General features: G+C 55.1%; 118 protein-coding genes, 3 tRNA genes and 2 pseudogenes (2 of these 123 running past the window's edge). 86 read left to right on the top strand and 37 right to left on the bottom strand.

The genetic code is table 11. The annotated features are described in order from the left end of the window. The 19 genes from QOY30_RS14950 to QOY30_RS14860 all read left to right on the top strand — a co-directional run. Positions 1-420, top strand: partial view of a YebC/PmpR family DNA-binding transcriptional regulator gene (locus QOY30_RS14950; RefSeq protein ID WP_283745414.1) — the 3' portion only. 306 nt of this gene lie to the left of the window's left edge; only the last 420 of its 726 coding nucleotides appear in the window; the start codon falls outside the window, past its left edge; the stop codon is at positions 418-420. Between the two features lie 52 nt (positions 421-472). Beyond that, the gene (gene ruvC, locus QOY30_RS14945; RefSeq protein ID WP_283745413.1) at positions 473-1030 is read left to right on the top strand and encodes a crossover junction endodeoxyribonuclease RuvC; all 558 of its coding nucleotides are present in this window, start codon (positions 473-475) and stop codon (positions 1028-1030) included. Further along, positions 1027-1977: a prenyltransferase gene (locus QOY30_RS14940; RefSeq protein WP_283745412.1), complete on the top strand. Its 951-nt coding sequence runs from the start codon at positions 1027-1029 to the stop codon at positions 1975-1977. Before ruvC ends, QOY30_RS14940 begins: the two co-directional genes overlap by 4 nt. Further along, on the top strand, positions 1974-2555 hold the full coding sequence (gene ruvA / locus QOY30_RS14935) for a Holliday junction branch migration protein RuvA (RefSeq protein ID WP_283745411.1): 582 nt from the start codon (positions 1974-1976) through the stop codon (positions 2553-2555). Before QOY30_RS14940 ends, ruvA begins: the two co-directional genes overlap by 4 nt. Beyond that, on the top strand, positions 2552-3607 hold the full coding sequence (gene ruvB / locus QOY30_RS14930; protein ID WP_283745410.1) for a Holliday junction branch migration DNA helicase RuvB: 1056 nt from the start codon (positions 2552-2554) through the stop codon (positions 3605-3607). The genes ruvA and ruvB overlap by 4 nt, the downstream gene beginning before the upstream one ends. Continuing rightward, positions 3600-3761, top strand: coding sequence for a hypothetical protein (locus QOY30_RS14925; protein WP_283745409.1), 162 nt, complete (start codon positions 3600-3602; stop codon positions 3759-3761). Before ruvB ends, QOY30_RS14925 begins: the two co-directional genes overlap by 8 nt. 80 nt (positions 3762-3841) lie before the next feature. Then, a complete protein-coding gene (gene ybgC / locus QOY30_RS14920) occupies positions 3842-4246 on the top strand; it encodes a tol-pal system-associated acyl-CoA thioesterase (RefSeq protein WP_283745408.1) in 405 nt (134 codons plus the stop codon). A 4-nt stretch (positions 4247-4250) separates the two neighbouring features. Beyond that, positions 4251-4928, top strand: a complete 678-nt coding sequence (tolQ, locus tag QOY30_RS14915) for a protein TolQ (RefSeq protein WP_283745407.1) — start codon at positions 4251-4253, stop codon at positions 4926-4928. Continuing rightward, complete coding sequence (locus QOY30_RS14910) at positions 4925-5293, top strand: hypothetical protein (protein WP_283745406.1); 369 nt, start codon at positions 4925-4927, stop codon at positions 5291-5293. The genes tolQ and QOY30_RS14910 overlap by 4 nt, the downstream gene beginning before the upstream one ends. Beyond that, complete coding sequence (gene tolR, locus QOY30_RS14905; protein WP_283745405.1) at positions 5290-5709, top strand: protein TolR; 420 nt, start codon at positions 5290-5292, stop codon at positions 5707-5709. Before QOY30_RS14910 ends, tolR begins: the two co-directional genes overlap by 4 nt. 8 nt (positions 5710-5717) lie before the next feature. Then, complete coding sequence (gene tolA, locus QOY30_RS14900; RefSeq protein ID WP_283745404.1) at positions 5718-6461, top strand: cell envelope integrity protein TolA; 744 nt, start codon at positions 5718-5720, stop codon at positions 6459-6461. 11 nt (positions 6462-6472) lie between these two features. Then, positions 6473-7732 (top strand): Tol-Pal system beta propeller repeat protein TolB, encoded by a 1260-nt coding sequence (gene tolB / locus QOY30_RS14895; RefSeq protein WP_283745403.1) that lies wholly within the window; start codon positions 6473-6475, stop codon positions 7730-7732. 19 nt (positions 7733-7751) lie between these two features. Next, the gene (gene pal / locus QOY30_RS14890; RefSeq protein WP_283745402.1) at positions 7752-8285 is read left to right on the top strand and encodes a peptidoglycan-associated lipoprotein Pal; all 534 of its coding nucleotides are present in this window, start codon (positions 7752-7754) and stop codon (positions 8283-8285) included. A gap of 11 nt (positions 8286-8296) precedes the next feature. Next, on the top strand, positions 8297-9064 hold the full coding sequence (gene ybgF, locus QOY30_RS14885) for a tol-pal system protein YbgF (protein WP_283745401.1): 768 nt from the start codon (positions 8297-8299) through the stop codon (positions 9062-9064). A 13-nt stretch (positions 9065-9077) separates the two neighbouring features. After that, on the top strand, positions 9078-9734 hold the full coding sequence (gene queE, locus QOY30_RS14880; protein WP_283745400.1) for a 7-carboxy-7-deazaguanine synthase QueE: 657 nt from the start codon (positions 9078-9080) through the stop codon (positions 9732-9734). A 2-nt stretch (positions 9735-9736) separates the two neighbouring features. Beyond that, positions 9737-10411 (top strand): 7-cyano-7-deazaguanine synthase QueC, encoded by a 675-nt coding sequence (gene queC, locus QOY30_RS14875; protein ID WP_283745399.1) that lies wholly within the window; start codon positions 9737-9739, stop codon positions 10409-10411. A 63-nt stretch (positions 10412-10474) separates the two neighbouring features. Beyond that, positions 10475-10550: transfer RNA gene (locus QOY30_RS14870), tRNA-Lys, on the top strand. 8 nt (positions 10551-10558) lie between these two features. Next, a tRNA-Thr gene (locus tag QOY30_RS14865) sits at positions 10559-10634 on the top strand. Positions 10635-10747: 113 nt separating this feature from the next. After that, positions 10748-10824, top strand: a tRNA-Asp gene (locus tag QOY30_RS14860). Positions 10825-10878: 54 nt separating this feature from the next. Here the strand turns inward: QOY30_RS14860 and QOY30_RS14855 are convergent. Next, on the bottom strand, positions 10879-12174 hold the full coding sequence (locus QOY30_RS14855) for an NAD(P)-binding domain-containing protein (RefSeq protein WP_283745398.1): 1296 nt from the start codon (positions 12172-12174) through the stop codon (positions 10879-10881). 284 nt (positions 12175-12458) lie between these two features. Between QOY30_RS14855 and QOY30_RS14850 the strand changes: the two genes are divergently transcribed. From QOY30_RS14850 to QOY30_RS14615, 50 genes and pseudogenes are all read left to right on the top strand, one after another. Then, on the top strand, positions 12459-13271 hold the full coding sequence (locus QOY30_RS14850; protein ID WP_283745397.1) for a hypothetical protein: 813 nt from the start codon (positions 12459-12461) through the stop codon (positions 13269-13271). Between the two features lie 16 nt (positions 13272-13287). Further along, positions 13288-15069, top strand: a complete 1782-nt coding sequence (locus QOY30_RS14845) for a cytochrome C (RefSeq protein WP_283745396.1) — start codon at positions 13288-13290, stop codon at positions 15067-15069. Positions 15070-15113: 44 nt separating this feature from the next. Further along, positions 15114-16172 carry a cytochrome c3 family protein gene (locus QOY30_RS14840; protein WP_283745395.1) on the top strand — a complete coding sequence of 353 codons (1059 nt, stop codon included), beginning with the start codon at positions 15114-15116 and terminating at the stop codon, positions 16170-16172. 120 nt (positions 16173-16292) lie between these two features. Next, a complete protein-coding gene (locus QOY30_RS14835; protein WP_283745394.1) occupies positions 16293-18506 on the top strand; it encodes a tetratricopeptide repeat protein in 2214 nt (737 codons plus the stop codon). 386 nt (positions 18507-18892) lie between these two features. Continuing rightward, complete coding sequence (gene sucC, locus QOY30_RS14830) at positions 18893-20056, top strand: ADP-forming succinate--CoA ligase subunit beta (protein WP_283745393.1); 1164 nt, start codon at positions 18893-18895, stop codon at positions 20054-20056. A gap of 5 nt (positions 20057-20061) precedes the next feature. Next, positions 20062-20943 (top strand): succinate--CoA ligase subunit alpha, encoded by an 882-nt coding sequence (gene sucD, locus QOY30_RS14825; protein WP_283745392.1) that lies wholly within the window; start codon positions 20062-20064, stop codon positions 20941-20943. Between the two features lie 3 nt (positions 20944-20946). Continuing rightward, the gene (locus QOY30_RS14820; protein WP_283745391.1) at positions 20947-21687 is read left to right on the top strand and encodes a TerC family protein; all 741 of its coding nucleotides are present in this window, start codon (positions 20947-20949) and stop codon (positions 21685-21687) included. A gap of 13 nt (positions 21688-21700) precedes the next feature. Continuing rightward, on the top strand, positions 21701-22126 hold the full coding sequence (locus QOY30_RS14815; RefSeq protein WP_283745390.1) for a universal stress protein: 426 nt from the start codon (positions 21701-21703) through the stop codon (positions 22124-22126). A 98-nt stretch (positions 22127-22224) separates the two neighbouring features. Continuing rightward, positions 22225-24741: a CHASE2 domain-containing serine/threonine-protein kinase gene (locus tag QOY30_RS14810; protein WP_283745389.1), complete on the top strand. Its 2517-nt coding sequence runs from the start codon at positions 22225-22227 to the stop codon at positions 24739-24741. A gap of 44 nt (positions 24742-24785) precedes the next feature. Continuing rightward, positions 24786-25610, top strand: coding sequence for a Stp1/IreP family PP2C-type Ser/Thr phosphatase (locus tag QOY30_RS14805; RefSeq protein ID WP_283745388.1), 825 nt, complete (start codon positions 24786-24788; stop codon positions 25608-25610). A gap of 32 nt (positions 25611-25642) precedes the next feature. Next, entirely contained in the window at positions 25643-26383 is a 741-nt protein-coding gene (locus QOY30_RS14800) for an FHA domain-containing protein (RefSeq protein ID WP_283745387.1), read from the top strand. A 55-nt stretch (positions 26384-26438) separates the two neighbouring features. Further along, a complete protein-coding gene (locus QOY30_RS14795; RefSeq protein ID WP_283745386.1) occupies positions 26439-28670 on the top strand; it encodes a CHASE2 domain-containing protein in 2232 nt (743 codons plus the stop codon). A 31-nt stretch (positions 28671-28701) separates the two neighbouring features. Beyond that, the gene (locus QOY30_RS14790) at positions 28702-29466 is read left to right on the top strand and encodes an MBL fold metallo-hydrolase (protein ID WP_283745385.1); all 765 of its coding nucleotides are present in this window, start codon (positions 28702-28704) and stop codon (positions 29464-29466) included. Positions 29467-29481: 15 nt separating this feature from the next. Continuing rightward, positions 29482-30561, top strand: coding sequence for a cyclic nucleotide-binding domain-containing protein (locus QOY30_RS14785; RefSeq protein ID WP_283745384.1), 1080 nt, complete (start codon positions 29482-29484; stop codon positions 30559-30561). A 26-nt stretch (positions 30562-30587) separates the two neighbouring features. Further along, on the top strand, positions 30588-32978 hold the full coding sequence (locus QOY30_RS14780; protein ID WP_283745383.1) for a GspE/PulE family protein: 2391 nt from the start codon (positions 30588-30590) through the stop codon (positions 32976-32978). A 31-nt stretch (positions 32979-33009) separates the two neighbouring features. Further along, the gene (locus tag QOY30_RS14775) at positions 33010-34599 is read left to right on the top strand and encodes an HD family phosphohydrolase (protein WP_283745382.1); all 1590 of its coding nucleotides are present in this window, start codon (positions 33010-33012) and stop codon (positions 34597-34599) included. A 239-nt stretch (positions 34600-34838) separates the two neighbouring features. Then, positions 34839-34952, top strand: a pseudogene (locus QOY30_RS18160) (pilin); the annotation flags it as partial. Between the two features lie 24 nt (positions 34953-34976). Next, entirely contained in the window at positions 34977-35444 is a 468-nt protein-coding gene (locus QOY30_RS14770) for a hypothetical protein (protein ID WP_502958716.1), read from the top strand. A gap of 61 nt (positions 35445-35505) precedes the next feature. Next, on the top strand, positions 35506-37155 hold the full coding sequence (locus QOY30_RS14765; protein ID WP_283745380.1) for a tetratricopeptide repeat protein: 1650 nt from the start codon (positions 35506-35508) through the stop codon (positions 37153-37155). A gap of 315 nt (positions 37156-37470) precedes the next feature. Further along, a complete protein-coding gene (gene flhD, locus QOY30_RS14760) occupies positions 37471-37791 on the top strand; it encodes a flagellar transcriptional regulator FlhD (protein WP_283745379.1) in 321 nt (106 codons plus the stop codon). Between the two features lie 17 nt (positions 37792-37808). Continuing rightward, positions 37809-38351 (top strand): flagellar transcriptional regulator FlhC, encoded by a 543-nt coding sequence (gene flhC / locus QOY30_RS14755; protein WP_283745378.1) that lies wholly within the window; start codon positions 37809-37811, stop codon positions 38349-38351. A gap of 189 nt (positions 38352-38540) precedes the next feature. Beyond that, positions 38541-39395 (top strand): flagellar motor stator protein MotA, encoded by an 855-nt coding sequence (motA, locus tag QOY30_RS14750; protein ID WP_283745377.1) that lies wholly within the window; start codon positions 38541-38543, stop codon positions 39393-39395. A gap of 37 nt (positions 39396-39432) precedes the next feature. Continuing rightward, a complete protein-coding gene (gene motB / locus QOY30_RS14745; RefSeq protein WP_283745376.1) occupies positions 39433-40470 on the top strand; it encodes a flagellar motor protein MotB in 1038 nt (345 codons plus the stop codon). A 73-nt stretch (positions 40471-40543) separates the two neighbouring features. After that, entirely contained in the window at positions 40544-41590 is a 1047-nt protein-coding gene (locus tag QOY30_RS14740) for a methyl-accepting chemotaxis protein (RefSeq protein WP_283745375.1), read from the top strand. Between the two features lie 42 nt (positions 41591-41632). Further along, entirely contained in the window at positions 41633-43264 is a 1632-nt protein-coding gene (locus QOY30_RS14735; protein ID WP_283745374.1) for a methyl-accepting chemotaxis protein, read from the top strand. Positions 43265-43383: 119 nt separating this feature from the next. Then, positions 43384-45462, top strand: a complete 2079-nt coding sequence (locus QOY30_RS14730; protein ID WP_283745373.1) for a methyl-accepting chemotaxis protein — start codon at positions 43384-43386, stop codon at positions 45460-45462. A gap of 48 nt (positions 45463-45510) precedes the next feature. Then, positions 45511-46452, top strand: a complete 942-nt coding sequence (locus QOY30_RS14725; RefSeq protein ID WP_283745372.1) for a chemotaxis protein — start codon at positions 45511-45513, stop codon at positions 46450-46452. A 13-nt stretch (positions 46453-46465) separates the two neighbouring features. Then, positions 46466-47413: a chemotaxis protein gene (locus QOY30_RS14720; protein ID WP_283745371.1), complete on the top strand. Its 948-nt coding sequence runs from the start codon at positions 46466-46468 to the stop codon at positions 47411-47413. A gap of 105 nt (positions 47414-47518) precedes the next feature. Then, complete coding sequence (gene cheY, locus QOY30_RS14715; RefSeq protein WP_283745370.1) at positions 47519-47917, top strand: chemotaxis response regulator CheY; 399 nt, start codon at positions 47519-47521, stop codon at positions 47915-47917. 8 nt (positions 47918-47925) lie between these two features. Further along, positions 47926-48666 (top strand): protein phosphatase CheZ, encoded by a 741-nt coding sequence (gene cheZ / locus QOY30_RS14710; protein WP_283745369.1) that lies wholly within the window; start codon positions 47926-47928, stop codon positions 48664-48666. A gap of 190 nt (positions 48667-48856) precedes the next feature. After that, entirely contained in the window at positions 48857-50719 is a 1863-nt protein-coding gene (locus QOY30_RS14705) for a chemotaxis protein CheA (RefSeq protein WP_283745368.1), read from the top strand. A 33-nt stretch (positions 50720-50752) separates the two neighbouring features. Continuing rightward, entirely contained in the window at positions 50753-51595 is an 843-nt protein-coding gene (locus tag QOY30_RS14700; RefSeq protein WP_283745367.1) for a CheR family methyltransferase, read from the top strand. Further along, positions 51592-52173, top strand: coding sequence for a CheB methylesterase domain-containing protein (locus QOY30_RS14695; protein WP_502958694.1), 582 nt, complete (start codon positions 51592-51594; stop codon positions 52171-52173). The genes QOY30_RS14700 and QOY30_RS14695 overlap by 4 nt, the downstream gene beginning before the upstream one ends. A gap of 76 nt (positions 52174-52249) precedes the next feature. Continuing rightward, positions 52250-53395: a flagellar biosynthesis protein FlhB gene (gene flhB, locus QOY30_RS14690; RefSeq protein ID WP_283745366.1), complete on the top strand. Its 1146-nt coding sequence runs from the start codon at positions 52250-52252 to the stop codon at positions 53393-53395. Between the two features lie 133 nt (positions 53396-53528). Then, a complete protein-coding gene (gene flhA, locus QOY30_RS14685) occupies positions 53529-55613 on the top strand; it encodes a flagellar biosynthesis protein FlhA (protein WP_283745365.1) in 2085 nt (694 codons plus the stop codon). Continuing rightward, positions 55610-56935, top strand: coding sequence for a flagellar biosynthesis GTPase FlhF (gene flhF / locus QOY30_RS14680; RefSeq protein WP_283745364.1), 1326 nt, complete (start codon positions 55610-55612; stop codon positions 56933-56935). Before flhA ends, flhF begins: the two co-directional genes overlap by 4 nt. A 1-nt stretch (position 56936) precedes the next feature. Next, on the top strand, positions 56937-57872 hold the full coding sequence (locus tag QOY30_RS14675) for a MinD/ParA family ATP-binding protein (RefSeq protein ID WP_283745363.1): 936 nt from the start codon (positions 56937-56939) through the stop codon (positions 57870-57872). Positions 57873-57901: 29 nt separating this feature from the next. Further along, positions 57902-58612, top strand: a complete 711-nt coding sequence (locus tag QOY30_RS14670; protein WP_283746076.1) for an RNA polymerase sigma factor FliA — start codon at positions 57902-57904, stop codon at positions 58610-58612. Positions 58613-58756: 144 nt separating this feature from the next. After that, the gene (locus QOY30_RS14665) at positions 58757-59506 is read left to right on the top strand and encodes a flagellar motor protein (protein ID WP_283745362.1); all 750 of its coding nucleotides are present in this window, start codon (positions 58757-58759) and stop codon (positions 59504-59506) included. Further along, positions 59506-60285: a flagellar motor protein MotD gene (motD, locus tag QOY30_RS14660; RefSeq protein WP_283745361.1), complete on the top strand. Its 780-nt coding sequence runs from the start codon at positions 59506-59508 to the stop codon at positions 60283-60285. The genes QOY30_RS14665 and motD overlap by 1 nt, the downstream gene beginning before the upstream one ends. A 177-nt stretch (positions 60286-60462) precedes the next feature. Continuing rightward, positions 60463-60651, top strand: a pseudogene (locus QOY30_RS18155) (hypothetical protein); the annotation flags it as partial. Positions 60652-60860: 209 nt separating this feature from the next. Then, a complete protein-coding gene (locus QOY30_RS14655; RefSeq protein ID WP_283745360.1) occupies positions 60861-61469 on the top strand; it encodes an HD-GYP domain-containing protein in 609 nt (202 codons plus the stop codon). Between the two features lie 183 nt (positions 61470-61652). After that, positions 61653-62114, top strand: a complete 462-nt coding sequence (locus tag QOY30_RS14650; protein WP_283745359.1) for a hypothetical protein — start codon at positions 61653-61655, stop codon at positions 62112-62114. 220 nt (positions 62115-62334) lie between these two features. Further along, entirely contained in the window at positions 62335-62808 is a 474-nt protein-coding gene (locus QOY30_RS14645; RefSeq protein WP_283745358.1) for a hypothetical protein, read from the top strand. Positions 62809-63697: 889 nt separating this feature from the next. After that, a complete protein-coding gene (locus tag QOY30_RS14640) occupies positions 63698-63907 on the top strand; it encodes a hypothetical protein (RefSeq protein ID WP_283745357.1) in 210 nt (69 codons plus the stop codon). Next, positions 63900-64388, top strand: a complete 489-nt coding sequence (locus tag QOY30_RS14635; protein ID WP_283745356.1) for a hypothetical protein — start codon at positions 63900-63902, stop codon at positions 64386-64388. Before QOY30_RS14640 ends, QOY30_RS14635 begins: the two co-directional genes overlap by 8 nt. Positions 64389-64468: 80 nt before the next feature. Continuing rightward, complete coding sequence (locus QOY30_RS14630) at positions 64469-65245, top strand: MORN repeat-containing protein (RefSeq protein WP_283745355.1); 777 nt, start codon at positions 64469-64471, stop codon at positions 65243-65245. A gap of 346 nt (positions 65246-65591) precedes the next feature. Continuing rightward, positions 65592-65933 carry a hypothetical protein gene (locus tag QOY30_RS14625; RefSeq protein ID WP_283745354.1) on the top strand — a complete coding sequence of 114 codons (342 nt, stop codon included), beginning with the start codon at positions 65592-65594 and terminating at the stop codon, positions 65931-65933. 309 nt (positions 65934-66242) lie between these two features. After that, complete coding sequence (locus QOY30_RS14620) at positions 66243-66524, top strand: hypothetical protein (RefSeq protein ID WP_283745353.1); 282 nt, start codon at positions 66243-66245, stop codon at positions 66522-66524. A 126-nt stretch (positions 66525-66650) separates the two neighbouring features. After that, positions 66651-68267: a tetratricopeptide repeat protein gene (locus tag QOY30_RS14615; protein ID WP_283745352.1), complete on the top strand. Its 1617-nt coding sequence runs from the start codon at positions 66651-66653 to the stop codon at positions 68265-68267. 254 nt (positions 68268-68521) lie between these two features. Here QOY30_RS14615 and QOY30_RS14610 read toward each other — a convergent pair whose 3' ends face one another. The 3 genes from QOY30_RS14610 to flgA form a co-directional block, all read right to left on the bottom strand. Continuing rightward, complete coding sequence (locus tag QOY30_RS14610) at positions 68522-68995, bottom strand: flagella synthesis protein FlgN (protein WP_283745351.1); 474 nt, start codon at positions 68993-68995, stop codon at positions 68522-68524. After that, positions 68992-69306: a flagellar biosynthesis anti-sigma factor FlgM gene (flgM, locus tag QOY30_RS14605; RefSeq protein ID WP_283745350.1), complete on the bottom strand. Its 315-nt coding sequence runs from the start codon at positions 69304-69306 to the stop codon at positions 68992-68994. Before flgM ends, QOY30_RS14610 begins: the two co-directional genes overlap by 4 nt. Before the next feature lie 97 nt (positions 69307-69403). Continuing rightward, on the bottom strand, positions 69404-70087 hold the full coding sequence (flgA, locus tag QOY30_RS14600) for a flagellar basal body P-ring formation chaperone FlgA (protein WP_283745349.1): 684 nt from the start codon (positions 70085-70087) through the stop codon (positions 69404-69406). A gap of 177 nt (positions 70088-70264) precedes the next feature. Here flgA and flgB point away from each other — a divergent pair, with 177 nt between their 5' ends. The 12 genes from flgB (at position 70265) to QOY30_RS14540 (ending at position 82652) form a co-directional block, all read left to right on the top strand. Continuing rightward, the gene (gene flgB / locus QOY30_RS14595) at positions 70265-70669 is read left to right on the top strand and encodes a flagellar basal body rod protein FlgB (protein ID WP_283745348.1); all 405 of its coding nucleotides are present in this window, start codon (positions 70265-70267) and stop codon (positions 70667-70669) included. A gap of 5 nt (positions 70670-70674) precedes the next feature. Beyond that, the gene (gene flgC, locus QOY30_RS14590; protein WP_283745347.1) at positions 70675-71079 is read left to right on the top strand and encodes a flagellar basal body rod protein FlgC; all 405 of its coding nucleotides are present in this window, start codon (positions 70675-70677) and stop codon (positions 71077-71079) included. A 12-nt stretch (positions 71080-71091) separates the two neighbouring features. Further along, positions 71092-71754: a flagellar hook assembly protein FlgD gene (locus tag QOY30_RS14585; RefSeq protein WP_283745346.1), complete on the top strand. Its 663-nt coding sequence runs from the start codon at positions 71092-71094 to the stop codon at positions 71752-71754. Between the two features lie 47 nt (positions 71755-71801). Beyond that, on the top strand, positions 71802-73256 hold the full coding sequence (locus QOY30_RS14580) for a flagellar hook protein FlgE (RefSeq protein ID WP_283745345.1): 1455 nt from the start codon (positions 71802-71804) through the stop codon (positions 73254-73256). Between the two features lie 22 nt (positions 73257-73278). Next, positions 73279-74022, top strand: a complete 744-nt coding sequence (flgF, locus tag QOY30_RS14575; RefSeq protein ID WP_283745344.1) for a flagellar basal-body rod protein FlgF — start codon at positions 73279-73281, stop codon at positions 74020-74022. A 22-nt stretch (positions 74023-74044) separates the two neighbouring features. Beyond that, entirely contained in the window at positions 74045-74827 is a 783-nt protein-coding gene (gene flgG, locus QOY30_RS14570) for a flagellar basal-body rod protein FlgG (RefSeq protein ID WP_283745343.1), read from the top strand. Between the two features lie 154 nt (positions 74828-74981). Continuing rightward, positions 74982-75638 carry a flagellar basal body L-ring protein FlgH gene (locus QOY30_RS14565; protein ID WP_283745342.1) on the top strand — a complete coding sequence of 219 codons (657 nt, stop codon included), beginning with the start codon at positions 74982-74984 and terminating at the stop codon, positions 75636-75638. A gap of 11 nt (positions 75639-75649) precedes the next feature. Next, positions 75650-76759: a flagellar basal body P-ring protein FlgI gene (locus QOY30_RS14560; RefSeq protein WP_283745341.1), complete on the top strand. Its 1110-nt coding sequence runs from the start codon at positions 75650-75652 to the stop codon at positions 76757-76759. A gap of 11 nt (positions 76760-76770) precedes the next feature. Continuing rightward, positions 76771-77604: a flagellar assembly peptidoglycan hydrolase FlgJ gene (gene flgJ, locus QOY30_RS14555; RefSeq protein ID WP_283745340.1), complete on the top strand. Its 834-nt coding sequence runs from the start codon at positions 76771-76773 to the stop codon at positions 77602-77604. Between the two features lie 65 nt (positions 77605-77669). Then, positions 77670-79616 carry a flagellar hook-associated protein FlgK gene (gene flgK / locus QOY30_RS14550; protein ID WP_283745339.1) on the top strand — a complete coding sequence of 649 codons (1947 nt, stop codon included), beginning with the start codon at positions 77670-77672 and terminating at the stop codon, positions 79614-79616. A 9-nt stretch (positions 79617-79625) separates the two neighbouring features. Then, positions 79626-81050 carry a flagellar hook-associated protein FlgL gene (gene flgL, locus QOY30_RS14545; protein ID WP_283745338.1) on the top strand — a complete coding sequence of 475 codons (1425 nt, stop codon included), beginning with the start codon at positions 79626-79628 and terminating at the stop codon, positions 81048-81050. 195 nt (positions 81051-81245) lie between these two features. Then, positions 81246-82652, top strand: coding sequence for a tetratricopeptide repeat-containing glycosyltransferase family protein (locus QOY30_RS14540; RefSeq protein ID WP_283745337.1), 1407 nt, complete (start codon positions 81246-81248; stop codon positions 82650-82652). On the opposite strand, the gene QOY30_RS14535 is transcribed toward QOY30_RS14540, so the two are convergent. After that, positions 82629-83399: an ABC transporter permease gene (locus QOY30_RS14535; RefSeq protein ID WP_283745336.1), complete on the bottom strand. Its 771-nt coding sequence runs from the start codon at positions 83397-83399 to the stop codon at positions 82629-82631. The two genes, QOY30_RS14540 and QOY30_RS14535, sit on opposite strands and share 24 nt — an antisense overlap. 11 nt (positions 83400-83410) lie before the next feature. Continuing rightward, entirely contained in the window at positions 83411-84214 is an 804-nt protein-coding gene (locus QOY30_RS14530; RefSeq protein WP_283745335.1) for an ATP-binding cassette domain-containing protein, read from the bottom strand. 56 nt (positions 84215-84270) lie between these two features. Here QOY30_RS14530 and QOY30_RS14525 point away from each other — a divergent pair, with 56 nt between their 5' ends. After that, entirely contained in the window at positions 84271-85515 is a 1245-nt protein-coding gene (locus tag QOY30_RS14525) for a DUF2252 domain-containing protein (RefSeq protein ID WP_283745334.1), read from the top strand. Between the two features lie 28 nt (positions 85516-85543). Next, positions 85544-86851 carry a tetratricopeptide repeat protein gene (locus QOY30_RS14520; protein ID WP_283745333.1) on the top strand — a complete coding sequence of 436 codons (1308 nt, stop codon included), beginning with the start codon at positions 85544-85546 and terminating at the stop codon, positions 86849-86851. A 9-nt stretch (positions 86852-86860) separates the two neighbouring features. Here the strand turns inward: QOY30_RS14520 and QOY30_RS14515 are convergent, their stop codons facing one another. The 4 genes from QOY30_RS14515 to QOY30_RS14500 form a co-directional block, all read right to left on the bottom strand. Further along, the gene (locus QOY30_RS14515; RefSeq protein WP_283745332.1) at positions 86861-87619 is read right to left on the bottom strand and encodes an anti-sigma factor family protein; all 759 of its coding nucleotides are present in this window, start codon (positions 87617-87619) and stop codon (positions 86861-86863) included. Further along, complete coding sequence (locus QOY30_RS14510) at positions 87616-88170, bottom strand: sigma-70 family RNA polymerase sigma factor (protein WP_283745331.1); 555 nt, start codon at positions 88168-88170, stop codon at positions 87616-87618. The genes QOY30_RS14515 and QOY30_RS14510 overlap by 4 nt, the downstream gene beginning before the upstream one ends. Before the next feature lie 187 nt (positions 88171-88357). Further along, complete coding sequence (locus tag QOY30_RS14505; protein ID WP_283745330.1) at positions 88358-88951, bottom strand: YceI family protein; 594 nt, start codon at positions 88949-88951, stop codon at positions 88358-88360. 101 nt (positions 88952-89052) lie between these two features. Beyond that, positions 89053-89958 (bottom strand): metallophosphoesterase family protein, encoded by a 906-nt coding sequence (locus QOY30_RS14500; RefSeq protein ID WP_283745329.1) that lies wholly within the window; start codon positions 89956-89958, stop codon positions 89053-89055. 425 nt (positions 89959-90383) lie between these two features. Here QOY30_RS14500 and QOY30_RS14495 point away from each other — a divergent pair, with 425 nt between their 5' ends. Then, positions 90384-90665 carry a high-potential iron-sulfur protein gene (locus tag QOY30_RS14495; RefSeq protein WP_283745328.1) on the top strand — a complete coding sequence of 94 codons (282 nt, stop codon included), beginning with the start codon at positions 90384-90386 and terminating at the stop codon, positions 90663-90665. 210 nt (positions 90666-90875) lie between these two features. Then, entirely contained in the window at positions 90876-91907 is a 1032-nt protein-coding gene (locus QOY30_RS14490) for a fumarylacetoacetate hydrolase family protein (protein WP_283745327.1), read from the top strand. A gap of 123 nt (positions 91908-92030) precedes the next feature. On the opposite strand, the gene QOY30_RS14485 is transcribed toward QOY30_RS14490, so the two are convergent. From QOY30_RS14485 to fliF, 19 genes are all read right to left on the bottom strand, one after another. After that, positions 92031-92459 carry a bacteriohemerythrin gene (locus QOY30_RS14485; protein WP_283745326.1) on the bottom strand — a complete coding sequence of 143 codons (429 nt, stop codon included), beginning with the start codon at positions 92457-92459 and terminating at the stop codon, positions 92031-92033. A 325-nt stretch (positions 92460-92784) separates the two neighbouring features. Then, positions 92785-93237, bottom strand: coding sequence for a ubiquinone anaerobic biosynthesis accessory factor UbiT (gene ubiT / locus QOY30_RS14480; RefSeq protein ID WP_283745325.1), 453 nt, complete (start codon positions 93235-93237; stop codon positions 92785-92787). A gap of 2 nt (positions 93238-93239) precedes the next feature. Beyond that, on the bottom strand, positions 93240-94145 hold the full coding sequence (locus QOY30_RS14475) for a U32 family peptidase (protein ID WP_283745324.1): 906 nt from the start codon (positions 94143-94145) through the stop codon (positions 93240-93242). Positions 94146-94149: 4 nt separating this feature from the next. Next, the gene (ubiU, locus tag QOY30_RS14470; RefSeq protein WP_283745323.1) at positions 94150-95163 is read right to left on the bottom strand and encodes a ubiquinone anaerobic biosynthesis protein UbiU; all 1014 of its coding nucleotides are present in this window, start codon (positions 95161-95163) and stop codon (positions 94150-94152) included. A gap of 171 nt (positions 95164-95334) precedes the next feature. Continuing rightward, positions 95335-96231, bottom strand: a complete 897-nt coding sequence (locus tag QOY30_RS14465; protein ID WP_283745322.1) for a hypothetical protein — start codon at positions 96229-96231, stop codon at positions 95335-95337. 198 nt (positions 96232-96429) lie between these two features. After that, the gene (locus QOY30_RS14460; RefSeq protein WP_283745321.1) at positions 96430-98061 is read right to left on the bottom strand and encodes a sensor domain-containing diguanylate cyclase; all 1632 of its coding nucleotides are present in this window, start codon (positions 98059-98061) and stop codon (positions 96430-96432) included. 240 nt (positions 98062-98301) lie between these two features. Continuing rightward, positions 98302-99093: a flagellar biosynthetic protein FliR gene (fliR, locus tag QOY30_RS14455; RefSeq protein WP_283745320.1), complete on the bottom strand. Its 792-nt coding sequence runs from the start codon at positions 99091-99093 to the stop codon at positions 98302-98304. A 1-nt stretch (position 99094) separates the two neighbouring features. Next, a complete protein-coding gene (fliQ, locus tag QOY30_RS14450) occupies positions 99095-99364 on the bottom strand; it encodes a flagellar biosynthesis protein FliQ (protein ID WP_283745319.1) in 270 nt (89 codons plus the stop codon). A 10-nt stretch (positions 99365-99374) separates the two neighbouring features. Then, complete coding sequence (gene fliP / locus QOY30_RS14445; RefSeq protein ID WP_283745318.1) at positions 99375-100121, bottom strand: flagellar type III secretion system pore protein FliP; 747 nt, start codon at positions 100119-100121, stop codon at positions 99375-99377. Further along, entirely contained in the window at positions 100111-100557 is a 447-nt protein-coding gene (gene fliO / locus QOY30_RS14440; protein ID WP_283745317.1) for a flagellar biosynthetic protein FliO, read from the bottom strand. The genes fliP and fliO overlap by 11 nt, the downstream gene beginning before the upstream one ends. Positions 100558-100569: 12 nt before the next feature. Beyond that, a complete protein-coding gene (gene fliN, locus QOY30_RS14435; RefSeq protein ID WP_283745316.1) occupies positions 100570-100974 on the bottom strand; it encodes a flagellar motor switch protein FliN in 405 nt (134 codons plus the stop codon). Then, positions 100967-101968, bottom strand: a complete 1002-nt coding sequence (gene fliM / locus QOY30_RS14430; RefSeq protein ID WP_283745315.1) for a flagellar motor switch protein FliM — start codon at positions 101966-101968, stop codon at positions 100967-100969. Before fliM ends, fliN begins: the two co-directional genes overlap by 8 nt. Positions 101969-101983: 15 nt before the next feature. Further along, the gene (locus QOY30_RS14425; RefSeq protein ID WP_283745314.1) at positions 101984-102601 is read right to left on the bottom strand and encodes a flagellar basal body-associated FliL family protein; all 618 of its coding nucleotides are present in this window, start codon (positions 102599-102601) and stop codon (positions 101984-101986) included. 92 nt (positions 102602-102693) lie between these two features. After that, positions 102694-103767, bottom strand: a complete 1074-nt coding sequence (locus QOY30_RS14420; protein WP_283745313.1) for a flagellar hook-length control protein FliK — start codon at positions 103765-103767, stop codon at positions 102694-102696. Positions 103768-103784: 17 nt separating this feature from the next. Further along, positions 103785-104243, bottom strand: a complete 459-nt coding sequence (fliJ, locus tag QOY30_RS14415) for a flagellar export protein FliJ (RefSeq protein WP_283745312.1) — start codon at positions 104241-104243, stop codon at positions 103785-103787. Positions 104244-104250: 7 nt separating this feature from the next. After that, positions 104251-105678 (bottom strand): flagellar protein export ATPase FliI, encoded by a 1428-nt coding sequence (fliI, locus tag QOY30_RS14410; protein WP_502958715.1) that lies wholly within the window; start codon positions 105676-105678, stop codon positions 104251-104253. Between the two features lie 200 nt (positions 105679-105878). After that, positions 105879-106541, bottom strand: coding sequence for a FliH/SctL family protein (locus QOY30_RS14405; protein WP_283745311.1), 663 nt, complete (start codon positions 106539-106541; stop codon positions 105879-105881). Beyond that, entirely contained in the window at positions 106534-107523 is a 990-nt protein-coding gene (gene fliG, locus QOY30_RS14400; protein ID WP_283745310.1) for a flagellar motor switch protein FliG, read from the bottom strand. The genes QOY30_RS14405 and fliG overlap by 8 nt, the downstream gene beginning before the upstream one ends. Next, positions 107516-109147 (bottom strand): flagellar basal-body MS-ring/collar protein FliF, encoded by a 1632-nt coding sequence (gene fliF / locus QOY30_RS14395; protein ID WP_283745309.1) that lies wholly within the window; start codon positions 109145-109147, stop codon positions 107516-107518. Before fliF ends, fliG begins: the two co-directional genes overlap by 8 nt. Positions 109148-109334: 187 nt before the next feature. Between fliF and fliE the strand changes: the two genes are divergently transcribed. Continuing rightward, on the top strand, positions 109335-109661 hold the full coding sequence (fliE, locus tag QOY30_RS14390) for a flagellar hook-basal body complex protein FliE (protein ID WP_283745308.1): 327 nt from the start codon (positions 109335-109337) through the stop codon (positions 109659-109661). Between the two features lie 7 nt (positions 109662-109668). On the opposite strand, the gene QOY30_RS14385 is transcribed toward fliE, so the two are convergent. The 8 genes from QOY30_RS14385 to QOY30_RS14350 all read right to left on the bottom strand — a co-directional run. After that, entirely contained in the window at positions 109669-110433 is a 765-nt protein-coding gene (locus QOY30_RS14385; protein WP_283745307.1) for a flagellar brake protein, read from the bottom strand. 7 nt (positions 110434-110440) lie between these two features. Further along, complete coding sequence (locus QOY30_RS14380; protein WP_283745306.1) at positions 110441-110785, bottom strand: EscU/YscU/HrcU family type III secretion system export apparatus switch protein; 345 nt, start codon at positions 110783-110785, stop codon at positions 110441-110443. Between the two features lie 100 nt (positions 110786-110885). Then, positions 110886-111893: a flagellar hook-length control protein FliK gene (gene fliK / locus QOY30_RS14375; protein ID WP_283745305.1), complete on the bottom strand. Its 1008-nt coding sequence runs from the start codon at positions 111891-111893 to the stop codon at positions 110886-110888. Between the two features lie 15 nt (positions 111894-111908). Further along, complete coding sequence (locus tag QOY30_RS14370) at positions 111909-112229, bottom strand: flagellar protein FliT (RefSeq protein ID WP_283745304.1); 321 nt, start codon at positions 112227-112229, stop codon at positions 111909-111911. 3 nt (positions 112230-112232) lie between these two features. After that, entirely contained in the window at positions 112233-112700 is a 468-nt protein-coding gene (gene fliS, locus QOY30_RS14365) for a flagellar export chaperone FliS (RefSeq protein ID WP_283745303.1), read from the bottom strand. Positions 112701-112710: 10 nt separating this feature from the next. After that, positions 112711-114720: a flagellar filament capping protein FliD gene (gene fliD, locus QOY30_RS14360; protein ID WP_283745302.1), complete on the bottom strand. Its 2010-nt coding sequence runs from the start codon at positions 114718-114720 to the stop codon at positions 112711-112713. A 12-nt stretch (positions 114721-114732) separates the two neighbouring features. Next, complete coding sequence (locus QOY30_RS14355; RefSeq protein WP_283745301.1) at positions 114733-115170, bottom strand: flagellar protein FlaG; 438 nt, start codon at positions 115168-115170, stop codon at positions 114733-114735. Between the two features lie 68 nt (positions 115171-115238). Beyond that, a protein-coding gene (locus tag QOY30_RS14350; protein WP_283745300.1) for a flagellin N-terminal helical domain-containing protein crosses the window boundary here: on the bottom strand, positions 115239-115343 show its final stretch. The gene runs 1395 nt beyond the window's last position; 105 of the gene's 1500 nt are visible here — the last part of the coding sequence; its start codon lies beyond the right edge, outside the window — the gene reads right to left on this strand; the stop codon is at positions 115239-115241.

Here is a 115343-nt window from a genome sequence, read left to right as displayed (position 1 = left end):
ACCGACAACAAGACACGCACGGTGGCCGACGTGCGCCACGCCTTCGCCAAAAACGGTGGCAATCTCGGCACCGACGGTTCGGTGTCGTTCCTGTTCAAGCATTGCGGGCACATGATCTTTGCTCCCGGCACCGATGAGAACGCATTGATGGAAGTGGCACTGGATGCCGGTGCGGAAGACATCGTCAATAACGACGACGGCAGCATCGAAGTCATCACCTCGCCGCATGATTTCATGGCGGTGAAGCAGCGTCTGGAAGCGGCAGGCTTCAAGCCCGAGATGGGCGAAGTCACCATGAAGCCGGAGAGCGAAGTGACGTTCACGGGTGAGGATGCGGTGAAGATGCGCAAGTTGCTGGATGCGCTGGAAGACCTCGACGACGTGCAAGAGGTCTATTCAACGGCGGTGATTGAAGAGTGAAACAAGAGAAGGGTAAAGGGAGAAGGGAGAAGGGTAAAACCTTGGAGCGCCGATGAGCCACCCTTCCCCCTTCCCTCTTCCCCCTTCTCGTATAAGGATTTTAGGCATCGACCCCGGCTTGCGCATTACGGGATTTGGTGTGTTGGATAAAGAAGGCCAACAGTTGCACTATGTTGCCAGCGGTTGCATCAAGACGCCTGACGGCGAACTGCCTGAGCGATTGAAAGCCATCTTGAGCGGGTTGGGCGAAGTCATTGCATTGCATAAGCCAGAACAAGTGGCGGTGGAAAAAGTGTTCGTTAACGTGAATCCGCAGTCGACTTTATTGTTGGGGCAGGCGCGCGGCGCGGCCATCTGTGCGGCGGTACTGGCGGGACTTTCGGTGGCCGAATATACCGCGCTGCAAGTGAAGCAGGCGGTCGTCGGCAACGGCCATGCCGGCAAGGAGCAAGTGCAGGCAATGGTGCAGCGCTTGTTGAAACTGTCCGGCACACCCAGCCCGGATGCAGCGGACGCGCTGGCTTGTGCGATCTGCCACGCACACGGCGGCATGGGTCTGGGCGCTTTGGCGACCAAAGGTTTTCGAGTCCGAGGAGGAAGGCTGGTATGACGCAACCGATGGAACCGACGCTCGCAACATTTCAGAATCCGTTTGCGCGCTATTTTGCGGCGACTCGTCCTGCTTTCCTCACGGCGAGTTTGATGGCCTGTCTGCTCGGACTGGCAACCGCCTGGCATGGCAGCCTCGAGTTCGATATTCCGCTCGCGCTGGCTACCTTGCTGTTCGGTTTGCTGGCGCATGCGGGTGTGAACGTGCTCAACGATTACTACGACGCACTGAACGGCACCGATGCGCAGAATACTGAACGTATTTTTCCGTTTACCGGCGGCAGTCGCTTTATCCAGAACGGGGTGCTGACGCTGGCGCAGACCCGGAACTTTGGCTTTGCGCTGATGGCCTGCGTGGCTGCAGCCGGGCTATGGTTGATGGCGCGTTCGGCTCCGCATTTGATGTACGTCGGCCTCGCTGGCCTGTTTGTCGGCTGGGCATATTCCGCACCGCCGTTCCGCTTGAACAGTCGCGGCCTGGGCGAGTTATGTGTAGCGGCGGGATTCCTAGCGATCACTGTCGGCACGGATTTCGTGCAGCGCAAAGAATTTGCCGCCGCGCCGTTCATTGCGGGCTTGTCTTATGCACTGCTGGTGACCAATCTGCTCTATATCAACCAGTTTCCAGACCGTATGGCCGACACTGCGGCAGGCAAATTGCATTGGGTGGCGCGCCTTGAAGTGCAACATGCACGCTGGGGTTATGCGTTGATCGTGGTGTTGGCTTATGCGTGGTTACTGTTGAGCGTGCTGCTGGGCTGGTTGCCGTCGCTGGCGCTGCTGGTATTGCTGGCGCTGCCATTTAGTGTGAAGGCAGCATGCCTGTTGTTTCGCCATGCCGCCCAACCGCAGCAGTTGGGCGATGCGATCAAATTGACTATCGGCGCGATGATGACGCACGGAACACTGCTGTCGCTGGCGCTGATTTTAAGCAAGGGAAATACATGATCGGAAGATTGAGCGGCATCCTGCTGGAAAAGAATCCACCGCAGATTTTGCTGGATGTGCAAGGCGTGGGCTACGAACTGGATGTGCCGATGAGCACGTTCTACAACCTGCCCGCGTTGCATGAGAAAGTCGTGCTGCATACGCATTTCGTGGTGCGTGAGGATGCGCAACTCCTCTATGGTTTCGCCACCGGCGAGGAGCGCATCGCTTTCCGCCAGTTGCTCAAGATCAGCGGCGTCGGCCCCAAGCTGGCGCTGTCGGTGTTGTCCGGCCTGAGTCTCGGCGATCTGTCGCTGGCGGTCGCGAACAAGGATGCGGGTCGGCTCACCAAGATACCCGGTGTGGGCAAGAAGACCGCCGAGCGTCTGTTGCTGGAACTGCAAGGCAAGTTCACCGCGACAGGTGCAGGAACTTCATCAGTCACACCTGCCGCATCTTCCGCCAGCGATATCGTAAATGCATTGCAGGCGCTGGGTTACAACGACAAGGAAGCCGACTGGGCGGCTAGGCAACTGCCCAAGGAGGCCAATGTCTCTGACGGTATCCGCCAGGCGCTTAAGTTATTATCCAAAGCATGATCCACAACGACGACCTTTCCGCCGCACCGCGCATCATCTCTGCCGCGCCCGCTTCCCCGCAGGAGGAAGCGCTGGAGCGCGCGCTGCGTCCCAAGCAGCTCGACGAATATGTCGGACAGGAGAAGATACGCGGGCAGCTGGAGATATTCATACAGGCCGCACGAAAGCGCAAAGAGCCGCTCGATCACGTGCTGCTGTTCGGACCACCCGGCCTGGGCAAGACGACCCTGGCTCAGATCATCGCGCGCGAAATGGGTGTCAATATCCGTCACACTTCCGGCCCGGTGCTGGAACGGGCGGGCGATCTTGCAGCGCTGCTCACCAATCTCGAACCGAACGATGTGCTGTTCATCGACGAGATCCATCGTCTGTCGCCGGTGGTGGAAGAGATACTCTATCCCGCGCTGGAGGATTACCAGATCGACATCATGATCGGCGAGGGGCCGGGCGCACGCTCGGTAAAGATCGATCTGCCGCCATTCACGCTGGTCGGCGCGACCACGCGCGCCGGCATGCTGACCAACCCGCTACGCGACCGCTTCGGCATCGTGGCGCGTCTGGAATTTTATACGCCGGAAGAATTGCAGCGCATCGTCACGCGCTCGTCCGGTTTGCTGGAGCTGCCGATTTCGCCCGACGGTGCGCTGGAGATCGCCAAACGATCGCGCGGCACACCGCGTATCGCCAATCGCCTGTTGCGCCGAGTGCGCGATTACGCCGATGTGCGTGCCGATGGTCATGCCACGCGCGAAGTGGCGGATGCCGCCTTGATCATGCTGGATGTGGACTCGCGCGGTCTGGACGTGATGGACAGGCGGCTGTTGCAGACTGTGATCGAGAAATTCCTGGGCGGGCCGGTCGGTGTGGACAACTTGGCTGCCGCTATCGGCGAAGAGCGCGACACCATTGAGGATGTGATCGAGCCGTACCTCATCCAGCAGGGCTACCTGCAACGCACACCGCGAGGGCGCATGGCCACGGCAAATGCTTACCTGCATTTCGGCCTCGTGCAGCCGCGTAACGGGAATAACAAGGAATTGTGGGATGAGTGAAGGACTGCTCGCAAAACTTAAAGTGGAGCAGGGCTTGCCGGAACAGTTACCTAGCAGGGTTAAACGTAACGCGACTTACACCAAGCCTGCGCGGCCACCAGAGCAGTCGAGTTTATTATCTAATGCGCTGGACAATAAATTTTGGAATGAGTAAAAATCCTTATTAATCATGCCAGTGCTGGAATGGTTATTATCTTGAAGCTAGAAAGCTGAGTGCGAAAATGGTGATTAAGCATGAGTAAACACAAGGTCTTTTCCTGGCCGGTTCGGGTGTATTTTCAAGATACCGACGCAGGTGGTGTCGTTTATCACGCCAGCTATGTGAACTTTATGGAGCGTTCGCGTACTGAGTGGTTGCGCACATTTGGTTATTCTAATGCGGGGTTGATGAGAGAATTGGGCATGGTGTTTGTGGTGCGTTCGCTCAAGCTGGATTATCTGAAACCCGCTTTGCTGGATGATCTGGTGACGGTAACCGCACAGATCAAGGAAATCGGGCGCAGTCGTGTGAGCATACTTCAGACGGTACTGCGCGGAGAAGATGTATTGATCGAGGGCGAAGTGCATCTCGTGTGTGTCGATATGAAAACTTTCAAGCCGGTGAGTGTGCCGGAAGTGTTGCGTAAACATTGGGATTGAGTAAATGGAACTGATTCAGGATTTGTCGTTCGTTCATCTGGTCACCAACGCCAGCTTGCTGGTGCAGTTGGTAATGGGTTTGTTGCTATCGGTGTCGCTGATGTCGTGGTGGTACATCTTCCTCAAGCTGTTTGCTGTGCGCGCTGCTGTGAAACAGGCGAGTGAATTCGAGGATGCTTTCTGGGGGAATTCGAATCTGAATGCGCTCTACCAGCAGGCAAATAGCCAGTCTCGGAACGATGTGGGCGCATTGGAGCGTATCTTTGCGGCAGGTTTCGCCGAGTTCGTGAAACTCAAAAAAACGCACGGCGTGGATAGCGCGGCGGTGATGGATGGAACACGCCGCGCGATGCGCGCCCGTTATCAGCGCGAGATGGATCATCTGGAATCGCATTTGTCCTTTTTGGCCACGGTCGGTTCGGTCAGCCCGTATGTTGGCCTGCTTGGTACGGTGTGGGGCATCATGAACGCGTTCCGTGGCCTATCCAACGTTGGACAGGCCACGCTGGCGCAGGTCGCGCCGGGTATCGCCGAGGCACTGGTGGCAACGGCGATGGGGTTGTTCGCGGCGATTCCGGCGGTGGTGGCGTACAACCGTTATGCCCATGACGTGACGCGTTTGGCGTCGCGTTTCGAAAGTTTTATAGAAGAGTTCTCAAATGTGTTGCAGAGGCAGCCATGACGGTGTCAATTCTGCACGAGCGAAGCGAAGTAGCAGATTGCCTGCCTTTGGTGCGGTGCGCGATAGCGATGAGTGCGGGAATGGCTGCCTTGCACCTCCTGGGTAAAACAACTAGCCATTCGACTAGGCTGCAAAAAGCTGCAGCCAAGTCGCTGGTTATCCCGCAAACGGCTGGCTACGCCAGTAACGTACCCGCAAGGGGTAGGCCGATGGGTACCCCGCCGCTGTGCAGCGACCCATTCGCTCTGTCGGAGGTGCAACCACGACACGGTGGGGCGGAGCCCTCCGGTGCGGGAGTGGCCGCATTGCACCTCCTCCCGCAAACGGCTGGCTACGCCAGTAACGTGTCGGAGGTGCAGCCATGAACTATAGCCGACGTTCAGCTCATCCCCCGATGAGTCAGATCAACGTTGTGCCTTACATCGACGTGATGCTGGTGTTGCTGGTGATATTCATGATCACGGCACCGCTGATGAATCCTGGGCAGATTGATTTGCCCAGCGTCGGAAAATCGCTGGCACCGCCAGTGGCTCCGCTGGAAGTCGTGATCAAAAGAGACACTACGCTGCTCTTGCGTGACCATGCCAAGGGAGGAGTGGAATTTCCGGTATCGCATGATGAGCTTGGCTCTCGTTTGCAGCAAATTGTGACGAAGAATCCCAACCAGCCGGTGGTGATCTCTGCCGACAAGAATGTGCGCTATGAGGAAGTGATCAACGTCATGGACATGCTGCAACAGCAGCATATCAAGAAGATCGGTCTGCTCACCAAAACCCGATGAGTTCTGCATTGGCACATCAAGAACCCTATCGTCTCTCGGCCGGGGTACTGGCGCTGGCGGTGCATTTGGCTTTTTTCGCCGTGCTGTATTTTGGCGTCCGTTGGCAATCCCATCCGTCAGAGAGATACACGGTGGAAATGTGGGATAGCCTGCCGACTACCGAGGTCGTACCCAAACAAGAACCTGCCCCGGCGCCGCCTCCGCCTGTCAGGATGGAACCGATCCCGCCTGCCCAGGTCGCAGTGCCAGTGTTGCCGCCGGTGAAGGCCGAGATCGAGATTCGCGACAAAAAAGCCAAGAAAACCGAAGTGAAGCCGTCACCAGCCAAAACAGACGAGAAAAAAGAGAAAGCGGCAGCCAAGGCCAGGCAGGAAGCCGAGCAGCGTGAACTGGCAGCGTATGAAGCGAATTCGGAACAGAGAAGACAGGCCGTACAGGCCCAGGTTCGCGCTGAAGTGAATGCGGCGACGCAGACGCAGATCGATCGCTATCAGGACATGATACGCAACAAGATAAGACGCAAAATGAGAACGGTGTCGGATGTGCCGGAAAGTGCGGAAGCGATTTTTAAAGTAACTTTGTTGCCGGACGGCATGCTGATGGGCGACCCTGTCCTGGTGAAGAGCAGCGGCTTCCCCACTTATGATGACGCTGCGGAGCGCGCCATCCTGTCGGCTGAGCCGCTGCCGGTACCGACAGATGTTTCGTTGCAGAAGATGTTCCGTGAATTGAAATTGTCGATCAAACCGTAGGAGTGCAAGTAATGCGTTTTTTGGGAGTTGTCTTTTTGTTTTTTGTATCGCTGTCGGCACGGGCCGAACTGACCATCGAGATCACGGGGGCCGGTGAGCACCAGATCCCCATCTCGCTGGTACGTTTTGCCGGGGAAGAGCAGTTGACCGGACAGTCGATCAGCACAGTGGTGTCCAACGATCTTTTGCGCACAGGCCTGTTCAAGTTGATCGACCCTGCAGGCAAGTCGCCGCACGAACCGGGCGAAGTGAATTACGTCGAGTGGCCGGGCGTTGATGCGTTGCTAATCGGTAAAGTAGTGACTTTGGACGGCGGGCGCGTCGAGGTCAGGTTCCGCCTGCTGGATATGGTGCGCCATGCCGAGCTCGTCGGTATGGCAGTGACCGCCAAGACGGATCAATTGCGCGCCATCGGGCATCGCGTCGCCGATCTGGTCTACGAAAAATTGACGGGCAATCCCGGGGTGTTCAGCACCCGCATCGCTTACGTCAATCGGGAAGGAAAGAATTATCGTCTGGTCGTTGCGGATAGCGATGGCTACGGCGAACAGACCTTGCTGGCGTTGAACGAGCCGATCATGTCGCCCGCATGGTCACCGGACGGAAGCCAGCTTGCCTATGTCAGTTTTGAACGCGGCCATGCGTCTGTCTACGTGCAGTCATTGACGACACGTCAGCGCACTGTTCTGGCGGATTTTTCGGGGAGCAACAGCGCACCGGCATGGTCACCTGACGGCAAGCAACTCGCAATGGTGCTGTCGCGAGATGGCTTTTCACAGATCTATATCGTGCGAAACGATGGAAAAGAATTGCACCGTATCACCTTTAGCGAAACCATTGACACGGAGCCTGCCTTCTTGCCGGATGGCAAATCTTTGTTGTTTACCTCGGATCGCGGCGGCAGCGCACAGATTTATCGCGTGCCGCTGGATGGCGGTTTTGCGGAACGACTCACTTTCGAGGGGACCAGTAACTTTTCACCGCGATCAAGCCCAGATGGAAAGAGTTTCGTTTTCTCTCACTTTGTTGACGGGGTGTTCTATATTGCGGTCCAGGATTTTGAAACCAAACAGATGCAGATATTGACCGGCGGTGGCTGGGAGAAAAAACCGAGTTTTGCTCCCAATGGAAAACTGGTCTTGTTCGCAACCGAGTCGCAAGGTCGTGGTATATTGTCAACTGTTTCCAGCGATGGCAGAGTGAAGCAAAAGATGGTTGCTCAGCGCGGTGATATACGTGAGCCGATCTGGGGCCCTTTCCTTATTAAATAGTAAATATTGGAGATTAAAAATGAAGAAAATCATCCTGAGTATTGTTTTGGTAAATCTTTTGGCTGCTTGTGCCAGCGAAAAACCGAAAGAGACTGTCAGCGAGCCTGCTGCTGCACCGACTGCTACAGCGCCTGCTGCTACTGCAGCTGCAGAACCAGCACAGACAACTACAGCCGCTGACGCGGCAGCCGCAGCGGCCGCTGCCGCCGCCGCAATGCCGGAAGTTCGTAGCGCATATTTCCCGTTTGACGTGGATGCCGTTCAAGAATCTGACCGTGCCGCAATACAGGCGAATGGAGCTTATCTGGGCAAGAACAAGGATGTCAAAGTTCGAGTGGAAGGCAATGCCGATGAGCGTGGCAGCACCGAATACAACTTGGCTCTGGGTCAGCGTCGTGCCAATAACGTGAAGAAGTTGCTGGTTCTGTCCGGAGCCAAGGCTTCGCAAATCGAGACAGTCAGCTTCGGCGAAGAAAAACCGCGTTGCGCCGAACATAATGAAGCATGCTGGTCGCAGAATCGTCGCGCAGATATCGTTTACCCCAATAAGTAAATCGTCTTCGCATGCGATTCTGGTTGTTGATCTGTTTGTGCGTCGCGAGCAGTCACGCTTCGGCGGGACTGTTCGCTGACGACGATGCACGCAAGCAGATACAACAACTGGATGCACGCATTACCAAACTTGAGCAGGCCTTGTCCTCCGCAGAGGCGGACAAGGAACAGTTTGTTCGTTCCACGCTCGATTTGCAGATGCAACTGGAGGCAGTGAATACCGATTTGCGCAAACTTCACGGGCAGAACGAAGAGCTTGTGCATAGCTTGCAGGACGCCGAAAAACGCCAAAAGGATTTCTATATCGATCTGGACACGCGTCTGCGGCGCATCGAAGCGGGTGATCCTGCGGTTGCAAACTCATCCGGACATGCTGATGGTTCCAAGGATGTGTCGACGGATCCGTTGGGCGAGAACCGTGCATTCGAAGCCGCATACACGTTTTACAAAGCCGAAAATTATCAGAGTGCCGCATCGGCATTCAGCGATTTTTTGAAGGCTTACCCGCAATCGGTGCATGAAGCGAACGTCGATTACTGGATGGGTAATTCTTATTTCTTGATGAAGGATTACAAGAATTGCCTGAACAGTTATGAGACATTGGTCAGTAAATTTCCTGATCATCCCCGTGTAGCGGAGGCAATGCTCAATATTGCCGAGTGCCAGCTGGAATTGAAGAACAAGACAGCAGCCAGAAAAACCCTTAAACAGCTCATTACCCAATTCCCGGGCAGCGACGCTTCCGACAAGGCGAAGAAGCGCCTTGCCGCTATCAAGTAGTTTTCCAAAAGTTATGTCGTACACAAGCAGCGAGTCATTGCGCATCAGCGAGATATTTTATTCATTGCAGGGCGAGACCAGCCGTGTCGGCCTGCCGACTGTGTTTGTGCGCCTGACCGGGTGCCCGTTGCGTTGTACCTATTGCGATACAGCCTATGCTTTTACCGGCGGGCAGACCATGACACTTCAATCAATCATGGATGAAGTGGCGCGGTATACACCGCGTTACATCACTGTCACCGGCGGTGAGCCGCTGGCGCAGAAGAATTGTTTGATTTTGTTGCGAGCGCTATGCGAAACAGGTTACGACGTCTCGCTGGAAACAGGCGGGGCGCTGGATGTGAGCGGTGTGGACAAGCGGGTGATGAAAGTGCTGGACATCAAAACGCCGGCATCCGGTGAAGTGCAGAAAAACCTGTGGAGTAATTTGGCGCATCTCAATTCGCATGACGAGATCAAGTTCGTGCTGTGCGACGAGGCGGATTACCAATGGGCAAAGCAGCTGCTGCAGGAGCGTGAGTTGACGCAGCACTGTGCAGTGCTGTTCTCGCCAGCACAAGGGCAACTCGCTGCCAAGGAATTGGCCGAATGGATATTGCGTGACCGCTTGCCGGTACGCTTGCAAGTGCAGTTGCACAAACTGCTGTGGGGCAACGAGGCGGGGCATTGAAGATGAAGCGAGCAGTAGTATTGCTGTCGGGAGGGCTGGATTCGGCAACTGTGCTGGCGATGGCGCGAGAACAGGGCTTTGAGTGTTATGCACTGAGCGTTGACTACGGGCAGCGGCATCATGCCGAACTTGCTGCGGCGCAAAAAGTGGCGCAGGCGCTTGGAGCACGTGAGCACCGTATATTGAACATCGACCTTACCGGGTTCGGCGGTTCTGCCCTGACCGATTCCAGCATTGCAGTGCCGGAGCAAGCAAGCAGCGGCATTCCGATTACTTACGTTCCGGCACGCAACACCATCATGCTGTCGCTTGCCCTGGCATGGGCGGAAGTGCTGCACGCGCAGGACATCTTTTTTGGTGTGAACGCCGTGGATTATTCCGGTTACCCAGATTGCCGTCCGGAATATGTAGCGGCGTTCGAACGCATGGCGAATCTGGCAACCCAGGCGGCAGTGGAAGGCAAGCCACTGACCTTGCATGCGCCGTTATTGCATCTGACCAAGGCAGAAATCATTCGGCAAGGCGTGCGGCTGGGCGTGGATTACGGACTCACGGTATCTTGCTACCAGGCCGACGAGGCCGGTCGCGCCTGCGGACGCTGCGATTCGTGCCGTTTGCGCCGGGAAGGATTTCAATCAGCCGGAGTGCCAGATTCCACGCGCTATCGCGGTGAATAGTCCTCTGCTGGTTCGTTTGACAGTCGAGGTCAAACCCGTATAATGCGCGCTCCCTTTTGGGAGGGGTCGGTAGCTCAGTCGGTAGAGCAGCGGACTTTTAATCCGTTGGTCGCGAGTTCGAATCTCGCCCGACCCACCAGTTTCACCGCCGCTTTAGCTCAGTTGGTAGAGCAACCGCCTTGTAAGCGGTAGGTCGTCAGTTCGAATCCGACAAGCGGCACCAATACCAATAGGGCTTGCTACGACGCAAGCTTTTTTATCGTCAGGTTGTTTGTATCCGTGCAGACGGAGTACAGGATTTGTCGGACTGTGCGGTTCTCGCCACAAATGGTTTTGGGAGTGGTAGTTCAGTTGGTTAGAATACCGGCCTGTCACGCCGGGGGTCGCGGGTTCGAGTCCCGTCCACTCCGCCAACATAAATAAGGCTTGCAGAGATACAAGCCTTTTGCTTTTTCCCGTTTACACTTTCATTCAGTGCCGAACTTGGATTCGACGATCACACCGATCTGCTTGAGGAATGGCGTGGGCAAAATACCGCCTGCACAAACGATGATCGCATCGTTGGGGATCACAAGCATGTTCCCCTCCTGTTCAAGAGTGACTTTGTCTTTCTCGACGAGTTTCACATTCGATTTCAGGCGCACAGTGAGCTGTCCCTGTTCCGACATTAATTTCAGGCGGTCGCGGTTTTTCGGTTTGCCGCGCCCGAAAGCGTCGCTGCGGTAGGAGAGGGTGACGGTCGTTCCCGGTTGATCGGCAATGGCCATGGCTGCTTCAAGGGCGCTGTCTCCGCCACCCACCACCAGCACATGCATATTCTTGTATTGCTCGGGTTCGATCAGGCGGTATACGACTTTAGGCAGATCTTCTCCCGGTACGCCCAGTTTGCGCGGCGTACCGCGACGACCGATGGCAAGCAGCACAGCGCGTGTTTCGTAAGACCCCTTGGTGGTTTTAACGGTGAAGCCTTTGTCAGTCTTGGTAATGTTCTCCATGCGCTCGTTGAAATTCAGTTTCAAGCCGGTCTGCCGGATGATGCCTTGCCAGAATTCGAGCAGCTTTTCCTTGCTGACTTCCTGAAAGTGTACTTTACCTACCAAGGGCAGCTTTACCGGCGCCGTCATCACGATCTTGTTGCGCGGGTATTGGAAGATGGCTCCGCCGAGTGCTTCTTCCTGTTCGATGGTGACATATCGCAACTTATTTTCAATTGCCGACAGCGTGGCTGCCAAACCGGCAGGCCCGGTGCCGATGATGACCACATCGTAGGGGTTATTTCCGCCTTTCAGCTTGGCGATGGATTCCATCGCCTGGATGCCTTGGGTGGCTGCCTTGCGAATCAGGCCCATTCCGCCTAATTCTCCCGCGATGAAGATGCCGGGTACATTGGTCTCGAAGTTGGGATTCACTTGCGGGATATCCATGCCGCGTTTAGCCGTACCGAACACCAGCTTGATGGCGTCATGAGGACATGCGGGCGCGCAAACTCCGTGACCGATGCAGTGGGTCGGATTGATCAACACCGCTTTGCCCTTGATCATGCCGATCGCACCCTCCGGGCAGGCGGTGATGCAACTGCCTGCACCCATACAAAGGTTGGGGTTGATTTCGGGGTGCAAGGAGGAAGGCTCGGTCAATCCGGCCTCTATGGATTCGGTCAGCACTTCGACGGCCGATGATTCATGCTTGTACCGTCCGCGCAAATAGAAGAACACGATCAGCGCGAGGGGTGCCAGATAGATTGCAAAGGATTCAATATTCATCTAAGGAAAAAGTATTTATTAACAAATAGATGCGGTTATTTCCAAATGCTTTCTGGGAAAAGACCGAGAAGACGACTTACAGTTAATTCGAACTATTCTAAGCTTCGAAGCCATGGAAGACAAATAGCCAGTTTGAATATTGTGAGATTCCCGTTAAAATTAGTCGGAATCGTTGAGGCAACTTATATTCGGAAGCAAGGATGAAGACAAATAAGGAATCAGAGCATTTGCGGTGGCTAGTATTTATCGGCTTTGTAGGTGCAATAACGTTTGGGGGATATTTCTTGCTTTACCCGCAAAAACTATTCAAACCTGGCGAGAAATTGTTTGATTTTGGATATAACCTTGGACTGGCTGGTGGTTTGATGATGCTGATTTTGCTGCTTTACCCTTTGCGCAAGCGTGTCAAAGTATTCCAAAAAATAGGCGTGCTGCCGGGGTGGTTCAAGTGGCACATGGTATTGGGTATTTTGGGCCCGCTGACCATCATCTTTCACTCCACTTATCACGTATACATCCCGTATATCCATCCTGTCGGCTCTCCCAATGCGGCGGTAGCAATGCTGTGCATGCTTTTGGTATCCGGCAGCGGCACGTTCGGGCGTCTCTTCTATACCAAGATTCATCACGGTCTTTACGGCAGGCAGGCCACGCTCAAAGAGTTGCAGGCAGAAATGGAGCAGACAGGCGATGTCAAATCCATGTTCAGTTTTGCGCCGGATATCGAAAAAGCCATGGAGGACTTTCGTGTTCGTAGCGAGCAATACAGTAAAGTGTCCAGCTACAACTTCATCCAGTTCATCAAGGTTGGTTTACAGGCATTTTCACTTTCGCGCTCACTGCCTAAAGAGTTGTATCAGGTTATGCAGACTCAGTCCAGGCAAAACAACTTCAGTGACGCGCAACTGGCGAACATGGGACGAATGTACCTGGACTATCAGGAAAAGATCAGGGCTTATCTCAAGGCAGTGCGTGATGCGGCGCAATTCCATACTTATGAACGCCTGTTCTCGTGGTGGCATGTCTTCCATATCCCGCTGGTGTATATGATGGTTTTCAGCGCGATTTATCATGTGTACGCAGTTCATGCCTACTGATCTCCGGATGTAATCAATGACGACGACCCTCCGCATTCTCGCCTTGGCGAGCCTCTTGTTCGCGCTTCCCTTCCAGGCACAAGCAAATAAATTGCTGATGCCGGGCGAAGTCATCAAGAGCCATGCCAAGGAAGAAGAGAATTGCGAAAAGTGTCACAAGAAATTCGACAAGGCAGCGCAATCGCAATTGTGCGCCGACTGCCATAAGGATATCGGCAAAGATCTCAAGGAAAAACGCGGCTTCCATGGCCGGTTGGATGCAGCCAAGGAATGCAAGGAGTGCCATACCGACCACAAGGGACGGGATGCCAAGGTTGCCGAATTCGATCATGCCAAATTCGACCATACCAAAACCGACTATCCATTAAAGGGCGCACACCTGAACGAAAAGGTGAAGTGCACGGATTGTCACAAGCCTGAAAAAAAATTCCGTGAAGCTCCGGCTTACTGCAACGATTGCCACAGGAAAGACGACAAGCACAAGGGCGGCTTGGGTACGGATTGTGCAAAATGCCATGTCGAAAAAGACTGGAAGACTACCGCTTTCGATCACAACAAGACCAAGTTCAAATTGCTGGGCAAGCACGAGGAAGTGAAGTGTGCCAAGTGTCACATCGACAACAAGTTCAAAGACACACCCATGCAGTGCAATTCCTGTCACAAGAAAGATGACAAGCACAAGGGCAAGCTTGGACCAAAGTGCGAGTCTTGCCACACGGAAAAGAGCTGGAAGGAAATCCTGTTCGATCACGACAAGAAGACCAAGTACCCCCTGTTGGGCAAGCACAGGGAAGTAAAGTGCGACAAGTGCCACATCGACAACAAGTTCAAGGATACGCCCAAGGTCTGCAGTGCATGCCACAAAAAGGATGACGACAAAGCGCACAAGGGGAAATTCGGACAGAAGTGCGATACATGTCACGTCGAAAGGGAATGGAAAGAAATCACCTTCGATCACGACAAAGCCACTAAATATCCGTTGTTGGGGAAGCACAAACAGGCAAAGTGTGCGGCGTGCCATAAGGGCGATCTCTATAAAGACAAGTTGCCGACCAAGTGCAATTCATGTCACGAGAAGGACGACAAGCACAAAGGAAATTTCGGGCCGAAATGCGAGTCCTGCCACGTTGAAAAAGACTGGAAGGAAGTTCTCTTCGATCATGATAAACAAACCAAATATCCGCTGTTAGGCAAACACAGGCAAGCCAAGTGCGCGGCATGTCACAAGGGCGATGTGTATAAGGACAAATTGCCAAGCGATTGTGTTTCCTGCCATGAGAAGGACGACAAGCACAAGGGGCAGGAAGGCAAAAAGTGCGAGTCTTGCCATGATGCGCAAACCTGGAACAAGACAACCTTCGACCACAACAGAATGTCGGCGTTTCCGCTGCTTGGACGTCACCTGCTGGTGGAATGCAAAAAATGTCACGCTGCAGTGACGTTCAAGGATGCCAGGTCGGATTGCTGGTCGTGTCACGAAAAGGATGATGTCCACAAACGCAAACTGGCGACTGAATGTCAGATCTGTCACAACACGCGGGACTGGAAGGCATGGGATTTTGACCACAATAAAACCAGCTTCAAGCTGGACGGTCCGCATAAAAAAATCGGCGGCAAATGCTATGCCTGTCACAAGAAGCCGATGGATAAAAAAGTGCTGTTGTCCACAGCGTGCGGCATTTGCCATGATCGCGATGACGTGCACAACGGCAATTTTGGCGACCGCTGCGAACGTTGCCACGAAGGTAATGATTGGAAGCAGATCAAGATGGGTGTGGTAACTACACGCAAGAAATAGCTGCCAGACGATTCGGCAGCGGCAGTTAAATTATGGGAGAAAACATGAAACGAACGGGACGGGTATTGGGCAAAGTGCTTGCCGCGATGTTGGCGGTATTTGCACTACAGGCGATGGCCGACACGCAAATGGCCGGGCGCGACTTCGATCACATGAATACAGGCTTTCCTCTGGTCGGTGGGCATGCCACGGCCGCCTGCGAGATATGCCACGTTGCGGGCGTGTTCAAGGGCACCCCCAGGAATTGTGATAACTGCCACGCGCTGGGAAGGCGCGTGGTGGCGACACCAAAGCCCACCAACCACATTGTGACCGACGCACCCTGCGAGTCCTGCCACTTCAATACTTTCACCTTCCTCGGGGCGCGCTACAACCACGGAACCGCACTGCCTGGGCAATGCGCAACCTGTCACAACGGAATGATCTCGACCGGCAGGCCAACAAGCCACAATGTCGGTTTGAAAGCGACCGGCTCTTGCGACAGTTGCCACAGATCCTATTCCTTCCTTCCCGCAAGCTGGAATCACGTCGGTGTGATACCGGGTAGTTGTGCCAATGCGGGCTGCCATGTTCAGGGTGCCAACCAGTATTACAGGTCGACAGCGACCCATGTTTATAACCTTATGCGCAACAATGCATGCGACGATTGTCATAACGTTATTTCCTGGACGCCAAGGCATATCGCGCCAACCAAGCTTTGCAATGGCTGCCACAACGATGCCGATGCAAAGGGGCCTGCCTCATTCGCGGGCCATGTCGCCATTACCGCAACCCAAAATTGCACAGACTGCCATACCACCACAACCATGAATTCAGTGAGTTGGGCCGGCGCGTTGGGTGCTACTCCGGCAGGGCATGTTACCTATACTCCCGGAGTCCCCTGCACCGTTTGTCATACCGGGACGACAGTGGCGACGGGCGCGGCTTTGCATGCCTATCTATCGCAGACGGCATGCAATTCCTGTCATTACACAGGTACCGTTGTCTACGCACCTAATCATCCGCCGCAACAAAGTAGTCACAAGGGTAACGTAACCTGCTCGAGTAGTTCGTGCCACGCACCCGCAGGTAGAACTGGAACTGCTTATATAAACTGGAATTGAGTTGCCCGGACAGAGGATACCGCATTGGCGTGGCCTTCAATTCGGCGTGCGTGAGAAATTCCAGGGCCCGTGTAATAGGAAGCGGACATGCTTTATTTTAAAAGTTGGTCAGGAGTAAGAATGAGGAAACATTTCTTCAAGCGGCACAGTTTTTTTGGCGGTCTATTGCTGACCCTTCTTCCTTTTGTTGCGGATGCGCAACCCCTGGATGACGTAGAACTGGAATTCCAGAACAAGGGGGTCGTTGCCACCATTCGGTTGACCGGTCCGGTGCAGTACCTGCGCCATTTTCCGGAGAGCCACGGCAAGACGCTCGAAATCTATTATGAGCGTGTGCAGGATGTGGCAAGCACAGAGGCCTGGGTGGATGACGAAGTGCGCAAATCCCCTCCGTCCAAACTCATTCCGGGCTTCACGGTAACCACGCGCGATCAGCTGACCAAACCGAAATTGGTGATCGAGTTTTCTCGCGAAGCGGAATTCAGTGTGGAACCCGGCAAGGACAGACGAAGTTTCCTGATTACCATCCGTCCGGACAAACAGCCGGTGAGCAATGCACCCCTGCCTTTTCTGCCGACGATAGGAGCGGAAGCGAAGCCTGCAGCCGGAACGATATTGAAGCCGGAGGAAGTCGCAGCAGCAGAGATAAACCGGCAAGCGCGCGCATTGATGATGCAAGCGCGCGATGCGCTGGCTGCCAAACAAAACGATCTGGCGGTCGAAGTGCTGAACAAATTGCTGCTGCTGCCACCCAACGATTACACCCAGCAGGGTCAGGAGTGGATCGGGGTCGCACGCGAACGCAGCGGACAGCCCGACAAGGCGAAAGTCGAATACGACCTGTATCTGAGACTGTATCCTGAGAGTGCGGGTGCGGCACGCGTGGCTCAACGTTTGGAAGGGTTGTCGGACAACGGGAGCGCGAACTCTCTGATGACGGCTGCCGGCGGGGACAAGAAACAGGCCCCCAGCGTGACGACATTCGGCAGCATATCCTCGCGCTATTACTACGGCAGAAGCAACGTCGCGACGACCAACACTTTCAACGGTGTGACGACGACTGATTCGCAATCGATGACAGATCAATCCATGCTCATCACCAGCGTGGATGCATCGGAGCGTTACAGAAATGAAAACTATGACAGCCGCTTGGTGTTCAGGGATGTGAATACCAAGAATTTCCTGTCCACTCAACCCAGCTACAATCGGGCAATTGCAGCCTATGGCGAAATCAAGGGTCGCACTCAGGATTATCTGGTGCGTGTGGGGAGACAGTCATCCATGGGGGGCGGAGTGATGGGGCTATTCGACGGTCTGGCAGCTTCATATGGCGATGCTCAAAACCTGCGCGTGAACAGCGTGGCAGGCGCCCTGGTGGATTATTCGCCGGGCCCGAAACCGAGATTCTTTGGCGCCAGCGTGGACAGGGGTGCATTTTCGTTCTATGGCATCAACCAAACGGTGGAGGGCACGCTCGACCGGCGTGCGATAGGCTCGGAATACCGGTATTTCGACGACAAGAGAAACGCATACGGACTGCTGGACTACGATACTTATTTCAATGCGGTGAATGCGGCCCAATTCATGGGCATGACCAAAGGGTTGTCCCTGATGCCCGATAGCACCTTCAGTTTTATGCTGGATCATCGCAAGACTCCTTCCCTGAGTGTCCGCAATGCGTTGAACGGAGCGAGCACATCGTCGGTCAATGATTTGCTGCAAACCATGTCGGTCAGCAGCCTGCGCGATCTCGCCATGGCGCGCACCGCAACTGCCAATATGGGGCAAGTCGGCATCACTGTTCCCGTCCGCGAAAAATGGCAAGTTGGCGGCGACTTCCGCCTGACCAACACGACAGGATTGGGGAGCAGCGGACAGACGATAGATCCGCTTACCGGTTTGCCGATATCTCAGGGCACGGGGACGCAAACAACCCAAGGTTTTGTACAAACCACGCCGGGGCGAGGATTGGAAAGAAGCGTGACCGGGCAAGTCATCGGGAGCAGCCTTTACAAGCAGGGAGACATCTGGTCGGCGAGCCTCACTTTGAGTTCCAGCGGCACAGTGAACGGCCACACAGCATTCTTCTACAACCACAACCAGATCAATGACGGCTGGATGCTGGATACGACACTGCAGATGTCCAGCTTCAAGGATCAATTCGGCGGCACAACGACACAAATCATGCCTATGCTGCGCGGCTCTTATCGCTTCCGCGAGCGGTTCACTTTCGATACGGACCTCAGCTATCAGAAAATCAATACGAGCGGCCCGCAGGTGACTACCGATATTGCCAGCCTGTTCTATTCGGCAGGTCTGCGCTGGGATTTCTAAAATAGATCATCTTGGTTCAAAACGGCCGTCAATGCTCAATGGCGGCCGGATTGTTACTGAAACTACTGCGCAATATTCCGCGGTCTGGTAAATTCCGACCATCCCAATCAAGAAATGCGATGCAGATTTGCGCATGCCAGGGGAAAGAAATATGCGGCAGTTCTGTGTGCCGATCCACGCGGAACAGCATGTTTCAGCGTAGGGGAAGTGGTTGCCGCGACAAAACAGATGGACGGCAGTTTGGGTCACGTTCGCTGTACATTACAGTAATGCGGTGCCTGCCCATTGATTCTGGCATTCTAAATAATGATTATTATTTAATAGTCGTCAGGCAGTGCGTCTAACGCGGTCTGGTAAATTCCTCTCTTCCTAAACCAGGAGTGACCATGAAAATCCACGAATACCAAGGTAAAGAGATACTGCGCGAGTTCGGCGTGCCGACCCCGCGCGGCGTAGCGTGTTTCAGTGTAGAGGAAGCGGTAGCTGCAGCCAAACAATTGGGTGGCAAGGTCTGGGTGGTAAAGGCACAGATCCATGCGGGTGGTCGCGGCAAGGGCGGCGGCGTGAAGGTTGCCAAGTCGCTGGATGAAGTCCGCCAGTTTGCTGGCCAGATTCTGGGTATGCACTTGATTACGCACCAGACCGGACCCGAAGGCCAGGTGGTGCGCCGATTACTGATCGAGGAAGGCGCGCAGATCGTCAAGGAATTCTACGTTGGCATGGTGGTGGATCGCGCTTCGCAGCGCGTTGCGCTGCTGGCTTCCAGCGAAGGCGGCATGGAGATCGAAGAGGTCGCCAAGCACTCACCGGAAAAGATTCGTACTGTTCGTATCGACCCTGTCACCGGTTTGACCGATAAAGAAGGCGCTGAAGTCGCACGCTCCATCGGTATTCCCGATGTGGCGAATGCCGACGCGGTCAAAGTGTTGCAAGGGCTGTATCGCGCCTTCGTCGAGAAAGATGCGATGCTGGCGGAGATCAATCCATTGATCATCACTGCGGATAACCGCGTGGTGGCGCTGGATGCGAAATTCAACTTCGATTCCAACGCGCTGTACCGGCGTCCCGAGATCGTAGCCTACCGCGACCTGGACGAAGAAGATCCGGCCGAGATCGAAGCGTCCAAGTTCGAGCTGAGCTACATCCAGCTCGACGGCAACATCGGCTGCCTGGTGAATGGCGCGGGGCTGGCGATGGCGACCATGGATATCATCAAGCTGTATGGCGGCAGTCCGGCCAACTTCCTCGATGTAGGCGGCGGCGCGAACAAGGAGAAGGTGACCGAGGCGTTCAAGCTGATGCTGAAGAACCCATCGCTCAAGGCAATCCTGGTCAACATCTTTGGCGGCATCATGAAGTGCGATGTGATCGCCGAGGGCGTGGTCGCAGCGGCTCGTGAGGTGCACCTCAGTGTACCGTTGGTGGTGCGTCTGGAAGGAACCAACGTCGAGCTTGGCAAAAAGATACTGGCTGAATCCGGATTGCCCATCATCTCCGGTAACGATATGGCGGACGCGGCACAAAAAGTCGTTGCGGCTGCGAAAGGTTAAACATCATGTCCATACTCATCAACAAGAACACCAAAGTCATCACCCAGGGCATGACCGGCAAGGTCGGCCAGTTCCATACCTTCCATTGCAAGAGCTACGCGAACGGGGCGAATTGCTTCGTTGCGGGCGTGAACCCGAAAAAAGCCGGTGAAGACTTTGAAGGGATCCCGGTGTATGCCAGCGTGCTGGACGCGAAAAAAGCGACGGGTGCGACGGTTTCGGTGATCTACGTTCCGCCATCCGGCGCGGCAGCGGCAATCGACGAAGCGGTGGAAGCCGACCTGGATCTGGTGATCTGCATCACCGAAGGCATTCCGGTGCACGATATGCTCAAGACCCGCTACAAGATGCAGGGCAAGCGTACGCTACTCATCGGGCCAAACTGTCCCGGCCTCATCACTCCGGACGAGATCAAGATCGGCATCATGCCCGGACACATCCACAAGAAAGGCCGCATCGGCGTGGTGTCGCGCTCCGGTACGCTGACTTATGAAGCGGTCGGGCAGCTCAGCGCACTGGGGTACGGTCAGTCCTCCTGCGTGGGTATTGGTGGCGATCCCATCAACGGGATGAAGCATATCGATGTGATGCGTCTGTTCAACGACGATCCTGAAACCGATGCAGTCATCATGGTGGGCGAGATTGGCGGCAGCGATGAAGAAGAATGCGCGCGCTGGATCAAGGGCAACATGAAAAAGCCCGTGGTCGGTTTCATTGCCGGCGTCACGGCCCCGGAAGGAAAACGCATGGGCCATGCCGGTGCAATCATCTCCGGAGGTCAGGGCGGTGCCAACGAGAAGCTGGCGGTGATGGAAGAATGCGGCATACACATCACGCGCAATCCGGCGGAGATGGGGCGCACGATGCAAAAAATATTGAAGGGCTAGTTGATGCTGGAGATGCTGGCAAGCACCCAGTTCTGGCTGGATGTGTTCAAGATCATCGTTATCGACTTGCTGCTGTCCGGAGATAACGCAGTCGTGATCGCGCTTGCCTGCCGTAACCTGCCGTTGGAGCAACGCAAACGGGGTATTTTATACGGCGTGGTCGGGGCGATCATCCTGCGCGTCATACTTACCTTTTTTGCGGTCAGCCTTTTTTCGCTGCCGTACCTCAAGCTGGTTGGTGCTTTATTGCTGATCTGGATCGGCATCAAACTGATCCAGCCGGAGGAAGAAGAACACGGCGAGGGTAATATCAAAGCCGACACTCACCTTTGGGGGGCGGTAAAAACGATCATCATCGCCGATTTTGTGATGAGTCTGGATAACGTGCTGGGTGTGGCAGGCGCGGCAAATGGCAACATTACTCTGCTGATATTCGGCCTGCTGGTGAGCATCCCTCTCATCGCCTGGAGCAGCCAACTGGTATTGAAACTGATCGACCGGTTTCCTTTCATCATCTACGCGGGAGGCGCGCTGTTGGGCTATGTAGCGGGTGAGATGCTGGCAGGGGAGACGCTTTTCAAAACATTGCTGGAACCGCAACATGTGTTGCACTGGGTGATCCCGGTTGTAGGTGCTCTCCTGGTATTGGTGGTTGGCAAGTGGCTGGCAGTCCGCAAGACGGCAAAAGCACGAGTAATCGACTTGCTGGATGAGCATGTTCCGGCCTCTCACGACAAATCCTGAACGGGTAAAGACGATGAAAATATTGATTCCGGTAGATGGCTCGGTTGGAGCCAACCGAGCGGTGGAATACGTGATCAACAGTGTTGCCTGGTTAAAGGAAGCGCCGCAAGTATGTCTATTGAATGTGCAATGGAGATTGGCTTCCGGGAATATAAAACTATTTATCAATCAAGAAACTATAAATGATTACTATCGCGAGCAGGGTGCGTCCGCTTTGGCCGAGGCGCGCGCCAAGCTGGATGCGGCCGGGCTGGCATATAGTTATCACATCAGCATAGGATCGCCGGCAGAGGCTATTGTGCAATATGCGCAAGAGCAACAGGCGGATCAGATCGTGATGAGTGCGCATGGGCAGGATAAGTTGTCCAACTTGTTGCTAGGATCGGTGGCCAGTAAAGTCACTCACTTGGCTGGCGTTCCGATACTGCTGATTAAATGAAACGGCTGATAAATCAAACAGGTATGGTTTGATTTTGAAAATTGTTTTAGTATTCGCCCCTGTGTGCTCAGTGATCGAGTGAAACGGGCAGTGCGAATATGAAGAAATCATTTTGGAAAACGGATGGGTTCACCGCTTTGCTGATCGCATTGGTGTTCCTGTTCAGCGCCAATAGTGATTTGATACAAAGCCTGGAGCGCAAAGCCTATGACTGGGGCGTGCTGGCTTCTTCCCGGTCGCCCAGCGACAAAATCGCGGTTATCGCCATCGACGACCAGAGCATCGCCAACCTTGGACGTTGGCCGTGGCCGCGGGCGATTCAGGGCAAGATGCTGGACATTCTGGCTTCGGGACATGCCAAGGTGGTCGGGAACACCGCTTTTTTCTTCGAGCCGCAAGTCGATGCAGGCTTGGACTATATCAACAAGATCGGCGCAATCCTTGCTGACTCTTCCCTGAAACGCAGCAATCCTGATGAATGGGCACAACTGGATGCATTGATGCAGGATGCCATGGATCATCTGGATAATGACAAAAAATTGGCAGAAAGCATGCTCAAGGCCAACAATGTGCTGTTGGGCATGTACTTTGAGTTGGGTGAGCCCCAGGGTAAACCGGATAGCGCGCTTCCGGACTATGTCCTCAAGAACAACCTGACCAATGTGGTGGGCGGCGAAAATTCCGCATTGCCCATTCCTGCCCTCGGTGCGCAATTTCCCATCCCCTCCATCGGCGCGACTGCCTTGGCCATCGGCCATCTCAATGCCACGCCGGATGTGGATGGCGCGGTGCGCACCGAGCCGCTGGTGATCGGCTATTTCGACCAATACTATCCCTCGCTGTCGCTGATGCTGGTGGCCAAGAGCCTGAATCTCGATCCAAAAGATATCAAGGTCACATTGGGGCAGAGGGTCAAGGTGGGCAACCTGAACATTGCCACTGATCCGTCACTGCGCATGCACACTTTCTTCTACGGTGACCGTGACGGAAAACCTGCATTCCAGGTGGATTCCTTTTACGACGTGTTGAGCGGCAAGATTCCCGCGGAGAAATACCGCGACAAAATTGTGCTGATCGGCGCTACCGCGGCCGGGGTGGGCGCGTCGCAAGTCACGCCGATCTCCGCCGGGACTTCGCCTGTGTTGACGCTGGCACATTCGGTCTCCAGTATCCTCAAGCAGGACTTCTTCGTTACGCCGAGATGGGCATTCTGGGCCCAGAGCGCTGTCTTCCTTGCGGTTTCGCTTTACCTGATCCTGCTGGTGCCGCGCCTGAGCGCGGGATTGGCAGCGGCTATCACGGGCGGGCTGTTCGTGCTGTTGCTGGCGGTTCATTTCATCCTGATGACGACGCAAGCCATGTGGCTGCAATTGATGTTGCCTGCGGCACTGCTGCTGGTCGGCCATCTGTTGTTGACGACCAAACGTTTCCTGATGACGGAAAAGGGCAAGCTCAAATCCGATGCCGATTCCGCAGAAAGCAATCGCATGCTGGGCTTGGCGTTCCAGGGCCAGGGGCAACTGGATATGGCCTTCGACAAGTTTCGCAAAGTGCCGCTGGACGACAGCTTGATGGATGTGTTGTACAACCTCGGGCTGGATTTCGAGCGCAAGCGCCAATTCAACAAGGCCGAATCGGTATTCAGGTACATGGCCGACCACAACCCCAAGTTCCGCGACCTGGAAGCGCGAACGGCACAATCCAAGGCAATGGCGGAGACAATTGTGCTCGGCGGTTCTGCTAGTCGGAGCAACGACAGCACGATGAAATTGGATCGACCCGGACTGGCCAAGCCCATGCTGGGGCGCTACGAAATCGAGAAGGAACTGGGCAAGGGTGCGATGGGTGTGGTCTATCTGGGCAAGGATCCCAAGATCAGCCGCATTGTGGCGATCAAAACCATGGCTTTGGCGCAAGAGTTCGAGGCGGATGAGCTGGAAGATGTCAAAGCCCGTTTTTTCCGCGAGGCCGAAACGGCCGGGCGCCTGAACCATCCCAATATCGTCACGATGTACGATGCGGGCGAAGAGCATGATCTGGCGTATATCGCGATGGAGTTCCTCAAGGGCAAGGATCTGGTGATGTATACCAAGCAGCCCAATTTATTGCCGCTGCACAGGGTGTTGAGCATCATTGCGCGCGTGGCGGATGCGCTGGGCTATGCGCATAGCCTGAACGTGGTGCACCGTGATATCAAGCCCGCCAACATTATGTATGACCCGGAAAGCGATACGGTAAAGGTCACCGACTTCGGTATTGCGCGCATCACGGATTCGTCCAAGACGAAGACCGGCATGGTGCTGGGTACGCCTTCCTATATGTCGCCGGAGCAATTGTCGGGTGTCAGGATCGAGGGGCATTCCGACCTGTTCTCGCTGGGTGTGAGCCTGTACCAACTGGCGTGTGGTAAGCTGCCGTTCGCTGGTGATTCCATGGCGCAGTTGATGTTCCGGATCGCCAACGAGCCACCACTGGACATTCTGAGCGTCGATCCGGATGTGCCACCGTGCGTAGTGGCAATCATAAACAAGGCGCTGGCCAAGAAGATCGAAGACCGCTATGAAAGCGGTCACGCGATGGCCGAAGCGATACGGCAATGTGCAGCGAGCTTGTAATTGAGGCATGGCCGATAAAGTAAAGACGTTTTCAGGGGTGGTACGTGGATATACATGATGCGCTTGAGATAGTCAGCAAGACCGACCCCGGGATGGTGCGCTCGCATAATGAGGACAGCGTCACTTACGATGCGGATCTCGGATTGGTGGTGCTGGCGGACGGCATGGGCGGATATAATGCCGGCGAAGTGGCGAGCGGGATCGCCGTTTCGGTGCTGTCTACCGAGGTGCGGCATGGTCTGCAGGATGCACGCCCGGAAGACTTGGGCGGGACCGGCGAGGAAATGGGCGTGGTTTTGCTGCGCGACAATGTGAAGAAGGCCAACCTGTCTATCTTCCGCGCTGCGCAGAGTCAGCCGCAATATGCCGGGATGGGCACGACCATCGTCACCGCTTTGTTCTACGATGATCGGGTGGCAGTGGTGCACGTCGGCGATTCGCGCATGTATCGTTTGCGCGGCGATGAGTTTGAATCCGTTACGCGCGATCATTCGCTGTTGCAGGAGCAGATCGACAGCGGGATGATCAGCAAGGAAGACGCGCGCTTGTCCAAGAACAAGAATCTGGTGACCCGCGCGGTCGGCATCGATGCCGACGTCGACCCAGAATTGCATGTTCATGAGGTCCAAGTCGGTGACATATATTTATTGTGCTCCGACGGTCTGAACGATATGGTCGAGGATGAGGATATCGGGACGACGCTGCAGATGCTGCAAAACAATTTGCCTTTGGCGGCAACCCAACTGATACAACTGGCCAATGACAATGGCGGACGCGACAACGTGTCGGTCATTCTGGTCAAGGTAAAGGGGCGCTACGCAGCCCCTCGCGGATGGTGGCAAAAGTTGTATTCATGGTTCGGAAATTGAGATAGCAAGAATTAACTACGGGGATTGATGATATGCCGGCTAAATTGATACTCAGCATGGACGGAGCGGTGCTGAAAGAATATCCGCTGAACAAGGAACGCACCACGATAGGGCGTAAGCCGCACAACGATATCGTGATTGACAACCTTGCGGTAAGCAGTGATCACGCGGCCATCGTTACTATCCTGAACGATTCTTTCCTGGAAGACCTGGACAGCACCAACGGATTGGCCGTCAACGGTACGCCGACAAAAAAACACTTCTTGCAGAACAATGACGTGATCGAGATCGGCAAGTACAAACTGAAATATCTGAACGATCAGCCCACGCAAACTTCGGCGGCAGACTTTGAGAAGACCATGGTGTTGCGCGCGCCGGTAAAAATGTCGCCGAGGGACGGGTTTTCGAAATCCCCGCTGGATGTCACTTTGACACGCAAAACTGAAGCCACCGCACAGTTCAATGCAACAAACAGTGGTATGGCGGCAGAATCATCGGCCGCGCAACCCCCCGCAGCGGTGGTGCAAATATTGAACGGCCCCAATGCGGGCAAAGAGCTGGAACTGGTAAAGAACCTGACGACATTGGGAAAGCCTGGAGTGCAGGTGGCGGTGCTGGCACGTCGTCCGCACGGTTTTTTCATTACCCATGTGGAAGGTGGCAGCTTCCCCACTGTAAATGGTTCGTCTATAGGTGAGCAACCGCACCAACTGAGAGACCATGACCTCATCGAACTGGCCGGGGTAAAGATGGAGTTCTATTTCAAGACCTGATTACTTCTGTGATCAGTCGACGCGCAATCCGGCGGGGGAAAGGGCGGGGTGGCAAGTGAAGAAGCACGCACTTCTTATTGCGCTCGGTTTGTCGCTAGTCCTTCTGTTTATGGGCGATGCCGCCAGGTTCTACCGCTTGGGCTTCGTCCAGTTTATCGACGCAAAACTCTACGATTACCGCTTGCGATTGACGTTGCCTGCCAAGGGGGACGATCGTATTGTCATTCTCGACATCGACGAAAAAAGCCTGAAAGAAGAGGGTCGTTGGCCTTGGGGGCGCGACAAGATGGCAACGTTGACGGAGAAATTATTCGATCACTATGCAGTGGCGGTGATTGGCTTCGACATCGTGTTTGCCGAGGAGGACAGCAGTTCAGGATTGAAAGTATTGGAGGAATTGGGACGCAATCAGCTCAAGAACGTGACGCAGTACCAGTCCGTACTGACCCGGATTAAGCCGCAACTCGAATACGACAGTTTGTTTGCCGACAAGATCAAGAACCGCAATGTCGTGCTGGGGTACTTCTTCTCCAACAGCGAAAATGGCGCCGCAAGAAGTATTTCCGGCGTGTTACCCAAAGCGGTGTTTCCCCCCGATACTTTCAAAGGACGGCCAATCAACTTTTTCCAATTTGACAGCTATGGCGGAAATTTGCCTGAACTGCAAAAAAACGCGGTCGCCGCGGGGCACTTTACCCAGGCTCCGGATGCCGATGGAATAGTGCGGCGCATTCCGATGATCGTCGAATACGAGGGGGCGTATTACGAGTCCCTGTCGCTTGCGGTCGTGCGCGCCGCACTGGGGATGCCCAGGTTGTCTCCGGGTTATGCGCCCGGCAGCGACAAGAACTATGGCGGGCTGGAGTGGCTGACGCTGGAATCGGCGCAGGGAAATCTGCGTATCCCGGTAGATGACAAGGTCAGCGCGCTGGTGCCTTATCGCGGAGAGAGCAGAACGTTCCATTATGTTTCTGCGACCGATGTCTTGCATGATCGGGTAGACCTGGCGGATATGAAGAACAAGATCGTGCTGGTCGGCACCTCTGCCCAGGGGTTGCTGGATTTGCGTGCTACTCCAGTTGATGCGGTGTATCCGGGAGTGGAAGTTCACGCCAACATGATTAGCGGCATCCTGAATCAAAACATCAAACAAAATCCGCCGTACGTGCTGGGCGAGAACGTGCTGTTGGTTCTGGTGGTCGGCGTGGTATTGGCCATCCTGCTGCCCATGCTGAGTGCGATGCAGGGCATTCTGGTTTCAGTGGGTGCGCTGTTGATTGTGGTTATATTCAATGGTTCGATGTGGGTATATGGCAATATTGCCTTGCCTCTGGCAGCAGGCCTGATCATGATTCTGGCGCTGTTCGCGCTGAACATGACTTTCGGTTACTTTACGACGGAACGTACCAAGCGCCAGATCACCAGCTTGTTCGGCCAGTATGTGCCAAGCGAAGTGGTGGACGAGATGAGCAAGAACCCGGAGCAGGTTTCGATGGAGGGTGAAAGCCGCGAAATGACTATTCTGTTCTCCGACGTGCGCGGCTTCACCACGATCTCGGAAGGGCTGGAACCCAGGGAGTTGTCGCTGCTGATGAACGAATTCCTGACGCCCTTATCACGCGTGATTTACAGCTATCGCGGCACAATTGATAAATACATGGGCGACTGTATCATGGCATTCTGGGGGGCGCCGTTGTCCGATACTCGCCATGCTTACCATGCAGTGTTGTCCGGGCTGGAAATGCAGCGAGAACTGAGCGAACTGCAGCCGCATTTCAGGGAACGCGGCTGGCCCAAGATTGCCATCGGCGTGGGCATCAACACCGGACGTGTGAGCGTCGGCAACATGGGCTCCGAAGTGCGCGTGGCTTATACCGTGATGGGCGATGCAGTGAACCTGGCGGCGCGTTTGGAAGGTATTACCAAGGAATATGGAGCCGGTGTGCTGGTGGGAGAGGTGACCAAAAAAGACGCTCCGGAATTTGTCTATCGCGAACTTGATCTGGTACGCGTCAAAGGAAAAGACAAACCGGTCGCGATCTTCGAGCCGCTCGGCCTGGTCGGCGAGGTCGAGTCCGCCGTACTTGAGGAAATCAAGTTGTTCCAACAGGCGTTAAGGTTTTACCGGAAGCAGGAATGGGACAAGGCGGAACTGCAACTGTATAACCTGTTGAAGATCGCCCCCCGGCAAAAATTGTATGAGGTATACGGAGAGCGCATCGCCTACTATCGCAACAATCCGCCCGGTGAGGACTGGGATGGCGTGTTCGTCTTCAAGACGAAATAAAGCTGCAGGAACGCAAAAGGGTGTCTCAAAAATGAAATTGAGAATATTGGGGTGCAGCGGCGGAATCGGGGGTAATTTGCGCACCACCTCGATGCTGCTCGATCATGATGTGCTGATCGATGCCGGAACCGGCGTCGGCGATTTGAGTTTGGCCGAGATGAGCGTGATCGACCACGTTTTCGTGACCCATTCGCATCTCGATCATATCGCTTGCCTGCCGCTGCTCGTGGACAGTGTGGGTTTTATGCGTGACCAGCCTTTGGTCATCCACGCGACCGACGAGACATTGAGCATCCTCAAGCAGCATGTTTTCAATTGGGAGATTTGGCCGGATTTCAGTGAAATACCCAGTCAGCACCGGCCTATTCTGCGCTACGAGCGGATCGGCTTGGGAGAGGCCGTCGAAATCGGTGGCCGAAAGATCACGCCTTTGCCGGCGAATCACGTGGTTCCGGCGGTGGGCTTTCAGATCGACAGCGGCGGGAAAAGCCTGGTGTTCAGCGGCGACACGACCACATGTGATGCCTTGTGGGAGGCGGTCAACCGCATTGGGAATCTGGAATATCTGATCGTTGAAACGGCGTTCTCGAACGCGGAAATGGACCTTGCCGTTATTTCCAAGCATCTTTGCCCTTCTTTGCTGGCTGCAGAGCTGAACAAGCTTACACTCAATCCCAAGATATACATCTCACACCTGAAGCCGGGCGAGATCGAACTGACGATGCAGGAAATCAGCGAGTGCGTACAGAAATTTGAACCGAAAATGCTGCAAAACGGACAGGTGTTCGAGTTCTAGCGACCAATAAATATTATGCAAGATATCCTTGACATCAGAGTACTCGCCTCACTGGAACCGATCTCGTCGTTCAGTCCGGCACGCTTGCGCGAGCTGCTCGACTATTGTCATGTGGAAACCGTGGCGCAGGGTGGCGATCCGTTCAGTGAGCATCCGCCTGCCGGGCAGTCGGTCTATTTGTTGCGCGGTGAACTGGAAGTAGTGTACGAAGATGACAATCGTGTACTCATCCGTTCCGGCTCGGAATGGGCACGTCATCCTATAGGCAAGCGCCAGCCGGCCATCCGTTCGGCGCATGCCCTGAGCGACGTGCAGCTGTTGCGGGTGAACGACGATTTGCTGGATCGCATGGTGACATGGGATCAGTTTGCCTATCACGATGATGCGAAGCCGTTGGCGCTGAAAGAAGGCTCGGAGTCGGCGCTGAAAAGATTGCTCAATTCCGGCATGTTCAGCGCGGAAAACCTGAGCAACAGTCCGTTTGCGCATCTGCCATCGGCCAATATTGGTAAACTGCTTAACTGCATCGAGGCCGTCGCGGTGTGGGACAAGGATGTCGTCATCCGCGAAGGCGATGATGGCGACTATTACTACCTGATCGAGAGCGGACGAGCCCAGGTCACGCGCTTGGTTGGCGGAGCGAATCTGGTGCTGGCCGAGCTCAAGTCAGGCGATGTATTCGGGGAAGAAGCACTGATATCGGATTCCAAACGCAACGCCACGGTGACAATGAAGAGCAACGGGGTGCTATTGCGATTGAAGAAACAGGACTTCATGGAATTGATGCAGGAACCCTTGTTGCACCGCATCAGTTACGAGGATGCCAGGAAAAAAGCAGCTCAGGGCGCAATCTGGCTGGATGTTCGCCATCCGCCGGAATACCGGTATGACAAATTGCCTGGCGCAATCAATGTGCCGCTCAATGACATCCGCAATGCGATCGGGGTGCTCAGCAAGGCGACAACGTATATCGCGTATTGCCAGAGCGGTCGACGCAGTGCAGCCGCCGCGTTCATTTTGGCGCAGGCAGGATACGATGTATATGTTTTGGAGAACGGATTGTGGTCTGTGCCCAAGGCACGGCAGCAACAATAGCAGCTGAAAGGTTTAGGAGAAATAGAATGGCCAGTCCGGTACAAGGTAATATGAACGAGATGGGGTTGCGGTTGGAGTTCACCAGGAACCTCAACCACGTCACCAACAAGATCCACGCCACCAGCAACATCGACGAGATCATGCTGGATGTCAGCAAGGACATCTGTACCTTGTTCAATGCCGACCGCCTGACCATATACGTGGTGGGTGAAGACAAGGCCTCGCTGATCTCCAAGGTCAAGACCGGACTGAACTCGTTCAAGGATCTGAAGCTGCCCATCGCCGAGCAAAGCATTGCGGGTTACGCCGCATTCCACAAGAAGTTGCTCAATCTCAAAGATGTTTACGACGAGCAGGAACTGGCTGCTTTCAGCACGACATTGCGTTTCCTGCAGGATGTAGACCGGCGCACCGGCTATCGTACCAAACAGATGCTGGTTGCGCCGATTGTCGACGTGGAGGGAAACGAGCTGATCGGGGTGATGCAGGTCATCAACAACAAGGCCGGTATACCTTTCCCGTCGATGGTGGAAGAGGGGGTGCGCGAACTGGCACAAACCCTCGCGGTCGCACTCAAGCAACGCCAGCAACAGGCCAACACGGTCAAGACAAAATACGACTACCTCGTTTCCGATGCGGTGATGTCCGCGGCAGAGTTCGAATTGGCAACGCGCACCGCACGGCGCAAGGGAGTGGATGTCGAGGACGTGTTGCTGGACGAATTTCAGGTCAAGCCGGAAGCGTTAGGCAAGGCGTTGTCCAGTTTCTTCGGTGTGCCTTATGAGCCGCTCAAGGCAGATCGGCTTAAACCGTCCGAACTCCTGCGCAATCTGAAGCGCGAATATGTGGAAAGCAGCCACTGGGTGCCGGTTGACGATACCCCGGAGGGCGTAGTTATTCTCACCACCGACCCGGAACGTATACAGGCCTCGCGGGTGGTCAACAATATTTTCCCCAAGAACAGGCTGATCTACAAAGTCTGTACGCAGCGCGAGTTCAAGGCTACGCTCGACCAGTTTTATGGCGGCGGCTCCAATGTGGGCGATATCACCGGCAGTTTTGAAGATACGGGCAGCATGGATGACCTGCTAACCTCGTTGGGAAGCGGGGATGAGGAAGACGCGGGCACCAGCCAGGATGAAGTCAGCGCGGCAGCGGATAACGAACTGGTCAAGCTGGTCAACAAAATCATTATCGATGCCTACAAGATGGGAGCCTCGGACATCCATATCGAGCCCCAGCCGGGCAAGGGCAAGACGGGAATACGTTTGCGCAAGGACGGTTCGCTGCTGAACTACATCGAAGTGCCTTCCACTTATCGCAACGCGATGATCACCCGCCTCAAAATTATGTGTGATCTCGATATCTCCGAGAAGCGCAAACCGCAGGATGGCAAGATCAAATTCAAGAAATACGGTCCCCTGGATATCGAGTTGCGCGTTGCGACCATTCCCTCGCAGGGCGGCGTGGAAGATGTGGTGATGCGTATTCTGGCTTCCGGCGAGCCGATACCGCTGGAAAACATGAACTTTTCAGCACGCAATCTTGAATTGGTGAAAAAGACCATCAGCAAACCCTACGGCCTGTTCTTCGTGTGCGGGCCGACAGGCTCGGGTAAAACGACGACATTGCACTCCATCCTGAAGCACATCAACACGCCGGACACCAAGATATGGACGGTGGAAGATCCGGTGGAAATCACGCAGAAAGGCTTGCGCCAGGTGCAGGTCAACAAGAAGGCCGGACTGGACTTTGCTTCCATCATGCGCTCATTCCTGCGTGCCGATCCGGACGTGATCATGGTGGGTGAAATGCGCGACAAGGAAACGGTCTCCACCGGCATTGAGGCCTCGCTCACGGGCCACCTGGTATTCGCAACCCTGCACACCAACAGCGCCCCGGAGTCCATTGTCCGTTTGCTCGATATGGGCATGGACCCATTCAACTTTGCAGATGCATTGCTGGGCATTCTGGCGCAACGTCTGGCCAAGCGTTTGTGCAAGGACTGCAAGAAGGCGCACATTGCTTCGCAGGATGAAATCAAATCATTGCTCACCGAATTTGCCGAAGAAATGCGCAACACCGAGACCTGGAAAAAAGACCCTAACACGGCATACAAAGCATTGTATGCCGAATGGGTCAAACTGTTCGGCGATGATCAAGGCCAGATCAAGCTTTACGAAAAAGTGGGTTGCGAAAAATGCTCCGGCACGGGCTATCGCGGGCGTGTCGGTTTGCACGAATTGCTGATTGGCAGCGATCGGGTGAAAAAAGCCATTCAGGATCACGCGCATGTCGCCGAACTACTGGCACTTGCGCTGGAAGAAGGGATGCGCACCCTCAAACAGGACGGTATTGAAAAAGTCCTGAGCGGAATCACCGACATTCATCAAGTGCGCGCCGTTTGTATCAAATAGCTTTTATTCCATTTCGGAATCAGGAAAAGTCATGACGCAAGGCGAAAATCTGCTGCACCGGCTGGAAGAATTGAATGCCATCGGCGTGGCACTTTCAAGCGAACGGGACATCGACCGTCTGCTGGAGACCATTTTGGTTGCCGCGCAGCGTATCACCAATGCCGATGCGGGCACCTTGTATCTGCTTGAACCGGATCAGCAGCAGCTCAAATTCTCGATCATGCGTACCAACTCGCTGGACATTGCGCAGGGCGGCACCAGCGGCAATGCCATCAAGCCCTATCCCATTCACCTGATCGACAAGGATGGCAAGCCCAACCATTCCATGGTGGTGGCGCATGTGGCGCTGAACGATGTAACGGTGAACATCGCCGATGCCTATACCGCCGAGGGCTTCGATTTTTCCGGTACCAAAGGTTTTGACAAGAAGACAGGTTACCGCTCCACTTCGTTTTTGGCCGTGCCAATGAAAAATCACGAGAACGAAATCATCGGCGTGTTGCAACTCATCAATGCCCAGGACAGGGAAAGCGGGGCGATCGTATCGTTCTCGGAAGACGACCAGCATCTGCTGGAGTCTTTGGCTTCGCAGGCAGCCATCGCACTGACCAACCGGCGCTTGATCCAGCAGCTGGAAGATTTGTTCGAGTCATTGATCAACCTCATCAACACCGCCATTGACGACAAATCTCCCTATACCGGGGGGCACTGCGAACGTGTGCCTGCGCTGACCATGATGCTGGCCGAAGCGGCGAACAAGGCCAAACAGGGTGCGCTCAAGGATTTCAACCTGACCGACAAGGATCGTTACGAACTCAAGATCGCCGGGCTACTGCACGACTGCGGCAAGATCACCACGCCGGTGCATGTGGTGGACAAATCCACCAAGCTGGAGACCATCTTTGACCGTATTCAATTGATCGACACGCGCTTTGAGGTGCTCAAGCGCGACGCCGAGATTGAGATGCTCAAGGGGATCAGGACGAATGCCGACTTTGAGGCGACTGTCCGGCAACTTGATGCGGATCGCGAATTTCTGCGCCGCTGCAATATCGGTTCGGAAAAGATGCAGGATGCCGATGTAGCCCGGGTGCAACAGATCGCTCAATACAAATGGCGCAATATCCAGGGCAATACGGCAGACTTCTTGAATGCGGAAGAAGTCGAGAATCTCACTATCCGCGCCGGTACGCTCACAGCGGCAGAACGCGAGAAAATCAATCACCATATTGATGTCACGATCAAGATGCTGGAGGCACTGCCCTGGCCGAACCACCTGAAACATGTGCCGGAATATGCGGGAGGACACCACGAGCGTATGGATGGCAAAGGTTACCCCAAAGGGTTGACGCGCGAACAAATGTCGATACAGGCGCGGGTCATGGGTATTGCCGATATTTTCGAGGCGCTAACCGCCAAAGATCGTCCCTACAAGGAAGGCAAAACGCTTACCGAATCGCTGGCAATCCTTGGCAAATTCAAGGAGAACGGTCATATCGATCCCGACTTGTTTGACGTTTTTATCCGCGAAAAGGTCTATCTTGCCTACGCTAGGCAATTTCTCACGCCGGAACAGATCGACGAAGTCGATGAAAGCAAGATTCCGGGATATGTTCCTTGACATCCGCATATTTGAAATACCAGGATCCGTAAAGTGACAAAAAACGTCACCAGCCTGACGCTTTTATGTTTGCTGCCGCTGCCATCAGGGCATCGCTTGGTCTGCACTGGGCGTCCAAGCCAATAAAACAGGGTGCTTTTCGATTGGTTACCATCTGGCACGGGTTCTGCTAATATCCATTCGCACACCTTGTGTGTAGCCCGCAAAGGCAACAATAATTTATTCTTAAGGAGCTCAATATGAAACAAGTTCAGAAAGGTTTCACCCTGATCGAGCTGATGATCGTGGTTGCGATCATTGGTATTCTGGCGGCGGTGGCGATTCCGGCGTATCAGGACTATGTGGTCAAGGCCAAGCTGTCCAAAGTGCAATCGACGATGGACTCGATTAAGTTGGCGCTGGCGATGTACTACCAGGAAAATGGAAGCTTTCCTCTTGGTACAGCCACTCAGGTAACGAATCCTGGTACAGCTGGTACAACCGAAGCAGTTGGAGCTACGGATGTTTGGACATCAATAGGTTTGAGTACGTTTCCCACGCTGCCTCCGGAAGTGTCGGCTCTTGATTACAATACCAATGCGCTGGGGGACTCCTTTGCTTTGACCCTGACCATTGCGACTGGCAAGATCAAAGCAGGTACGATTGACGGCGCCAAAATTACCATTACTCCGTCAATTGGAGTTCCTGCCGGTGGACCTCCGCCCGCTACTGCTGCAGGTACGTCCGTTGTTGGCACAGCGATAGTATGGCATTACGCATGTTCCTTAACTGGGGGTACCATTGATCCGATTCTGACCAAGTACTTCAACAATGCAGGTGTTGCTTGCACCGCAACCTCGGCGTAAGTTGTACTATGTTGCACGCAAACCCCTCTTCGGAGGGGTTTGTTTTTTGTGGAAACGATCCATGTTAAAGCGTACAACCTTGTTTGATTATTTCCGGAATCGCGACCGGGCGTGGTTGCTTTCATTGCTGGCGACGGTATGCCTTGTTTACCTGCCGTTTCTCGGTAACCCGTTTTTTTTCGATGACCTGACTTTTTTCATGAATGGCATACCCGGACATTATGCCCAGGCCGGATTCCATTTCGATTTGCGCTGGTTTCCTTACGCCACATTAGGCTGGACGGCTGCACTCTTCAGCGATGTAGTGCCGCATTTATTTCATCTGGGCAATTTGCTGCTGCATGCGGCAAATGTCATTTTATTGTTCTACCTGCTGCGTCAACTGATCTGCGCCGTGTTTCCCGATCGCCATGAGTCATCAATGATGATTTGGGGCGCCTGGCTGGGTGCGCTGCTCTTTGCGCTGCATCCTGTCGCAGTCTACGCGGTGGGTTATGTGGTGCAGCGCAGCATCCTGATGGCGACATTGTTCGCCTTGCTGACGCAGATGGCATATTTGCGCGGCTTGCTGACAGGGCAGATGCGCTGGCTCGTGCTGGCGGTGTTGTGTTATTTCCTTGCGGTTTTTTCAAAAGAACACAGCGTGCTGACGCCTTTGGTATTGGCAGCACTTACCCCGTTGCTGGGTGAAAGAAATATCGCTTCAAAACGTGTGTTATGGGTAACGTGGAGTGCGTTCTTGCTTGTGGCTGTGTTGGTAACCCTGAGAGCGCGCGGCATATTCGGTGCGCCTTACGAACCGATGGCGGCGGAATTGTTCGAACAGCAGGGCGTATTGGCGGGAACGCCCATGTTGCATCTGCTGAGCGTATTGACACAGGCAGGACTGTTCTTCAAATACCTGTTGTTGTGGTTGCTGCCCAATGTGTCATGGATGTCGGTGGATATGCGCGAGCCTTTCATTGCCAGTTGGGCTGACTGGAGCGCCTGGGTCGGATTTTTCGCATTCATTGTCTACGGTGTGACAGCGTTTCGCTTGTTGTTGCGTGGCGGCACGAAGGGATTGATTGGATTCGCTTTGCTCTATCCCTGGTTGCAGTTCGGTGTGGAACTTGTCGGGATTCGCGTGCAGGAGCCCTTTGTACTTTATCGCAGCTACTTGTGGATGCCGGGGCTGGCGCTGTTGATTCCTTTGTTGCTATTACAGCTTCAGCAACGAAGAGCAATTCTGATTCTGGTTCTGGGCTGTGTGGCAATTCTGTTTATCGCCTTGGCATGGAATCGCTTATGGGTGTTCGGCGACAAATTTCGCTTATGGAACGATGCGGCGTTGTTGTTGAAGAATGAATCAATGGCGGGCGCAGACCGAATATTTTTTAACCGTGGTCAGGGTTTGATGGAAGAACAGAAATGGGAAGAAGCTGCCAGGGACTTTGAGCGTTCCGTGGCGATCAGCCCTCAGCTTGAGCCGGTTCGCTACAACTTGGGAATGGCATACAGCGAAGCCGGGCGTTATCAGGAGGCGGTGGATCAATTCGAGGCTGCGATTTCGATTCAACCGAATGATGGGCGAGCCTATTTTGCCGAAGGTATAGCGTTAAAACATTTACATCGCAATGAAGAAGCCACTAAAAAATTGGAACAAAGTTGCAAATTAAATAATTTCGCGGCCTGTTTGCTGATTTCAGCTCATCAAGGGGGCAAGGAATAAGCTGACATTAAAAATAATATACAAACAAATACTTAAGTGAAATTGAAAATATTTTAACTTTTTTTAAAAATTTCCCTAAAGTTTTCAAAATGCCTGCCGATACACTATCTGTACAAGCGAAAGCGTCCCCTCGCGAAGCTTGGTACCCGAGGAGCACCCTTATTGGCCTTATATCCAATAAGGGTGCTTCTGCTTTTTTTGTAAGTCATTTTCCTACAAGATAATCAGAAGTCGTCGGATATTTTCCTTGGATTTTCTCCCCGAGAATGCAACCGTCGTAACAAGACATCACACTGTTTAAGCGAGGGGACTGCTATGAACATGAAGCAAATGCATGAAGAAATAAAGGAAACCAATCTCTCTTATATGCTGTTGGCTCAGCAAATGATACGCGACGACAAGGCCAGCGCGATTTTTCGTCTCGGGGTAAGCGAGGAACTGGCCGACCTGCTCGTCGGGCTTTCTTCGGCACAGATGCTCAAAATGGCCGCGTCTAATATGTTGCTGTGCCGCTTCCGTTTCGACGAGCGTTTGCTGCTGAATATGGTCACTGACTACAACAAGGACAGGATGATGTCGCAGGCGCATGCCGCCATCCTGATGTCAGGCCAACCTGCGGAAGCGTTGGTTCTCTGAGCGATAGGGTGGGAGCGATGCGAAACAAGAGCGTAGTGAACGAGGCGCGTGAGATACAGATATCCGTCGAGCTTATTGAATTGGGTGCGCGCCTCCAGTTGCTGCAAGAAGAAACGGGGCTGAGCCGGGAGCGTCTGTTGAGGCTCTACAAGGAGGTCAAGGGGGAATCACCTTCCAAAGGCATGCTGCCGTACTCGACGGACTGGTTCATGAGCTGGTTGCCCAATATTCATTCCTCTTTATTCATGGGCATCCATCATTATCTGCTGAAGAATGCCAATGTTTCGGGCGTCGAAGCATTGATCAAAAGTTACCGCTTGTACCTTGAACAGGTGGCGGTCACCACGGGAGAGAATGTTTTGAGCATTACCCGTGCATGGTTCCTGATTCGTTTTTTCGAGGCAAAGATGTTGCAACTAACGGAATGCAAAGAGTGCGGCGGTCATTTCGTCGTGCACACCAACGAGCTTTGCGATAGTTACAACTGCGGCATCTGCCGCCCTCCTTCGCGAGCCGGGAAAACGAAAAAAGCCGCGCAAGGCGAAGCAGCAGTCGCCTAAAGTTATCACATCACGCGCCGCTACTACTGACGAGTAGGTATCATCAGCAGTAGCGGCGTTGTTGCGTCCTGAATCGCTGAAAAGCTGAAATGCCGGCGAATTTGTGCCCTGTTTCATTCATAAGCAGGGTACCTAAATGCTACGATGCCATCGTAAATTGGAAAAAGTGTCGATTCAAGGGAGCAAATTATGCTGGTGATCGTTGGATATTTGGTTGTCTTGGGCTCTGTGTTTGGCGGTTTTGCCCTGGCTGGCGGACATCTGGCCGCACTGTTGCAGCCGTTGGAGTTGTTGATGATTGGCGGCGGTGCTTTGGGTGCCTTCTTTGTGGGTAACACCATGAAGGCGGTGAAAGCAACGTTTAAGGATATTCCTTCCGTATTTAAAGGTTCCAAGTACAACAAAGAGAGTTACATGGAACTGATGGCGCTGATGTACGAACTGCTGGGCAAAGTTCGTAAAGAAGGACTGATGTCCATCGAAGGTGATGTCGAAAATCCGCATGAGAGTCCCGTGTTCGCCAAGTATCCAAAGATACTTGCAGATCATCATGTGGTCGAATTCATGACTGATTACCTGCGCATTATGGTCAGCGGTAATTTGAATGCCATGGAAATCGAGAATCTGATGGATGTTGAGATAGAAACGCATCACCACGAATCAATGGTGTCGTCGCACGTGATCGCCAAACTGGGCGACGGTATGCCGGCGTTCGGTATCGTCGCCGCAGTGATGGGCGTAGTACACACCATGGAATCGGTGGGCATCCCGCCAGCCGAATTGGGCATGCTGATCGCGCACGCCTTGGTGGGAACTTTCCTCGGGATTTTGCTGGCATATGGTTTCGTCGGTCCGCTGGCCGGTCTGCTGGAGCAAAAGGCCGAAGAGGGCAGCAAGATGTTGCAGGCCATCAAGCTTGTTTTGCTAGCCAATTTGAATGGCTACGCACCAGCTATGGCAGTGGAATTTGGCCGCAAGGCGCTGAACTCGACCGAACGCCCCGGGTTCAACGAACTGGAAGATCATGTCAAACAGAAACGCTAATCGTTAACAATAACAATAAAGTCGATAGAACCGAATCATGGCGAACGAAGACAAAAGACCCATCGTCATCAAGCGCATCAAAAAGGTGGCAGGCGGTCATCATGGCGGTGCGTGGAAGATTGCTTATGCCGACTTCGTGACGGCGATGATGGCGTTCTTCCTGCTGATGTGGCTGCTGGGATCGACTGCCAAGGGCGATCTCAACGGTATTTCCGAATACTTCAAAACGCCACTGAAAGTGGCATTGATGGGCGGAACAGGGAGCGGCGATAGTTCCAGCATCATTAAGGGCGGCGGGCAGGACCTCACGCGCAGCGTGGGGCAAGTCAAATCGGGCGAGTTGCCACCGGAAAAAAAGATCATCAACCTCAAGGCGACGCGTGAAGAATTTCTGCGCCTGGAGCGTAAAAAGGAGCTCGAAAAACTCAAGGATCTGAAAGCCAACCTTGAAAAAATGATCGATGCGGATTCCAAGCTGAAGAAATTCAAGGACCAGATCCTGCTCGACCTGACCTCCGAAGGCCTGCGTGTTCAAATTGTGGACGAAAAAAATCGCCCCATGTTCAAGAGCGGCAGCGCCGAATTGGAACCCTATACCAAGGACATCTTGCGTGCGATCGGCAATGTGCTTAACGAAATGCCGAACAAGGTCAGCCTGTCCGGGCATACCGATGCACAGCCATATGTGACTGCGGACGGCCGGTACAGCAACTGGGAGTTGTCGGCCGATCGCGGCAATGCTTCGCGCCGCGAACTGATCAAAGGCGGTCTGGCCGATGACAAGATCGTGCGCGTGGTCGGCCTGTCGTCGGCCGTACTGTTCGACAAAGCACAACCGCTCAATCCCATCAATCGCCGCATCAGCATCATCGTGATGAACAAAAAAGCAGAAGAAGCCGCCCTGAAAGACGGTGGCAGCGTTGATATCGATGCGGAAACGGGGGATCCACTCGATGCCTTGCAACCAGATGCGGCATCCGGTGTGACGGGTACTGCCTCGGCATCAGCGGCTGCGGCCGCGCAAGGTTTGCCGGAATCTGCTGTTAATTCAGCCCAGCCGTCTGTCCTACACTAAAGAATAATAACCACTGGCCGCTATGGAATATATGGCATGCATATAACTAGAGTAGGGAAGCCAGGGTAATGAAATGAACAAGTGGTGGAGCAGGCTTTCACTAAAGAACAAGCTACAGATTCCTATCCAGCTTATCCTGATAGTTGTTTTGACTATGGCGCAAGTGACAGCGCCAGGCAAGTTCGAGGAGCAAGTGCTGGAGTTGCGATTCATCCGCAACAAGCCGGTACAAGATCAATTCGGCCTCGGCATGTCATCCGAGCTACCGGCGGACGATCAGGATCGGCTGGCACTTTCTTCCGCAAGGCAGCAAAAAGAATTTCTGGAAAAGAACGGAATGCATGCATTGCGCGTGGTCGTTCCTTTCATCGCCAGTAAAGAGTTTCGGGGCACAAACCGCCTGATGTCCCATACAGGGCCGGCAGGCTCGGTGAACGGTGCGGCCAGTATCATGCTGGATACCAGTGACGAATGTGCCGTGGTGGAGCGCGCCAACCGGTGGCAGCAAAGCCTGCAAGAGATGATGCAGGAACTGGAGTGCGTGGGAAGCTCGGTGCAGGAGATTGCCACCGATGTGGGCAAGTTCGTCAACAACACCCAGAGCAATACCAATATGACGCAGCAAGTGCGCGAGATCGCAGAGCAGACCAATTTGCTGGCGTTGAATGCGGCGATTGAGGTGGCACGAGCGGGCAATCAAGGTCGCGGCTTCGCAGTGGTCGCCGACGAGGTGCGCAAGCTGGCGAAGAAATCCGCGCAATCCGCGCTGCAGATCGATGAAGTAACCCAGGAACTTGGCGCGCAGTCGGGACGGGTTGAAAAAACCGTACAACGGGGCCTGGCTGCCTTGCAAGGCAGCCAGGCGCACATCAGGGAGGTTGCGGCCGTTCTGGTCGAAGCCAATACGTCCGTAGACGGTGTGAACAGCGGCCAAGCGAATATTTCCGGCTCGATCAACGAACAGCGCGATGCTAGCCGGGAGATCACCAGCAACGTTGACCAGATCGCCAACATGGCCGGCAGTAGCAACGAGATAGTCAAGCGCACCGTCAATGCCGTGAAATCGATGGAAGCGCTGGCTGCAAATTTGAACATGACCATCGGACATTTCAAGGTTTGATGGACACCGCTAACGGAAGATCAGGCTGAATAGGTAAACAAAATGAGCGAATGGTGGAGCAGTCTCTCGATCAAGAATAAATTGCAGATTCCCATCCAGCTGATTCTGCTGGTAGTGATGATTGCCGCCCAACGCTGGGCATTCGATCGTTATGAAATGCGCGTGCTGGAAGACGCCAGGAATCGTGCGGTGATACCGGCGGACGGCGTATTCAACGGCCTGAACATGATGATGTTGAACGGGACTATATCGGATGTCGAACAGCGGAAACTGTTCGTCAAGAAGATGGCTGCATCCAGCAAAGCGGAAGACTTGCGCGTCATACGCGGCAATCCGGTACAGACTCAGTTCGGTCCGGGCGTGACCGAGGAACAGGCCAAAGACGAGCTGGATCGTGTGGCATTGAGTAGTGGTATGCAGCAAAATGAAATTACCGAAAGAGACGGCAAGCGTATCTTGCGCGTGGTTCAACCGATCATCGCTTCAAAAGACTTCCGCGGTACCGGAACAAACTGCCTGCAATGCCATACGGTGGAGGACGGTGCTGTGATGGGTGCAGTGACCGTGAGCCTGGATATGACCGGCGAATACGAGGCGATGAACAAAGCCAGTGCGATGTTGTGGATCGGACAGGCCCTGGTACAGTTGGTATTGTTCTTCGTCATTGGCTGGCTGATTAATCAGGTGACGCGCCCGACGCGGGAATTGCAGCAAATCATGCTGGCGATGCAGACCGACGGCGATTTGTCCCGGCGCGTCTCGGTCCACAGCAAGGATGAGGTCGGCCAGACTGCCGTGGCGTTCAATGCCCTGATCGATAGTTTTTCCGCCATCATCCGGCAAGTGCTGGACGGCGTGGACAAGATCAACAAGACCACCAGCCACATCGCCGCAACTTCAACGGAAGTGGCAGACGGTTCGCGCGCGCAAAGCGATGCGGTTTCATCTACCGCTGCGGCAGTGGAGGCGGTTACGGTGAGTATCAATTCGGTCGCCGAGAACACCAATGAAGTACGAGGGCTGTCGGAAAAAAGTCTGCAGCAGACCGAGCAGGGCAATCGCAGCGTAGACGAGATGGTGCATGAGATACAAAGCATCGAAAATGCAGTGCAACAGATCGCATCGGCTGCCAGCGAGTTTGTCGAAAGTGCGCGCACCATTGCCAGCATGACGCAGCAAGTGAAAGACATTGCCAACCAGACCAATTTGCTGGCATTGAATGCCGCCATCGAAGCGGCCCGTGCCGGCGAGCAGGGTCGCGGCTTCGCCGTGGTGGCGGACGAAGTGCGCAAGCTGGCGGAAAAATCCGCGCAATCGGCCAGCGAAATAGACATGGTAACCAGCAAGCTGGATGAGAAATCGTTGCGCGTGGAGCAAGCCATTGCATCCGGCGTGCAGTCCCTGCAAACCACGCACAAGCATGTCGAATTGATGGCCGCAGTGTTGAACGAGGCCGGTGCGGCCGTGAAGGAGTCGAACGTGGGGATCGGCGAGATCGCCGTATCTGTAGGTGAGCAAGGTGTTGCAAGCAACGAGATCACTCACCATATCGAACAGATTGCCAGAATGGCCGAGAAAAATCATGCGGCCATCGAACAAACGACACATGATATTAGCGATTTGGAACGCATGGGTGTCGAGCTGCAGCGTGCCGTTGTACGATTCAAAGTATAAAAAAGAGATTCGGGTCTGATACCCTTTCGCTGGATATTGTGCAGCTGAATAAGGTTACATGAGAGCTGCAAAGAGCAGCCGGTCAAATTGAGATTTAGACTCCAATCCTGGGAGGAAATTTGCAAAACAAGAACGCTTATTTGTCGCAAAAGGAAGTGCCGTTCCCGGCGGGGATAGTATTGGTCTCGAAGACCGATACCAAGGGCATCATCACCTATTGCAACGAAGCGTTCGTGAACATCTCCGGCTATTCGCGCGAGGAGTTGCTCGGCAAAAGCCACAACATCGTGCGTCATCCCGACATGCCGCCGCAAGCTTTCAAGTGGTTGTGGGATGAGGTTAAAGCGGGTAGACCTTGGCGCGGTGTAGTCAAGAACCGCTGCAAAAACGGGGACCATTACTGGGTACGTGCCACCGTTGCTCCTTTTGTCGAGCAAGGCAAGATCACGGGATATGTATCGATACGCAGGGCGCCGAGCCGCGGGCAGGTGGCCGAAGCGGAGACATTGTATCGTGAGCTGAACCAGACCGGCGCCCAGGTCGTTTCCAGATACGAGCGATACAAATTCAAGAATTGGTCGCTGATTTCCAAGTTGCAGTTTCTGATCCAGACGACGCTGTTGATCATGTTGTCTGCGGCGCAACTTTTCGTTTCCGATAATATGCGCGAAGAATCGAAGACGCAGGCAGAGGAGAAAGGTGCGCAGATCGCCGACGAGATCATTGACGGCTTCAACATGTTGATGGTGACGGGGCAGATCGGAGAAGTCAGCAACCGTGAACTTCTCATCCGCAAGTTTGGCTCGGGCGTGAACATCAAGTCGGCGAAGATATTGCGCGCCAAACCGGTGATCGATCTTTATGGGGCGGGGCTGCCGCAAGAGCGGGTCGAGGACGATGCTCAGCGCCAGGCACTCGATACCCGGAAACCCGTTGCGATATTCGGCAAAGACGAGCAGGGCGCCCAATTCCTGCGGGTCATCACTCCCTACATGGCGAGCAAGAATTTTCACGGTACCGATTGCAGCGGTTGCCATCAGGCCCAGGAGGGCACGATTCTCGGTGCATCGGATGTGGTGATTGACTTAAAACCGGATTACGACCGTATCCACCATATGGAATTGCAGACCATTGCGGGCCAGGTCGCATTGCATGTGTTCCTGTTTTTCTTTATCGGTTTTTGCGTAAAGCGCTATGTGCGCCAGCCGGCCGATATGGTCAGGGCGGAATTCAAGCACATCATGGAAGGCAATCTGGATAACGAGTTGGATATTTCCACCCGGGACGAGATGGGTATGCTGTTATGCGAGATACAGACCATGCAGTCCTACTTGCGCACCATGATGGATGAAATTGTTTCTTCGGTGAAAAATATGCGGGAACACATCAAGGGTGTGGATGAAAAGGTGAACGGAGTAGCGAACAATGCGATGACCGAACAGGACCATATTCAGCAGATCGCTGCTACCATGGAGCAGTTCAGCCAGTCTGTTGCCGAAGTGGCCAATATGGCGGCAGATTCGCTTGGCGACGTCAAAACGATGCGCCTGATCGTAGATGAAAACAGCCGCAACATGGAACTTAGCATCGTGGCGACCGGGAAGGTGGCAAACACCGTCCAGTCATCCAGCAAAATCATCGTCGACCTGGGTGAGTCCATCCGGCGTATCGGTGCGATCGCCAACACGATCAAGGAGATTGCCGACCAAACCAACTTGCTGGCTTTGAACGCGGCTATCGAAGCGGCTCGCGCCGGTGAGCAGGGACGCGGTTTTGCGGTGGTGGCAGACGAAGTGCGCAAGTTGGCGGAACGTACAACGGCCAGTACCAAGGATATCGCCCAAACTATCGCCGAGATCAATGCGGTTTCCGATTCGGCGGTGAAATCGATGCAGACCGCGGTGACAGAGGTCGAAGGCGGCATCACGCTGATACGCCGGAACGGCGAAGGTTTGAAGCAGATCATGAGCGCCACGCAAAATGTTTCCGGGCGGGTCGATCATATCGCCACTGCTTCCAAGGAGCAGTCTGCGGCGGGTGAAAGCGTGGCTCAGAGTCTGGAACGCATCGCCGGGTTGGTGGACAATAATACCCACTCTGTACAAGATGCCAAATCTGCCGCTGAAGAATTGGCAAAATCTGCCGATGAACTGAGTAAGGCGGGATATCCGTTAACCAAATGTGCTGTTGGCAAATGAAATCAGGGGGGCAGGGACATCTGTCCCGGCCATCCGGAGGAGAGATACATGTCTGACCTGTTAAAGAACATCGATGCCCGAACCAAGCTGGCGGGCACCAACAAGCTGGAGATCCTGATGTTCACGCTCGGGTTGGACAAGCGTACCGGGCGCGAGGAGACCTACGGCATCAACGTGTTCAAGGTGCGCGAAGTGATGCGCATCCCGCCGATCACCCGTGCGCCGGAAATGCCGGACGCAGTGGAAGGTATGGTCAGCCTGCGCGGTGCACTGGTGCCGGTGATCGACTTGGCGAAATACGCGGGTATCGAGACGGACGAGAAGGCCGACATCATGATCGTCACCGAGTACAACGGCCACACGCAGGGATTCCTGGTCAAGGGGGTGGACAACATCCTGCGCCTGGACTGGTCGGCGATGCGCGTGCCGCCGGCGATGCTGGTGGCCCAAATGGGCGGTCTGGTGACAGCGATCACCGAACTGAAGGATGGCCGGCTGGTGATGATGATGGACGTTGAAAAGGTACTGTCCGAGACGGGGCATTTTGACGAAGACGAGATGATATTCAAGAGCGTGAAGCCGATAGGCAAGGATCGCACGGTGTTCTACGCCGACGACTCATCCGTGGCAAGGCATCAGATCCAGCGGACGCTGGATGCGATGGGGGTCAAATCCATCGCCGCCATCAACGGGCGCCAGGCATGGATCGAACTGTCGAAAATGGCCGATTATGCTGCCGCCTCCCATACTTCGATGAAGGATCTGGTGCAGGTCATTTTGACCGACGTCGAGATGCCGGAGATGGACGGATACATGCTGACGCGCAAGATCAAATCGGACAAGCGTTTTGCCGGTATCCCGGTATTGATGCATTCGTCCTTGTCCAGTACTTCCAACCAGCAGCTAGGCAAAGCGGTGGGTGTGGATGAATATGTGCCGAAGTTCGAGCCACAGAAACTGGCGCAGACGTTAACCCGGCTGTTGGCTTAAGGAGGAGCTGAAGATGACTTACGCACAAGACATGTTGAGTTCGGGTAACGACGGGATGCTGGAGCATATCGATGCCCGCACCAATCTGGCGGGAACCAACAAGATGGAAATCCTGCTGTTCAGCCTGGGCAGCAACGAGAAGTTCGGCATCAATGTGTTCAAGGTCAAGGAAGTGTGCCAGATCGGCAAGGTCACCCGCACGCCGAACATGCCGGGCGGGGTGGACGGTATCATCAGCCTGCGCGGCCATGTGATGCCGGTATTGAACTTGGCCAACTTCATGGGCATGAACCCCGAGATCAAGCATGAGACCATGCTGGTCGCCGAATTCAACCGCCATATTCTGGGGTTCCTGGTTGAGGGTGTCGACCGTATCATTCGCGTCGATTGGGACAAGGTTCATCCGACCGAAGGCATGCTTTCGGACAAGGGTGCGCTCATCACTGCCATCACGGAACTGGAAGACGGCTCGCTGGTGTCCATTCTGGATGTCGAACAGATACTGGCCGATGCCTTCGGCGAGGCAGTGGTCGGCAATGTCGAAAGGATCGAGTCGGAGCATGAACTGTGCGTCTTCTTTGCCGACGATTCGCTGGTGGCGCGCCGCAAGATCATCGAAGTGCTGGAAAAAATGGGTGTCAAGCATGTGCAATCGAACAACGGGCGCGAAGCCTGGGACAGGCTGAAAGCCATGGCGGATGCCGCACAGAGCGCGGGCGTTAATCTGCACGACCAGATACAGGCCATTCTCACCGACGCGGAAATGCCGGAGATGGACGGCTATGTGTTGACCCAGCACATCAAGGGCGATAGCCGTTTTGACGACATTCCTGTGGTGATGCATTCGTCCTTGTCGTCGGATGCGAACCGGGCCATGGGCAAACGTGTCGGGGTGGATTATTACGTATCGAAGTTCGATTCGATCGTACTGTCGTCAACGCTGCGCCCGTTATTGACTTAGGAGCGAGGGTACAGGACGCGGGATACGGGATTCGGGAAATGCAGCGCGCCGAGCATTGCTGAATCCGGTATCCAGAATCCCGTATCCTGAATTTAGGAGAAGGTGATGGGAATAGAAAATACAAAATTTCTGGTGGTGGACGATTTCTCCACGATGCGCCGCATCGTGCGGAATCTCCTCAAGGAGCTCGGTTTCGCCAACGTGCAAGAAGCGGAGGACGGTGTGGATGCACTGAACAAACTGCGCAGCGAGCCGTTCGATTTCGTGGTGTCTGACTGGAACATGCCGAACATGACCGGCATCGATCTGCTGCGAGCGATTCGTGCCGACGAGAGCCTGAAACATCTGCCGGTATTGATGGTGACGGCGGAAGCGAAGAAGGAGAACATCATCATGGCAGCACAGGCAGGGGCTTCCGGCTATGTGGTGAAACCGTTCACCGCAGTGACTCTGGACGAGAAGCTGAAGAAGATATTTGCAGCATTCCCGCAACTTAACAAGTGAGGCAGGTTATGGCTACCAATACTGCAACCCAGGATTCGGACGACCTCGAAGCGCTGTTCGACAGCATCATCGCGGCGAACGCAAATGAAGGCAAACCGGCAACAGTGACTGCAGCCAATTCCTCTGCGGCGGCAGGCGATGGCGACCCGACCAAGGTCATCAACCAGATCGGACACATGGCGCGCGCCTTGCACGACACGCTACGCGAGCTGGGCTTGAACAAGGAAATCGAAAAGGCTGCGTCGACCATTCCCGATGCGCGCGATCGTTTGAACTATGTGGCCACGCTGACCCAGCAAGCTGCCGAGCGCGTGCTGAACGCCACCGAAGCGGCGCAACCTGTGGTAGAAAAGATGGGCAGCGACGCTCAGCATCTGGCCAAACAATGGGATCTGCTGTTTGAAAAAAAGCTCGACGTTCCACAGTTCAAGGATCTGGTCACCCAGACCCATGCCTACCTGCATGAGACGCCCAGGCAGACCAGGGCAACCAATGCCAGGCTGACCGAGATCATGATGGCGCAGGACTTCCAGGACCTGACCGGCCAGGTCATCAAGAAGATCATTGAGCTGACACAGAACATGGAGCAGCAACTGCTGTCGCTGCTGCTGGAAAACGCGCCGGCTTCGGTGAAAGCGGAGATCAACAACAGCCTGTTGAACGGCCCGGTCATCAATGCGCAGGGGCGTTCCGATGTGGTGACCAGCCAGGATCAGGTGGACGATCTGCTGGAAAGTTTGGGGTTTTAAAATGAAGTTCAGCGACAGCAGATCGGCCATTCCTCCCGCACCAGACGGCTTCGCCGCGCCATGTCGGAACGGCTACCTGCTTGAGAGCTTGGGGTTTTAGGAATCAGGATGCGGGAGACAGGATACAGGGGGGCGTGCGGACTGGCCGTATCCTGTCTCCCGTATCCTGAATCCTGACAAGGAGACGGATATGAACGATTTCGTGGGAATGGAAGAGTTGTTGCAGGATTTTCTGATGGAGGCCGGAGACATGCTGTCCGATGTCGACAGCAAGTTGATGACGCTGGAAAAGAACCCCGGCGATGCCGCGCTCCTCAACGAAGTATTCCGCGGCTTTCACACCATCAAGGGCGGTGCGGGTTTCCTTAACGCATCCGAACTGGTGACGTTATGCCACCTGACCGAAAACCTGTTCGATAAATTGCGTAACAACGAACTGAAGCTGACTGCCGAATTGATGGACGTGATCTTTGCGGCTACCGCCGAGGTGCGCACGATGTTCAGCGCTTTGCAGCAAAGCCAGCAACCTGCCGCCGCGCCAGCAGTGGTGATACAGGCCTTGAAGGATGCCTTGAGTGGCAAGGCGGTCGCGGCAATATCCAAGGTTGCCGCCAAACCAGCCGCGGCGACATCGCCCGCACCGGTTGCAACTTCCCCTGCAGTGGCGGGAACGGACAATGTGGATTGGGATGCGTTGTACAACGCGATCACGGGCGGTAACGACATCGTCAAGGAGGTCGGCGCGACGCGCGATGAGGCAAAGATCGCCGAAGCGATCAACGAGGAAGAATCCACCAGGAAGGCCTTCGGCCGCCGTTCCACCGATGTGCCCGGCACGACCGTAGGGCGCCGTGCCGGAGATGTGCCGACTACCGAAGCAAAAGAAACGACCATCCGTGTCGATACCGACCGTCTGGACCAGGTGCTCAACCTGTCCGGCGAGATCGGCTTGACCAAGAACCGTCTTACCCACCTGCGTTCCGATATTCTGCAAGGCCACAACGACGCAGATACTTTGCGCGAACTGGATCAATCGGTCAGCCAGCTCGACATGCTGGTGGTCAGTCTGCAGAACGCCGTGATGAAGACGCGCATGCAACCCATCGGTCGCCTGTTCAAGAAATATCCGCGTCTGGCGCGCGATCTGGCACGCTCTCTGGGCAAGGACGTCGAACTGGTGCTGACCGGCGAAGAGACCGAAATGGACAAGACCATGATCGAAGACTTGAACGATCCGCTGGTGCACCTGGTGCGCAATGCCGTGGATCATGGCGTGGAAACGATAGAAGAACGGGTCGCCGCGGGCAAATCGGAAAAGAGCTTCGTCGAGCTCTCGGCACGCCAGGAAGGCGACCATATTCTCATCACCATCACCGATGACGGCAAGGGCATGCGACCGGAAGTGATACGCAACAAGGCGGTCGAGAAAGGACTGATCACCGCGGAAATTGCGAACACCCTGGACGAAAGCCGCTGCCTGGAATTGATCTTCCTGCCCGGTTTTTCGACCAAGGACGAGATATCCAGCGTGTCCGGTCGCGGCGTAGGCATGGATGTGGTGAAGACCAACATCCAGAAACTCAACGGCACGGTCAACATCAGTTCCGAAGCGGGCAAAGGTTCGACCATTTCCATCTCGCTGCCGCTGACGCTGGCAATTTTGCCGGTGCTGGTATTGAGGCTGGCCGACCAGTCGTTTGCCGTGCCGTTGTCGATGGTGCGCGAGATATTGCCGGTGACGCAGGGCGGTCTGCAAAAGGTCTCCGGCAAGGCAACCATGGTGGTGCGCGGGGAGGTGTTGCCGGTGTTGCCCCTGTCGCAGCTGATAGGCTGGGGCAGCAGCGATAAATCGGAAGTCGGCGTGCTGATGCAGTTCGGCAATAACAGCTTCATCCTGACTGCCGACGGCTTCGTCGGCCATGAAGACGTGGTGATCAAATCGCTGGATACCTTCCGTCCCAAAGGCGTGGCAGGCGTCACCATGTCGAGCGAAGGCGACATCGTGCTGATTCTGGACATCAAGGAATTGCTCAGCGACGTGCGCGGAACCTGAGATATTGGCCGGACAACCGGTTAAAATCGCTGCATGAACAATGCACACCCACGTGAATTCAACTTCACCGACTTGGATTTTCAGCGCATCCGCAAGCTGATCCACGAGCGCGCAGGTATCTCTCTGGGAGAGAACAAGCAGGAACTGGTGTATAGCCGTTTGGCGCGGCGGCTGCGTGCTACCGGCATCAAGAATTTTTCAGATTACCTGGATCATCTGCAGCGCGGAGATGCGGCGGAGTGGGAAGCCTTCACCAACTCCCTCACGACCAACCTCACTTCGTTCTTTCGCGAACCGCACCATTTTCCCCTGCTGGCCGAGCATCTGCGCAAACAGGGCAAGGGGAGGCCGCTGACACTGTGGTGTTCGGCATGCTCAACGGGAGAAGAAGCCTATTCAATGGCGATGACGGCGGTGGAAGCATTGGGAGGGTATGAGCGGCCGTTCCATATCATCGCTTCCGACCTGGATACCAAAGTGCTGGAAACCGCGCGTACTGGACGCTACAAGGCCGATGCTGTAGCCAGACTTCCTGCGCAACAGGTCGAACGTTTCTTTGTGCGCGGCACCGGCGAGCAGGCCGGTTTCGTGCAGGTGAAACCGGAGTTGCAGAAGAATATCGACTTCCGGCGCATCAATCTTCTGGACATGACATGGCCGATTCATTCGCCGCTGGATGCCATATTCTGCCGCAATGTCATGATCTATTTCGACAAGGACACGCAACTCTCCATACTCAGGAAGTTCGCCCCGCTATTGCGCAGCGACGGCCTGCTGTTTGCCGGGCATTCGGAGAATTTCTATCACGCCAGTGCATGGTTCAAGTTGCGCGGACATACTGTGTACGAACTGGCTGCACAGGACCAGCGGCGATGATGGGTGAGAAGATCATTGTGGTCGGATCTTCCACCGGGGGTACCGAGGCGCTCAAGGTATTCCTGTCGGGCATGCCTGAACGCTGCCCCGCCATCCTTATTTCCCAGCACATGCCGGAACTGTTCACCAAATCGTTCGCCGAACGTCTGGACAAGTTGTGCTCGATGCAGGTGACAGAGGCCGCGCAGCATGAAGACATTGTGGCGGGCCGTGTCTATCTTGCTCCCGGTCATTCCCATTTGTTGCTGGAGCGCGTCGCCGGGAAATACCGCACCGCGCTTAGCCAGGATCCGCCGGTGAATCGTCATCGCCCTTCGGTCGAAGTGCTGTTTCGATCCGCCGCCAAGTTGTTGGGGGCAAATGCCATCGGCGTGATGCTGACCGGCATGGGCAAGGACGGCGCAGCGGCGATGCTGGAGATGAAGCAGGCTGGCGCTTACAATTTTGCGCAGGACGAAGCCAGTTGTGTGGTGTTCGGCATGCCGCGCGAGGCCATCACGTTGGGCGCGGTGGACGAAATCGTGCCTTTGCCCAGGATGGCGGAGCGCGTGCTGGCGCGGCTTGCTCTGGCTAGATAAGCCATATTTTCCCCGCTGTTCAGCGGATTGGAATTCCTTCCGATGCCGATAATAGCCATGTGCAAAGGATTGTGCCATGGCCGAAGAAGACAGTGACTTAGAAAAAACAGAATCGCCCTCGCAGCGGCGCCTGGACCAGGCGCGCGAAGAAGGCCAGGTCGCGCGCTCGCGCGAGCTTTCCACCTTCGCCGTGCTGATGGCGGGCGGCGCCGGCATATGGCTGATGGGTTCTGCGCTTTCACAGCACCTGATCTCGTTAATTCGCGAGGGCCTGACGCTGGACACCGGACTGGCATTCCATACCGAACAACTGTTGCCGCGCCTCCATGAGCTGAGCATGGCGACATTGCTCGCTTTCCTGCCTCTGCTGGGACTAATGCTGCTGGTTGCGGTGTTCTCGCCCCTGCTGATGAACGGCTGGCTGTTCACGCTGGCACCCCTGCAGCCGAATTTCGGCAAACTCAATCCGCTCAGCGGCATCGGCCGCATGTTCTCCGTCAACAGCCTCATGGAACTGGCGAAGGCGATCGCCAAGTCGGTGGTGGTAGGCGGGGTGGGCGCCTGGGTGATCTGGCACAACAAGGAAGCAGTGCTGATGCTGGTGACCGAACCCCTCGCGCACGCCATCCCGCATTTGGGTAACCTGGTGTGGGGCAGCTTTGCGGCCATCATGGGCGGCATGCTGCTGATTGTGGCGGTGGATGTGCCGTTCCAGTTGTATGAGCACAACAAGAAACTGAAAATGACCAAGGAAGAGGTGCGCCAGGAAGCCAAGGAGACCGAGGGTGATCCGCAGGTCAAGCAGCGTATCCGCAGCATGCAGCGCGAAATGGCACGGCGCCGCATGATGGCGGAGATTCCGACCGCCGACGTGGTGGTGACCAACCCGACACACTTCTCCGTGGCGCTGAAATACAGCGATAACAAGATGCGCGCGCCGGTTGTAGTGGCGAAAGGCTCGCACCTGATGGCGGCTCGCATCAGGGAAATCGCGACAGAGAACAACGTGCCCATACTCGAAGCACCGCCCCTGGCGCGTGCACTGCACAAGCACTGCGAACTTGGGCAGGCCATTCCGGAAGCCCTGTATACCGCGGTGGCCGAAGTACTGGCCTATGTCTATCAACTGCGCCGCTACAAACAAGTGGGCGGTGTCTATCCGCAGGAGCCGCAAGAATTGCCGGTACCGAAAGACCTCGATCCGGCGAATGCAGCGTTATAGGCGTTTTGCCGACACGCCTGAATTGCCGCTGAAATCCCCCTCTATTCACGTCATCGATTTGACAGCTGTTTCAGATAATACGCACAGGAAAAGCGGTCTAGACAGACTGCGCGAATGAACTCAAGAGGTGCGTATGAATATCCTGGAAACGTTGAAGGCCGCCATGATGCGCGGCGGCGTCCGCGGCCTCGCGGGCCCCATCCTGATCGTGATGATCCTGTCGATGATGGTGCTGCCGCTGCCGCCGTTTCTGCTCGACATCCTGTTCACTTTCAACATCGCACTGGCCATCATGGTGCTGCTGGTGGCGATGAACACCACCAGACCGCTGGATTTTGCCGTCTTCCCCACCGTGCTGCTGATCTCCACCCTGCTGCGTCTTTCCCTGAACGTGGCATCCACGCGTGTGGTGCTGCTGCAAGGCCATACCGGGCCGGATGCCGCAGGCAAGGTGATCGAATCGTTCGGCCACTTCCTGGTCGGCGGCAACTACGCGGTGGGTATCGTAGTGTTCATCATCCTCGTGGTGATCAACTTTGTGGTCATCACCAAAGGTGCCGGACGTATCGCAGAAGTGGGCGCGCGTTTTACCCTGGATGCGATGCCCGGCAAGCAGATGGCGATCGATGCCGACCTGAATGCAGGCCTGATCGGTGAAGATGTGGCGCGCAAGCGCCGTGCCGAGGTCGCGCAGGAAGCGGAATTTTACGGTGCGATGGACGGTGCCTCAAAATTCGTGCGCGGCGATGCCGTTGCGGGCATCATCATCATGCTCATCAACATCGTGGGCGGTCTGGTCATCGGCGTGCTGCAGCATGATCTGGACCTGGCAACTGCAGCCAAGAATTACACCCTGCTGACCATCGGCGACGGACTCGTAGCCCAGATCCCGGCCCTGGTGATCTCCACTGCTGCAGGTATGGTGGTGAGCCGCGTTGCCAGCGAAGACAACATCGGCCAGCAGTTGGCCAAACAATTGATCTCCAGCCCGCAAGTGCTCATTTTGACTGCCGCCATCATCGGCATGCTGGGCATGATTCCCGGCATGCCGCATTTCGCCTTCCTGCTGCTGGCGGGCGCGATGGGCTGGTTCGCGTTTTTCCTGTTGCAGCGCACGAAGCAGGCAGAAGACAAGGCAACGGAAATGGCCAATCCGGTGCTCGCACCGAGTACCGAAGCGCCGGAAGCCAGCTGGGAAGATGTGGCGCAAGTGGATGTGCTGGGGCTTGAAGTCGGTTATCGCCTGATCTCCCTGGTGGACAAGGCGCAGGACGGTGACCTGTTGCGGCGCATCAAGGGCATCCGCAAGAAATTCACCCAGGACATGGGATTCCTGCCGCCTGCCGTGCATATCCGCGACAACCTCGATCTGCGTCCCAATGCTTACCGCATTACCCTGAAGGGGGCCGAGATCGGCAGCGGCGAGGCATACCCCAACATGTTTCTCGCAATCAACCCCGGCAGCGTGAATGGCGTATTGCCGGGCACCCCGACCAAAGATCCTGCTTTCGGTTTGCCCGCCACCTGGGTGGATGCCACCGTACGCGAACAGGCACAAGTCATGGGTTACACCGTGGTGGATGCGGGTACCGTGGTGGCAACGCACATGAGCCACCTGATCCATACCCATGCGGCCGAGTTGCTGGGCCGCCAGGAACTGCAGCAACTGCTGGACCATCTCGGCAAGATCGCACCCAAGTTGACCGAAGACCTGATACCGAAATTGCTGCCGCTCGCCACAGTACAAAAAGTGATGCAGAACCTGCTGGACGAAGGCATGCATATTCGCGACATGCGCACCATCCTGGAAACCCTGGCGGAACATGCACCTCAGACGCAGGATTCAACCGTGTTGACCGGCCTCGTGCGCGTGGCACTCGGCGCGGCCATCGTGCAGCAGTTCTACCCGTCGGCACAGGAACTGCAAGTCATCGGCATGGACAAGGAGCTGGAGTATGTATTGGCGCAAGCCTTGCAGGCAGGCGGCTCGGCCATCGAGCCCGGATTGGCCAATACGCTGCTGCGCGAGGCGCGCAGTGCGACGCAAACCCAGGAACAACTGGGCTTGCCTGCCGTGCTGCTGGTGCCAGGACATATCCGCGATCTGCTGGCGCGCTTCCTGAAGCGTTCGTTGCCGCAACTCAGAGTGATTTCACAAGACGAAGTACCGGGGTTCAAAACGGTACGGTTTACATCCATGGTAGGGGGTAGAGCATGAACGCCAGAAAATTCATCGCAGCCAGTTCGCGTGACGCACTGAAGCTGGTACGCATAGAACTCGGCGAGGATGCCGTGATCCTGTCCAACCGGAAAGTGCCGGAGGGCGTGGAGATCGTGGCTGTGGCCGGTTTTGAACTGGCGCACCTGAGCGAGACTCGAGTGAGCGCAAGGAGTGCTGCGGAGCAGCGCAGTCCGGACCGGTCGTCTTTGCGAGCGGGGAGCGAAGTACAAGTCAGGGAAAACGCAAACGCTCAGGTACCTGGCAGGCTCTCCGCAGAAGGTGCTAGTCAGGCGGCAGCACTTGGGGCCAAGGTATTGGAAGCAAACACCTTGCGCGAGAATGTGGCCGTGCGCGAAACCCGGGATACAACGGCAGAACAACAAACGCTGCTGTCCGAGATCAAGACCATGCGCAACATGATGCAGGAACAGATGGCGCGCCTTTCCTGGTCTGACATGCAGCAGCGCGATCCGGTGCGCGGCGGCCTGCTGCGCGACATGCTCAACGTCGGCTTCAGTCCCATGCTGTCGCGCCAGTTGCTGGAAAAGATTCCGGCCGACGGCGGCCTGGATTGGCTGCGTCGCATCCTTGGGCACAATCTGCGCGTGGCAACGGTACAGGAAGATGTAGTGGCACGCGGCGGCGTGTATGCGCTGGTCGGCCCGACCGGCGTAGGCAAGACCACGACCACAGCCAAGATGGCGGCACGCGCCGTGGTGAGGTACGGTGCAGACAAGGTCGCGCTGGTGACTACCGACAGCTACCGTATCGGGGCCCATGAGCAACTGAAGATCTACGGCAAGATACTCGGCGTATCGGTGCATGCCGTGCGCGATACCGAGGATCTGAAACTCACCCTGTCCGGCCTGAAACACAAGCATCTGGTGCTGATCGACACCATGGGTGTGGGGCAGCGCGACAGCCGCGTGGCGGAACAGGCGCAGATGTTCGATACAGTGGGCGTGCGGCGCCTGCTGCTGCTGAACGCCACCAGTTCCGGCGGCACGCTGGACGATGTCGTGAAGATGTACGGTGGCACGGGCGTGATCGGTTGCATCCCGACCAAGCTGGACGAGGCGGTGACGCTGGGAACAGTGCTGGATGTGGTGGTGCGCCACAAACTGACCATGCACTACATCGCCAGCGGACAGCGCGTGCCTGAAGATCTGCATGAAGTGAACCTGGAATATCTGCTGCATCGCGTCTTCAAGGATGTAGGCAAGACGAGCCCGGCGTTCGCCATGCACGAGGCGGAACTGCCTGCCTTCATGGCCGGCATGGGCAGCGCACAGAACATGAGGGGGCAATATGCGATCTGACATGCCCCCACCTCAATCCTCCCCCCGCGGGAGAGGAGGCAAACGAGAAGGGCAATCTTATATCCCTGACCAAGCTGCCGGGTTGCGCCGCCTGCTGGCGCGCTCCAGTTCGCGCGTGGTGACGGTGGTCGGTGCGCGCGACGGATTGGGGGCAACCAGTATCGTCGTGAATCTGGCGGCGGTGCTGGGAAATTCCGGCAAGGATGTGCTGGTGCTGGACGAGAACCTGTCGCAGGATAATGTGGCGAACACGCTGGCACTAAAGGCGCGTTTCGATTTATTGCATGTGGTGTACGGCGACAAGACGTTGCAGGATGTGCTTGTTCAAGGTTCACAGGGCGTTCATGTATTGCCCGTGGCGCGGGCGATACAGGGCCTGCCGAAGCTGGGCGAGAGCCAGCGCGAGCGATTGCTGGAGGCGCTGAGTGCCGCAGCGAAAGATGCGGACGTGGTGCTGGTGGATGCGGCGCGCGCCGGGCATTCGTTCTGTGCCAGCCTGTCCGGCGACGAGCCCTTGCTGCTGGTATTGAACGCCACCGCCAGCGGCATCACGGAAAGTTATGCGCTGCTCAAACAGATGGCGATGCATAATGGCAGGCAGGCATTCGATATCGTGGTCAACAAGGTGGGCAGCGAACGCGAAGCGCTGGCGATATTCGACAATATGGCGCAGGTTGCGAGCAAACACCTGCAGGTACATTTGGAGTACCTGGGACATATTCCAGTTGATGAAAAGCTCAAACGTGCGACACAATTGGGCCGTCCGGTAACAGAGGCGTTCCCGGCGGCACAGTCGTCCTACGCCATGCGCGAAATCGCGCAAGGATTATTGCGAGCGCCGATGGTGTCGGATGAAGGGCATGATGTACTGGGCAGCGTGATGCAACGCTTGATGCGCCAGGCGCGTCCGGCAAACAATACAATGGCGATCACATGAATATCGCCGGCAACCTTAAGACGAAGGCTATGTATACGCCGAATGGACTGACTGACAAGGAAGAATGCCTGAAGGAGTATGCGCCTCTGGTGAAGCGCATTGCCCATCACATGATGCTCAAACTTCCCGGCAGTGTGGAAGTGGATGACCTCATCCAGGCCGGGATGATGGGGCTGCTCGACGCTGCAACCCGCTACGACGAATTGCGCGGTGCGATGTTCGAGACTTACGCCGCACAGCGCATACGCGGTGCGATGCTTGACGAATTGCGCGGCGCCGACTGGCTGCCGCGCAGCCTGCGCCGCGACATGCGCCGTATCGAGGCGGCCATCAGCCGCCTGCAGCAGAAGCTGGGCAAGGCACCCAGCGAGTCCGAGATTGCCAAAGAGTTGGGCGTGACCTTGCCGGAATACCAGCAGATGCTGCAGGAAGGGCGCGGCGCTCAACTGCTCTATTACGAGGATTTTCACGGCGAGGGAGAGGAGGATTTCTTCGAGCGATTCGAGTTCTCGACCGATTCCAACCCGCTGGAACTGCTGCAGAACGGGCGTTTTCGCGAGGCGCTCGTTCAGGCCATAGAACGTTTGCCGGAGCGCGAACGCATGATGATGGGCATGCACTACGAGCAGGACATGAACCTGCGCGAGATCGGCGAAGTGATGGGCGTCTCCGAATCGCGCGTGTGCCAGCTGCATAGCCAGGCAGTGGCGCGCCTGCGTACGTCGATGAAGGGGCATTGAGCCCGCGCTCCGCAGTTGACCGCGCCACAGGAGAACCAGGCAGGATGACAAGAAGAATATCGGGTCTTTTTCCGCGCACTCTCGCTTTGCGCTGCACCGCGATGAACGTACACTACGTCCCGTTCAACTACGGAGTCTGGGTTTATGGACAAGCTTAGCCTGTTCGGATTGGTTGTCGCCATAACCGGGATCATCGGCGGGCAATTGCTGGAAGGCGGGTCGATCAATGTCTTGATGCAGATGGCTGCATTCTTCATCGTGTTTGGCGGCACGATCGGCGCGGTGATGTTGCAACACCCGCTCAATGTGTTCGTGAGCGGTATCAAGATGGCAGGCTGGGTATTCGTCACGCCGGTAATCGACACGCAGAAGCTGGCACACCAGATCACCACCTGGGGCGGTATCGCGCGCAAGGATGGCATCCTTGCGCTGGAGGCCCAGCTCAAGAACATCGACGAACCTTTCGTCGCCAAGGGACTGCAGATGCTGGTGGACGGCAACAGCGCGGAAAAGATACGCGAGGTGCTGGACATCGACCTGCAAAGCTACGAGACGCTGCGCTGGCAAGCCGCCCGTGTGTGGGAATCGGCAGCGGGTTACGCGCCCACCATCGGCATCATCGGTGCCGTACTGGGACTGGTGCACGTGATGCAGAGTCTGGGCGAGCCGGCCAAGCTGGGTGCCGGCATCGCGGTCGCATTCATCGCAACCATCTACGGCGTGGGTTCTGCCAACCTGCTGTTCCTGCCGATCGCGGGCAAGTTGAAGATCATCATCGCGCAGCAGGTGAACTTGCGTGAGATGCTGATCGACGGGCTATGCATGGTGGCGAATGCCGAGAATCCGCGCTTCATCGAGAACAAACTTAAGGGTTATATCCCGGAGGCATCCTGATGGCGCGCCGCCCGAAAAGAGCCGAGCACGACAATCACGAGCGCTGGATGGTCTCTTACGCCGACTTTATCACCCTGCTGTTCGCTTTCTTCGTTGTCATGTACGGCATCTCTTCGGTGAATGAGGGCAAGTACAAAGTCTTCAGCGTCTCCGTCAACCAGGCCTTTGGTGCCAACGGCAAAGCCGGCGAAGGCAGTGCGGTTCATTTGACGGAAGACGAGATGTTCTTCAAGTCACTGGTCGACAGGCGCAACGCGCGTCTGGCCGAGAAGCAGCGCAAGCAAAACGAACGCATGCAAAATCTTGCCCAAACGCTTAACGGGGCGATGGCATCGTTTGTGAAGAACGGGCAGATGACCGTTTCCCAGAACGGTCGCGGTGTCGAATTGGAGATCAATGCCAGTGCATTGTTCAACCTGGGCGAAGCGGATATACAACCGGAAGCGAAGAAAACATTGGCGGACGCGGCGAAGGTGTTGGCGGACAATGACTTTGCCATCGAAGTGGAAGGGCATACCGACAATATGCCCATCAGCACTGCCAAGTATCCGTCCAATTGGGAGTTGTCCTCGGCACGTGCCAGTAGCGTGGTGCGTCTGTTCATTGATCAGGGTATTTTGGCTAAACGCCTGAAAGCAGTAGGCGAGGCCGACAATCAACCCGTGGTGCCGAACGATACCCCCGAAAACCGCGCCCGTAACCGGCGCGTGACCATCACCGTGCTGTCGCCTGAGCCGGAAGCGGACCCGGCGATTCCGCAATCCCCGGATCAACAATAAGAACCGAAATCAAATCCGTTCGCGGTCAGCTTGTCGAACCATGAATGGCTTAAATCCGATATTCCGCATCGCAACGATGAGTTTCTTTTGAACGCTGTCTGGCCACCGACTCCATTGCCGGCAAGGTGGCGCGCTTGAAACGAGTTCCCGGTAACGGTCTGCTCCGGGGGGGGAAGTGAGCTTGCCGCATCCTTTCCTGAACTCGGGCTTCAGTATGAGCTACGCTTCATCATCACGCCAATCCTGCTCGGCAGCGTAAAAAAGGTCTTTGATGGCATAAAGGAGCGACACTCACTCCGGCCGCTTTCGACGAGAAAGTTCCAGTCAGGAAACCTGGTGGTGATCTACGAGCCAACGATGCGTTAAAGTGCGGACGGAGAGTGACTATAGGGGTCGAGCGGCCGTTTTCGAGAAGCGCGACCGTCGGGAATGGGTAGAACAGTTGCCGTTCGCTGTTAAGATTGGGAAGGGGCGCTGTGCGGCCAAAAGCAGACTCTTGAGGTTGCAATCCGTTTTTATAAGTGCCACGATGGATGTAAGAATACATCCTTCATAATCAATACGGGTCTCTCAAAATGGGGCAAGAAGACACCACCTTCAGCGCACTCTACAACTACACTAAGGCTTTGGCAGTTGCTCTGGGGCATCGTGATCTATTAACCCGCCTTCATTCTGATCGCGTGTTTGGTCTTGCCGGGGAAATGGCTGCGGCTCTTGGGTTGGCCAAGAAGGACTTGGCTATTCTTAAAATTTCTGCCTTGTTTCACGATATTGGCAAGATTGGGATTCCTGACGCTATTCTACTTAAGCCTTCGAAACATGACGCTGCAGAGTGGGAGAAGATGAAAGAGCACTCAGCGATTGGTGAAAATATCATGTCGGCGCTCGAAATCGAAGATTCGCCTCGCGCTGCTAAGGTAATTCGACACCACCATGAATACTACAATGGCATGGGCTACCCAGATGAACTGAGTGGAGAAGCTATTCCAATTTGTTCTCGCATTATCTCAATCGCAGATAGTTACGATGCGATGGCCGTAACAAGGTCATACCATAAAGCAAGAACGCATTCGGACATCATGTCTATCCTGGAGTCTGAAAGAGGGGTAAAGCACGACCCGAACCTGATGCAGATTTTTTGCAAAATCATCGAATCCAGCAAATTTAAGGCGGCCTCCAATTAGCATTTGGAATTCTGAGTCTGACGGGCGTCTGTTATCAGGAAGTCTGAACGTCTCAAAAGGATGGAACAGCGGTCTGTAGCTGTTAAGTGCAACAACGGTCGCTGTGCGGCCAAAAGCCGCCGTTCGAGGCCGTCCTCAAATTTTGAGTTAGCCCTTTATATCTACCAACCGAAGAGGTTCTGAATGAAGAAATTTCTTTCAATTGTCGGCGGCATTTTCTTACTTTCTATTCTTGTAGTAGGCGGCTTCATTGGATACGCCGCCTATCAAGGAAAAGACCTTGACGCATCGAGCAAGGCATATATCGAAGCAAATGTTCCACCGATCATTTCCTCGTGGTCGAAGGATGAATTGCTAAAAAGATCATCACCGCAGCTACTAAAAATTGTTAACGAAAAACCTGAGCAGCTTGACCAGTTATTTCTGATGCTTTCAAAGCTAGGTGCTTTAAGAAGTTTTGGTGACGTAAAAGGTGACTCCAATGTTTCCTACACTACCCAACATGGTAAAGCAGTAACCGCCTCTTACTCAGCCACCGCAAAATATGAAAATGGAGAAGCACAGATATCGATACGTCTAATTCAATTGGCTGGTCAATGGCAGTTTTTGTATTTTTATGTCAATTCGCCATTGTTCCTTAAATGATATGGGCTAGGCGGCTATGCAGACCAAGAGCAGCCATTCGTAAATGTGAAGGCAAACAAGCCGAGCTCGGCAACAGGGGACATCCATGCATATCCGCTTTACGGCGACAAATAGGCAAAACTAGGTAGCGTACATGCGCCATTTGATCACATTCGTTCTAGTTGCTTCACTCCTGGTCTTGGAGTCGGGATTCGCTGAAGCAGAGTCATGCAGCGTTCGCATGGGCGATCCTGGCGATGTTGACTACCAGTATCTCACCCGATGGAATAATTTGTACATTGAGAGCGAACGCTTGGAGAAGACGAAGGAGGGAAAGAGTTACGCCCACCCAATGCTCGAAGCGCACAACTCTTTCTTCATTAAACTAATGGAGAAGTGCCAAGCTGAGGCAAGAAAAAGCGGGAAGAGCATGTTCATGGCCATCGCCATCGTCTCGAAGAGCGGTGTCATAGAACAGTACATGACCTATCCACGCAAAGCCGAATATCAGTGTTTTGTTAACGGGGTCGTTGGACAGACTTATCCGTCACCACCGGCAGATCATTATCCGGTAGGATTTGTTGTCCTCTTCGACAATCCGATTGGATCCCCTGACGAGGCTTGTGTTCGTCAAATATATGGCAACCGAATCGACAAGATGTGGAGCACTCCTAATCCGGCATTCAAACATGGTTCCTCTTCGGTTGCACATTGAGTGATAGCTTTGGGGGTTCATAGATACTGGTAAAGCCAAGATGGGAAGGGTAACGTTTCTTTCTCAGCTTCTGGCAGCGCAGGTTGGTGTGTTCCTAATATCTGCCCTCGAAGATGTTTTAGATAATGCACTTAGGTTTGTTAATAAATGGATGAGACGTGCAGTACACTAACTTCTTATCAAGGTTTGTTTCCGGTGGAGAAGCAGACGTTCTTAGATATGAAGTTCAGAGGGCATAACTCGGCCGCTGGACAGCTACGAGTATTCTCCGTTTTGAAAGTTGAGAGTAAAGAAATATGAAAACTGATAGGCTAATCTGGTTCGTTGTGTTTTTCTTTCAAGTCCTGATAATTGCGGGCCTGTTGCTTGTTGTATTAATTCAATCAATTCAAGTCCCGACCACAGCTGAGATGGCTGAATATCAAAGACTATTGAATGCAATTCAAAGTGGTCATGAGAGTCTAACTGCATCAGCTCAGGCAAACTTGCTTTTCCAGATAGGGAAAATGCGTGAATCCTTTATTGAGTTTTCTACCAAATTGAGATCAGGCTTCATAGATCTAATTGAAGTACTAGCTGTATGCATTCTTCTTGAAGGATGGCTATGTTGGAAATACTTTAGAACCAATTCGTTTGCTGTTAAGCAGGACTAAAAGAAAATTCAGATACTGCTGATAATCATTGAACGACGTGTTTCTAAGAGCCGCTATGTCTCTTATATGATGGGAAGAGACGGCGGCGGTAGCAGAGATAAACAGACCATTCCGGCCAATAGCGGAACATTGTCTGGCTATCTGATGACGAAACATTTCTTGGTTTTGAGCTGTGCTACGACAAGAATGGTAAAGAGCGATCTTTAAGATGGAGTAATTCGGTTGGGTTTCAGCACATGGCAGTTGACGATGGAGAGCAGATTCTTGGGAAGCATAAGGAAACCCCTATTTTAGTTGCGGACGGGCTATTCGATGCCAAACAAGTAGATTCAGATTTTTCAGAGGTTAGGCATTTTCTCCCTGATGAAATCGCCGACTATGTTCTGAAAGTTATCAGACAGTACCCGAAGGGCTTTACCGAAAGTCCTACGGCTGCAAATGGATGAGAACCGGACGTATGCAGGTATGTTGAGCATAGGGCAAATTTCCGCCAATGGAGAAGTTCACCAAATACTTCAGTCTATGACAAAACTTAAGATAACAGCATCTGCATTACTGCTATTTATTTTGACTGCATGTGTTTATGTGCCAGTTTCTAATCACGACGCCGAATCGGCCACATGCAAAACAGTTACCCATAGCATGTCACTCGACAAACTGGAGACATTCGATATGGAGTCACGTACGCCTAATGTGGTTGGTAACATGGGGAATTGCCAAGGCTCGTCGTGTGCAGCTTTCCTAGCCGGCATAATCGCAGTCGCAGCTGCCGTTTCTGCTGGTAGTGTCATCATTTCAGGCAGTATTGTAATAACGGATAACACAATCCATTGGCTTGAATATCAAGGTACATGCAGCGATGGCTATCTGAATTATGCAAAAAAGATGTTTCTTAATTCTATGAATGTCCAAAAGGCAGAACGTTAGAAAAATAGCGGACATTCGCAGTTATAGCACTTGCAAGGCAGAAACCGGTATTAGTCAGTTGGACAGAAAGATATCAAACAATGAAATATAACTTGTTAATGATTCTGACATTGGCCTTAATCCCATTAGCATGCTCTGCTGAATATATATCTGACGTCTCTTTACCTGACGGATCTCGATACACAGGTGAAAGCAAGAATGGGTTATTTGAAGGTAAAGGAGAATTGAAGTGGGCGAATGGAAAAAGATACGAAGGCTTTTTTAAAAGTGGCCTGATGTCTGGGCAAGGGAAACTGATTGATGCGAATGGCGATACTTACGAAGGAATGTTCAAAAATGGCTTAGATAACGGTGCAGGAACATATAAGTTCCGAGGCGGCGATATATATGTAGGAAATTTTGAAGATGGGCAGATTAGCGGCAGAGGGGAATTAACCACCACTAACGGAGGAAAATACATCGGGGATTTCCAGGGAGGATATTATCAAGGTAAAGGTCATTTGCATTATCCCGATGGCAAAACATATGAGGGTGATTTTGTTATTGGGCTGCCTCAAGGAAGCGGAAAACTTACAATACCTGGTGTGGGCGTATATACAGGGCAATTTCTAAAAGGAAGCTATCACGGAAAAGGAGTATTCACCTTTGACAACGGTGCTAAATATGATGGTGACTTTGAAAATGGCAAGTGGAATGGCGAGGGTGTTGTTACATCGGATAGTATCGGTGTTTATAGAGGCCATTTTAAAAATGGTACTTACAATGGATATGGAGTATATATTGATAGTAAAGGGAAGCGATTTGAGGGCACGTGGGAAAATGGGAAGTTAATTTCTTCAAAAGGCAGTGAGAATTAAAGGGGCCGCTTTGGGTAGAACAGTAGCCGTTGGGTATGATGATTAACACGGGGCCGGTATCGGACGATTGTGTTGAAAAACTTTTTTTTCGCATCCCTCGAAATTTTGCGAATTGCAGCAGCATCTGTAAATCGCACTTGCTTGTCCGTAGTGATGCAGCTTATTGGTTCATGGTTGAGTTTAAGTGTGGCTAGGGTACCCACCCGCGTCGAAAATATTTGAAGCGCCCTACGAGGCTAGAAGTTTTTCAAGGTACCCCGGAAAAGAGTTTTTCAACACAATCGGCCACAATCGGACGGTCGCCGATTTCCCCAATTATGAGTTGGAGCAATGAGTAAGGGGCAACATGAAAAATAAATATTTTAATGCGTCACATCTACCAGTGCTGTTTCTATTTATTGCAGGTGGGGGTAATTTGTATTGGTCATTAAAATTTGACGAACGAATTCCGACTCAACAGGCTAAATTTGTGCAATTACAAAACTCAATGCAATCTGTAGATTGCCCAACTATAAATAAGGGCGCCGTACTTCTAATTGCACAAGGAAATGTTAAAGATGGTGAAAATTTTGCAACGATATTACTTTGGGAGGGCGTTGCTTTTATTTTCACTGCAATAGTAAGTTTTATAACTGCTGTAAAAATAAATAATCCGAAAGTGGAATCTACAAATCAGGGTCTGAAATAGAATTGCAAAGCGGACGCTGGAGTATTAAAGAATGATTTCACACTATCGGCCACTGGGGCTGACGTTCACAAGTGTTCTTAAATCGAAGGTTTTATCGGCCTAATATGTCATTAGCTTGGTTACACCAATTGAAAAAATTACCAGCCAAGATTGGCGGCCCAGCACTTGTTATTATCGGAGCTATCGGGCTCCTTTCCGAACCTTGGTGGGGGGCTTCATAATAGCGATTGGGCTTGCCATCAGTCTTTATGCTGCAACCAAGAAGAAAGATCCTGTAGCAATCGAACAAAAAAACGATAGGGAGCATTAATGCCAGGTTCAATAATCGGTGAATTCATTCTTCAGCCAATTGGCGAAATTGCTGGCTATATGACTGGCCGTTTGGTTGTACCTGTTCTGACTCTGGGGCAGGTTCGTGTGGAGCGAATCACAAAGGGTGATGTGAACATACCACGGCAGAAAGGTTACATACGAGATATAGATGGGAAAATCGTACTTAACGGCGATATGGGAACTCTAGTTGGCGTGTTGTTCTGGGTATTTATTGGCATATCGATCTTCCTGATCAAGAAAAGTGTGAGTGTCTCTTAATGGTAGGCAAGGAGTCGTTGGTGTATCTGATGGAAAACAGGCTCTTGTCGGCCACAAGCTGCCCTTTGCTAGTGTCTGCTTTGTGGCAGGCAATTCACAAGACCTTTTGATACCCAAATATTGAATATGACAAGTAAGACCTTTCTAGCCTTTTCCGCCGCCCTAGCAATCGTTTTCCCATTAGTCACTTTTGCAGATGATCTTTGTGAGTACGAAGGTGGAGATGGGGGTGTCGATTATCAAATCTCTGAATGCACAAAGCAGATTCAGTCCGGAATTACGGGCCAATATTTAGCTGGCGCATACGTCAATCGAGCAGGGGCATATATAAGAAAAGGTAATTTTGCATCCGCATTGGATGACAGCAGTAAAGCCTTGGCATTACTTCCCAACAATTCCACTGCACTTCTGTTGCATGGAGAGGCCCAACAAGGGGGCGGGGATTTTAAGGATGCGATAAGCGATTACTCTAATGTGATTGAGCAATCACCAGACAATCATGAGGCATTTACCAAAAGAGGTAGTGTCTTTGGGGTGATGGGAAAGCTTGATCTCTGTATAGCTGACTCTACAAAAGCTATTGCATTGGCTTCTAATAGTCACATATCGATAACCGGTATGAGTGATGAAGATGCTAAAGATGTAATTCCAGGGAGAGCCCGTGCTTTGTATAACAGAGGATTAGCCTGGAAACTAAAAGGGGACTATACAAGAGCTATCGAAGACTACAAGTTAGCAGTCAAATCTAACCCGGGCGATCCACATTCATGGAGCAAGCACTCAACAGAATGGGGTAGTAAAAGCATAGCGGAACAAGCAGAGGAGCTTTACAAGAATATCGAATTCTCCAACGATATGAATACTTCCGACAAACGAATATTTTCTATTCAATCAATACAGAAGACTCGGTTTGGAAACGCTTTACTTATTCAAACAGATATACTTCCTGCCTCAACCATCATGCTAAATGGTGCGTTTGCTTACCATGAGCCAGGCATGTATGTGTCAATAGAAGAGTATTTTCAACGCAGTGATTCGGATGTATTGCTTGTTGAAAGCAATCCTGGTGGATCTGCAACACCGGCCTCCCAGATGTCTGTTCTTCTCATTCAGCCTACTGGAACAGCTCAATTACTAACGCATCCAGAATTCGTTGCGGCATCTCACTATGATATTCAAGCAACAATGAATAAAGATGAGCGTATTTTTATCAAGCTTGGTTTTCCGATTGAAGTTGGCCCCCTTCGAGGCAACAAGGAACCGATTGCCGAACTTGATAATGACAAACTGATTCTGACATTGATTCCCCGCGTTCACGGAGACTACGAGTCCGATTCTGCGAGATCATTTTCTGAATATTTTGCGAACGACAAATGGATTACATTGACACAACCGTTTTACAACACCGACAATTCTCAGCGAGTGGAATATTATTGTAACGATAAAGAATTAACAGAGATGAGAGGTGAAGATGAGAACAGATTTCCTCACACTCTTTGCGCAGTGGCATTGTTTGTTAAACATTCAGACCAATGGATTTTCAGTGAACAGTTTGAAATGCCATATGGTGGTGTAGTAAAGGCATTTGCCATAAATAAATTGGTGGTTGAATCCGCCGAATACTTGGATCAAGATGGTTTTGCCTATCCTTCTACTCAAGTGACCAGAGTATTCAAAACAGGTACAGGCAAGTTAGTAGAAGATGTAACTGAAAGAAAGTCTAAATCCGTAAATTTAGAATGACAGCTTTGGAAAATTGCTAATGTCTCAAAATAGAACGGAGCTGTAATCAACATGCGTCCGCTTTGTGGCAGCGAAATTACACGTCTATCTGTCCGCTTGGGGTTAGGAAGCGTCGTTCGAACCTAATCAATCCACCTATTTTGAATGTCTCATCTCGGGCGTATTTCAGCCGTTTTGAAGACAGATGCCTGGGTCATCAGGTTGATCCCAGGTGGAATAAATCGGTATCGGGGTAGAGCAGTAATGAGGTTTGTTCAGACGCTGCCAAGCGTCCGGCTGCCGCTGGGCAGATTGGGTTGGCCGTCCGCGCCGTATAGTCCGGCGGTGCTCTGTGCCGCGCCATACAGCACGCCGAGTGCCTGCTGGTTGTAGCGCAGCTTGATCTGGATCATTTCACCGTTGGTCTGGTTGAGGCGTTGCACATGTGCCGCCAGTTGGCGGGCTTCCTGCCATGCCGGCAATCCCAGCGGGATATTGCGCTTCAGCCACTCCGCCATATTGCTCGTGCCTTCCGGCAGGTATCGCTGACGGGCTGCGGAAAGCGCGGCGATCTTGTTGGTGAGTTGTATTTTGGCTTCTGCGAGTGGCAACAGTTCTTCAGTGTGCTGACCGAGCAGGATACGTTGTTCGTTTTCAAGCAAAACGACGAATGCGCGCAAGGCGGCGCATTCGTCGTTCAGGTTGGACAGAAACTCTGTCGTCAGGGCGTTCGCGGGTTTTGCGGTCAACGTTTGCTCGCGGTGATGAGATCTTGCACGGAGTTGATCAAGCGATCGGCAACGACGCCGGAGTTGACTTTGAAGCGCCCTTCGCTAATAGCCTGTTTGATTTCTGCGACCTTTTTCACGTCCACCAGCGGGGTACCGGCGATGCTGCCCTCCAAGCTGCGCAGCTGCGCGGTGGTGGAGCCCAGATGTACGCTGGTCCCGCTTGTTTCGGCGGGAGTCTGGCTGCCTGTTGCTTTCGTTGCTGAGTTGCGCGAACTCGTTTCCCCTGCCGTGCTGGGGGGGAGCGGTTTGCTGGTTTTTTCGATCTTCATGGGGTAATTCCCTTTTCACTGACTCGGTTAAGCATTACATCGGCAGATGATCGATAAACTTTAGGATACTTTACGGCTACTGCAGATTATAGCTGCTTCATGGACGCACTTCCACGGTGCCGTCTGCCCCCGCTGCACCACTCAGAACCTGGCCGGAAGACATCCGCACCTGCACGATCTGTCCTGCTGTGGCGTTATTCAGTGCTTGTCCGGACGAGCGAACGGAAAACCCTTCGCTGCGCACCCTTATTTCGGTCGTATTTCCCTGGACCACAACGAACTGCGCGCGCAGCATGTCTTGCCGCAGCACCTGCCCTGCACCGATACCAAACTTGAGCGTTTTGCCGATGGCCTGTGCCGGATCGGTAAGGATGCCGGGTTGTCCCAGTTCGCCGTTTTGCATGCTGAAGTCGTTCGCGCTCAACACCGTGTTCTGGGCCAGAGGGCGATTGGCGACCAGCCTGTCGACGCTGACCTTGATGTTGGCCTGGAGAAAGATCGACCAGCCGGGCTTGTCGTTGCAGCGCACGCCGATGCTGGTTTTGCCCATCAACTGCGATCCGGCGGGCAGAAAGGCCTCAAGCGTGCCGCACGCCGGCAGGACAGTGCGTGCATCGATGTCGTCGATCGTGATGCCGACCTTGCCCGGCAATGCATGGGTCTGTGCCTGTGCATAGGCCAGGGCGGCCTCGCGTATTGCGGCATGGCTCTGCTTGTCTGCGGCCCAAGCGGTCGGGGAGCAAATAAAGGTCGCAATCAATACTAAGCACAGGTTTTTCATGGCCATATTGTGGAACCGGAGGCGGATTTTTAAAGCGGGAAATAGAACGGCTTTCTACCCCTAATCGTCAAATAGGGGATGACATGCCCTGATTAGTATGCGAACCATGAAAGAAGTAGCGGCTGCCACCGGGGGCGGTGAGTTGCAGGTGCGGGAACAGACAGACAGGAGGGCGAGATGAGTGGCAGAATAGACCAGATGTTGCAATTCCAGCAGTCAGCGCTGAATTTGCGCGCTACGCGCCAGGAATTGATCGCGTCCAATATCGCCAATGCGGATACGCCGAACTATAAGGCGAGGGACATCGACTTTGCCAGTGCATTGCAGGGGGCATTATCGGGCAACGGACAGAAATTGCCCGTGGCGGCGACTTCGCCGCAGCATCTGGCGGGTGCGTCCGGCGAAAGCGTGATGGGGGCGCCGGTGCTGTATCGTAAGCCGTTGCAACCTAGTGCCGATGGGAATACTGTTGATATGGACGTGGAAAGATCGCAATTTGCCGACAACGCCTTGCGTTACGAGGCCAGCCTGACGTTCGTCAGCAACGATGTCAAAAACGTGTTGGCCGCCCTGCAAGGATAACGATCATGTCTCTATTCAATATCTTCAATATCGCCGGTTCGGCCATGACAGCGCAGTCGCAACGGCTCAACGTGGTGGCGAGCAACCTTGCCAACGTCGACAGCGCCACCGGACCGGACGGCAAGCCCTACAGGGCCAAACAGGTTGTATTTTCCACCGTGCCGACGGTCGGCCAGCCGGGGGAGGGTGTTAAGGTCGCGGCGGTGGTGGAAGACAATTCGCCGATGAAAGTGGTGTATGACCCCAAACATCCGATGGCGGACGCGCAGGGCTACGTGACCATGCCCAATGTAAATCCGGTTGACGAGATGGTGAACATGATCTCGGCTTCCCGTTCTTACCAGAACAACGTGGATGTGATGAATACATCCAAAACCCTGTTGATTAAAACACTCACTCTCGGGCAATAAAGGAGATAGATCATGACCACTTCCGTGCAGAGCAGTACTTCATCGACTACTGCAGCGGCGACTGCTGTGGCAAGTTCGCAGCTGGCCGCCACTCAGGACCGGTTCCTGACGCTGCTGGTGACGCAGTTGCAGAACCAGGATCCGCTGAATCCGATGGACAACTCGCAAGTCACGTCGCAGATGGCGCAGCTTTCCACGGTGAGCGGCATCAACCAATTGAATGCAACCGTGCAGGCGCTGAGTACCAGCATGACGACGTCACAATCCTTGCAGGCGACTTCCATGATCGGGCACGCGGCGCTGGTGCCGGGCAACCAGATCGCGCTGGCGAGCGGGCAATCCAATGCGGCGGTGGAATTGACCCAGCCTGCCGACCAGGTCACGGTGACGATCGCCGATACCAAGGGCAATGTCGTGCGCACCATGCAACTCGGGTCGCAAAGTGCGGCCGGTGTGGTCAACTTCCAGTGGGATGGCAAGGACAATACCGGCGCAACAGTGACGGACGGTACTTATCAATTCAGCGCCAAGGCGGTGCTTGGTACCAGCAACAGCAGCCCGACGACGCTGTCTTACGGGATGGTGAACAGCGTGGCGCTGACTTCAAGCGGGCCGACATTGGGCATGGGCACGCTCGGCGATGTGGCACTGAGCGCGGTACGGCAGGTTTTGTGATGAACATTTCGCCAAGTGCGAGAGATCGAATTTAATAGGAGGATGTCATGGGTTTCGAACAAGGTCTGAGCGGTCTGAATGCAGCATCCAAAAATCTGGACGTGATCGGCAATAACGTCGCCAACGCTAGCACGGTCGGTTTCAAACAATCGCAAGCGCAATTCGCCGACATCTATGCCAACTCGCTGGGCGGCGGCGGATCAAGTATTGCTGCCGGGATCGGTGTGCAAGTGGCCGCTGTGGCGCAGCAATTTACCCAGGGCAATATCACGACAACTAATAATTCACTGGATATGGCCATCAGCGGCAGCGGTTTTTTCCGTATGAGCAACAACGGCTCGATCACTTATTCGCGTAACGGGCAGTTCCAGTTGGACAAGAACGGTTTCATCGTCGATAACCAGGGCAAAGATCTGACAGGTTACCAGCCGAATGCAGCCGGAGTCATCGTGGCAACCACGCCCGGTCCGATCCAGATTTCCACAGCCAATTTGTTGCCCAAAGCCACCACTGCGGTCACTGCGGGACTTAATTTGAATGCGAACGCGGCGATCATCCCCGCAGCGCCGGCGTTCGATCCGAACAATTCGGCGACCTTTGATAATTCCACTTCGGCGACGATCTACGACAGCCTGGGTGGGAGTCACATTGCTTCACTGTATTTTGCCAAAACGTCAGCGAACACATGGAATACCTACCTGACAGTGGATGGAGCCATGGTTCCGCCGGGCGGTGCAACCCCGGGGCTGCTAACGCCAATGACCTTCAATACCAACGGCACTTTGGCGACTCCGGCGGCCGCTGTCACTTCGGCATCGTTCACCCCCTCGTCGGCTGCGATTGCTCTTGCGGGATCATCGCTTAATGCAACTGGTACGACCGCTACTGTGCCCAGTACTGCCGGGTTGGTGGCCGGTGCGACGGTGACTGGCGGCGGTTTTCCGGTAGGCACCACCATCACGGCGATTACCGGTCCGAACACTTTCACAACATCGGCGGCGGGGACGTTTAATGCGAGCGGAGTCACGTTGAATGTAACCAATCCGCCCAGCGCGGCACCGCAAACATTGAGTTTCAACTTTGGCAGCAATACGCAGTTCGGCACGGCCTTTGGCGTGAATTCGCTGAGCCAGGACGGCTACACTTCCGGTCAGATGACCGGTTTCAGCACTGGCTCGGATGGTATGGTCACCGGTCGTTATTCCAACGGGCAGACCAGAACGCTCGGCCAAGTGGTGCTGGCAAACTTCAGTAACGCTCAGGGCTTGCAATCGCTGGGTAATAACCAGTGGGCGGAGACTTCTACGTCGGGCAACCCGCTCGTGGGTACGCCGGGATCGGCAAGTCTGGGCGTGTTGCAGACCTCGGCAACTGAAGACTCCAATGTCGATCTGACTGCGGAACTGGTGAACATGATTACCGCACAACGCGCATATCAGGCCAATGCGCAGACGATCAAGACACAAGACCAGATCATGCAGACGATCGTCAACTTGCGTTAAGTGAACTAAGGCGAGGGGTGACATGGACAGGCTGATCTATACCGCGATGACAGGCGCTTCGCACACCATGCAGCAGCAGGCATCGGTGGCGCAGAATCTGTCCAACGTCAATACGCCGGGATTCCGCTCGACCATCGACACCTTTCGCAGCGTACCGCTGGTGGGCGAAGGCCTTGCAACCCGTACCTTCGTGGTCGATTCGACATCCGGCACCGACTTCACGCCCGGCGTGATGCAAGCCACCGGACGCACACTCGATGTCGCCATCGATGGCAAAGGATGGATCGCGGTAGAGGATAGCAACGGCAACGAGGCTTATACCCGCAACGGCAGCTTGCAGGTGTTGCCCAACGGTATTTTGCAGTCCCGTAACGGCATGAATGTGGTGGGCGATAGCGGGCCCATCACCATACCGCCGGACACCCAGGTGACGATTGCCAAGGACGGAACCATTTCGACCGTACCCAGCGGAACGATGGCGGCTCAAGTGGTATTGGTCGGGCGTCTCAAGCTGGTCAATCCTCCAGAGGATCAGTTGGTGCGCGGCGAGGATGGTTTGTTCCGCACCAGGGACGGCAAACCGGCCGACGCAGACATCAAGGTCGGTGTGGTCTCGGGCAACCTGGAAGGCAGCAACACGAACATGGTGGAGTCGCTGGTGAACATGATCTCGCTGTCGCGCCAATTCGATATGCAGATGAAGATGCTGACAACGGCGGACGACAATGCCAAACAAGCCAGCGGCGTACTCAGCGTCACCGGCTGAATTTTATAAAAGGATACTCATCATGATTCGTTCCCTGTGGATTGCCAAGACCGGTCTGGAAGCACAACAGACGCAGATGGATGTCATCTCCAACAACCTGGCCAACGTCAGTACCAACGGCTTCAAGCGTTCGCGTGCGGTGTTCGAGGATCTGCTGTACCAGAACCTCCGCCAGCCGGGTGCGCAATCGTCGCAACTGACACAGATACCCTCCGGTCTGCAGATCGGTACCGGTGTGCGCCCTATCGCGGCCGAACGCATCCATACCCAGGGCAACCTGCAACAGACCAGCAATCAGCTGGATGTGGCGGTTCAGGGTGCAGGGTTCTTTCAGGTCGTGCTGCCTGACGGCACGACGGGCTATACCCGCGACGGCTCTTTCCAGACCGACAACCAGGGACAGATGGTCACTTCGAATGGCTTTCCATTGCAGCCGTCGATCACCATTCCCGCCAATGCCACCTCGGTCACCATCGGCCAGGATGGCGTGGTGTCGGTCACGCAGCCGGGTACGACAGCGGCAGTGCAGGTCGGCAGCATACAGCTGGCGACATTCATCAATCCGGCCGGACTGGAAAGCATGGGGCAGAACCTTTATCAGGAGACGGGCTCATCGGGTGCGCCTCTGGCCAATGTGCCCGGCACCAACGGCACGGGAACGATCAGTCAGGGTTATGTCGAGACGTCCAACGTGAATGTGGTGGAAGAACTGGTGAACATGATCCAGACACAGCGCGCGTACGAGATCAATTCAAAAGCGGTCACCGTCTCGGATCAGATGCTGCAGAAACTGACGCAGATGTAATGTCATGAAAATGAACGTGCTTGAAATTGCCATGGGTGCTTCCCCCACCCTGACCCTCTCCGGGAAGGAGAGGGAACAAACGAGAAGAGGGTCAAGCAGGCAATCCGCGAAGCGGATGCTCGCAAAGGCAATTTTGAATTTCCGGAGGCGAATCATGCGTAAAACAATGGAAATAATAAGTCTGCTGGTTGTCGCTTTGCCACTGACTGCCTGTGTGCCGCCGCCATCCACCAGCATCCGGGAACCGTTGACGGCTCGTCCGGCCCCTTTGCCTTTGGCGCCGAATAACGAGGGGGCAATTTTCCTGGCGGGAGTGAATGATCATCCGATGTTCGAGGACATGCACCCGCGCCACGTTGGCGATGTACTCATCGTCAACATCGTCGAAACGACGGCGGCTTCAGGCAAATCGGGACATGACGACACCAATACCGGCAGTCTGGCGATTACTGCACCGTCTCTGACGGGATTGACTGGCGGAGTGTCGGGCAGCAGCAGTGTCAAATCGGGCGGCGCAAGTGACAGTTCGGGGAGTAATTCCTTCACGGGAGCCATCACCGTGACAGTGATTGAAGTGCTGCCCAACGGCAATCTGCGTGTTGCAGGCGAGAAGCAAGTGTCCATCAAATACGCCCAGGAATATGTGCGCTTTTCCGGCATCGTGAATCCGGCCACCATCAGCGGCAGCTACACGGTGCAATCGACCCAGGTGGCGGACGTGCATGTCGAATACAAGGGAGCAAACAGCATCGACACATCTGCGGTGCTCAGCATGTTCAACCGCATCTTCTACTCGGTATTGCCGTTCTAGCGGGGTAAGCCATGAATATCAGATCGTTTTTATTTGCGCTGTTGATGCTCGTTTCTCTGAGCGCAACAGCGGAACGCATCAAAGACCTGGCCAGTGTGCTGGGCGTTCGCGAGAACCAGCTGCTGGGTTACGGGCTGGTGGTCGGTCTGGACGGCAGCGGCGACATGACCATGCAGACACCGTTCACGGTGCAAAGCATCACCAACATGCTGCTGCAGATGGGTGTCAACATGCCGCCGGGCAGCAGCAGCATCATGATGCTGAAGAATGTGGCTGCGGTGACAGTGACGGCTTCGCTGCCGCCGTTCTCGCGCCCGGGACAGACCATCGACATCACGGTATCGTCCATCGGTAATGCCAAAAGCTTGCGCGGCGGCACCCTGTTGATGACGCCGCTGAAAGGCGCGGACGGGCAAGTATATGCCATGGCACAGGGCAATATGCTGGTGAGCGGGGCGGGCGCGGCGGCGGCCGGCTCCAAGACTCAAATCAATCACTTGAGCGTGGGCCGCATTCCCGGAGGTGCGACAGTGGAACGTTCTGTGCCGACCTCGGTGGGACAGGGCGATTATGTCTATCTTGAATTGAATACTGCCGACTTCACCACGGCGATGCGCCTGGCAGAAGTTATCGGTAAGAACCTTTCACCCGGCAATCCGGAGGGCGCGGCCGCAATGGATGCACGCACCATACAAGTCAAGGCTCCGGAAGGCAGCGCGCGCGTGGCTTTCATTTCTCAAATTGAAAATCTGGAAGTCGATGCGGCGGCGGGCAGTGCCAAGGTCATCGTTAATGCCCGCACCGGTTCGGTGGTCATGAACCAGCATGTCTCGCTCGACGATTGCGCCGTGGCGCACGGCAACCTTACTGTCGTGATCAACGCCGAAAACACGGTAAGCCAGCCCGCGCCGCTTTCGCAAGGACAAACGGTGGCAGTGACCAATGCCAATATCGAGATCAAGGCCGACAAAGGCAACCTGTTGCACCTGAAGCGTGGTGTGGATTTGAACGATGTGGTCAGGGCGCTCAATTCCATCGGTGTGACCCCGCAGGATATGCTGGCGATTCTGCAGGCAATGAAGGCGGCCGGTGCGCTGCGTGCCGAACTTGAGGTGATATAGGTTCTGCGGTCATGACAATCTCAGGCACAGACATCAGCAGCATGGCGATCGACAGCCAGAGTCTGAACAGGCTGAAATTGCAGGCGACGCAGGCTCCGGACCAGGCGCTGAAGGCGGCAGCCAAGCAATTCGAAGCGGTATTCCTGAACATGATGCTGAAAAGCATGCGTGATGCGACGCCGCAGGACGGTGTATTCGATAGCGAGCAGACCAAGATGTTCACCGGCATGCTCGACCAGCAATTGGCGCAAAGCATGTCGTCTCGCGGCGTGGGATTGGCGGAAGTCATGGTGAAACAACTCAGCCGCAACCACCAGGTCAGTCCCTCTGCTCCCGCCGCGGTTGCACCGGCCGCGATGCGCGCCGTGCCTTCAGCTTACAAGGCCGATGTCCAGCAATCCTTTATCGATAAATTAAGAGTGCCTGCCGAGCAGGCAAGCAGCAGTACCGGTATCCCGGCGCATCTCATACTGGGACAGGCTGCGCTGGAAAGCGGTTGGGGCAAGCGCGAGATAAAAATGGCGGATGGCAGCAACAGCTATAACCTTTTCGGCATCAAGGCGGGCAAGGATTGGAAGGGCAAGGTGGCGGAAGTGACCACCACCGAATATCACAACGGAGTGGCGAGCCAACAAGTGCAGCGCTTTCGCGCATACGGCTCATATGCGGAGTCGTTTCAGGATTACGCAAAATTATTGAGCAATAACCCGCGCTATTCGGGAGTGACGGGGCAGGAAGATGCCAAGGTCTTTGCGCAGGGGCTGCAGCAAGCCGGATATGCGACCGACCCGCATTACGCGGACAAGCTGGTCGGCGTGATCGGCAGCGTCAGCACCCGCGTCTAAAGTTTTCAATTAATGTGCCGATAACCAGACTGTAGAGTTGACTAACGGCAGAAGGATCTTGCGATATGGCTATTTTCGGTATTTCAGTGAGCGCGCTCAATGCGGCCCAAGCAGGCCTTGCGACGACCTCGAATAACATCGCCAATGCCAACACGCCCGGCTATTCACGGGAACAGATCGTCCAGACGCAGATGTTGCCGCAGAACACGGGCTCGGGGTTCATCGGACAGGGTGTCAGCGTGGCGACAGTGCAGAGACAATATGACCAGTTCCTGAGTGCACAAGTACTTGCAGCGCAGACGCAATCGTCCAATCTGAATACACAGCTGGGCCTGTCGCAGCAGGTAAGCAATCTGCTGGGTGATTCCAGCGGCGGTTTGACTCCCACGCTGCAGGATTTCTTCACCGCGGTGAACGGCGTCTCCAATGCGCCCCAGTCCGTGCCCGCACGACAGGCCATGATCGGCAGCGCGCAAACGCTGGTGAGCCGTTTCCAGTCCCTGAGCCAGAACCTGAACCAGATTCGGGACGGTCTCAACAGCCAGATCTCGAACAGCGTGACACAGATCAATAGCTATGCGAACCAGATTGCCACACTGAACGAGCAGATTGTCCAGGCGCAGGCCAACAATCCGAACCAGCAGCCGAATGCACTGCTGGATCAACGCGACCAGTTGGTCAATCAGCTCAGTCAGCAAATACGCGTTTCAACTATCAAGCAGAGCGACGGTTCGATGAACGTCTATATCGGCAACGGTCAATCGCTGGTTCTGGGTAACCAGACCACGACGCTGCAAGCGATCGCTTCTCCCACCGACCCGACGGCGCTGCAAGTCGCCTATGCGAACAATGGCACCGTGATTCCGATCCAGCAAAGTTCGCTGCAGGGCGGCACCCTGGGGGGATACCTCAGTTTCCGCCAGACCGTGCTCGATCCGGCAGTCAATGCGCTTGGCCGTATTGCAATGGGTTTTGCCGATACCTTCAATCAGCAACAGCAAAAAGGAACGGATCTGAACGGCGCGCTCGGCGCAAGCATGTTTACTTCGGCAGTACCGCGCGTGACGCCTTCCTCTTCCAACGTTGGCAACGGTGTACTCGCGGCGACCGTCAACAGTACCTCGGCGCTGACAGGGCACGATTACAGCGTGCAGTTCGATGGTACGAACTATACCGTCTACGATACGACCACCAATGCCGCGCAGTCTTTCACTCCGGCACAGTTGGCCGCAGGACAAACGCTCCCAGGTACCGGCATCACACTGCAATTGACGGCGGGTTCGGTGGCGAACGTTGCGGGCGATTCGTTCCTTGTACGACCCACGGCGGACGGTGCAGGCAATATTGCACTCAACATCACCGACCCGACCAAGATCGCCGCATCAGCTTCCATCGCTTCCAATGCGCCGACTACCAACCTGGGAACCGGCACCATTGCGCCAGCCAGCGTGGCCGCGACTACCCCGCTGCCATTGAATGCGGTTCCGCTGCAGGACAATGTGACGATTACCTTTATCGATGCAACTCACTTTACTGTCACTGACAATACTGCGCCGTCAACGCTAGTTGGTGCACCGGGAACGCTGTATAACCCGGCTGTTGGAGCGACGTTGTCGTTTAATGGTTGGACGACGCAAATTAGCGGCGCACCTTCTGCCGGGGACACGTTTTCCGTGACTCAGAACACCAACGCCACTGCCGACGGCAGCAACATGCTGAAAATGGCAGCATTGCAGACAACCAATACGCTGGTGAACGGGACGACCAGCTACCAGGGTGCTTATGCACAGTTGATCGCCCAGGTGGGCACACAGACGAACCAGTTGACTACCACCAGCCAGGCGCAGACCAGCCTGTTGACCCAGGTGACCAACTCGCAGCAGGCTGTTTCCGGTGTCAACCTGGATGAAGAAGCGGCCAATCTGCTGCGTTATCAGCAAGCCTACCAGGCAGCGGGCAAGGCGATGCAGATCGCCAATACCATGTTCGACACCATTCTGAATCTGAAGTAGGAGTAGATCATGCGCATCAGTACTGCCACCATCTATAGCTCGAACGTATCCAACATGAACAATCTCGAGGCGCAGATTGCTCAGACCCAACAGCAGATTTCGACCGGGAACCGTATCCAGTCGCCGGCCGATGATCCTACCGGTGCGGCGCGCATCATCGAGCTCAATCAGGCCAATTCGGTAAACACCCAATATGGCACCAACAATACTGCCGCGCAAAACACCCTTTCATTATCCGAGAACGTTCTGCAAAGCGTGACGACGCTGCTGCAGAGCGTGAAGTCGACTGCGGTGAATGCGGCGAACGGTGTGCTGACCACCTCCGACCGCCAATCATTGGCGACCAGCTTGCAGGGCCAGTTGCAGGAATTGCTGGGGCTGGCAAACAGCACGGACGGCACCGGAAATTACCTTTTTTCGGGTTCAAAAGGCAACACACAGCCCTTTGTGAATACCCCCGCCGGCATCGCTTACCAGGGCGACAGTTTGCAGCGCAACATACAGGTAAGCCCGACAAGACAGATCGCAAGCACCGACGTGGGCACGGATATCTTCATGAAGGTGAGAAACGGGAATGGAACATTCACCGCCTCTTCAGGCTTGACCCTGGGTATCAGCGCAAACATAGCCGTGGGGGCAACGTCGGTGACGGTGGCCAACACCGGTGCTCTGGTGCCGGGCATGCCGATCACCGGGGGCGGGTTCCCGGCCGGAACAACGGTCGCCAGCATCACAGATGCAACGCACTTCGTTGCTTCCAATCCGGCAACAACAGCCACGGCCGCGGGGCAGACCATCCAGTTTGCCAATACAGGCACGGGGACAGGCATCATCAGCACCGGTGCGGTGATCAATCCTGCTTTATACAACAATAACACTTACCAGCTGTCATTCAGCGTAGTCGCCGGAGTGACTACCTATTCCGTGACCGATGTGACCAACCCTGCCGCTCCCGTCGCTGTTGCCGGTCAAACCAACGTCGCTTACACCAGCGGCAACGCCATCAATTTCAACGGCATTCAGGTGCAAATCAACGGAGCGCCTGCGAATGGCGATGTGTTCAGTGTCTCGCCTAGCGCCAATCAGGGTATCTTCGCTACCTTATCCAACCTGATCAATACCCTGAAATCGCCGGCAGCGCCGGGCGGTACTTCTTTCAATCAAAGTGTGAACGATGCATTGGGGAACATCGATCAGGGTTTGAATAATATCCTGACCGTACGCGCTTCGATGGGGTCCCGCCTGAACGAACTGACTGCCCTGCAAAACACAGTCAGCCAGCAGGGCCTGCAATACCAGCAAACGCTGACGTCCATCCAGGGTACGGACTACAACAAGGCCATCAGCGATCTGACACAGCAGCACACGGCGCTACAGGCAGCGCAACAATCGTTTGCTTCTATATCCAAGTTGTCGCTGTTCAACTACCTGTAAATTCCTTCCGTTTTGATGCGGAGTGCAAGGTTTCCCTTGCATCCCGTCATTCCCGGTGCCTGAATCCCGACTTTCTGGAATCGATTGTGGCTGACGACTGCATTGCTCTGTGCAGTTAGAATGCGCGAATGCGGAACCGGACAATGCAACCCCGGTTCTTCGGATCGCCATTAACCCGGACGCATCATCACGATCATGATAAACAAGGAACTCACGGAAGCCGAAGCGCTGTTCTTCCAGGGCACCCGCTGCATGGAAGCCGGCGATGCTGCCGGTGCTGAAGCCTGCTTCAGGCAAGCTGTGCAAATCGTGCCGGACTTTGCCGAGGCCCATGCCAACCTCGGCCTGATGCTGGACAAAAAGCTTGATACAGATGCCGCCGAGATCTGTTACCGGCGATCCATTGAGCTTAACCCGAGCTATTCGCAAACTCATTTGAATCTTGGCGTGCTCTGCGCCGGCAAGAAGCGGTTCGCCGAAGCTGAACAAGCCTATGAGCAAGCAATTGCACTTGACCCGGGGTCTCCGGTGGGCTGGTCTAATCTTGGAGTTCTGTATGCCTGCATGAAACGGGAAGCAGAGGCGGAGCGATGCTATCGCAGGGCACTGTCTTTGAATGATTCCTATAGAACGGCCCGCTTCAACTTCAGCTATCTGTTATTGCGCCAAGGCCGTTTTGAAGAAGGCTGGGAGTGTCTGGAGGCGCGCAACTGGTACACCGCACTGGCTGCCCGACTTGATTGCCCGCGCTGGCAGGGCGAAGCAGTCGTCGGCAAATCCATCCTGGTCGTCTATGAGGCAGGTCACGGGGATGTGATCCAGTTTTGCCGTTATGCGGATGTTCTGAAGGAGCAAGGTGCAGCATCGATCACCATGATCTGCCACCCACCCTTGAAAGCATTGCTGGAAGAAATGGAAAGCGTGAATAGCGTTATTTCCTTCGACGAGAAGATGTCCGCATCAGGTTGGAATTTTTGGACGCCGCTTCTGAGTATTCCATACCGCTGCAAAACCAATATCGATTCCATTCCGGCCAAGATTCCCTATCTGGCAGCGCCGCGTAACCTGGTCGAAAAGTGGGCAGCACTGTTACCAAAAAATGGAATTCGCATCGGTTTGGTGTGGAAGGGCAGTACTCAATTCGAGAATGATGCAGACCGTTCGCTACCATCGCTTGATGTGCTGGCCCCTTTGGGATCGGTAGCCGATGTGAGCTTTATCAGCCTGCAGAAAGGCGCCGGCGAAGATGAAGCGATGCAGCCACCCGATGGATTGCATCTGAGCCATATCGGCTCGCAGCTAACTGACTTTGCCGATACGGCGGCTGCTGTGATGAATCTCGATCTGGTCATCTGCGTAGACACTGCGGTCGCTCATCTGGCGGGAGCGCTCGGGAAGCCGTGCTGGGTCTTGCTGCCGTACTACAAGACAGACTGGCGCTGGTTGACGGATCGCGAGGATACGCCGTGGTACCCCGGCGTCATGCGCCTCTTTCGCCAGCCAGCGATGGGCGACTGGGGCTCAGTCGTTGCCGAGGTGGTCGCCGCGTTGGAGCAATGGAAAAGGACAGGATGCGTATCATTCGGCGAGCGTGGGGTATAACTTTACCGCGACGAATAGCAGTCCGCAGAATACAGCAAGCAACACCGCAAAATCCACGGCGTAACCATGAATGCTTTCCCCTCCCGTGATCATGAGCCCGCGCAGCGCGTCGATCAGATAAGTCAGCGGATTGACCTGCGCGATGAAGCGCAACCAGCCCGGCATGATCTCCAGCGGATAGATCGCATTGCTCGCGAAGAACATGGGCATGGTCAGGAGCTGGCCTATCCCCATGAAGCGTTCGCGCGTCTTGACGATGCAGGCGATGACGAGCGAGAACGTGGCAAAGATCCCGGAGCCCAGCATCACGCTGACCAGTACCGCGAAGATCGCGAACGGATCCAGCCTGAGCGAAACATGCATCACGAATGCGATGAGATAAATCACAACTGCCTGCAGGATGCCGCGGAACCCGGCGGCGACCGCCTTGCCGAATACCAGCGAAATGCGCAGTGCGGGGCTGACCAGAAGTTTATGAACCACGCCAAGGTCGCGTTCCCAGATGATCGCGATGCCATAGAATATCGCGCTGAACAGAACGCTCTGCGCGAGTATTCCCGGCGTGATGAAGGCAAGGTAACTTAGCTGTCCGGTCTGGATGCCGCGAACCTGGGCGAGTACCTGCCCGAATACCACCAGCCACAGCAAGGGCTGTACCGCGCGCGAAATGATCTCGGTCGGGTCGCGGATCAGTTTGATCAGCTCGACTTGCACGATGGCGGCGCTTTCCCTTATAAATCGTTTCATGGGTTTGCCTGTTAGCCGAGTCGATGGGCTGTTCTACGGTTCTGCACGATTTCGCGGAAAGTGCCGCTCTCCTGGATGGAGCCACCCGCGTAATGCACGAACACATCGTCCATGTTGGCGCCTTCCCCGAGACCGGTGCGCAACTCGGCAGGTTTGCCGATCACGCTGATTTTCCCTTTGTGCAGGATCGCGAGATTGTCGCAAAGCGCTTCCGCCTCTTCCATGTCGTGCGTGGTGATGAGTACCGTCATGCCGTGGTTGCGCCGGAGATCGATCAGGCGATCCCACACCGTGTGGCGCGCAACGGGATCGAGTCCGATCGTCGGCTCGTCCAGGAACAGGATTGCGGGGCGATGCAACATGGCCTGGGCAAGCTCCAGCCTGCGTATCATGCCACCGGAGTAGGTGCGTACCAGCTTGTGTGCCGAGTCGACAAGGCCCATGAACTCCAGCGCATTTCCAATCCGTTCTTTTCTCTCTGCTGTGGGTATGTCATAGAGCTTGGCCGACAGACGCAGATTCTCGTAGCCAGTCAGTGCGCCGTCGGCAGACAGGAGTTGTGATACATAGCCGATACGCCGCCTGACGTCTGCCGGGGACCGGATGATATCGAAACCGCCAACGTCAGCTGTTCCAGAGGTGGGTGATAACAAAGTTGTGAGCATCTTGATGACGGTGCTTTTCCCGGCGCCGTTCGCGCCGAGCAAGCCGAAAATCTGCCCGTAAGGAACACGCAGCGCGATGTGGTCCACTGCCGTCAGGCTACCGAACTGACGTGTCAGTTCGGATGTGGCTATCGCGAATCTGTCGGGCATATCGGTGCTCATATATGTATATTATGCGCTCCTATATCCAAGCCAGACAATTTCCGATGACCAAGCAACTCTTGCCGGACCCTTCCGGTATCACCAATGCGATATTCAGCAACAACGCGGGCCGCGACCCCGAGCGGCTCGCCATGAAATACGCCAAGATGGCGCAGAGCCCGTTCATCTTTCTGCGCGGTGCGTGTCACCTGTTTTACGACTCCCTGCCGGATTCGTCCCTTTTCCGAGACGCCCCTCTGGCCTGGTGTTGCGGGGATCTGCATTTCGAGAATTTCGGCAGTTACAAGGGCGACAACCGGCTGGTCTATTTTGACATCAACGACTACGACGAAGCTGCGCTGGCGCCTGCCACCTGGGACATGGCCAGGCTGCTGACCAGCATCCAGTGTGGCGCCGAAGCGCTTAAAGCAACCCAGGCCGAGGCTTTGGCGGTCAGCCGAAGCTGCCTGGACGCTTACCGCAGTGCTCTCATCAACGGCAAGCCGCTGTGGGTGGAGCAGGAAACATCCATCGGTCTTGTGAATGCACTACTGACGAACTTGCAGAGTCGCGAAAGAGCCACGTTTCTCGACAAGCGCACGATCCGCAAGACTCATCGACGCAGCCTGATACTGGATGGTGTGAAGGCATTGCCGGCTTCCGATGCACAGAAAAAACTCGTTACCGAATTCATGGTTGGTTTTGCTTCCACACAACCCGATCCGAAGTTTTTTGAGGTACTCGACATTGGCCGCCGCATCGCCGGGACCGGCAGCCTGGGCGTGGAACGATTCGTGGTGCTGGTGGAAGGCAAGGGCTCTCCCGACGGCAACTACCTGCTCGATATCAAGGAAGCCAGGCCATCGGCGATGGTGCCGCATCTTGCACGACTTGGCATCAAACAGCCAAACTGGGCGGACGAGGCGAGCAGGGTAGTGACCGTACAGAACCGGATGCAGGCCGTCGATCACGCCCTCCTTCATGCGGTTAAGCTGGGCGGACTCCCTTGCATCCTGAAAGGACTGCAACCCTCGGAAGATCGGGTGTCCATCGGCGAGTGGGGCAAGAAACTGGATCGGCTCAAGGACGTGGTGGCAACCATGGGGCGTATCCTGGCCTGGGATCAATTGCGCGCTTCCGGACGATCCGGGGCGGCCACTGCCGATGAACTGATCGCGTTCGCGCAGAGAGGAGACTGGGTCACCGAGATGCTGGATAGCGCGACGCAAATGACGCAGACGACCCGGCAGCAGTGGCAAGCGTTCACTGAGGGGCAGAACAGTCGGCAGTCGCAGGAGCGGGCTCCATGAGCTTCGCTGATCTTGCAAAGAGGTATTGATGGCTGAGCAAAAGAGCTCCAATCCGATGTTCCAGGCGGCGCTACGCAAACATCTCGATGGCGATCTGCAGGCAGCAGAGCACATGTATCGGGAGCTCATACAGGCCGACCCCGGCGACGCCCAGGCCAGGCACTATCTGGGATATCTGCTGCAACAATCCGGCCGATTGCAGGAAGCATTCGAGCAGCTGACGGCAGCCATTGCCATCGACGATCGCCATGCAGAGTGGCATTTCAATCTGGGCATCGTGCTTTCAAAACAGGGGCAGGTGACTGCGGCGATATATGCTTTTACCAGAGCCATCGCGATAGATCCGGATAAATATTTCTACCGGACCAACCTGGGGGCTGCGTTCGAATCGGATCAGGAATGGGTTCGTGCCGAGCAATGCTACCAGGCTGCGGTAAATATCGACCCGAACTGCCCGGATGCTTTCTATTTGCTGTCGGCCTTATATCTGAAGCAGGAGCGATTTGAGGAGGCGCGGCGTTGCAATTACCGCGGCATCGTGGCCGAACCGGCAGGCAGCAAACCGAAAATGGTATTGGGCCAAGCGTTGTATGAGCTGGGGCGGGTGGAGGAAGCGATTTCATTGTTTGAGAGCTGGCTGGCAGAGGAACCGGACAACCCCGTGGCAATGCATTTATTGGCCGCGTACAAGGGGCAGCAGGTGCCCGCGCGATGCAGCAACCAGTATGTCGAGCAGACATTCGACGCCTTTGCGAACAGCTTCGAGAACGTCCTGGGCAGGCTGAAATACTGCGGCCCGCAATTGGTGCAGGATCACCTCGCTACACTTGATCTGCCCGCTTCCAGCCTGAGCATCCTTGACCTGGGTTGCGGTACCGGCATGGTGGGTGAAGTCATGAAGCCCTACGCACGCGAGCTGGTGGGTGTCGATCTCAGCCAAGCCATGCTGAACCGGTCCGCTGCAAAGCAGGTGTACCGGCAACTGCACAAATCCGATATCACCGACTTCTTGCGGACGACTGGCGAGCATTACGATCTCATCGCCTGCATGGACACGTTCGTCTATCTGGGGCGGCTGGATGAAGTCCTTGCGCTGATCTGCCGGAAGCTGACGACTGGCGGGATGTTGCTCTTCAGTACCGAAAAGCTGCACGGGGCTACGGGGCCGGACTATCGATTGAACATCAGCGGCAGGTACAGCCATCACCCCGACTATCTGGCAACCTTGCTGGGCAATACAGGATTCAGGCTCCTACGCATGACCGATGTCCCGATCAGGAACGAGTCGGGCTGCCAGATCAAAGGCCAGTTCGTTTGCGCGAGCCGCGCGGAATAGCACGGGAAGCTATACCTGCGCGCGCAGCGCTCCAACAAATGATTCCAGTTCATTCGTTGCCAGATCGGACACTGCCCAATATTCCATGCCGTCCTTTGTCCAGCGAATCAGGTGATAGCCCTGGCGCTCTTGCATCTTTAAATCTGCAGTACCCGCTTTTCCCGGCCAGACATACACATTGATGGGGTGCTGATTGTGCCGGTAGACCAGCACGGCCACGGAGCGACCGTTGAGATAATCCAGCCGCCCTCCCACCAAAGGAAACCCGCTGGATGAAAGATCGAATACTGGCGGCGAAAAATCCAGCTTGCCGTTGAACCACGGCTTTACCGTGTGCTTGTCGGATGAAACCACATCCGACAGGTGATCGACCTGCAAAGAACGAACATGGCTGGAGATCAGTTCCTCGACCAACCTGTCCTGGCTCGAAGGTTGGTTCAGATACACGGCGCCACTCCAGGCCAATGCCAGCACTGTCACCAGCACTGCACCCGCGTTCATCCAGTTCAGATTCCATTCTATGGGTCTTGGGGTATCCGTGCGATGGCGCGGAAGGCTCATCGTGATGCGCTGAGCGAGGTGATCCGGAGCAGAAAAATAGGGGGCATGACTTTTCAGGCTTTCCCTCATGCTGCTCAGCGCCGAGAATTCGCTTTGGCACGCGGCACAACTGTCGAGGTGCTGTTCCAGCGCAAGCAGATCGGCGACACCAAGCTCCTGGTCGAGATAGGCCGGCAGCAGTTCCATGAATTTTTGATGATCCATCATGTATTCCATTTCTGCGTTGCAAGGATTTCAGCCAACTGCTTGCGTCCCCGCGTCAGACGCGACATCACTGTGCCTATCGGTATTCCGGTGATCCCGGCGATCTGCTTGTATGACATGTCTTCCAGTTCGCGCAAGACCATCACTTCGCGAAACTCCACCGATAATGTTTCCAAGGCCAGTTGCATCTGCCGCTGGCAATCTTTCTGCATGAGCAGGGTCTCGGGGTTGTCGTCGACATGATTTGCAGCGCCGGAGTCGGTGTTCCCGATGCTGTGCAACTCTTCCTCGAACTGGGTGGTCTGGCCTTCAGCCCTATTCTGCCGATACCAGGTGTAAAAAGTATTGCGCACTATACCCAGCAACCATGCGCGCCCATCCTCGCCATGGAAGCCGTCAAAGAATTTATACGCCCGCAAATAGGCCTCCTGCACGATCTCTTCCGCATCCTGGTTGCTGCGCGTAAGCCAGCGCGCCAGATTGAATGCCGAATCCAGATGCGGCAACACCATCACCTGAAAACGCTGTTCTTTTGTTTTTATCGGGGAGTCCATCCTGCGGTTCCGTATTCTCTATCGTCATACCGGTTATGGAAGGGCTTTATTCCCGCCCATTACATCTTGGGCCGCGATAATTTGCAAATACGGCAGGATCAGATCATGGGTCTACCCGAATTGGATTGAGGATCGGATCGATGCGCCCTGAATCAGCGACGGAAAGAGCTGGGTTGTTCGATCGCCGTCACTTTCGATAGGTGGGCGAAGAATCGGACGCATCGATGCGAGGGTTTTCCTGCAAGATATGGAACCGGATCTGGACGGCGTCGTCCAGCGTCGAGGTGTCTGCCCACTCACCCTGTCCCACTTTGATCGATGTTCGCGAGACTGTGAATGAGCCATCGAACCAGCGGCCTTGAGGAGTGGCAGTCGTGACGAAAGCGACCGGCACCATGACGGTATGACCCTTGAGCGTAAAGGCGCCCTTGGCGATGTAGTGTCCCGCGTCCTTGACATGAAATTCGGAAGCCTCGAAGGTTGCCTGGGGGAAGGTATTGGCATCGAAGAAATCGGCGCTCCTGATCAAATCGTTCGCGGCCGGGGTGCCAGTGTTGACTGACCGAACGTCGACGCTGACCAGGACCATCCCGACGTCCGGATGTGCTGGATCGAATTTCACGTTCGCCACAAAATCATTGAACGTACCCTGCAGGGCGGTTCCTTCCTGCGAGGCCAGGAAGCTGATTTCACTCTGCGGTGCAGCGGCGCCGGCGCTCAGGGCGACGGCGCCCAGCGCGACGACGATTGCGCGGAGCAGATTTCGCAATATGTTCTTCATGTTATCCATCTCCATTTTCGAACTCTCCGGTTGACTCGCGGGAATACGGGCACATTTTCGTCAAGCCCCGCATTGGCCGATTGCGCAGCACTGCCGGACATCTAGCCGACTGTATGCTCGCGCTCCTCGATCGAACGTGCGCTGCCCCTGGCTTCGATCTCGCGCCAGCCGAGTCCGCGATAAGGTTGCGCGGCGTCCCATGGCAAGGGAAGGTGATCGGGTCCGGATCCGGGTGCCGGCAGGGGAAATATCAGCGACCTCGCCGCGTAATGTGGGATGTGCCCCGTCATGTGCTGATTCTCCTGGTGGATATGGCCGTAAAAGACGGTGACGCGCGGATAGGCCTGCAATATTTCCAGTGCCTTCGCGCCGTCGCGCGTCGTCCACCCCCATTGCGGCTGCAAGTCGAACAAAGGGCGATGAGTCAGCACCACGATGGGAACATCCTTTGATCGTGCATCCAGGTCTTTCTCCAGCCAGGAGATCTGTTCGTCTCCCAGCGATCCGGTAGGGTCGGAGACGTTATCCAGGGCGACGAAATGGACACCCTTGTGATCGAAGGAATAATGGGTCTCCCCGAAGAATTCCCGGAAGGCATCGCCGTGGTCCGCCGACGCGTCATGCTCGCCCGGCAGGAAGCGGATGTTGCGGACACGAAGAGCGCCGACCTGCTCGCGAAATTCCGCCATGCGTTCGCGGCGCACCTTGGTATCGAGCGTGAGCTGCGTCAGGTCGCCGGTGAAGACAATGAAATCCGGGTCGACCGGCAACGCATTCACCGCAGCGATCGCCTTGGGCAGCGTGCCACGCGCATCGGAATTGGCGGGGCCGCTGTAACCCCAATGTGTGTCGGACAACTGCACAAAGAAGAAATCCGATTCGGCAGACTTGCCCGCGCCTGTCGAGGAGCAGGCTGCCAACCCGATACCCGATGCATAGATGGCCCCGCCGTAACAGGCCAGTTGAAGAAACTTCCTTCTGTTCATATCCGTTTCGTTCGTGCTCATGGTTGCCTCCGTTTGAATTAATGACTCCCCCGTATGCGCGATGCCTTGAGGTGACGGTGCGATGCCGATATAACGTCCGCCATGCCTGCAATACCGTTGCGCTGGGTGACTTATTCCCGGAGAACGATCAGACCCTGCAGGAAATATTTTTCTTCAGAGCGGGAATATTCAGGAGCGTCCGACGGTAAGCTGCGCGATCCGGCAGCTTTTAAAGCTTGGCGCCGAAGCAGGGGCATTGGGGAATGATGGCAGCAGATGTCCTTTCCGCATTGTGAAAAGCCCGCAAAGCCCGCGTTGCCAGAGTTACTTTCAAGGTGAGTCGATATTGGTGCAGAATGCGGGCATGCGAATTTCAGCGCATGAAGTCATGCGATGTCAGTCAAACCAAATTACGCGATGCAACTGATCGAACGACTGGAAAGAACATGAGCGTAAACCGGACACGCCGGAATTTCCTGAAGACAGCCAGCCTCTCGTTTGTCCTCGTGCCGCTCGTTGTATTCAGTCGTCACGCTGGTGCAACTGTGAATTCCGATATGCGCGCCCAATTGAAATACCAGAATTCCCCAAAGGACAACATGAACTGCACGACTTGCCTGGAATTCATCCCGGGAAAGACAGACAAGGCTATGGGCAGGTGCAAGGTGATTCCGGAAGACGATGAAATATCACCCGATGGCTACTGCACGAAGTGGAACACCATGTGAATGGGCGTTCGCTTGGCGGCATGCTCAAGTCAATATAAAACGCAATTTCTCTCCAGAGTGACCAAAAATTTTCAGCGATTACTTTGGCAGGGGTACTTCCTGACTTTCACGGCGGCTATGGAAGGGCCGAACTTGAATTTGCCGTGACCTGATGTCCGCAATGGACTTAACACGTTGAACCACGCAGCTCAAATAACAAGAGGAGATATCATGATCACACGACGCACGTTCCTGACCGCAACGACTGCAGTGACCGCCGGAGTTGCAATGGGAATCACCGGGCAAGCCGATGCTGGGCAAGAATCGCACATGAAGAAATTTTCGGGGCCGCACGAGATGCCGAAAGGCCTCACCTTGTTGTCGATCGCCAATGCCGACGGTACCGAGACGCTGGGCATCAAGACCGCCAGTGCCGTTATCGATGTACGGAAGGCATCTCATCTGCTCGGCATTTCGGCGCCGATGACGATGGAGGAACTGCTGCGAGAAGGGAATGCCGCCGGACTTACCAAAATCGCTGCCAACAGCGGCAATGCCAAAATCAAGCCGGCCCTGCTCGACGAGGCCAATATCACCCATGGGCGACTTTTCACCAACCCCGGAAAGATCGTTTGCGTCGGCCTCAATTACAAACGCCATGCGAAGGAGATCGGCATGCAGGAGCCGCGCGTCCCTCCGCTATTCAATAAATTCAACAATGCTTTGGCCGCCCACAATTGCACGATCGATTTGCCTCCCAGGGATATTTCCTACAAATTCGATTATGAGACGGAGATGCTGATCGTCATCGGCAAGTCTGCTCGCAATGTTCCGGAAGCCGATGCCCTGAACTATGTCGCCGGGTATTGCACGGCAAACGATTTTTCCGCGCGCGATCTGCAACTGGAACTGCCAAGCAGCCAATGGATGATAGGCAAGACACTCGACAAGTTCGCACCGATAGGGCCATATTTCGTTTCGGCCGATCTGGTCGGCGACCCGAACAATCTGAAGCTGGAAACGCGCGTCAATGGCGAGGTACGCCAGTCCTGGAACACCAATGACTTCATCTTCAATACCCAGCAAATGATCGCCTACATCTCGAAACACTGGACGCTGGAACCGGGCGACATCATCTTTACCGGCACACCGCACGGCGTGATTCTGGGTTATCCAAAGGACAAGCAGGTCTGGCTCAAGGCCGGCGACGAGATCGTCAGCTCAATCGAGAAGCTGGGTGAACTGAAGTTCAAGCTTGCATAAGGTGGCAAGGAAGGGCGCTGCGATGGATGGATTCGGTATTCACCCTTTGCGTTGCCCGTTCGACGAGGCTTTGGAGGTGGTTGACAGGTTCAGACCGGTGTTCCGGGGAATCAGGAGATTTCCTCAGTCGGTGTGAATCAATGAGTCATGGTTTGACCTGACAACCTGTGCGCCGGCAAAGATGTGCTCTGCATAACCCCTGTCACTTCCAAGTATGTGCGAAGTCAGCCAGCCTCGCAGAAACTGCACCATCTCGACTTCGGCAGACTTCTTCAGCGAATGCCTTTCTATGTTCGCCATTCTGATAAAGAAGTGCTGGTGCTCCTTTTTATGCGCCTCTGCTTCGGGATAGCCGAACATATGCATGATCGCCTCCTCGAAGGTGAAATGCATTCTCGCCAACTGGTTCAGTTCGAGTATGGCGTAGTGCGTATTGGACCAGCCCTCACCCAGTTTTATTGATTCTTCCACGGTGGTGAAGCTGCGCAGCAGAAGTTTGTGCTGGTCGTCTATCTCGAGTATCCCGACCGAATACTCATTTTTCCATTCCATGACGCATGAACTCCAATTCTTGGAAATCAAATTGACCCGGGTTGAAAAACCGCCGGCGCTCCACGTAAACGTTCAACCCGGTCAGGCAGGCGTGGTGTCGGGAAGATCGCGATTCGTTTTCCGACAAAACCGGATCGATGTCTGATTGTACTGATGGGGTGGAAAAGGAACTGCAGATGAAAATAATTTAATAAAGCGTACATGTATTCGAAACAAATTAAAACTCCAGTCCTGCCGCGCTGCTTCTCGGAGGCTTTCGCTTTTGCGAGCACCGCTGTGTCCGCGGGCGAATCGCGGAAGATATGGCGATTCCGATCGGATACGTTCAGTTGCTGAAAACAGGCAATTTCGGGAGTTGCGGCCATTCGACCGCATCGAGCATGTTTTTGACGATCAACCCGAGTTCGGTATCGCCTTCGATCGACAATTCACGGTTGAAGAAAAGTGTGTCGGGATCTTCCTGGCGGGCCAGCAGTTGCATGAAAGCGGAGAGGTTTGCACGGAAGGAAAGATCCGGTGTGAGCGGAGCCGAAAACAGAGGACGGAACAGGCCTGCATGATAGGTAAAACAGGCGCGTCCGCCGGTATCCAGCACCTCGACAAGGAAGCTGCGGCCTTCCAGTAATTCCAGGCTATCCATCGGCAGCAGATTCATCTTTGCTGCAGCATTCAGTCCTGCAGTCAGCGTCATTGCATGCGGCCATTGCGGCAGGTGAACGCCGATGCGCGCAACCAGCGCGGGCAACTTGAATTTCGGGATATTGAAACGCTGGCTCATGTTTAAGCTCCTTGCAGTTCGTGAATTTTACTTTGATGGCGCTGTACGATGCCGGCTTCGCCAAACCAGTATCCGTCAACCATACCGTCAGTGTTCCAGTCGCTGGTATCCGGACAGGACGTTTTTCCGTGTCTTGCCGCGTCGAACGCGGCGACGATAGCGGATGTATGTTGCGGTTGAGGGCTGATACGAACGATGTCGATCCCCATCTTCAGCATGTCCGGCATCTGGTCGAGTAAATTGTAACTTTGCGCCGACATGGTCTGGATGCCGTTGATGGTCAGGAACGGCTGGCCTTCGCGCGTTTTCAGTATTATCCCTTCCGGGTGCTCCATGCATTTGAACTGGCAATCGTCTTTGTTCAGGTCGTGATGGCGGGCGGTGAAACAGCGGGCCGAAAATGCCAGCGCCAGTTTGCCGAAGGCGAAGACCTCGGTCTCGACTCCCGTCGGCCGGCTGACGTGCAGCGTTTCAATCAGCTTGCGGTCTGCCTCCAGCGGAGGCACCCAGCGCTGCATGCCATAACGCGCATAAGTTTTTAGCGTACTTTCGTTGTAGATGTTCAGGTGCGGGCCTGCGACGAAAGGACGGCCCGCAGCGATGTTCACTGCGCCCAGATCGTTGGCTTCGACCTTGCAGTTGGCTTCGTCCATCAGTCGGCGCAATGCCTTCAGGTCGCTCTCCGATTCGAGCAGGGCCTGTGCCGAGACGACGACCTCCTTGCCGGCGTCGGAGAGTTCGCGTGCCAGTGCGATCCAGTCGGCAACTCGCAATTGCTGGCGACGCGAGCAGACCACCTCGCCGACGTAGATGATGTCGATGGCCGGGTTCTGCGCCATCTCGGCGTAGAAATCGAGCACGGCCTGTTTCGGCCAGAAGTAGAGCAGGGGACCCAGGGCAAGTTTCATCGATTTACCTCCAAGGGCGGCTGTACGCGCCGAGGGTGGCCTGACTGCCTTCCGAAACTTTGGCCAGTTCGGCCTGCCAGGCTTGCTTTACCTGGTAGCGCTTGCCTTCGCTGGCAAGCGTATCAAGCGCTGCGCGCATGTTTTTTGTGACTTGCGCGACATAGGTCGGGCTGCGCTGGCGCCCTTCGACTTTGATCGCTGCAACGCCGATTTCGGCGATCTCCGGCAGGATCTCCAGCACGTTGAGGCTGGTCGGTTCTTCCAGCGCGTAGTAGGTCGCGCCGTTCACCTCGAAGCGTCCCTTGCACAGCGTGGGGTAGCCAGCCGGTTCGTTGTCGCCGAAACGGTCGATCAGAATGCCGTTCAATCGTGTCGACATCATGCCCGGCGATTTTTCCCATTTGACATATTTGGCCGGTGAACATGCGCCGACCGTGTTTGGAGATTCGCCGGTGGCGTAGGAAGAGAGCCAGCAGCGTCCTTCGTTCATCACGCACAGGCTGCCGAAACCGAAGACCTCGATCTCGACTGTAGTGTTCCTGATCACGTTCTCGACTTGCGCCAGCGTTAGCACACGCGGCAGCACCGCACGGCGCACACCGAATTCGCGCTGCGCAAAATTCACCGCTTCGTAGCTGGTTGCCGACCCCTGTACCGAGAGATGCAGACGCAGACCGGGATGGCGTCTGGCGGCGTAGTCGAGCAGTCCGACGTCGGCAAGAATCACGGCATCGACGCCAAGTTCGGCGGCACCGTCGACGGCGCGCTGCCAATCGGCGTCGCGACCGGGCTGCGCGAAGGTATTGATGGCCAGAAGGACCTCGCGGCTGCGCGACTGCGCGTAGCGGATTCCTTCGCGCATGGCCTTGTCGTCGAAATTGAGGCCTGCGAAGTTGCGCGCGTTGGTGTCGTTCTTGTAGCCGAAATAGACGGCATCGGCACCGTTATCGACCGCCGCTTTCAGGGCAGGCAAACTGCCGGCGGGGCAAATGAGCTGGGGGATATTGTCGCGCAACATGTGGATTCTCTTGTGCAAGGGAATTCAGTATAGCCATGACCTCATTTGGTCTATTGATCATTGTCAATTTCCAGAGAGTCTAAAGGTGACTCAGGGTAATGGTTATAACTTGCTGATTAAAAAATAATGACACCTTGCCCCATACGGACACAGGAAGCCATCAATCTATAGTCAGTAGAAATGCACCGCATAAACATGATAGAACGCGCTGAAAAACATTAAATAGACCAGCGGGACATGGAATATGTGCCACCACGAGAACAATCGTTCGTAGGTACTGAATTGCGATGCATCCCGTACCGCGTTGAGATAGGAAACGATCATTTTCTGATAGTCCGGAACCCGCTGTTCCATGTTGGCGCGTTGCTCCGGACTGAAATTGTTTCCCACTGCCTCGTCGTGCATGACGAGGCTGATTTCCCGTGGCAGGGACCGGGACAGCTTCATCGTCTGGAAACCCACGGTAAAAAAATTCATGAACCCTGAGCCCGATTGTCGGGCGCAGGCGTCAACGCGCGTATGAAAATCCTCAAGTGTTTTCCCGATGCCCGGGGCGGCGTTTAACACAGCTTTCAAATCTTCCGAATTTTCCAGATCCGAACGCAATTCGCTGAGTGTGGACATGCGGCCATACAAGCCGTGGTGGATTTTTGTGTAAAAGAACCGGCCGAAAATGCCGCTACCTGCGACAAGCAGCATGCTGAACATGGCTACCGCTGCATTCGGGGAGCCGATAGGGTGAATGTAGGGAATGTAAACATGGTAAGTGGAATGGAAAATGATCGTGAGCGGACCCAGGATCCCCAGCAACATGTGCCACCTGAACCATTTCGGCAGCGCCCCCAATTTGCCGGCGAACCTGAGCCGTTTGCGCAGCGGGTAAAGCAAGAGCGTCAGCATCATCAGGCCGCCCGCCAACCCAAGGTTGTAACCCATGTCGAACAGCTTTGCACCGGGCTTGAAGAGCGTCTGGGGGTAAAGCACAAAATAACCCCCGACAATGACTATTCCCACGATACTGATGAACGCTAACCAGCGTGCCCGCTCCGATTGTGTATTGGTCTTCATCAATTTCCCCGGAAACTCAAGGAAGGTCTGATATACCCGATAACCTTTCAGTGTTGATCCGCGAAGCAATCAGCATCGCCAATGCCGTACGATATTTAAAATATGGAAATCGCCATTAATCCATATTCCGTATGCGGCTCTGACGGTTAAACACAGGCCATTCACAAGCGTGCAAACTGGACGTCACGATCCTGATCGTCAGTGCCTTGTTTTGTCCTGATGCATCACCCAATTGTTCTTGCCGCGCTGTTTTGCTTCATACATGGCGCGGTCTGCAAGCTGCAGCAAGACCTGGAGTGTTATCGCATCGTGAGGAAAACGCGCAACCCCCAGACTGCATCCGACCTTCGCAGTCGTACCATTGAAATCGAATGTCAGAGAGTGAACGGTTTGTACGATACGCTCCGCCAGCAACGCGATCTCGTCATTGCTGGCATTGACCAGCAATAGTGCGAACTCGTCGCCCCCGATCCGATACAGCACTTCGTTACGGCGTAACTGCAGAGTAAGCGTTTCAGCGACTTTCTTGAGCACGATATCGCCTGCCGCATGACCGTGCAGGTCATTGACCGGCTTGAAATTGTCGAGGTCGAACAGCAACAGGGCAAGCCGCGATCCATCACGCTCGGCTTGGGCAATGAGGCGAGGCAGATCCTGATCGTAGCGTTGACGGTTAAAAAGCAATGTCAGCGCATCATGTTCGGCACGCAGCTCTGCCATGTGCAGTGTCTTTCTTTCTTCCGTCACATCCTCGAAGAGCCAGAAACGCCCAAGATAACCGCTGCTCTCGGGAGCGATCACGATGTTTGAAATCAATCGGAGGTGGCGGCCATCTTTAAGCGCGATGTACTTCGGCTCGATCAGCTTGCGAGTTTCCAGGATTTCTGCAAGGGTCTTCAGGAAAGAATCCGCTTCGGCGGCGATCTGGCCCAGGCGCAACAGCATAGTATCGTTCTTCATGCCAACCAGCTCTTCATTCGGGCCAAGCAGGTACAACTGCCGGAACGCATTGTTGCAATACCGGATATGACTGCGATCGGCAAATATCACACCGACCGGAAGGGTGGCGAGCAGCGCGTCCAGCGTGGATTTTTCATTGTTTAGCGCGGCCAGGCTGGCTGCTTGCGTATTCCTGTTGCTTACCAGTGCCTGTGCCATTCCCTGGAAACTGGTAAGCAGTCGCGAGATTTCATCATTTCCGCGCACCGGTTCAGGAGTGGGGTAGTCGAGATTGCCATTGGCGATTTCCTGGGCGGCTCGGGACAGGTCGCCTAGCGGGTTGACCAGGCGGCGGATTTGCACAAAGAAAGGCAGCATGAATACCGCGAACCAGAACACGGCGAAAAAGGCGCTGTGCTGGATCAGGCTTTCTCGCGCCTGCGCAATGTCGTCGGTCCGTACGCCCATGCGCACTGTGCCCAACAGCCGATTCTCATGAACCACGGGGATGATTGTGTTGTAGCACCCGTCAAGACTGTTCGGGTCGAATTCGGTATCGCTCCGCGCATGTACTTCTCCGACTTTGTAAACAACCGTCCCGATATCGTCCTTCAACTGAAAATTGCACAGCGGCAGTTTGGTCTGGACTTCCTGCAACCTCGCCTGCAGTAGTGACAAATCCTTTTCAAACAGGGGATCGGCCAATACCCGGCTCAGCAAGTAATTGCTGCTGCGCAAATTGGCTTCTGCCTGGCGCACGAAATAGTCCTGAACCAGATAGACCTGGCTGGCTAAAATTGCCGTGAGACTGAGCGCAACAATGGCGGTCAAAGACAGAAACAGCTTTAACTGTATTGAACTGCGGGATGCATGCAGGAGATTTGAAAACATATCAGCCCTTTTCGGTTGCAGATTTCAATTATTCTGTTTTGCCAATTTTGGAATGTTTACTGATGCTCACATGCTGTCCTCAATCAATATGGGCAGATAACCCCAAATATTCACCGATACAACTTTACGCTTGTCACCTTGAGATTGAAATACACCGAAATATGTAGGGAATTGCCAATTAACATCCTTTTGGAAATGGGTATTTTGGCCAAATGAACTTGATTGCCGAGCGCATTCAGCTCAGTGCGCACCCAGTTGCTGCATGATGCGCGATATCGTGTCCAGCCCGGAACGGGTGAAATATTCCATTAGCGGTGCCAGGTAAGGAATTGTTAACATCAATGTGGCAAATCCAACCGCGAGGGTGATAGGGAAGCCGACCGCGAAGATGTTGAGCTGCGGGGCACTGCGGGTGAGGATGCCAAGCGCCAGATTGGCGATAAGCAGAGCGCCGATCAGCGGCAACGAGAATTGCAGCGCAAGGCTGAACAAGGAACCTCCCCATTCTGCCATGGTGCGGAAAGCTTGGGCTGAAGGGGGAATGCCGGCGCCAATCGGGAAATCACGAAAACTGTCGGCCAGAGCGGAAAGCATGTAAAGGTGCCCGTCTGCGGCGAGGAAGGCCAGCGCGGCAATAATGCCGAGGAATTGAGCGACCACGGGAGTAAAGGATGCATTCTGCGGGTCGTAAAAGCTGGCGAAGCCCAGGCCCATCTGCATGCCGGCAAGATCACCCGCCATCTCCACCGCGGCAAAAATGATCTGAATGGAAAACCCCATGATGACTCCGGCCACAATTTGCTCCACCAGCACGAACAAGCCCTGTGCCGAAACGGGATCCAGATCGGCAGGGATGCTGAGCGTCGGTGCGATGACAAAGGTGATCGCCAATCCAATCCCGATCTTGATGCGAACAGGAACCTCTTTGTTGCCAAAGATGGGAGAACTGGCAATGAAGGCGAGTATGCGGGACAGCGGGAAGATGAAAGCGGCCAGCCAGGTCGTGAGCTGAGCACTGGTAAAACTGATCACGTCAGCCGGCCAGGTAGGGAATGCTGCTGAACAACCGGATCATGTAATCGAGCAGGAGGCCGATTATCCACGGGCCGGACAGGATGAGCACGGCAAACATCCCGATCAACTTTGGAATGAATGACAATGTCATTTCGTTGATCTGCGTCGCGGCCTGAAAGATGCTGACGACCAGGCCGATGATGAGTGCAGTGAGCAGTAGCGGCGCAGAAACCATCAGCGTCAGTTCCATCGCCTGCTGCGCTATGGTCATTACCGATTCGGGTGTCATGGTTCTTTCCTCACGTATAGAAGCTCTGCACAAGCGAGCCGACCAGCAGGTTCCAGCCGTCCGCCAGTACGAACAGCATGATCTTGAACGGCAGGGAGATCACGGCGGGCGAAACCATCATCATACCCATCGACATCAGCACGCTGGCCACCACCATGTCGATGATGAGGAAAGGGATGAACACCACGAAACCGATCTGGAAGGCGGTCTTCAATTCGCTGATCACGTAGGCTGGAACCAGAATTTTAAGCGGCACATCCTCGGCACTTTCCAGAGGTTCGCTATTCGAGATGCGCACGAACAGTGCAAGATCCGTTTCGCGCGTCTGGCGCAACATAAAGGCTTTGAGCGGGGCACTGCCCTTTTCATAGGCTTGTTGCAGCGTGATTTTGTTCTCGCTGAAGGGCAAGTAGGCATCGTCGTAGATTTTGTCTAACACGGGCGACATCACGAAAAAAGTGAGGAACAGGGCCAGACCGACCAGTACCTGGTTGGGCGGCGACGAGGGGGTGCCGAGGGCGGAACGCAACAGCGACAATACGATGATGATGCGGGTGAAGCCGGTCATCATGAGCAGAATGGCCGGCAGGAAAGTGAGCGACGAGATCAGGATCAGCGTCTGCAGGCTGAGTGTGTAAGTTTGCCCGCCGCCCGCTGCGGGGGTGCTGGTCAGTGCCAGCATGCCGGTTTCGGCGGCGAACGCCGAAGCGCTTGTTGCAAACAGCAGGGCAGCGATTGCTATCCTTTTAACGGACATTGCGCTTCTCCATCATCTGTTTCAGCCAGACCTGGAACTTGCTGTCGTCTCCTGCGGGATTACCCGGCGCGGCGGACAAGGAACCTTTGGGCATCGTGTGCAGCGCGTTGACCTGGCCGGGAGCAACACCGACTACCAGCCAGGTATCGTTCACTTCAACCAGCACGATGCGTTCGCGCTGGCCGACCGCAACGCCGCTGATGACCCTGAGCGCATTGCCTGCACCCTGTTGAGGCAGGTTGATACGTTTCAGTATCCATCCGACCAGCACGACAGCCGCCAGCACCAGGAGCAGGCTCAGAACGACTTGCAGCACGCTGCCGGAAGACATCGCCGCGGCGGGCGGAGGTACATACACTGGACGCGCCGGGTCGGCGGCAAGGGCGAGCGGGGAGAAAACTGCCGACGTCAAAGCAGCAAGAATGCGAATTTGCATGATGGACATCCGTTACTTGTTGATGCGGCGCAGACGCTCCGACGGCGTGATGATGTCGGTGAGACGGATGCCCAGCTTGTCGTTTACCACCACCACTTCGCCCTGTGCGATGAGAAAGCCGTTGATCAGCACGTCCAGCGGTTCCCCCGCCATGCCGGCCAGCTCCACGACCGAGCCCTGGGCCAGTTGCAGCAGGTTCTTGATCGGCATTTTGGTGTGGCCCAGCTCCACGGTAAGCTGCACCGGGATGTCCAGGATCATGTCCAGGTCGTTGTGCGCGGTCGCGCCGCCGGCACCGCCGAATTGCTCGAATACATGCGGTTGAACTGCAGGTGCTGCGGGATCGACAGCGGCTTGTTCCGCCATGGCAGCGCCCCAATCGTCCGCGCTGATTTGTTCCGTGGATTCTTCAGCCATTTTTTCCTCCATTCAATGATTCGACGGGTTCCGTCGCCAGCATCTTCTCAACTCTCAGTGCGTATTGCCCATTGGATGCGCCGTATTTGCATTCCATTACCGGCACATTGTCGACCATGACCTGAATATGATCGGCAACCTCCAGCGGAATGACGTCGCCGACACGCATTTTCAAAACATGTTCAACATTGGTCATGGCATGACCGAGCACGGCAGTGAGATCAATCTCTGCCGACTGGATCTGCTTGGAAAGCATGTGCAGCCAGCGCTTGTCGGCGATGACATGATCCCCCTGCATGGTGCTGTAGAGCAGTTCGCGGATCGGTTCGATCATCGCGTAGGGCATGCAAATATGGATGGAACCGCCGACGCCGGTGAACTCAACCTCGAAGGTCGTCACCACCACTACTTCGTTCGGCGTCGCGATGTTGGCGAACTGCGGGTTCACTTCCGAACGGACGAATTCGAAATCCAGCTTCTGCACGGTTTCCCAGGATTTACCGTAAGTCTGGAATACCACTTCCAGCAACTTCTGGATGATGCGATGCTCGGTCTGGGTGAACTCGCGTCCCTCGACACGCGTGTGAAAACGCCCGTCGCCGCCGAACAGGCTGTCCACTACCATGAACACCAGGTTTGGGTCGAAGATGAACAGCGCGTTGCCGCGCAGCGGTTTGACCTGAACCAGGTTCAGGTTGGCAGGTACGGGCAAGTTGCGGATGAACTCGGAGAATTTCATCACTCTCACCGGCCCGACCGAGATCTCGGAACTGCGGTGGATAAAGTTATACAGAGAGATACGGAACAGGCGTGCGAAGCGCTCGTTGATGATTTCCATCGTGGGCATGCGCCCGCGCACGATGCGTTCCTGCGTTGCCATGTTGTATGGGCGTACTCCTCCTTCCGGCGCGTCCGATTTGGTTTCTTCGGCTTCGCCAGTGACGCCCCGCAGCAGCGAGTCGACTTCGTCCTGGGAGAGAAATTCCTTGCTCATGGCATCAGTTCGCCGTTACTGGATAATGAACGAGGTGAACAATACGTCCACCACACCCTTGGGGTTGGGTTCGACAACAGCAGGGGGCGCGACAACCACTGGTGCGGAGGCGGCGCCCGAGGCTGCAAGCTCATGTGCCGGAGCGGTTGCGGCGGGCGAAGCGCTCAGGCCGAGCACGCCATCGGTCTCGGCGATGATTTCGGAGATCAGTTTCTTTTTGCCTTCTATAGTCTGGAGTTCGGAAGGTTTCTTGCTGGAAAGCAGGAACAACAACTTGCTGCGGATCTCGGGCATCGTGGCTTTGATTTTTTCTTCCAGTTCCGGTTGCAGCACCTTCAGCGTGATGCCTGCCTGCAGGTATTGGTCTCCTTCTTCGCGTTGCAGGTTGACAGTGAAGTTCTCGCCCAGGGAAACGAATTTCGCTTCATGGGGAGCTTCCACTTTGGGTGCATCCGCGTGTGCATCAGCCGGAGCATGACTCCTGGTGAAGAACCAGCCCGCTCCTCCTGCGACGATCACCAGCAACGAGACGATGCCGATGATCAGCATTTTCTTGCTTTTGGGTGGTGCGGCGGCCGGTGCTTCTTCTTTGGCGGCTGGAGCAACAGGTTTGGCTGGGGGTTTCGTCGCCATTTAGCGATTCCTTTTAGTTGATTGGCATTATGGATTTGATCTATCGCCTGCCATCGCTGGAATAAGGTGGAAAACCGACCTTATTTCAATCATCAGGCGAATGTATCCACTATACCGTTATGGCGCGAGATTGGGGATACCCGGGCGCTACTATTGCCGGTGCCGGTCGGAATGCTGCGGATATCGCTGACGGGAGAAACGGACGAGCGCTGTGCGCCGGATTGGCCCTGATCGCGCGGAGTCTGATCGCTGACCGTGGCATTGCCCAGCATGATGCCGTTGTCGGCCATCATTTCGCGCAATTTCGGCATGGCCTGTTCGATCGCATCTCGTACCGCCGCGTGGGGCGAGGTGAAGAGCGCAGTTGCCTGGTCGCCGCTGACCTTGATCACCACATCCAGCGGGCCCAGCTGCGGTGGATTGAGGTGAAGTTCCGCGGTCTGATCCTTGTTGGCAGAAGCCAGCCAGGTAATCTTCTGGCTGAATTCATCGCTCCATTTGTTCTGTGTGACAGGTGCATTGATCGTTAATTGCACGGGCTGGAGGACAGGTGCGGCGATGCTGGCAGCAGTGTTCTGCAATGAAGCGATCGCAGCGGCATCGGATTTCGGTGCGGCAAGAGAGGTAATCGCTGCATGTGAGGCCGTGTTCAATTCCATGCCGACGGGAGTTCGGTTGGCCGATTCGGTGAAGGCGGCAACAAACGATTGCTCCTTGACTTGGGCGCTGTGGTTCGCAACCGCGGCAGTATTTGCCGCGTCGGCCTGGACACCGGCGGTAATATTGGCCTTAAGGGTTCCAATGCCGAGCTTGTCCTGTGCAGCGTTTGCAGAAATCTCGGGCTTGGTGCTCGAAGTTGCAGCGGTGTTTATGGCTTGCGGCATCAGGGCTGCCAGCATACCGGTCGGTAACGCAGCCGTATTGTCCGGGGCCACGGGAATAGATTTTTTGTTGTCGGTTGCATCCTTGGCCGACTGCAAGAGCGCTTCGGCGCCCAGTTTGTCGTTCGCTTTCGCGTCTTTCGCGGCAGGATCATTGATCTGCCGCGCAAGGACTTCACCGAAAGGTTGGTTGCTCTGCGCGTCGCCGCTTGCGGCAGCGTTAGGCGTCTGAGTTGGGGCAGTTGCTGCCTGGGGTGTGCTGGTTGTGATGGGAAGATTGGTCATGGCATTCACTCCTGAGATTATTGGTCGCCGTTTTTTTCAGCCGTGCGATAAGCGGTAAAACGTCCGGTGTGTTCATCCTGGATGCGTTGCTCGCTTTTTGCTTCCTGTTTCTTTTCGGCATCGACATGGCGCTGCGCCAGAGTGTCGAAAGATTTCATCTTGCGTGTCGCATCCATCAGTTCGCTGCGCCCGGTTTGCACACCCGCATTGGTCTGTTTGATCACCGCTGTCTGTTGCTGGATGGCCTGATCCAGGCGTGCGATGAAGTCCTGGAAATTTTTCATGTCGGCAGGCGCCATGCCGTTCTTCGCTTCTTCCTGAAATTTCACCTGATAGTCCCTGCGATATTGCTGCAGGGCGTCCAGCTTTTCCTGTGCAGTCTGGTGCTGCTGGTTGAGCTGGCCGAGCTTTTTGGTGGCGGCATCATTCTTTTGTTGCGCCAGGTGAACCAGAGGTTGTAGTGAAAACGGTTTCATCGATTAATCAACTTTCATTCGGGAACAATTCGGAGAACTTTTCCATGCTCGAAACATATCGTTCCGACTCATACATGCCTTGTTTGAGGAAATGCTCCATATGAGGATACAGCTGGATCGCACTATCCAGCAATGGATCGCTGCCCTTTACGTAGGCGCCCACACTGATCAGGTCGTGGTTGCGCTGGTAATGCGCATACAGATGCTTGAATTGCTGCACCTGCTGAAAGTGTTGCGAGCTGACCAGGTGGTTCATTGCCCGGCTGATCGAGGCTTCGATGTCGATTGCGGGATAGTGCCCGGACTCCGCCAGTCGGCGAGACAGCACGATATGGCCGTCGAGGATGGCGCGCGCGCTGTCGGCGATGGGGTCTTGCTGGTCGTCGCCTTCGGTCAGTACCGTGTAGAACGCGGTGATCGAACCGCCGCCTTCCACGCCGTTACCCGCGCGCTCTACCAATTGCGGCAGTTTGGCGAATACTGAGGGCGGATAGCCCTTGGTGGCCGGAGGCTCGCCGATGGCCAGTGCGATCTCGCGTTGCGCCATGGCGTAGCGGGTGAGCGAGTCCATGATGAGCAATACGTTCTTGCCCTGATCCCGAAAATATTCGGCGATGGTGGTGGCGTAGGCGGCACCCTGCAAGCGCATCAACGGACTGGTGTCGGCAGGGGCGGCGACCACGACTGAGCGCGCCAACCCTTCCTTGCCCAGAATGTCGGTGATGAATTCTTTTACTTCGCGGCCGCGTTCGCCTATCAGTCCGACCACGATCACATCGGCGCTGGTGTAGCGCGCCATCATGCCGAGCAGCACGCTTTTGCCAACGCCCGAACCGGAGAACAGCCCCATACGTTGCCCGCGTCCGACGGTCAGCAGGCTATTGATGGCGCGTACCCCGACATCCAGTTCATCCTTGATGGCGGCCCGCTCCAGCGGGTTGATGGGGCGGCTTTGCAGCGGTGCGCTCTTGCTTTCCAACAAAGGCCCTAGCTGGTCGAGCGGGCGTCCGGCGCCATCCAGTACGCGTCCCAGCAGATGTTCACCGACCGGAAGATGACGTGCCAGGTCGGCGCTACGGCGGCGCGGCGGTTGACGCTGCCCGATGGTAACGGGTGTGCGCACCGGCTCGGAAGGGATTACACGGGCACCCGGAACCAGACCCTGCACATCGTTTTCCGGCATCAGGAACAGCTTGTCGCCGGCAAAGCCGACGACTTCGGCTTCGATGCGATTGTTCGGCAGTTCTATCCAGCAGGTACTCCCCACCGCCATGCGCAAACCGACGGCTTCCATCACCAGCCCGGTGACTTTGGTCAGTCGACCGCTCACCAGCAAGGGCGCACTCTGCGCGACCAGGTCGCGGTTCACATGCAGCAGATCCTGCCAACGCTCTTGGTGGAGGTTGCGACTCGTTACCGCCAGCCCTCTATCCAACTTTCCCCCAGAGGGGGAAAGGGCGATCGCTTCCTCTCCCGCAAGCGGGAGAGGATTGAGGTGAGGGTTGCGGCCGTTTGCGGGATAACCAGCGACTTGCCCGCTTGCGGGCTTAGTCGAATGGCTAGTTGTCACATCAGCAACCTCCTGCAGCCCGGAACCAGACGGGAGGCTTGAATTAATCATGTCAGGGCTGCTGTTCATTCCGGTAGCAACCATGAGGTTTCCTGCCCCAATGCCGCCACGATGCGGTTCCAGCGGGTCTCCGGCGATGCGTCGATCTGGCTGTTTGCAGTTTCCAGACGTGCACCACCGCGTTCGACACGGGCGTCCTCGAATATTTTCCAGCCGGAATGCGACAATTGTTCGCCCATGCGTTCGCGCACCAGGATCGCATCGTCCGGATGCAATACCAGATGCGCGCCCTGATTGTAGTGTGGCAGTGTGGCGATGGCTTCGCGGACTACCCCAAGCAACAGTTCGGGATTCACTTTGAGTGCCTGGTGCAGCATCTGGCGTGCGACGTCGAGAGACAGTTCGAGCAGTTCGCGCGCGACTTGTTCATCCACCTGTGTCTCCAGTGCATCGATCAGCTCGGACAATCGCTGCTTTTCCTGGATGGCCTTTTGCACACCTTCGGCATGGCCGGTCCGAAAACCTTCCTCGCGCGCCTGCCGCTGTATCTCCTCGATCTGCGCGGCAGTAGGCAGTGCTACCTCGCCTGCACGTAATCCATTTGTGGCCAGGTTCGGCGCTTCCCAGCGCTGCCAGGCGGTAAGCTTTTCGGGGGCTGCGGAAGGGTCGCCGTGAAACGGCTGGGTACCCGCCGGCGTACCCCTTGCGGGTACTGAGAATTCAGACATAGGCTTCCTCCCCCTTGCCGCCGATCACTACCTGACCTTCGTCGGCCAGACGGCGCACGACTTTGAGAATTTCCTTCTGTTCGGATTCGACTTCGCTGAGCTTGACCGGTCCCTTGGCTTCCAGATCCTCGCGCAGCATCTCGGCAGCGCGCTGCGACATGTTCTTGAAGACTTTCTCGCGCAGTTCTTCGCTGGCGCCCTTGAGCGCGACGATGAGCGACTCGGACTGTACTTCGCGCAGCACCAGCTGGATGCCGCGATCGTCCACTTCCAGCAAGTCTTCGAACACGAACATCTCGTCCATCATTTTTTGCGCCAATTCGGAATCGTGACTGCGTACCGATTCCAGCACGGCATCTTGGTTGCCCATGTAATTGAGGATCTCGGCCGCGGTTTTGACGCCGCCCTTGATGCTCTTCTTGCCCACCACGTTGCCTGTAAGCAGCTTGGTCAGAACATCGTTCAATTCGTGCAGGGCGGTAGGCTGGACGCTGTCCAGCGTGGCGATGCGCAGCATCACGTCGTTGCGGGTGCGCTCGGTCATGAGCGCCATTACGCTGGCCGCCTGGTCCGGTTCCAGATGCACCATGATGGTGGCAATGATCTGCGGGTGCTCGTTGGCGATCAGGTCGGCGACGGAAGAGGGATCCATCCACTTCAGGCTTTCGATGCCGCTGGTGTCGCTGTTGTGCAGGATGCGGTCGAGCAGACCTGCGGCCTTGTCGTCGCCCAGCGCCTTGGTCAGCATGTCGCGGATATATTCGTCGGAGTCCATGCCGTAGGTGGTTTTTCCGGCAGCGATCTGATGGAATTCGTCGAACACATTGGTGATTTCCTCGCGCGACAGGTTCTTCAACGCGACCATGGCGGAACTGATCTTCTGCACTTCCTTCGGTTCCAGATATTTCATCACCTCGGCCGCTTCGCTTGCGCCCAGCGTCATGAGCAGGATTGCACTTTTGTTGATGCCTGTGTCACTCATCTTTGTTCACCCATTCCTTGACCACCGTGGCGACGATCTTGGGGTCGTCTTTCGCCAGTTGCTTGGCGAGTTGCAGGTTATCTTCGTAAGAGTTTGCCGACTGTTGGGCCGTATATTGTCCTGTTGCGCCACCTGCACTATGTGAGACCTGCCCGTAAGTTGCCTGCGCCGCTTCCTGAGCGGCGCTCTGTTGGGTGATGGTTTTGAAGGCGGGCTTGATGATGCCGAACAACAGGAAACCGATGCCGCCCGCAATCAACAGATACTTGAAGATATCCTTTGCCATTGCGATGGTGTCCGGTTGCTTCCAAATGGGGGTTTCCGGAATCACTTCCTGCTGTTCATTGAAGGCGCTGTTGAGCAGGTTCAGGCTGTCACCGCGTTTTGCATCGAAGCCGACCGTTTCCTTGACCAGTGCTGTGATCTGGGCCTTTTCAGCTTCGGTGTAGGGGCGGGAAGTGGTCTTGCCATCCTTGTCTGTTGTGCTGGGGTTATTCACGACTACCGCGATGGACAGGCGCTTGATGCTACCCACCGGCAACTTGGTGTGCTGGATAGTACGATCGACTTCATAGTTGGTGGTGAGTTCCTTGTGCGTGTTGGTTGCAGCGGCTGCAGCAGCTGCAACCGCGCTGGCCGGTGCGGCAATGGGCGCAGTCGCAGGAACGGGCGGCTGGTTGGACAACGCACCGGGGACGCCGCCAGTGCTGGGCGTACCGTTCATCGTCTCCAATGTTTGAAGGCTGCGCACTGCGGCCTGATTGGGCGGCTGATTGGGTTTAAAGGTCTCTGCAGTCTGTTCCGACTGTGCAAAATCCAGATTGGCGGTGACCTGCGCGCGCACATTTTGCACGCCGGTGATCGGGATCAGAATATCCTCGATGCGTTTGACGTAATCCTGTTCGATTTGGCGCACGTATTTGAGCTGCGTCGCATCCATCAGTTGTTCGGCACTGCTGTCGCGTGCGGAGCTTAGCAGGGTGCCGCTCTGGTCCACCACGGTGACGCCCTGCGACGGCATATTGGGTACGCTGCTCGAGATCAGATGGACGATCGCACTCACCTGTCCCGCATCCAGTGAACTGCCGGCATGCAGCGCGAGCACCACCGAGGCGCTCGGCTTTTGCTGTTCTTTGACAAAAACAGATTGTTTGGGGATGGCAAGATGGACGCGCGCACTGGCGACCGATGCCATGGTTTCCACCGAACGGGCCAGTTCGCCCTCCAGGGCGCGTTGATAGTTGACCTGTTCGAGGAACTGGCTGGTGCCGAACTTCTGGTTCTCCATCAGCTCGAAGCCGACCGTGCCACCCTTGGGCAGGCCTTTTGCCGCCATCTGCAGGCGCACTTCATGCACTTTGTCGGCCGGAACCATCAGCGTGCCGCCTTCAGAGAATTTGTAGGGGATGTTTTGCTGTTGCAGGGCTTCTATGACGGCTCCGCCGTCACGTTCGGACATGTTTGCATAAAGCACGCGGTAATCCGGCGTCTGTCCCCACATGAACAACCCTGCAAGCAGTGCAACCGTGGCGGCGACCGCCACGATCAAACCCAGTTTCTGCTGACTGGGCATGCCGAGCAGCAGCCGGGTCAAAGAAGGGTTCGCGGTATCTGTATCAGCCATGCTTTTCTTCCAAATCGAACAAGGGGCACTCCCTCACGCTGCGCATTATCTGCCTGAGAAACAAGATCAGTATGCCGAAAAGCGGGGGAAATCGGGTGCTTTTCCGCTGCTAGCCACGCTGCCATAGGGGGTACAGTGCCATCATGAAAACGAGTGCGGCGAGTTTCGAAAAAACAGGAGGTGAATCATGAGCATGGATGTTTCCAACGTGGATAGTCTGTTAAGCCAGATGCGGGCGGCGGTGGCCGCAACTCAAGGGCAACCCGCCCAAGCGCCTGCAGCGACAGGCGGCCTCGATTTCGCCAATGTGCTGAAGTCTTCCCTGGACGGCGTCAATCAGGCGCAACATCAGGCGACAGACTTGCAACAGGCTTTTGCCATGGGTGACGACAAAGTGAGTCTGAGTGATACGATGATTGCCATGCAGAAAGCCAATATCTCGTTTCAGACCACTATACAGGTGCGGAACAAGGTGGTGGCTGCCTATAACGACATCATGAATATGCAGGTATAGGTTGAGTTCAGTCCTTTGTGTTTCTGGCTTGCCGCTGCTGCATATGCGCCACATAACGCTGTAACAGCATGGTGGTCTTGCCATCCGGCTTGACGAACACGCAACCCGCACGACGTTTTACCCTGCCGTTGCGGTCGGTAATTTCAAAAGCATTCTTCACTTCGATGGATGCTTCCAGCTTGCCGATTTCCGGCAGTTCGATCTGGCAGTGTTCGTACACCATACCCGGTTGCAGTTCGATACCGCTTGCTTCACAGACCAATGCGACGCCGCCGATGCTGATATCCATTACGGTGACTTCGTGCTGGATATGGGTCTGGCCGGGAACGGGGCGGATGATGCATTTGAGAGCATCAATATCGGGGGTGACCAGCCGGTAATAGTCGCGCCGTTGCAGGCGCAGCAGTTTACTTGGCAAGGCCAGGCTGAATGCGGGTGCATCCTCGTATATCCCCAGCATGACATCGGTGGCGATGAACTGCACCTTGGCCTGATTATGTGTGGTCACGAATATGATGCGCTTGCTGCGCTCGATGTGCCTATTGTCGAGCGGGTTGGATGCCGCGTCTACCCAGACGCCATTTTCGCCTGCCGCCAGAATCAGGGTCAGCACCATGCTGTTGCCCTCGTTGTAATAAAGGGCGACGCGAGATTTGCGCTCAACGACGGTTTGCAGGATGGATACGATCTCTTTGGGATTGCTGACGAGGTAGTCGTTTTCTTCGTCGTTGGAGAACAGTTCTATCTTTAGCGGAATCTCTTTGGTGCGCATGGGGCTATCATCGACGTGGTTTCACTTGTGACGATTGTAGCGGGTTTATAATTGGCGCAGTATGGGGAATTGAGGTGGTTTCCCCCCTTTCCAAACGATATAGCCAAGCCAGCAACTCGGCCACGGCCAGATAGAGCTGTGGCGGAATGTGCTGATCCAGTTCCACCTGCATCAACATGCTGACCAGTTCTTCCGATTCATGCACAAATACGCCGTTCTCCCGGGCACGCTCAATGATGGCCTGCGCAATCAGTCCGCGCCCGCTGGCGACCACTTTGGGCGCAGCATCGCCGTTGCGGTAGGCCAGAGCGACCGCCATCTGCCTGGACGGAGGTTTATCCGGCGTGCTCATATAACGAGAATCTTGCGTAGCATCCGGCTGTACCCCTCTCCCTATGGGAGAGGGGGGACGGGGGAGAGGGAAAACGATCATGGCGCATGCGATTCATTTTTCAGTTGTCCTGCGCGATGATCGTTTGGGTGATTTGCGTATGCACGACCGGGATGCCGCGTTCGGAAAGGGCCGCTATCAATTGCGAGCTGGCATTGCCAAGTTTCTCCCGCGCTTGCGCGTCGGACACATCAAACGACAGGTTTAGCGCATTGCCGTTGAAGCTCAGACGTGCGGAGACGCCGCCAAGATTGGGCAAGTCCAGATTGATTTGGGTGACCCACTGCCCTTCCTCAATCCCTTGCGCATTGCGATGGGGCGATTCTTCGCTGACTTTCCAGCGCATCTCCTGGCCTTGCCATACTTGTCCTTGCCATAGCACTTGGTGTGTTTCCAACGTACTCATCTGTTGCTGTACCAGCGTCTGCAAATGCTCAGGGATGTTGAGTGCGGCAAACTGCTGCCCGCTTCCAGTTTGGGCAGTTTCCAAATTTTTTGCACCTTGCGACAACTGGTTCTGCGGTTCCAACAGCAGTTGTGCGGTGGGGCGGGCGCCGGCAATCCATTGCGCCTGATGCGACTCGTAGAACAGGCCGCTCTGGCTGAGCGCCTCGTGCAGCTTTCCGGCAAGCTGCGTCGTGTCGGGTTGTACTTTCTCGCCGGTCCATAGCGGAGAACTTTGGAGAGGGCGCACATAACTTCTTTCCAAAGGCTGTTGCGAAAGCGAGGAAAGCAGGCGCGAGGCGGCACTGAGCGACTCGGGGGTGGAGACGGGGTTGGAGGATGCCGCCAGCGTGAACGTCAGACGCGGTTGCAGTGAAACGACTTGCAGGGTGATCGTGTCACCAGAGCGGACAAACGCTGGAAGTTGCATTTGTAGCAGCTGGGTGGCAACGCGGACATTGAATACGTTGGGGGCGACTTGCGCCTGCACCGTGCCCTGAACTTTTTGCCCCGGCTCGAATTGCTTGCCGACATCGATAGAACCTTTGTCCGGTGTCGCTGTGATCAGCGGTTTATCGGTGACCGATAGCGCCTTGAGCGTGGAGATAAGGTTGGCAGGCAGCATGCATCGCAGAAACGGCTAGTAATTGGCCAGATAAGTCTGCTGTAGGCGTTGCTCGCTGCGGTTGCTTTGCATGATGCGCCGTATCTGTTCCATCCAACCCTCGGTGCGGTTGCGTATGGCGGCATCGTCGGCGAGGATTTTCTTGAGCAGCGCCAGCTTCTGGGCGCGTTCCTCCGCGCTCGAAGGGATAACGTCGCGCGGTTTGATCTCTTCAAATTTGCGTTTGCATTCCTGCTCCAGCGAGATCAGGCGATCCCACTCTCCGACGGTTGCGGCTTCGCGCATCTGCCCTGTGATGCCGGAGAGACGCTGGAAATCTTCGAGGACCAATGACATCGTTCAACCCCTTCCGTAAACGAGCGCAGCTTGTTTGTGCACAGGTGCAGGCTGTTGTGGTACGACAGCTGCCGGCGCCACGCTATTCGCCGGACGGATAATGTCCCAGGCGCCTTTTATTTCATTTAACAGGCCCGACACTTCGTCCAGCATTGCGGTATCGTTTTTCGAGCTGGCTTCAACCAGACGCACAGTCATGTAGTCATACAGCGCATTCAGATCCTGTGCCAGCTTGCCGCCAACTTCCTTGTCCAGGCTGGCTTGCAGACCTTCGCCGATGATGCGGATGGCATGGGTGATGGACTTGCCTTTTACCGGCATGTCTTTGCGCAACATCGCATTTCTGGCATTCGCGATCGCCAGCAAGGCCCCCTGGTACAACATCGAAATCAACTTGTGCGAATCGGCCGTGGTGATGCCGGATTCAATGCCAACGTGGGAATAAGCCTTAAGTGCGTTTTTGACAGACATGTTGTTACTCCTAGAGTCGCGCCAGTTGTTGAGTAAGGTAACTGCTGAGTGAGTTCATCGACCCAAGCATGGCATCCAGTTGTGCGTACTGGTTGGTCAGGTTGGTTTGATCGACGGCGATTTGGGCATTCAGCGCATCAATCTGTTTTTGAGCATCGCTGATGTTGCTATTGAACTGTGTGGTTTCACTCGCAAGCGTGCCATTAGTTCCCAGCATGGCGGCGATTTGGCTGTTGAAGAGGCTGGACAGGCCTTGTGTATAGCTGATGGAGCCACGATTGCCTGTGGTACCGCCTTGTATTGCGACGGATAGCCCTGTGCTGTCTCCACTCGATGAGGTCAAGAGCTGACCGCTGCCTGTTGCCGCCAAGCCATTGATGGTACCGGCCACATCCAGGCCAGTGGTTTGCGTTGGCGTGCCAAACAGACTGCTGGCGCCATTACCGCCGACCGCAACGCTGGAAGAAGATCCATAGCTGCTGGAAATCAGGGTGAGCACTCCCGCATTTTGCGAGACCGTGACCGATTTGCCGGCACCGGAGATCGGCGCGGAACCATTGATCAAGGTTTGCAATTGAGTAGCCAGCGCGGCCGCGGTATAGGTGCCGGCAGGTATAGTCACCGAGGTGCTGGTTCCGTCAATTGTCAGGCTCAGGGTGTCGTTGCTGCCGCTGGTAATAGTTAATCCCGCTGCGGTGCTTCCTATTGCTGTGCCCTGTGTAGACAGCTGGGAGATGTTGACTCCATAGGTTCCGGCTTTGGTGCTGCTGCTGGCCGAGGTGTAATTCACCAAGCTGTCGGTTGCGCTACCGGCGGCAACGAACAAATTGGCGACACTTTGATAATTGCTGTTCAGCGCGGCGTTCAGTTTGGTCGAGTCCACGGCAAGCGTGCCATCCTTCTGGAAACCAATGCCGATCTGGGTCAGATTTGTAAATCCGTTTGGATTGCTGCCCATCGTTGTGGTCAGCATCGCCGCCATCTGGGACTGGACGATGCTCAGCGAAACATCCCCTTGTAACGTACCTGCCGTCTTGGTGGTCGGGTCGTAGCTAGTCTGGTTCTGAATAGCTGTGACTGCGGCATTGAATGCAGTCACAAATCCGTTGATGGCCGTACTGACGGCGGATGTATTAGGTGCGACGCTCAGAGCGACCGGGGATGTGCTAGTGCTGGCCAGATTCAAGGTGACACCCGACACTACATCGCCAACGCTATTGGATGCCTTGCTGACGGCGATGCCATTGACAGTGAAATTCGCGTTCTGCGCGGCGCTGGTCTGCGACAGGTTCTGGGTGCCAGCCGGATTTTCAGAAAACAGACCGCTCAGCGTCGCATCCCCTGCAACGGAAATCTTCATGCTGTTGGCAACACCGGTGGTGTTTGAAGTCAGAACCAGACGGTAAGGTGAAGTGCTGCCGTCATTGATGATGCTGGCAGTCACGCCGACATTGGCGGAGTTGATCGCATCGCGTATGCCGGAAAGCGTGTTGTTGCTGGAATCGATGGTGACGCTCTTGGTGGTACCGCCATTGGAGGTGTAACTGGCGCCGGTGTAGGTGCCGTTGGTCAGTGTGCCGCCAGAGATCGTGCCGAAGTCAAAGGTCAGCGTGGTCGCTGCGCCGCTGCCGATGGCAGTCGTGGCACTGGCTTGTCCCGCAACAACCAGATTCTGCGCTTGTGCCAGTTGGCCGATCGTCAGGGAATAGTTGCCCGGCTTGGCGATGCTGGACGCAGTCGCGGATACCGCCGCAGTATTCGACGAAGTGGCCGCAAACGAGTTGAACGTCAGATTGTTGAGGCCCTGCGCGGCTGTTTGAAACGACGCCAGTGCAGACTGAACGGAACCGATTGCAGAAATCTTTGCGTTGTAACTGCTGATCTGTTTGTTCAGCGTGGTGATCGGTCGCTGCTCGACCGCCATCAATGAACTGACGATTCCCGCCACGTCAATCGTCGGAGTGGTTATCCCCGCTGAGGAAGTGGCTGCATTGTTGCCTGATACGGAGGAAGTCGTCATGTTTGGTCTCGCCTATGCCTTCTGTTTTAACAGCAAACCTTTCTGAAACTGGTCAATCGACTGGCTGATGGCAATCATCTCTTTGGACGGAAACTGCTTGATCGTATCCCCGGTCTTGGTATCGACCACTTTGATCAGGGTCCTGTCGGAACTTTGGTCGATGCTGAACTCCACACCCGTGTTGGCCTGAAGCATGGCCTGGTTGACCTTATCCAAGGCGCTCTGTAATTGGGCATTGGTAGGCTGCGAGGCTGGTTGTGCGGCCTGAGCGCTCGATGTTTGCGTATTCGCGCTCTGAGTTCCGGTGGCTTGAGGCACTGCTACCTGCGGTAATTCGACCGTTGCGCTGCCCGTGGTTGGCGCTGAAACGGAAACAACCGGCGTACCCGCGTTGCCATAACTGGCAGGCGGCGTCGGAACGGTATTACCTGATAAATTCTGGATAAGCATGTTGCCTCTCCTTTTGTTCAAAATCCTGGCCGGATGACTCCGGCCAGGCTACTGGTCATACTAAGCCCTTACTTCAACAGTGTCAGCACGCTGTTGGGCAAGGCATTGGCTTGGGCCAACATTGCAGTACCTGCTTGCTGCAAAATCTGGTTGTGAGTCAGATTCGCAGTTTC

This window comes from Sideroxydans sp. CL21 (assembly GCF_902459525.1).
Lineage (GTDB): Bacteria > Pseudomonadota > Gammaproteobacteria > Burkholderiales > Gallionellaceae > Sideroxyarcus.
Note: the sequence above shows the minus strand (reverse complement) of the source record. Positions and strands in the feature narration are given on the sequence as shown.

Coding starts and splice junctions, on each gene's coding strand:
- ruvC (WP_283745413.1), top strand. CDS start 473: ATGAGCCACCCTTCCCCCTTCCCTCTTCCCCCTTCTCGTATAAGGATT.
- QOY30_RS14940 (WP_283745412.1), top strand. CDS start 1,027: ATGACGCAACCGATGGAACCGACGCTCGCAACATTTCAGAATCCGTTT.
- ruvA (WP_283745411.1), top strand. CDS start 1,974: ATGATCGGAAGATTGAGCGGCATCCTGCTGGAAAAGAATCCACCGCAG.
- ruvB (WP_283745410.1), top strand. CDS start 2,552: ATGATCCACAACGACGACCTTTCCGCCGCACCGCGCATCATCTCTGCC.
- QOY30_RS14925 (WP_283745409.1), top strand. CDS start 3,600: ATGAGTGAAGGACTGCTCGCAAAACTTAAAGTGGAGCAGGGCTTGCCG.
- ybgC (WP_283745408.1), top strand. CDS start 3,842: ATGAGTAAACACAAGGTCTTTTCCTGGCCGGTTCGGGTGTATTTTCAA.
- tolQ (WP_283745407.1), top strand. CDS start 4,251: ATGGAACTGATTCAGGATTTGTCGTTCGTTCATCTGGTCACCAACGCC.
- QOY30_RS14910 (WP_283745406.1), top strand. CDS start 4,925: ATGACGGTGTCAATTCTGCACGAGCGAAGCGAAGTAGCAGATTGCCTG.
- tolR (WP_283745405.1), top strand. CDS start 5,290: ATGAACTATAGCCGACGTTCAGCTCATCCCCCGATGAGTCAGATCAAC.
- tolB (WP_283745403.1), top strand. CDS start 6,473: ATGCGTTTTTTGGGAGTTGTCTTTTTGTTTTTTGTATCGCTGTCGGCA.
- pal (WP_283745402.1), top strand. CDS start 7,752: ATGAAGAAAATCATCCTGAGTATTGTTTTGGTAAATCTTTTGGCTGCT.
- ybgF (WP_283745401.1), top strand. CDS start 8,297: ATGCGATTCTGGTTGTTGATCTGTTTGTGCGTCGCGAGCAGTCACGCT.
- queE (WP_283745400.1), top strand. CDS start 9,078: ATGTCGTACACAAGCAGCGAGTCATTGCGCATCAGCGAGATATTTTAT.
- queC (WP_283745399.1), top strand. CDS start 9,737: ATGAAGCGAGCAGTAGTATTGCTGTCGGGAGGGCTGGATTCGGCAACT.
- QOY30_RS14855 (WP_283745398.1), bottom strand. CDS start 12,174: ATGAATATTGAATCCTTTGCAATCTATCTGGCACCCCTCGCGCTGATC.
- QOY30_RS14845 (WP_283745396.1), top strand. CDS start 13,288: ATGACGACGACCCTCCGCATTCTCGCCTTGGCGAGCCTCTTGTTCGCG.
- QOY30_RS14840 (WP_283745395.1), top strand. CDS start 15,114: ATGAAACGAACGGGACGGGTATTGGGCAAAGTGCTTGCCGCGATGTTG.
- QOY30_RS14835 (WP_283745394.1), top strand. CDS start 16,293: ATGAGGAAACATTTCTTCAAGCGGCACAGTTTTTTTGGCGGTCTATTG.
- sucC (WP_283745393.1), top strand. CDS start 18,893: ATGAAAATCCACGAATACCAAGGTAAAGAGATACTGCGCGAGTTCGGC.
- sucD (WP_283745392.1), top strand. CDS start 20,062: ATGTCCATACTCATCAACAAGAACACCAAAGTCATCACCCAGGGCATG.
- QOY30_RS14820 (WP_283745391.1), top strand. CDS start 20,947: ATGCTGGAGATGCTGGCAAGCACCCAGTTCTGGCTGGATGTGTTCAAG.
- QOY30_RS14815 (WP_283745390.1), top strand. CDS start 21,701: ATGAAAATATTGATTCCGGTAGATGGCTCGGTTGGAGCCAACCGAGCG.
- QOY30_RS14810 (WP_283745389.1), top strand. CDS start 22,225: ATGAAGAAATCATTTTGGAAAACGGATGGGTTCACCGCTTTGCTGATC.
- QOY30_RS14800 (WP_283745387.1), top strand. CDS start 25,643: ATGCCGGCTAAATTGATACTCAGCATGGACGGAGCGGTGCTGAAAGAA.
- QOY30_RS14790 (WP_283745385.1), top strand. CDS start 28,702: ATGAAATTGAGAATATTGGGGTGCAGCGGCGGAATCGGGGGTAATTTG.
- QOY30_RS14785 (WP_283745384.1), top strand. CDS start 29,482: ATGCAAGATATCCTTGACATCAGAGTACTCGCCTCACTGGAACCGATC.
- QOY30_RS14780 (WP_283745383.1), top strand. CDS start 30,588: ATGGCCAGTCCGGTACAAGGTAATATGAACGAGATGGGGTTGCGGTTG.
- QOY30_RS14775 (WP_283745382.1), top strand. CDS start 33,010: ATGACGCAAGGCGAAAATCTGCTGCACCGGCTGGAAGAATTGAATGCC.
- QOY30_RS14770 (WP_502958716.1), top strand. CDS start 34,977: ATGGACTCGATTAAGTTGGCGCTGGCGATGTACTACCAGGAAAATGGA.
- QOY30_RS14765 (WP_283745380.1), top strand. CDS start 35,506: ATGTTAAAGCGTACAACCTTGTTTGATTATTTCCGGAATCGCGACCGG.
- flhD (WP_283745379.1), top strand. CDS start 37,471: ATGAACATGAAGCAAATGCATGAAGAAATAAAGGAAACCAATCTCTCT.
- flhC (WP_283745378.1), top strand. CDS start 37,809: ATGCGAAACAAGAGCGTAGTGAACGAGGCGCGTGAGATACAGATATCC.
- motA (WP_283745377.1), top strand. CDS start 38,541: ATGCTGGTGATCGTTGGATATTTGGTTGTCTTGGGCTCTGTGTTTGGC.
- motB (WP_283745376.1), top strand. CDS start 39,433: ATGGCGAACGAAGACAAAAGACCCATCGTCATCAAGCGCATCAAAAAG.
- QOY30_RS14740 (WP_283745375.1), top strand. CDS start 40,544: ATGAACAAGTGGTGGAGCAGGCTTTCACTAAAGAACAAGCTACAGATT.
- QOY30_RS14735 (WP_283745374.1), top strand. CDS start 41,633: ATGAGCGAATGGTGGAGCAGTCTCTCGATCAAGAATAAATTGCAGATT.
- QOY30_RS14725 (WP_283745372.1), top strand. CDS start 45,511: ATGTCTGACCTGTTAAAGAACATCGATGCCCGAACCAAGCTGGCGGGC.
- QOY30_RS14720 (WP_283745371.1), top strand. CDS start 46,466: ATGACTTACGCACAAGACATGTTGAGTTCGGGTAACGACGGGATGCTG.
- cheY (WP_283745370.1), top strand. CDS start 47,519: ATGGGAATAGAAAATACAAAATTTCTGGTGGTGGACGATTTCTCCACG.
- cheZ (WP_283745369.1), top strand. CDS start 47,926: ATGGCTACCAATACTGCAACCCAGGATTCGGACGACCTCGAAGCGCTG.
- QOY30_RS14705 (WP_283745368.1), top strand. CDS start 48,857: ATGAACGATTTCGTGGGAATGGAAGAGTTGTTGCAGGATTTTCTGATG.
- QOY30_RS14700 (WP_283745367.1), top strand. CDS start 50,753: ATGAACAATGCACACCCACGTGAATTCAACTTCACCGACTTGGATTTT.
- QOY30_RS14695 (WP_502958694.1), top strand. CDS start 51,592: ATGATGGGTGAGAAGATCATTGTGGTCGGATCTTCCACCGGGGGTACC.
- flhB (WP_283745366.1), top strand. CDS start 52,250: ATGGCCGAAGAAGACAGTGACTTAGAAAAAACAGAATCGCCCTCGCAG.
- flhA (WP_283745365.1), top strand. CDS start 53,529: ATGAATATCCTGGAAACGTTGAAGGCCGCCATGATGCGCGGCGGCGTC.
- flhF (WP_283745364.1), top strand. CDS start 55,610: ATGAACGCCAGAAAATTCATCGCAGCCAGTTCGCGTGACGCACTGAAG.
- QOY30_RS14675 (WP_283745363.1), top strand. CDS start 56,937: ATGCCCCCACCTCAATCCTCCCCCCGCGGGAGAGGAGGCAAACGAGAA.
- QOY30_RS14670 (WP_283746076.1), top strand. CDS start 57,902: ATGTATACGCCGAATGGACTGACTGACAAGGAAGAATGCCTGAAGGAG.
- QOY30_RS14665 (WP_283745362.1), top strand. CDS start 58,757: ATGGACAAGCTTAGCCTGTTCGGATTGGTTGTCGCCATAACCGGGATC.
- motD (WP_283745361.1), top strand. CDS start 59,506: ATGGCGCGCCGCCCGAAAAGAGCCGAGCACGACAATCACGAGCGCTGG.
- QOY30_RS14655 (WP_283745360.1), top strand. CDS start 60,861: ATGGGGCAAGAAGACACCACCTTCAGCGCACTCTACAACTACACTAAG.
- QOY30_RS14650 (WP_283745359.1), top strand. CDS start 61,653: ATGAAGAAATTTCTTTCAATTGTCGGCGGCATTTTCTTACTTTCTATT.
- QOY30_RS14645 (WP_283745358.1), top strand. CDS start 62,335: ATGGGCGATCCTGGCGATGTTGACTACCAGTATCTCACCCGATGGAAT.
- QOY30_RS14640 (WP_283745357.1), top strand. CDS start 63,698: ATGGCAGTTGACGATGGAGAGCAGATTCTTGGGAAGCATAAGGAAACC.
- QOY30_RS14635 (WP_283745356.1), top strand. CDS start 63,900: ATGGATGAGAACCGGACGTATGCAGGTATGTTGAGCATAGGGCAAATT.
- QOY30_RS14630 (WP_283745355.1), top strand. CDS start 64,469: ATGAAATATAACTTGTTAATGATTCTGACATTGGCCTTAATCCCATTA.
- QOY30_RS14625 (WP_283745354.1), top strand. CDS start 65,592: ATGAAAAATAAATATTTTAATGCGTCACATCTACCAGTGCTGTTTCTA.
- QOY30_RS14620 (WP_283745353.1), top strand. CDS start 66,243: ATGCCAGGTTCAATAATCGGTGAATTCATTCTTCAGCCAATTGGCGAA.
- QOY30_RS14615 (WP_283745352.1), top strand. CDS start 66,651: ATGACAAGTAAGACCTTTCTAGCCTTTTCCGCCGCCCTAGCAATCGTT.
- flgM (WP_283745350.1), bottom strand. CDS start 69,306: ATGAAGATCGAAAAAACCAGCAAACCGCTCCCCCCCAGCACGGCAGGG.
- flgA (WP_283745349.1), bottom strand. CDS start 70,087: ATGAAAAACCTGTGCTTAGTATTGATTGCGACCTTTATTTGCTCCCCG.
- flgB (WP_283745348.1), top strand. CDS start 70,265: ATGAGTGGCAGAATAGACCAGATGTTGCAATTCCAGCAGTCAGCGCTG.
- flgC (WP_283745347.1), top strand. CDS start 70,675: ATGTCTCTATTCAATATCTTCAATATCGCCGGTTCGGCCATGACAGCG.
- QOY30_RS14585 (WP_283745346.1), top strand. CDS start 71,092: ATGACCACTTCCGTGCAGAGCAGTACTTCATCGACTACTGCAGCGGCG.
- QOY30_RS14580 (WP_283745345.1), top strand. CDS start 71,802: ATGGGTTTCGAACAAGGTCTGAGCGGTCTGAATGCAGCATCCAAAAAT.
- flgF (WP_283745344.1), top strand. CDS start 73,279: ATGGACAGGCTGATCTATACCGCGATGACAGGCGCTTCGCACACCATG.
- flgG (WP_283745343.1), top strand. CDS start 74,045: ATGATTCGTTCCCTGTGGATTGCCAAGACCGGTCTGGAAGCACAACAG.
- QOY30_RS14565 (WP_283745342.1), top strand. CDS start 74,982: ATGCGTAAAACAATGGAAATAATAAGTCTGCTGGTTGTCGCTTTGCCA.
- QOY30_RS14560 (WP_283745341.1), top strand. CDS start 75,650: ATGAATATCAGATCGTTTTTATTTGCGCTGTTGATGCTCGTTTCTCTG.
- flgJ (WP_283745340.1), top strand. CDS start 76,771: ATGACAATCTCAGGCACAGACATCAGCAGCATGGCGATCGACAGCCAG.
- flgK (WP_283745339.1), top strand. CDS start 77,670: ATGGCTATTTTCGGTATTTCAGTGAGCGCGCTCAATGCGGCCCAAGCA.
- flgL (WP_283745338.1), top strand. CDS start 79,626: ATGCGCATCAGTACTGCCACCATCTATAGCTCGAACGTATCCAACATG.
- QOY30_RS14540 (WP_283745337.1), top strand. CDS start 81,246: ATGATAAACAAGGAACTCACGGAAGCCGAAGCGCTGTTCTTCCAGGGC.
- QOY30_RS14535 (WP_283745336.1), bottom strand. CDS start 83,399: ATGAAACGATTTATAAGGGAAAGCGCCGCCATCGTGCAAGTCGAGCTG.
- QOY30_RS14530 (WP_283745335.1), bottom strand. CDS start 84,214: ATGCCCGACAGATTCGCGATAGCCACATCCGAACTGACACGTCAGTTC.
- QOY30_RS14525 (WP_283745334.1), top strand. CDS start 84,271: ATGACCAAGCAACTCTTGCCGGACCCTTCCGGTATCACCAATGCGATA.
- QOY30_RS14520 (WP_283745333.1), top strand. CDS start 85,544: ATGGCTGAGCAAAAGAGCTCCAATCCGATGTTCCAGGCGGCGCTACGC.
- QOY30_RS14515 (WP_283745332.1), bottom strand. CDS start 87,619: ATGATGGATCATCAAAAATTCATGGAACTGCTGCCGGCCTATCTCGAC.
- QOY30_RS14510 (WP_283745331.1), bottom strand. CDS start 88,170: ATGGACTCCCCGATAAAAACAAAAGAACAGCGTTTTCAGGTGATGGTG.
- QOY30_RS14505 (WP_283745330.1), bottom strand. CDS start 88,951: ATGAAGAACATATTGCGAAATCTGCTCCGCGCAATCGTCGTCGCGCTG.
- QOY30_RS14500 (WP_283745329.1), bottom strand. CDS start 89,958: ATGAGCACGAACGAAACGGATATGAACAGAAGGAAGTTTCTTCAACTG.
- QOY30_RS14495 (WP_283745328.1), top strand. CDS start 90,384: ATGAGCGTAAACCGGACACGCCGGAATTTCCTGAAGACAGCCAGCCTC.
- QOY30_RS14490 (WP_283745327.1), top strand. CDS start 90,876: ATGATCACACGACGCACGTTCCTGACCGCAACGACTGCAGTGACCGCC.
- QOY30_RS14485 (WP_283745326.1), bottom strand. CDS start 92,459: ATGGAATGGAAAAATGAGTATTCGGTCGGGATACTCGAGATAGACGAC.
- ubiT (WP_283745325.1), bottom strand. CDS start 93,237: ATGAGCCAGCGTTTCAATATCCCGAAATTCAAGTTGCCCGCGCTGGTT.
- QOY30_RS14475 (WP_283745324.1), bottom strand. CDS start 94,145: ATGAAACTTGCCCTGGGTCCCCTGCTCTACTTCTGGCCGAAACAGGCC.
- ubiU (WP_283745323.1), bottom strand. CDS start 95,163: ATGTTGCGCGACAATATCCCCCAGCTCATTTGCCCCGCCGGCAGTTTG.
- QOY30_RS14465 (WP_283745322.1), bottom strand. CDS start 96,231: ATGAAGACCAATACACAATCGGAGCGGGCACGCTGGTTAGCGTTCATC.
- QOY30_RS14460 (WP_283745321.1), bottom strand. CDS start 98,061: ATGTTTTCAAATCTCCTGCATGCATCCCGCAGTTCAATACAGTTAAAG.
- fliQ (WP_283745319.1), bottom strand. CDS start 99,364: ATGACACCCGAATCGGTAATGACCATAGCGCAGCAGGCGATGGAACTG.
- fliP (WP_283745318.1), bottom strand. CDS start 100,121: ATGTCCGTTAAAAGGATAGCAATCGCTGCCCTGCTGTTTGCAACAAGC.
- fliO (WP_283745317.1), bottom strand. CDS start 100,557: ATGCAAATTCGCATTCTTGCTGCTTTGACGTCGGCAGTTTTCTCCCCG.
- fliN (WP_283745316.1), bottom strand. CDS start 100,974: ATGGCTGAAGAATCCACGGAACAAATCAGCGCGGACGATTGGGGCGCT.
- fliM (WP_283745315.1), bottom strand. CDS start 101,968: ATGAGCAAGGAATTTCTCTCCCAGGACGAAGTCGACTCGCTGCTGCGG.
- QOY30_RS14425 (WP_283745314.1), bottom strand. CDS start 102,601: ATGGCGACGAAACCCCCAGCCAAACCTGTTGCTCCAGCCGCCAAAGAA.
- QOY30_RS14420 (WP_283745313.1), bottom strand. CDS start 103,767: ATGACCAATCTTCCCATCACAACCAGCACACCCCAGGCAGCAACTGCC.
- fliJ (WP_283745312.1), bottom strand. CDS start 104,243: ATGAAACCGTTTTCACTACAACCTCTGGTTCACCTGGCGCAACAAAAG.
- QOY30_RS14405 (WP_283745311.1), bottom strand. CDS start 106,541: ATGTCTGAATTCTCAGTACCCGCAAGGGGTACGCCGGCGGGTACCCAG.
- fliG (WP_283745310.1), bottom strand. CDS start 107,523: ATGAGTGACACAGGCATCAACAAAAGTGCAATCCTGCTCATGACGCTG.
- fliF (WP_283745309.1), bottom strand. CDS start 109,147: ATGGCTGATACAGATACCGCGAACCCTTCTTTGACCCGGCTGCTGCTC.
- fliE (WP_283745308.1), top strand. CDS start 109,335: ATGAGCATGGATGTTTCCAACGTGGATAGTCTGTTAAGCCAGATGCGG.
- QOY30_RS14385 (WP_283745307.1), bottom strand. CDS start 110,433: ATGCGCACCAAAGAGATTCCGCTAAAGATAGAACTGTTCTCCAACGAC.
- QOY30_RS14380 (WP_283745306.1), bottom strand. CDS start 110,785: ATGAGCACGCCGGATAAACCTCCGTCCAGGCAGATGGCGGTCGCTCTG.
- fliK (WP_283745305.1), bottom strand. CDS start 111,893: ATGCTGCCTGCCAACCTTATCTCCACGCTCAAGGCGCTATCGGTCACC.
- QOY30_RS14370 (WP_283745304.1), bottom strand. CDS start 112,229: ATGTCATTGGTCCTCGAAGATTTCCAGCGTCTCTCCGGCATCACAGGG.
- fliS (WP_283745303.1), bottom strand. CDS start 112,700: ATGTCTGTCAAAAACGCACTTAAGGCTTATTCCCACGTTGGCATTGAA.
- fliD (WP_283745302.1), bottom strand. CDS start 114,720: ATGACGACTTCCTCCGTATCAGGCAACAATGCAGCCACTTCCTCAGCG.
- QOY30_RS14355 (WP_283745301.1), bottom strand. CDS start 115,170: ATGCTTATCCAGAATTTATCAGGTAATACCGTTCCGACGCCGCCTGCC.